At 54.6% G+C, this 112,545-nt stretch carries 81 protein-coding genes; 46 read left to right on the forward strand and 35 right to left on the reverse strand.

Annotated features, from left to right (window positions below; translation table 11 throughout):
* From ABQ298_12625 to ABQ298_12640, 4 genes are all read left to right on the forward strand, one after another.
* Positions 1-309: Bcr/CflA family drug resistance efflux transporter (locus ABQ298_12625; protein ID MEQ9825220.1), on the forward strand; the 309-nt coding region annotated here is incomplete at its 5' end.
* A gap of 136 nt (positions 310-445) precedes the next feature.
* Positions 446-1,309, forward strand: a complete 864-nt coding sequence (locus tag ABQ298_12630; GenBank protein ID MEQ9825221.1) for a helix-turn-helix domain-containing protein — start codon at positions 446-448, stop codon at positions 1,307-1,309.
* A 150-nt stretch (positions 1,310-1,459) separates the two neighbouring features.
* On the forward strand, positions 1,460-4,414 hold the full coding sequence (locus ABQ298_12635) for a glycosyl hydrolase 115 family protein (GenBank protein MEQ9825222.1): 2,955 nt from the start codon (positions 1,460-1,462) through the stop codon (positions 4,412-4,414).
* 192 nt (positions 4,415-4,606) lie between these two features.
* Complete coding sequence (locus tag ABQ298_12640; protein MEQ9825223.1) at positions 4,607-6,064, forward strand: nucleoside hydrolase-like domain-containing protein; 1,458 nt, start codon at positions 4,607-4,609, stop codon at positions 6,062-6,064.
* 271 nt (positions 6,065-6,335) lie between these two features.
* Here ABQ298_12640 and ABQ298_12645 read toward each other — a convergent pair whose 3' ends face one another.
* Complete coding sequence (locus tag ABQ298_12645; GenBank protein ID MEQ9825224.1) at positions 6,336-6,896, reverse strand: transposase; 561 nt, start codon at positions 6,894-6,896, stop codon at positions 6,336-6,338.
* Positions 6,897-7,297: 401 nt separating this feature from the next.
* Here ABQ298_12645 and ABQ298_12650 point away from each other — a divergent pair, with 401 nt between their 5' ends.
* The gene (locus ABQ298_12650; GenBank protein ID MEQ9825225.1) at positions 7,298-10,543 is read left to right on the forward strand and encodes a DUF5107 domain-containing protein; all 3,246 of its coding nucleotides are present in this window, start codon (positions 7,298-7,300) and stop codon (positions 10,541-10,543) included.
* A 306-nt stretch (positions 10,544-10,849) separates the two neighbouring features.
* Here the strand turns inward: ABQ298_12650 and ABQ298_12655 are convergent, their stop codons facing one another.
* A complete protein-coding gene (locus tag ABQ298_12655; protein MEQ9825226.1) occupies positions 10,850-12,244 on the reverse strand; it encodes a lipid biosynthesis B12-binding/radical SAM protein in 1,395 nt (464 codons plus the stop codon).
* Positions 12,162-13,742 (reverse strand): NAD(P)/FAD-dependent oxidoreductase, encoded by a 1,581-nt coding sequence (locus ABQ298_12660; GenBank protein MEQ9825227.1) that lies wholly within the window; start codon positions 13,740-13,742, stop codon positions 12,162-12,164. The genes ABQ298_12655 and ABQ298_12660 overlap by 83 nt, the downstream gene beginning before the upstream one ends.
* A gap of 157 nt (positions 13,743-13,899) precedes the next feature.
* Here ABQ298_12660 and ABQ298_12665 point away from each other — a divergent pair, with 157 nt between their 5' ends.
* From ABQ298_12665 to ABQ298_12740, 16 genes are all read left to right on the forward strand, one after another.
* Complete coding sequence (locus ABQ298_12665) at positions 13,900-15,147, forward strand: NAD(P)/FAD-dependent oxidoreductase (GenBank protein MEQ9825228.1); 1,248 nt, start codon at positions 13,900-13,902, stop codon at positions 15,145-15,147.
* A gap of 100 nt (positions 15,148-15,247) precedes the next feature.
* Positions 15,248-15,604 (forward strand): phosphopantetheine-binding protein, encoded by a 357-nt coding sequence (locus ABQ298_12670; protein MEQ9825229.1) that lies wholly within the window; start codon positions 15,248-15,250, stop codon positions 15,602-15,604.
* Between the two features lie 19 nt (positions 15,605-15,623).
* Positions 15,624-16,904, forward strand: a complete 1,281-nt coding sequence (locus ABQ298_12675) for a beta-ketoacyl-[acyl-carrier-protein] synthase family protein (GenBank protein ID MEQ9825230.1) — start codon at positions 15,624-15,626, stop codon at positions 16,902-16,904.
* Entirely contained in the window at positions 16,895-17,587 is a 693-nt protein-coding gene (locus ABQ298_12680; protein MEQ9825231.1) for a VTT domain-containing protein, read from the forward strand. Before ABQ298_12675 ends, ABQ298_12680 begins: the two co-directional genes overlap by 10 nt.
* Before the next feature lie 7 nt (positions 17,588-17,594).
* Positions 17,595-17,852, forward strand: coding sequence for a phosphopantetheine-binding protein (locus ABQ298_12685; GenBank protein ID MEQ9825232.1), 258 nt, complete (start codon positions 17,595-17,597; stop codon positions 17,850-17,852).
* A 95-nt stretch (positions 17,853-17,947) separates the two neighbouring features.
* Entirely contained in the window at positions 17,948-19,000 is a 1,053-nt protein-coding gene (locus ABQ298_12690) for a hypothetical protein (protein ID MEQ9825233.1), read from the forward strand.
* 15 nt (positions 19,001-19,015) lie between these two features.
* A complete protein-coding gene (locus ABQ298_12695; protein ID MEQ9825234.1) occupies positions 19,016-19,687 on the forward strand; it encodes a beta-ketoacyl synthase chain length factor in 672 nt (223 codons plus the stop codon).
* Positions 19,678-20,592: a hypothetical protein gene (locus ABQ298_12700; GenBank protein ID MEQ9825235.1), complete on the forward strand. Its 915-nt coding sequence runs from the start codon at positions 19,678-19,680 to the stop codon at positions 20,590-20,592. The genes ABQ298_12695 and ABQ298_12700 overlap by 10 nt, the downstream gene beginning before the upstream one ends.
* 3 nt (positions 20,593-20,595) lie before the next feature.
* On the forward strand, positions 20,596-21,390 hold the full coding sequence (locus ABQ298_12705) for a lysophospholipid acyltransferase family protein (protein MEQ9825236.1): 795 nt from the start codon (positions 20,596-20,598) through the stop codon (positions 21,388-21,390).
* Entirely contained in the window at positions 21,387-21,701 is a 315-nt protein-coding gene (locus tag ABQ298_12710; GenBank protein ID MEQ9825237.1) for a hypothetical protein, read from the forward strand. The genes ABQ298_12705 and ABQ298_12710 overlap by 4 nt, the downstream gene beginning before the upstream one ends.
* On the forward strand, positions 21,698-22,495 hold the full coding sequence (locus tag ABQ298_12715; protein MEQ9825238.1) for a glycosyltransferase family 2 protein: 798 nt from the start codon (positions 21,698-21,700) through the stop codon (positions 22,493-22,495). The genes ABQ298_12710 and ABQ298_12715 overlap by 4 nt, the downstream gene beginning before the upstream one ends.
* Positions 22,496-22,500: 5 nt before the next feature.
* On the forward strand, positions 22,501-23,172 hold the full coding sequence (locus ABQ298_12720) for a hypothetical protein (protein MEQ9825239.1): 672 nt from the start codon (positions 22,501-22,503) through the stop codon (positions 23,170-23,172).
* Between the two features lie 39 nt (positions 23,173-23,211).
* Positions 23,212-25,530, forward strand: a complete 2,319-nt coding sequence (locus ABQ298_12725) for an MMPL family transporter (GenBank protein ID MEQ9825240.1) — start codon at positions 23,212-23,214, stop codon at positions 25,528-25,530.
* Positions 25,514-25,948, forward strand: a complete 435-nt coding sequence (locus ABQ298_12730; protein ID MEQ9825241.1) for a hypothetical protein — start codon at positions 25,514-25,516, stop codon at positions 25,946-25,948. Before ABQ298_12725 ends, ABQ298_12730 begins: the two co-directional genes overlap by 17 nt.
* Positions 25,945-27,309, forward strand: coding sequence for a class I adenylate-forming enzyme family protein (locus ABQ298_12735; protein ID MEQ9825242.1), 1,365 nt, complete (start codon positions 25,945-25,947; stop codon positions 27,307-27,309). Before ABQ298_12730 ends, ABQ298_12735 begins: the two co-directional genes overlap by 4 nt.
* 220 nt (positions 27,310-27,529) lie before the next feature.
* The gene (locus tag ABQ298_12740; protein ID MEQ9825243.1) at positions 27,530-28,303 is read left to right on the forward strand and encodes a hypothetical protein; all 774 of its coding nucleotides are present in this window, start codon (positions 27,530-27,532) and stop codon (positions 28,301-28,303) included.
* 44 nt (positions 28,304-28,347) lie between these two features.
* Here ABQ298_12740 and ABQ298_12745 read toward each other — a convergent pair whose 3' ends face one another.
* The 7 genes from ABQ298_12745 to ABQ298_12775 form a co-directional block, all read right to left on the reverse strand.
* A complete protein-coding gene (locus tag ABQ298_12745) occupies positions 28,348-29,160 on the reverse strand; it encodes a hypothetical protein (GenBank protein MEQ9825244.1) in 813 nt (270 codons plus the stop codon).
* Positions 29,161-29,390: 230 nt separating this feature from the next.
* Positions 29,391-30,707 carry a TolC family protein gene (locus ABQ298_12750; GenBank protein MEQ9825245.1) on the reverse strand — a complete coding sequence of 439 codons (1,317 nt, stop codon included), beginning with the start codon at positions 30,705-30,707 and terminating at the stop codon, positions 29,391-29,393.
* 51 nt (positions 30,708-30,758) lie between these two features.
* Positions 30,759-33,869, reverse strand: coding sequence for an efflux RND transporter permease subunit (locus ABQ298_12755; GenBank protein ID MEQ9825246.1), 3,111 nt, complete (start codon positions 33,867-33,869; stop codon positions 30,759-30,761).
* A 27-nt stretch (positions 33,870-33,896) separates the two neighbouring features.
* Positions 33,897-35,012, reverse strand: a complete 1,116-nt coding sequence (locus tag ABQ298_12760) for an efflux RND transporter periplasmic adaptor subunit (GenBank protein ID MEQ9825247.1) — start codon at positions 35,010-35,012, stop codon at positions 33,897-33,899.
* Between the two features lie 110 nt (positions 35,013-35,122).
* Positions 35,123-35,677, reverse strand: a complete 555-nt coding sequence (locus ABQ298_12765; protein ID MEQ9825248.1) for a MarR family transcriptional regulator — start codon at positions 35,675-35,677, stop codon at positions 35,123-35,125.
* A 221-nt stretch (positions 35,678-35,898) separates the two neighbouring features.
* Positions 35,899-37,098 (reverse strand): S41 family peptidase, encoded by a 1,200-nt coding sequence (locus ABQ298_12770; protein ID MEQ9825249.1) that lies wholly within the window; start codon positions 37,096-37,098, stop codon positions 35,899-35,901.
* 716 nt (positions 37,099-37,814) lie between these two features.
* Positions 37,815-38,747, reverse strand: coding sequence for a bile acid:sodium symporter family protein (locus ABQ298_12775; protein ID MEQ9825250.1), 933 nt, complete (start codon positions 38,745-38,747; stop codon positions 37,815-37,817).
* 614 nt (positions 38,748-39,361) lie between these two features.
* On the opposite strand from ABQ298_12775, the gene ABQ298_12780 reads away from it, so the two are divergent.
* The gene (locus ABQ298_12780) at positions 39,362-40,567 is read left to right on the forward strand and encodes a Fic family protein (protein ID MEQ9825251.1); all 1,206 of its coding nucleotides are present in this window, start codon (positions 39,362-39,364) and stop codon (positions 40,565-40,567) included.
* A gap of 278 nt (positions 40,568-40,845) precedes the next feature.
* On the opposite strand, the gene tcmP is transcribed toward ABQ298_12780, so the two are convergent.
* From tcmP to ABQ298_12795, 3 genes are all read right to left on the reverse strand, one after another.
* Positions 40,846-41,991, reverse strand: a complete 1,146-nt coding sequence (gene tcmP, locus ABQ298_12785) for a three-Cys-motif partner protein TcmP (GenBank protein MEQ9825252.1) — start codon at positions 41,989-41,991, stop codon at positions 40,846-40,848.
* Positions 41,984-42,817 carry a phage Gp37/Gp68 family protein gene (locus tag ABQ298_12790; protein ID MEQ9825253.1) on the reverse strand — a complete coding sequence of 278 codons (834 nt, stop codon included), beginning with the start codon at positions 42,815-42,817 and terminating at the stop codon, positions 41,984-41,986. Before ABQ298_12790 ends, tcmP begins: the two co-directional genes overlap by 8 nt.
* Positions 42,818-43,064: 247 nt before the next feature.
* Positions 43,065-45,335 carry a DUF87 domain-containing protein gene (locus ABQ298_12795; GenBank protein ID MEQ9825254.1) on the reverse strand — a complete coding sequence of 757 codons (2,271 nt, stop codon included), beginning with the start codon at positions 45,333-45,335 and terminating at the stop codon, positions 43,065-43,067.
* 494 nt (positions 45,336-45,829) lie between these two features.
* Between ABQ298_12795 and ABQ298_12800 the strand changes: the two genes are divergently transcribed.
* Positions 45,830-46,678 carry an HNH endonuclease gene (locus ABQ298_12800; protein ID MEQ9825255.1) on the forward strand — a complete coding sequence of 283 codons (849 nt, stop codon included), beginning with the start codon at positions 45,830-45,832 and terminating at the stop codon, positions 46,676-46,678.
* Positions 46,679-46,974: 296 nt separating this feature from the next.
* The gene (locus ABQ298_12805) at positions 46,975-47,178 is read left to right on the forward strand and encodes a hypothetical protein (protein ID MEQ9825256.1); all 204 of its coding nucleotides are present in this window, start codon (positions 46,975-46,977) and stop codon (positions 47,176-47,178) included.
* A gap of 826 nt (positions 47,179-48,004) precedes the next feature.
* On the opposite strand, the gene ABQ298_12810 is transcribed toward ABQ298_12805, so the two are convergent.
* From ABQ298_12810 to ABQ298_12825, 4 genes are all read right to left on the reverse strand, one after another.
* Complete coding sequence (locus ABQ298_12810) at positions 48,005-48,211, reverse strand: hypothetical protein (GenBank protein MEQ9825257.1); 207 nt, start codon at positions 48,209-48,211, stop codon at positions 48,005-48,007.
* A 155-nt stretch (positions 48,212-48,366) separates the two neighbouring features.
* A complete protein-coding gene (locus ABQ298_12815; protein MEQ9825258.1) occupies positions 48,367-49,551 on the reverse strand; it encodes a response regulator in 1,185 nt (394 codons plus the stop codon).
* A gap of 36 nt (positions 49,552-49,587) precedes the next feature.
* Positions 49,588-53,958, reverse strand: coding sequence for a transporter substrate-binding domain-containing protein (locus tag ABQ298_12820; protein ID MEQ9825259.1), 4,371 nt, complete (start codon positions 53,956-53,958; stop codon positions 49,588-49,590).
* 105 nt (positions 53,959-54,063) lie between these two features.
* Entirely contained in the window at positions 54,064-54,963 is a 900-nt protein-coding gene (locus ABQ298_12825; protein MEQ9825260.1) for an EamA family transporter, read from the reverse strand.
* A 397-nt stretch (positions 54,964-55,360) separates the two neighbouring features.
* Between ABQ298_12825 and ABQ298_12830 the strand changes: the two genes are divergently transcribed.
* From ABQ298_12830 to prmC, 4 genes are all read left to right on the forward strand, one after another.
* On the forward strand, positions 55,361-56,452 hold the full coding sequence (locus ABQ298_12830) for a ribonucleotide-diphosphate reductase subunit beta (GenBank protein MEQ9825261.1): 1,092 nt from the start codon (positions 55,361-55,363) through the stop codon (positions 56,450-56,452).
* A 141-nt stretch (positions 56,453-56,593) separates the two neighbouring features.
* A complete protein-coding gene (locus ABQ298_12835) occupies positions 56,594-59,875 on the forward strand; it encodes a ribonucleoside-diphosphate reductase subunit alpha (GenBank protein ID MEQ9825262.1) in 3,282 nt (1,093 codons plus the stop codon).
* Positions 59,876-60,050: 175 nt separating this feature from the next.
* Positions 60,051-60,569, forward strand: coding sequence for a hypothetical protein (locus ABQ298_12840; protein ID MEQ9825263.1), 519 nt, complete (start codon positions 60,051-60,053; stop codon positions 60,567-60,569).
* The gene (gene prmC, locus ABQ298_12845; protein MEQ9825264.1) at positions 60,570-61,442 is read left to right on the forward strand and encodes a peptide chain release factor N(5)-glutamine methyltransferase; all 873 of its coding nucleotides are present in this window, start codon (positions 60,570-60,572) and stop codon (positions 61,440-61,442) included.
* A 32-nt stretch (positions 61,443-61,474) separates the two neighbouring features.
* On the opposite strand, the gene ABQ298_12850 is transcribed toward prmC, so the two are convergent.
* The 6 genes from ABQ298_12850 to ABQ298_12875 all read right to left on the reverse strand — a co-directional run bounded on the left by ABQ298_12850 (position 61,475) and on the right by ABQ298_12875 (position 71,665).
* The gene (locus ABQ298_12850) at positions 61,475-63,961 is read right to left on the reverse strand and encodes a carboxy terminal-processing peptidase (protein MEQ9825265.1); all 2,487 of its coding nucleotides are present in this window, start codon (positions 63,959-63,961) and stop codon (positions 61,475-61,477) included.
* Positions 63,962-64,074: 113 nt separating this feature from the next.
* Positions 64,075-64,848 (reverse strand): hypothetical protein, encoded by a 774-nt coding sequence (locus tag ABQ298_12855; GenBank protein ID MEQ9825266.1) that lies wholly within the window; start codon positions 64,846-64,848, stop codon positions 64,075-64,077.
* Positions 64,849-64,890: 42 nt separating this feature from the next.
* Positions 64,891-65,979 carry a chorismate synthase gene (aroC, locus tag ABQ298_12860; GenBank protein MEQ9825267.1) on the reverse strand — a complete coding sequence of 363 codons (1,089 nt, stop codon included), beginning with the start codon at positions 65,977-65,979 and terminating at the stop codon, positions 64,891-64,893.
* 130 nt (positions 65,980-66,109) lie between these two features.
* Positions 66,110-67,525: a dihydrolipoyl dehydrogenase gene (lpdA, locus tag ABQ298_12865; protein MEQ9825268.1), complete on the reverse strand. Its 1,416-nt coding sequence runs from the start codon at positions 67,523-67,525 to the stop codon at positions 66,110-66,112.
* 24 nt (positions 67,526-67,549) lie between these two features.
* Positions 67,550-68,884: a 2-oxoglutarate dehydrogenase complex dihydrolipoyllysine-residue succinyltransferase gene (gene odhB / locus ABQ298_12870; protein ID MEQ9825269.1), complete on the reverse strand. Its 1,335-nt coding sequence runs from the start codon at positions 68,882-68,884 to the stop codon at positions 67,550-67,552.
* 27 nt (positions 68,885-68,911) lie between these two features.
* Entirely contained in the window at positions 68,912-71,665 is a 2,754-nt protein-coding gene (locus tag ABQ298_12875; protein MEQ9825270.1) for a 2-oxoglutarate dehydrogenase E1 component, read from the reverse strand.
* Positions 71,666-71,891: 226 nt separating this feature from the next.
* Between ABQ298_12875 and ABQ298_12880 the strand changes: the two genes are divergently transcribed.
* Genes ABQ298_12880 through ABQ298_12890 form a run of 3 tightly spaced genes read left to right on the forward strand, consistent with a single transcriptional unit; the run spans position 71,892 to position 74,595 of the window.
* Positions 71,892-72,125: a hypothetical protein gene (locus tag ABQ298_12880; protein MEQ9825271.1), complete on the forward strand. Its 234-nt coding sequence runs from the start codon at positions 71,892-71,894 to the stop codon at positions 72,123-72,125.
* 37 nt (positions 72,126-72,162) lie between these two features.
* Positions 72,163-73,260 (forward strand): histidinol-phosphate transaminase, encoded by a 1,098-nt coding sequence (gene hisC / locus ABQ298_12885; protein ID MEQ9825272.1) that lies wholly within the window; start codon positions 72,163-72,165, stop codon positions 73,258-73,260.
* 21 nt (positions 73,261-73,281) lie between these two features.
* On the forward strand, positions 73,282-74,595 hold the full coding sequence (locus ABQ298_12890) for a transporter associated domain-containing protein (protein ID MEQ9825273.1): 1,314 nt from the start codon (positions 73,282-73,284) through the stop codon (positions 74,593-74,595).
* A gap of 19 nt (positions 74,596-74,614) precedes the next feature.
* Here ABQ298_12890 and ABQ298_12895 read toward each other — a convergent pair whose 3' ends face one another.
* Positions 74,615-76,309 carry a tetratricopeptide repeat protein gene (locus tag ABQ298_12895; protein ID MEQ9825274.1) on the reverse strand — a complete coding sequence of 565 codons (1,695 nt, stop codon included), beginning with the start codon at positions 76,307-76,309 and terminating at the stop codon, positions 74,615-74,617.
* Positions 76,310-76,458: 149 nt separating this feature from the next.
* Here ABQ298_12895 and ABQ298_12900 point away from each other — a divergent pair, with 149 nt between their 5' ends.
* From ABQ298_12900 to ABQ298_12925, 6 genes are all read left to right on the forward strand, one after another.
* Entirely contained in the window at positions 76,459-77,598 is a 1,140-nt protein-coding gene (locus ABQ298_12900) for an outer membrane beta-barrel protein (GenBank protein MEQ9825275.1), read from the forward strand.
* Between the two features lie 103 nt (positions 77,599-77,701).
* A complete protein-coding gene (locus ABQ298_12905) occupies positions 77,702-78,310 on the forward strand; it encodes a polysaccharide biosynthesis/export family protein (GenBank protein ID MEQ9825276.1) in 609 nt (202 codons plus the stop codon).
* Between the two features lie 25 nt (positions 78,311-78,335).
* Positions 78,336-80,585, forward strand: a complete 2,250-nt coding sequence (locus tag ABQ298_12910; protein ID MEQ9825277.1) for a polysaccharide biosynthesis tyrosine autokinase — start codon at positions 78,336-78,338, stop codon at positions 80,583-80,585.
* 42 nt (positions 80,586-80,627) lie between these two features.
* Complete coding sequence (locus ABQ298_12915; protein MEQ9825278.1) at positions 80,628-81,383, forward strand: metallophosphoesterase; 756 nt, start codon at positions 80,628-80,630, stop codon at positions 81,381-81,383.
* Positions 81,384-81,749: 366 nt separating this feature from the next.
* The gene (gene nifJ, locus ABQ298_12920; GenBank protein MEQ9825279.1) at positions 81,750-84,950 is read left to right on the forward strand and encodes a pyruvate:ferredoxin (flavodoxin) oxidoreductase; all 3,201 of its coding nucleotides are present in this window, start codon (positions 81,750-81,752) and stop codon (positions 84,948-84,950) included.
* Between the two features lie 10 nt (positions 84,951-84,960).
* A complete protein-coding gene (locus ABQ298_12925) occupies positions 84,961-85,971 on the forward strand; it encodes a dihydroorotate dehydrogenase-like protein (GenBank protein MEQ9825280.1) in 1,011 nt (336 codons plus the stop codon).
* A gap of 8 nt (positions 85,972-85,979) precedes the next feature.
* Here the strand turns inward: ABQ298_12925 and ABQ298_12930 are convergent, their stop codons facing one another.
* Positions 85,980-88,073, reverse strand: coding sequence for a thioredoxin family protein (locus tag ABQ298_12930; GenBank protein ID MEQ9825281.1), 2,094 nt, complete (start codon positions 88,071-88,073; stop codon positions 85,980-85,982).
* Positions 88,074-88,142: 69 nt separating this feature from the next.
* On the opposite strand from ABQ298_12930, the gene ABQ298_12935 reads away from it, so the two are divergent.
* From ABQ298_12935 to ABQ298_12970, 8 genes are all read left to right on the forward strand, one after another.
* On the forward strand, positions 88,143-88,511 hold the full coding sequence (locus tag ABQ298_12935) for an HPr family phosphocarrier protein (GenBank protein MEQ9825282.1): 369 nt from the start codon (positions 88,143-88,145) through the stop codon (positions 88,509-88,511).
* 30 nt (positions 88,512-88,541) lie between these two features.
* Positions 88,542-89,555, forward strand: coding sequence for a hypothetical protein (locus ABQ298_12940; protein MEQ9825283.1), 1,014 nt, complete (start codon positions 88,542-88,544; stop codon positions 89,553-89,555).
* Positions 89,555-90,187 carry a hypothetical protein gene (locus tag ABQ298_12945; protein ID MEQ9825284.1) on the forward strand — a complete coding sequence of 211 codons (633 nt, stop codon included), beginning with the start codon at positions 89,555-89,557 and terminating at the stop codon, positions 90,185-90,187. The genes ABQ298_12940 and ABQ298_12945 overlap by 1 nt, the downstream gene beginning before the upstream one ends.
* On the forward strand, positions 90,174-90,779 hold the full coding sequence (locus ABQ298_12950) for a hypothetical protein (protein ID MEQ9825285.1): 606 nt from the start codon (positions 90,174-90,176) through the stop codon (positions 90,777-90,779). Before ABQ298_12945 ends, ABQ298_12950 begins: the two co-directional genes overlap by 14 nt.
* Positions 90,776-91,267, forward strand: coding sequence for a hypothetical protein (locus tag ABQ298_12955; protein ID MEQ9825286.1), 492 nt, complete (start codon positions 90,776-90,778; stop codon positions 91,265-91,267). The genes ABQ298_12950 and ABQ298_12955 overlap by 4 nt, the downstream gene beginning before the upstream one ends.
* Positions 91,268-91,350: 83 nt before the next feature.
* Positions 91,351-92,277, forward strand: coding sequence for a UDP-glucuronic acid decarboxylase family protein (locus ABQ298_12960; GenBank protein MEQ9825287.1), 927 nt, complete (start codon positions 91,351-91,353; stop codon positions 92,275-92,277).
* Between the two features lie 120 nt (positions 92,278-92,397).
* A complete protein-coding gene (gene secA, locus ABQ298_12965; protein ID MEQ9825288.1) occupies positions 92,398-95,478 on the forward strand; it encodes a preprotein translocase subunit SecA in 3,081 nt (1,026 codons plus the stop codon).
* 85 nt (positions 95,479-95,563) lie between these two features.
* Positions 95,564-96,697: a glycosyltransferase family 4 protein gene (locus tag ABQ298_12970; GenBank protein MEQ9825289.1), complete on the forward strand. Its 1,134-nt coding sequence runs from the start codon at positions 95,564-95,566 to the stop codon at positions 96,695-96,697.
* A gap of 54 nt (positions 96,698-96,751) precedes the next feature.
* On the opposite strand, the gene smc is transcribed toward ABQ298_12970, so the two are convergent.
* From smc to ABQ298_13020, 10 genes are all read right to left on the reverse strand, one after another.
* The gene (gene smc / locus ABQ298_12975; protein ID MEQ9825290.1) at positions 96,752-100,483 is read right to left on the reverse strand and encodes a chromosome segregation protein SMC; all 3,732 of its coding nucleotides are present in this window, start codon (positions 100,481-100,483) and stop codon (positions 96,752-96,754) included.
* Positions 100,484-100,728: 245 nt separating this feature from the next.
* Positions 100,729-101,964, reverse strand: a complete 1,236-nt coding sequence (locus tag ABQ298_12980; protein ID MEQ9825291.1) for an MFS transporter — start codon at positions 101,962-101,964, stop codon at positions 100,729-100,731.
* Entirely contained in the window at positions 101,961-102,767 is an 807-nt protein-coding gene (locus tag ABQ298_12985; GenBank protein MEQ9825292.1) for a sugar phosphate isomerase/epimerase family protein, read from the reverse strand. The genes ABQ298_12980 and ABQ298_12985 overlap by 4 nt, the downstream gene beginning before the upstream one ends.
* Positions 102,764-103,747, reverse strand: a complete 984-nt coding sequence (locus tag ABQ298_12990; GenBank protein MEQ9825293.1) for a Gfo/Idh/MocA family oxidoreductase — start codon at positions 103,745-103,747, stop codon at positions 102,764-102,766. Before ABQ298_12990 ends, ABQ298_12985 begins: the two co-directional genes overlap by 4 nt.
* Positions 103,744-105,066, reverse strand: coding sequence for a Gfo/Idh/MocA family oxidoreductase (locus tag ABQ298_12995; protein ID MEQ9825294.1), 1,323 nt, complete (start codon positions 105,064-105,066; stop codon positions 103,744-103,746). Before ABQ298_12995 ends, ABQ298_12990 begins: the two co-directional genes overlap by 4 nt.
* 115 nt (positions 105,067-105,181) lie before the next feature.
* A complete protein-coding gene (locus ABQ298_13000; protein MEQ9825295.1) occupies positions 105,182-105,952 on the reverse strand; it encodes an AraC family transcriptional regulator in 771 nt (256 codons plus the stop codon).
* 67 nt (positions 105,953-106,019) lie between these two features.
* Complete coding sequence (locus ABQ298_13005; GenBank protein ID MEQ9825296.1) at positions 106,020-106,949, reverse strand: GNAT family N-acetyltransferase; 930 nt, start codon at positions 106,947-106,949, stop codon at positions 106,020-106,022.
* 53 nt (positions 106,950-107,002) lie between these two features.
* Positions 107,003-108,139: an LptF/LptG family permease gene (locus ABQ298_13010; GenBank protein ID MEQ9825297.1), complete on the reverse strand. Its 1,137-nt coding sequence runs from the start codon at positions 108,137-108,139 to the stop codon at positions 107,003-107,005.
* A gap of 507 nt (positions 108,140-108,646) precedes the next feature.
* On the reverse strand, positions 108,647-109,771 hold the full coding sequence (gene holA, locus ABQ298_13015) for a DNA polymerase III subunit delta (GenBank protein ID MEQ9825298.1): 1,125 nt from the start codon (positions 109,769-109,771) through the stop codon (positions 108,647-108,649).
* Positions 109,772-109,914: 143 nt separating this feature from the next.
* The gene (locus ABQ298_13020; GenBank protein ID MEQ9825299.1) at positions 109,915-111,204 is read right to left on the reverse strand and encodes a competence/damage-inducible protein A; all 1,290 of its coding nucleotides are present in this window, start codon (positions 111,202-111,204) and stop codon (positions 109,915-109,917) included.
* A gap of 88 nt (positions 111,205-111,292) precedes the next feature.
* Between ABQ298_13020 and ABQ298_13025 the strand changes: the two genes are divergently transcribed.
* The coding region (locus ABQ298_13025) for a GIY-YIG nuclease family protein (protein MEQ9825300.1) at positions 111,293-112,545 on the forward strand (1,253 nt) is incomplete at its 3' end.

A 112,545-nucleotide genomic window follows, 5' to 3' on the forward strand; every position in this document is an offset into this window, starting at 1 on the left:
GCAGGTCTTCTTGCCATGATGTTGTCAGTCATCTTGGAGTGGGGGTTGATCGGATTTGTGCCCGCTCTCATGGTGTCGGTCGGCTCACTTGGTGCAGTTTCCCCAAACAATCAGGCGAATTTCATCGAGTACTTTCCGAACACCGGAGGCAGTGCCTCTGCAATTCTGGGTGCCTTCCAGTTTGGTTCTGCCGGACTCGCAAGTGCACTTTCAACACAACTCCCCCAGTCGATGCTTTCCATCGTTTCTTGTATGTTCGTCTTGGGGTGCATTGCTTTCACTACCATGCTCAGAACGATGCATCGGTAACCACGACAGCGGTGAGTAGCTGTAGAAAACCAGTTGTCAACTGAACCCGTCTCGGAAATTGATCGGAGGGCCGGTTAGAGGAAGTTAAACCGTGATTCTGTTGCAATTTGAATAAATAGTAAGGGAATACTAAGAAATGGCAGAAACCTTTAATCCCAATCGTCCCGATTTCACTCCATACGGTTTCAGTTGCGTGGAGTGGACCCCGAGTCTCATGCAACGGCCCGATCACCACGATGAGATTGAGCTGAATCTATTGATGTCGGGATCGATTATGTATTTGATGGGAGGTCGCCGGGTGCGGGTCGAAGCGGGGCGATTGTTTGTGTTTTGGGCGGCGATTCCGCACCAGATTATCAACATCAATACCGACACCCCGTATTTTGTTGCCACCATTCCGTTTGCCTGGTTCTTGCAGAGTCAGTTTCCCGAGCGTTTTGTGCACGCCATCCTCAGGGGTGATGTGTTTGAGGAATCTGCACTCAGCCATTTTGATCATGATGTCTTTCGTTTTCGACAGTGGCTAAAGGACTTGCAGCAGATTCATCCCGAACGGGAGAATCTCGTCATGCTCGAGATGCGGGCGCGACTGTTTCGGCTGTTTTCGGAGAATCATGCCAAGCTCTCCGAAAACCGCAAGCTGCCCGCAAGCCTCGAAAGTGGTGGACTGAGCAAACTCGAAAAAATGGCCTGTTTCATTGCCCGAAACCATGAGCGACCGATTAAGATCGAGCATATCTGTGCCGAAGTGAAACTGCACCCCAACTATGCCATGAATCTGTTCAAAAAGGGCTTTGGCACCACGCTCAACGATTACCTCACCTATCACCGCATTTCCAGTGCGCAGCGCCTGTTGGCGACCTCGCGTGAGAAGATCATCGATGTGGCGTTTCAGTCCGGCTTTGGTTCGCTCAGCCAGTTCAACACCGTGTTCAGATCGCGCTGCGGATGCACCCCCCGCGAGTACCGGAAGGCCAATCGCATCGCCACCCTGGGCTGATCCGGAGATTGCCTCCCCGGAATCTTTGCCGACTGCCCGGGATACAAACCCTACGCATCAATTCTGTGTTTCATTGCAATTAAACGTATAATTCATTCTGATGTTGAAGAACTGATAACCGAGTTTTGCCAACCCCATGCACTTCGACCCATGATTTCCCATTCGTTTCAATCGACCCGTTCATGGTTCCGTTTGCCGGGACTGACCGTGATTGCCCTATTCTTTCTGTTCCTGTCGAAGATCCATGCTGATCCGACCGGGATCCTGTCGGTGTCGCTGCGAGTCGACCCTGCGGCTGGGTCGGACGCATTTCCCTTGGTTGCGCAGGGAGAGACGGCAACGGTTTGGTATGATGCAAACGACTACAAGGGGGTGATCCGCGCCATCGGTGATTTGCAATCCGATATCGAACGCGTGACCGGGCTGAAACCGGAGGTCAGCGATCAACTGCCTGTGACCCGACATCCCGTGATCATTGGAACAGTTGGAATGAACGCAACGATTGATGCGCTCATCGCATCTGGCCGACTCGATGGAGACGCCCTGATCGGCAAGTGGGAGAGTTTTGTCATCTCTACGGTGAACCAACCGGAGGCCGGTATGGATCAGGCATTGGTCATTGCAGGCAGTGATAAACGAGGCACGATTTACGGCATCTATGAACTCTCCCGTCAGATTGGAGTTTCTCCCTGGTATTTTTGGGCAGATGTTCCCATTCAGCAGCGTGACGAGCTGCACCTGCGTTCTGGCACCTTTGCCTCGGGTGAACCCAAGGTGAAGTACCGCGGAATTTTCATCAATGACGAGGCCCCCGCCTTGCGAAGGTGGGTTGAACAGAACTTTGGAGCGTTTAATCAGGAGTTCTACGCGCATGTGTTTGAGCTGATCCTTCGCTGCAGAGGAAATTACCTTTGGCCAGCGATGTGGCTGCCTGTTGCATTTAATGATGATGATCCCGGCAACCCACAGCTCGCCGACGAATACGGTATCGTCATGTCCACCAGCCACCACGAACCCATGATGCGCGCCCATCACGAGTGGGAGCGTTACGGTAGCGGTCCATGGAACTACGAAGAAAACAAGGAAAAACTACAGGAGTTCTGGCGCGGTGGTATCGAACGCATGGGGAACTTCGAAAGTGTCGTCACCATGGGTATGCGCGGAGACGGTGACGAGGCCATGTCGGAGGATACAGCAGTTCCGCTGCTCAAACAAATCATCGCCGATCAGCGCACAATTCTCAGCGAGGTGCTTGGCAAACCCGCCGCCGAGATTCCCCAAGTGTGGGCACTCTACAAAGAGGTGCAGGACTACTACGACAAGGGCATGCGGGTGGACGATGACATCCTGATCCTTTTCAGTGACGACAATTGGGGCAACATCCGCTTCCTGCCCCGCCCGGATGATGAAGTACACCCCGGGGGGTATGGCATGTACTACCACGTGGACTACGTGGGTGCACCCACGTCCTACCGTTGGCTGAATGTGACACAGAACGAACGCTTGTGGGAGCAAATGATGCTGACCTGGGAGGCTGGTGTTCGCGATCTGTGGATAGTGAATGTGGGCGACATCAAACCCATGGAGCTGCCAATGAGCTTCTTCCTTGACCTAGCATGGGATCCGGAGGCAATCACCGTTGATGACTTGCCCGCTTACTACGTTCACTGGGCCGCGCAGCAGTTTGGTGATCCACACGCTGAAGAAATTGCCGGGATGCTCGCGCGCTACACCAAATACAACGCCCGCCGTACTCCGGAAATGCTTTCACCGACGACCTACAGCATTGCAAATTATCGTGAGGCTGATCGTGTGGTGCAGGAGTACCAAGAACTCGCCACTCAGGCCAGATCCCTTTACGAACAACTCCCCGAAACCCATCGTTCTGCGTTTTTTCAGTTGGTGCTATTCCCGATTGAAGCATCTGCCAACCTGAACGAGATGTATGTTGCCGCAGGCAAGAATGCCTACTACGCAGAACGGGGTACGGCATCCGCCAACTATTACGCTGAAAAGGTGCGGACTTTGTTCGAGCGCGACGCAGAACTCACCCGCCAGTTTCACGAAGATCTCGAAGGTGGGAAGTGGAACCATATGATGTCCCAGACTCACATCGGATACACTTACTGGAACCATCCACCCCTGAACCGCATGCCCGCTGTATCATGGGTACAACTTGGTAAGCCAGCTGAACTTGGGTTTTTTGTAGAACATGGAGACCGTCCGCGCTGGGGATGGTTGGATGTGGAGGCCGATTGGAGTTTTAACCATGAACTACCTCTGTTCGACCGGATTCACAATCCGAGCTTCTACGTGGAGGTTTTCAATCGCGAGCAGGACTCCTTGACCTATGCGATCACTGCCCAAGAAGACTGGATTCAGCTGTCAAAAACGGGTGGCACGATCCAGTATGACGAAAAAGTCTATGTCAGCATCGACTGGGAGAAGGCACCAGCAGGTCGTCACACGGGAACGATCCTGCTCTCAGGTGAGGGTGCGGAATACATCGTGAACGTTCCCATTCGCAATGAATTGCCTGAAGCTGCCGGGTTTGTGGAGCAAAACGGAGTGGTCGTGATTGAGGCAGATCGCTACGACCAAGCGATCCAAACCGACGATGCCCAATGGATCACAGTTCCAAATCTCGGTCGCACAGGCTCTGCCATCACGATAGCTCCGTCCACCGCAGCAACGCGCACACCCGGCGAGGATGCCCCCTGCGTGGAATACACGTTTACCTTGCTGGATAAAGCCAAGATTCGCATCGATACCTTTGTTTCCCCAACACTCAATTTCCGCGCTGGCGACGGAATCCGCTACGCAATCGCTGTCAATGATGCACCTCCGCAGGTGATCAACAGCAACGAGGGTGAGGAACTGCCCGATTGGAAGTATGCCTCCTGGTGGATCCAGGCGGTCGGTGACCACATCAAGATCCATTCCTCCTCCCACTCGGAGTTGGAAGCCGGTATTCACACCTTAAAAGTGTGGATGGTGGATCCTGGCGTTGTCATCCAGCGATTTGTCATCGATGCGGGTGGATTGAAGCCGACCTACCTCGGCCCCCCAACCAGTTTGTGGTTGCCCCTCCCCAGCGAGGGTTGAGGACAGGTTGCGTGCAAAAAAAATCTGGGAGCACCCAACATGGACAAGTTGCCCTTGTGAGGGCTGAAGATGCGCAGATTATTCTTAGGATTTCGGTGGTTTCTCTGGGAAAATGCTTAGAATTTATCACATGGATCGGGTAAACTTCCCCATTCGTTAGGCGCGATTCAACCCCTGTTTTCCCAGAATTCCATGAAACTCCTGAACCTGAAAAAACTCATTTGCATTGTTACCCTTGCGGTGTTGACGACGGCGGGCTGCTTGCATGCCGAATCCGACCAGACCTCTCGTCAGCGCATGATCGTGCTGACCGACATTGAAGCGGATCCCGACGATGCTCAGACCCTGGTGCGGCTGCTGCTCTATTCGAATCAGATCGAACTCGAGGGCTTGATCGCAACCACTTCCATTCACCAGCGCTCCATGGTGGCACCCGAATCCATCCACCGCATCATCGATGCTTATGAGAAGGTGCAGGAAAACCTCGCCAAGCATGAACCAGGATTTCCAACAGCAGACAGGCTGCGTGAGCAGGTGAAAAACGGACTGCCCCTCTACGGCATGAACGCTGTGGGCGAGGATTTTGACTCTGAAGGCTCGGACTGGATCATTGAAGTGCTCGAGCGGGAGGATGAGCGTCCCCTTTGGGTGACGGTCTGGGGAGGCCCCAACACGCTCGCGCAGGCGCTGTACCGTCTGAAATCCACGCGAACGGAGGAGGAGCTGCAGCGCCTGATCGGCAAACTCAGGGTTTACACGATCTCGGATCAGGACGATTCTGGTCCATGGATGCGCGAGACGTTTCCAGATCTCTTCTACATCGTCAGTCCGGGCGGCTACGGTGCGGCCACCTGGACGGCGATCCATTCCGTTGTGGACGGTATTGATAACACCACGATCCGCAACGAATGGCTGGCTGAGCATGTCCAACAGGGTCACGGACCGCTGGGAGCCGAATATCCTGATGTTGCATACGGCATGGAAGGGGACACCCCCTCCTGGCTGAATCTGATCGCCAACGGATTGAGCGTTCCTGAGCGTCCCGACTGGGGTGGCTGGGGTGGACGCTACGAGTCCTATACCCCGAAGTTGGAGGATCTCAATCCCCAAGGGTTCACGGGCGGGGTGCCCGTTCTGCCCGAGACCCGCCCCATCTGGACGAATGCGGTCGATACCTACACACCACCAGTGACCGGGCAGTATGGTCGCTCTCGCAAGCCTGACGAACAATCCTTTTCTGGATATCGGGTGACGCTGTGGAGGTGGCGCGACGCGATCCAAAACGATTTTGCGGCACGCATGGACTGGTCCGTGAAATCGGTTGCCGATGCCAATCATGCACCAGTTCCAGCGCTCAACCACCCGTCTGAACTCACCGTGAGATCGGGTGCAGGGTTTCATCTGGACGCCAGACCCACGCGCGACCCCGACGGTGACAGTCTCACCTTCTATTGGTTCAACTATCCTGAAGCCGGAACCCTGAAGAATCAGCCGGTGAAGATCCAGAGCGCGGAGAATATGGCGAGAGTCTATGTCGTGGCACCGCAGGTCACTCAAACGGAAACCCTGCATTTCATTCTCGAGGTTACGGATCGAGCATCCCCCGCACTGACCCGCTATCAGCGTGTGATCGTCACCGTGCAACCTTAGAAGGGAATCGACGGAGGGATCGGCGTGGGATGGATTCAGCAAGCAGAACCCCTACAAAATGAGTGCGTCTCCGGTAGGGGTCGGGTTCACCCCGACCCGTTTGAGCTGGGAGAGCGGTTGCTGGAGGGGAACATGTGCAAGCGGTGAACGGGAATTGGCGAAGGAGTGAGCGCGGGGATGGATTCAGCAAGCTGAACCCCTACCAAAAGAGCGTGTTCCTTGTAGGGGTCGGGTTCACCCCGACCCAGTTGTGCCGGAACTACATCCGTTGTTAGCAATCAAGTTCGATGAGGTCGTTTACGGTTGGAGCCAGATTCCATTCAACGCGTGGAAATCGTCCATTGATGAGGAGAGATGCGAACTGGGGCCGAAACGCGGTGCTGCAATACCAGCCGGTCCATTCTTGATTTCGCGGAACCAGCCTTTTTTTGTAAGGATTCATGAACATGTAGAAGGCGAAAGACTCCAGCGATGCATCTGATCGTAGTTGATGATCAAAGAAGTTTCGTTGCCACCGCAAATGATTCATACCGACGGAGTGTTTGAGCTTTGTTTTCGCTTTTGAAATAACCCTTTGAAGCTCAAGTGTTTCTCCAAGTGAAAAGAGTAGATGGAGATGGTCGGGCATGATGGTTGCACAGTAGAGATTCCAGTCCTTGGATTTATGCATCTTAATCAACTCCCGAAGTCCCATTGTGTGCATTGTGTTGGTGTTAAATGCAGAGACCCTCTGGTGAGTGCAAAAGGTTACAAAGTAACGAGCGTGCGGAGTTGATACGCGTCCTTTGGAGAGCCTGCAAGTCTGCCGGTAGTGAGGAGAGGAAGAGGGCATACTCTGAAGGTGTCTTTAAAAAACGGATTCAGCAAGCTGAACCCCTACAATATGAGTGCGCCTCCGGTAGGGGTCGGGTTCACCCCGACCCGTTTGAGCTGGGAGAGCGGTTGCTGCAAGGGAACAGGTGCAAGCGGTGAACGGGAATGGACAGAGGAGTGCGCGCGCGGATGGATTCAGCAAGCTGAACCCCTACAAAAAGCGTGTTTCTGGTACGGAACCGACGCTCTCCTGCCAGCTAACGAAATCCAATGGAAATCAGAAGATCGTCCATCTTTTTCAGAAGCATGTGCATTCCGATGGCATGGAATCTGTGATAACATTTGAAGATCAGCCCTGTGATCCAGCGTTTACTGGTCTGAGATCACGGAACGTTTCTTTCATGTTTAACCCGTATCGCCATGTCTGTTACTGCCACATTGGAAACCCTGAATATCCCAACCTATGGATTGGGACAGCCTGAGAAAAATCCGGTCTTTTTCGAAAAACGTGTCTACCAGGGTTCGTGCGGCAAGGTGTATCCGATACCACTCATCGACAAGGTGGAACAGGATCATGCTCCGACACCTGTGCCGTACCAGGCGGCGCGACTGGAGAACGAATACCTGCGACTGGTGATGTTGCCCGAGATTGGGGGACGCATCTTTCTCGGGCAGGACAAGGCAAATCAGGACTACGATTTTTTCTACCGTCAGGATGTGATCAAACCCGCTCTCGTTGGCCTGGCGGGTCCCTGGATTTCCGGCGGAGTCGAATTCAACTGGCCGCAGCATCACCGACCGGGCACCTACCTGCCAACTGATGTGGCTATCGAAGCGGAAGCAGATGGGGTCTACACCGTGTGGATGAGTGAACACGATCCGCTGAACCGCCTGAAGGGCATGCACGGCATCCGCATCCGACCAGGCAGTTCCCTGATCGAACTTCGCGCCCGTCTTTACAACCGCACCGCGCATCACCACACCTTCCTCTGGTGGGCCAACGTAGCGGCGCGCGTGCATGAGCACTACCAGAGTTTTTTCCCAAGCGATGTGCACTATGTTGCCGATCATGCTGTTCGGGCAATGTCCTCGTTCCCGGTTGCCGATGGGGACTACTACGGCATCGATTATGGGAAACGTGCAGGGCAGAACGACCTGACCCGCTATGCAAACATCCCCGTGCCGACCAGCTACATGGTGTGCCAGACTCAATTTGATTTTTTCGGAGGATACGATCATGACGCCGGGGGTGGATTTGTGCACGTGGCAAACCGCCATATCAGTCCGGGCAAAAAACAATGGACTTGGGGCAATGACGAGTTTGGCTGGGCATGGGACCGCGAACTCACCGACACCAATGGCCCCTACATCGAGCTGATGGCTGGCGTATACACCGACAACCAACCCGACTTCAGTTACCTCGCACCCTATGAGACCAAGACCTTTTCCCAGTTCTGGTGGCCTTATCAGAAGCTGGGACCCGTGCAGCAGGCCAACAAGGATCTCGCCATTCGTATGGTTGTGGACGAGCACGGTGCGATTGATCTTGGGGTCGTTGCCTCTCGTCGTATGGACGACTTGAGGCTCCTGCTGCGTGAAGGGGATCAAATCATTCTGGAAACCCCCATTTCGGTGGCTCCCGACCAAGCCTGGCAGGCGCAATCGGGACTGCAGCTGACGGGTGATTCCGATGTGGCGCTGCATTGCCAGTTGGTGCAGAATGGAGACACCCTGCTTGAATATCGTCCCGTGCGAAGGGATACCCTGATGCGCGACCGTGAGCTGGCGACGGAACCCGCCATGCCCGAGGCGATGGCGTCGAGTGATGAGTTGTATTTCACAGGGGAACACCTGGAGCTGAACCGCCATCCGACGCGCTACCCCGAGCTGTACTGGGAGGAAGCCCTGCGGCGGGACCCGGACGACGTGCGCTGCCACATCGCACTTGGCAAACAAACGCTGCTGCGGGGGAGGTTTGATGCAGCATCCGCCCACCTGGAGGCGGCAGTGCGGCGCCTGACCGCGCGCCATCCAAATCCAGAGACCGGGGAAGCGCACTACTATCTCGGTCTCACACGACGCTATCAGGGGCACTTTGGCGAGGCTTATGAGCGGTTCTACAAAGCCACATGGGACTACTCCTTCCGGGCCTCAGCGCATTATGAACTGGCCTGCCTTGAACTTCGAAGGGGTACGGTATCGGGCGCGATTATGCACCTGGATTCCGCTCTCGAAACCAATGCCACCAGCAACAAAACCCAGGTGCTCCGGGCCATCTGCCTGCGCCGGTCCGAAGACAGGGTCGCGGCGAAGGCACAGTTGCAGCAACTGCTGGCGCTCGATCCGCTCGACCACTGGGCATTGGCGGAGTTGCATCGTCTCGACCACGGAACATGCAAACTGTCTGCGCTCAGTCGCAACGATGCGCAGACCGCGCTCGACATTGCATACGACTATGCGGATGCAGGGTGCATCGAAGAAGCGATTGAAGTGCTGGAGCATCACCACGCAGAAGCAGTGATTCCGGTGCAGGTTCCCAATCCGATGGAACGCAGTCCATTGACGCACTACACGCTCGCCTGGCTGCAGGCTGGGCTGGGAAACGAGGTGGCTGCATCTGCCACTCTGGAGCACGCCCGGGCACAGTCCGCCGACTACTGTTTCCCCTCGCGCCTGCATGAAATGGTCGTGCTGCAGTGGGCGCTGGACCAAGAGGGAGCTGATCGCAATGCCGCCTACGGATTGGGCAATTTTTATTATGACAAGAAGCGGCACGACGATGCGATTGCCGCCTGGGAACAGGCACGACAGGCGGACGATGCCTTCGCGCCCGTGCATCGCAATCTGGGCATTGCCTTTTGGAATGTGAGGCGGGATGCAGTGAAGGCACGCAAGAGTTACGAACAGGCCCTGAAGCGAAATCCGGCGGATTCACGCTACGTAGTGGAATACGTGCAGTTGTGTGAACGACTTGGCGATTCTGCAGCTTCCCGTCTGGCCTTTCTGGAGAACAAACGGGAGTTGGTGCTTGAGCGGGACGATGCCACCGTGGAACTCGCGTCGCTTTACAATCAAACGGAACAACCCAAGCGGGCACTCGATTTGCTGAACTCCCGCAGTTTTCACCCGTGGGAAGGGGGCGAAGGCAAAGTGCTGCGACAATACACAACGGCCCACCTGCAGATCGGTAGAGCAGCCTTGGAAGCGGGAGACGCAGTGAGTGCACTTGAGCATTTTGATCAGGCGATGGAAACTCCGGACAAGCTCGGTGAAAAATATCACCCCCTGCAGGCGAAAGCAGATGTGTCCTACTGGCAGGGAAAAGCGTTGCAAGCCCTTGGTGAACAGGAGCAGGCAAACGCCCGTTTCGAAGCGGCAGCGGCGGAATCCGGCGACTTTCTCGGTATGGCGGTAACGGCGTTTTCCGAACTCACCAGCTACAAGGCGCTTGCCTTGCGCGAACTCGGTCGGCATGGCGAAGCTGAGGCCATCGTCGAAGCCATGGCGATCTGGGCAAAGGCTGAGCTGAAGAAGCCGGCCAACATTGACTATTTTGCCACCTCGTTGCCAAATCTGCTGGTCTTTGAGCAGGATCTCGAAGCCAGCAAAAAGGAGCGCATGCAACACTTGCTGGAGTGGTGTGCTGCCTACCCCAATGCCGTTTGATCCCCGGAACAACGATCTTTCATCCAAGCCGTAGGGCCGGTGCTCGTCGCCGGCCGCAACACCCATGTTGTATTGCGCGAGTGCAGTCAGTACGAGCCCAAAATGTCCATTTGCTGCGCGCAACAGGTTTTTTGTGGGTGTTCCTTGAACCTGTTATGCTGGTTCTGGTTTTGTTTACTGAACAGAAACGTAGGGTCTTCGCTAGCCGGAGACCTCAGTTACCTCACAAGATGCGGCATCATGGTGAACGCGAGTCCTACGGAAACGTGATTGATGATCAGTGCTTTTAACAAGAATGAGTATCAGTTATGCCAGCCGACGCAGCACACTGAGGTAGTTCCACAGTGGACCCGCTACGCCCTTTTTGCGCAGGCGCCTGGCCACGGCGTCAAATTCCGGACTTTTTTCGAGGTTGACCCAATTCGGTGACTGCTCCGCAAACTCGGCAATGCGGGCTTCGAGGTACTCCACTGTCAATCCCGGAGCGATGTAGTAGGTCGGGCGCAGCAGGTGACTGGCCTCACAGCCGCAAGCCAGTCCTCTGGGTGTCGTGGAAGCGTTTTCGTTGTCCATGAAGCGATGCAGGTGCGTCTCGGGATAAACGCGCATTCCGACTGCGGGGAAATACAGGGCACCCGGGATGCGTTTCGAGTTCTCGAACGATTCGCCCAGGGTTGCTTCGGTCTCTCCGGGGCCTCCAAAAATCACGAAGTGACAAAAATCAATGCCCACCTCCCTGGCGAGCTGCGAACTGTGCCGAATATCTTCAAAACTGAATGCTTTGCCATAGGCTTGCAGTACAGAATCACAGAGGCTGTCCGAACCAAATTCGATGTGCTGCAATCCCGCTTGCTGGAGCAACTGCAACTGCTCTTGGGTGATGTGTTTCGGGCGCATGAAACATCCCCACGGCAGCGGGGTTCCGGCCTCGATCAGGGCTTCACTGACTTCGCGCACATGTTCGGCAGAGGTATTGAAGACCGAATCCACAATAAACACATACTTCGCTCCGCAGGATTTCAGCATCTGAAATTCTTCCGCAATCGCCTGGCCCGAACGGCGGCGGTAACGCTTGCCCTCAATGAGCGGATAGGTGCAATAGCAACACTTCAGCGGGCAACCCCGCTGGGTTTGCACATTTGCCATTCCACCATCGCGCAGATAGTACTCCATGACTTTTGAGTCGCGCACGGGGGCGGCTTGCGGGGCCTGTAAGAGACGGTTCACCGGATTGTGGCGCAACTGCCCCTGTTCACGATACACCAGCCCTGGAATGCGGGCGGGATCGACCCCATTGGCAAGATCCACCAGTGCGATCTCACCTTCCCCAACGATGCCAAAATCAGGATTGCAGTAGGTGAACAGGGTTTCGGGCAGGATCGAGAAGCCACTGCCGCCGAGAATGATCGGCACATTGCACGCTTCGCGGATACGGTCCACGAGGTCTTTCACCGCATCTACAAAAAATTCCCGTACATTGATGCGCACGTCATCAATGTTGCGCAGGGAAATGGCGATCAGGTCCGGGGCATGATCCCGGAGGGATTGCTGCACCGCTTCCATGGAAACCAGATTCAAATCGGCCCATTCGGTGCGGTGTCCTGCCCGCCGCAGGGCATCATCGAGGTATGCCAGCCCCAGAGGAAATACTTTGTAGGGGTTGTCGTAGGTATTGGGATTGAGCAGCAGGATCGTTTTCACGGGTGAACCAGGTGCGCCATCCTTCGGTCAACTCCAGTTTGAGCCAAGTCAAAAGTGCGGCAAGCACCCGGCGTGGCAGCCGTTTGTTCAGCTCATAACTCTGAAAACGGTGAAAATGCCCATGATTGCGCCGTCCCCATGTACCGCGCCGCATTCGACCCCGGGCGATTGCGGTCAGGCGTCGATTGTAGGCGCGAATGATGCGAAATGCGGGAGTTGCGTATCTTCCGGCAAAGGAGGGAATGGTGAATGCGTGGTGGCCGATCTTGTAGGGTTGCGATACGATGCCCAGATAATAGGTCCCCAGATCCAGTCGAAAGGCGAGATCCATCAGCTCAAAATCTCCCATGTAGAAGTATTTGTTTTCGTAAATGGCCTCAAACCATCGCTGATAACTCGTGCGAAAGCGCTCGTTCTGCATCGCGATGCGGTCCTCAACGGAATTCCCCGCGCGTTCATTCGTGATGAGGTCTACCGCACTGCAGGTGGTGTAGGCTACCCAGTCCAACCCCGGACTGTAGAAGGGATCGATAAAACCCGCAGCATCCCCGACCATGCAGAATCCATCTCCAAAGAGTGTGTCGCTGAAGTAGGGCAGTTTCCGTCGATGGTGCAGATCCTCTTCTGACAGATCGGCATTGGCGATCAGCTCCCGAGCGACGGGATGCTGCTCCAGCACCCCCCGTAGTTTGTTTTTCAGCCCGCTGGCCCCGCTGAGGTCGACGCGACGCTCATCGTAGACGATGCCGATGCTGACATCCCCGCCCTTGAGCGGGATGCACCATGCCCACCACCCATCGCCGACAAAGTGATTGGTAGCCGTGTAGCGTGTCCCTTTGCAGCGGCTTGCAAATCCGTTACACTGCTGTCGCAGCCTGGGAGCATCAAGGGATTCGACTCCCTTCCAACGGCTCCAGATCGAAGCGATTGGGTGGCGGTCATTGCGATGATAGGTCCCCAGCTTTCTAGCCAGCATGCATTGGGAGCCTCCCGCATCCACGACCCATCGACACTTGAGGGTTGTGGGTCCATCAGGCCCCTCCAGAGACAGTTGCTGCATGCCTCCCGGCTCCAGCTCCACCGCAACAACCTTGTGTTCCCGCAGGAGCTGGGCACCTGTGCCCACCGCCAGTTTGAGCACATGTTCATCAAGTGTTGAGCGGTCCACCTGAAATCCGGGCAGGCGAACGTGGTATTCCGGTCCGATTTCGCTGCAGCTGGTCCAATCGGCATCACTTTGCTGGTAAAACCAGAAGCGCAATCCCTGTTTTATGAGATGTTGCTCGTTGAGGTACCGGCCAAGTCCGAGGCGCTCGTTGAGAAAATAGGAACTCATCTCCACCGTCGATTCCCCCACACGGCGCTTGAGCACAGCATCCCGCTCAATGATGCAGACCTTCAGTTGCGGTTGTTCGCGCAGCAGCATGAGCGCGGTTGCGCTGCCGGAGATGGAACCTCCAATGATGGCTACATCGAGGGAAATCGTGGGTGTTTGCATGGTGAGCGGTTTGCAGGTGAATTGCGCTAACAGGAATTCGGGTTTTCCAAAAAATCAACGTCACCGCTTCAGATCTGCCAATTCCTCCTCTTGACATGTCACCTGCACCTTACCAGATTTTGCGCTTTCGTCATCATCCCACACCCATATCCTCCGTATGAAAGATGTCATTGTCATCGGCGCCGGACCGGGCGGATCCACCTTGGCAACGTTACTCAGTCAGTCTGGATTTCAGGTATCCTTGCTCGAAAAACAGTGTTTTCCCCGTTTCAAAATTGGGGAATCCCTGCTGCCACGGGGAAATTCGGTGCTGAAACGCAGTGGAGTCTGGCCGCTCATCGAACAGGCTGGATTTCCCCAAAAATGGGCGGCGGAATTCACGCATGGAGATGGTCGTGAACGCGTGCACAACGTTTTCGCGCAAGGCCTGCTTTCGGGTTGGGACTATACCTATCAGGTGGACCGGGCACGGTTTGACAGCCTGCTGCTCGATCACGCGCGATCCAGTGGTGTTGAGGTGCTGCAACCAGTGCAGATCCGGGAGGTCCGCGAAATTCCCGGCAGGGGCTGGTCGATTGCGGCCACCGATGACAGTGGGCAGGACCATGTACTAAAAGCCCGTTTCCTCGCCGATGCCAGTGGACGCGCTTGCGTGCTCGCCCGCCACCTGGGGCTGGGCAAGCGCGACATCCAGCTTCCGTCACGCATGGCGGTGTTTTCGCACTTCACCGGAGTGCCGCGGGCCAAGGATCGCTTTGGAGGAGATATCCGCATCGTGCGCATTCCTCGTGGATGGTTTTGGGTCATTCCGATTGACGCGGAGCGGACCTCGGTCGGACTCGTGTTTTGCCAGAAGGACCGCTCACGGGGCATCACTGCCGAAGCATTTTTTCACGACCAGATTGCCAGGCACCCGCTGATGCGAAAATGGATGGCGGCGGCCAGGGCGCAGATGGAATTCCACACTGATGCCGACTTCAGCTACATTCACTCCAGCTTCGCTGGGGATCGCCATGTTCTGCTCGGGGATGCAGCTGCCTTTCTTGATCCTGTTTTTTCTTCCGGAGTTTATCTTTCGCTCGAAGCCGCCAGCAGCAGCGCGGACATGATCTCATCAGCGCTCCGGAAAGGGAAATGCCTGAGACGAGGTGAAATCCGCCGGTACGAACGCAACTATCTCAAGCGATTGAAAACCATGGAGTCCCTGATTCGGGTATTTTATGACGAACGGCAGTTCCCGGTTTTCATGAATCCCCGACCGCTCTTCCAGTTGCCCGAGGCGGTGAACTCCATCGTGGCCGGACATACCCTGCTCCCGTTTGCGCTGCGCTGGCGTTACGCGCTGTTCCTTGGAATCTGTAAACTCAATCGTTATGTGGATGTGGTGCCACCGGTTTCGCTGTAAGTCCCTGATACAGTGTCTTTCAATTTGCTTTACCAAAATCTGACGTTTCCGTATGCTATTGCTCTGACAAACGGCAAACCCTGACACAAAACACAGAATTATGCACCTTTCGGAAGACTCCACCGACTCCCAGTTGCTCAAGGATAAACTCAGCGCCTATCCAGATGCACTGGCCCAGCGGGTATTGGAGTTTCGCAGCGCACCTGACGCCACCCTTGCGTCAGAAATTGTGGTCGACATTCTGCGCTACCACGAACCGGACCGGTTCACTGCACTTTACGCCGAAAAAGGTGATGCACTCGCCCTCATCGAGGATCTTGGAATGGATTCCCTGACCATGACTGAGATTGCCTTCGAAGCGGAGGATTTTCTGGACATTACGATCACAAATGAGGACATGATCGCCATGCAGACGGTGGCGGACCTGAAGTCCTACATCGTCCGGGCGATTTCCTGAGTGCCTCTGTTTTGCGATCATGGCACACGGTTTCACTTCATCCCCGGTCGTGGTCACGGGCCTCGGGTTTATCACCAGTATTGGGAATGATTCGAACGAGGTGAGTGAAAGCCTTAGCTCCCTGAAACACGGACTGACCCCGGTCACCTTTCTCGATAATCCTGCCTTGCCCGTCAAGCTGGTGGGATCGATCAAGGGATTTGAGGTCGATTCGCCCTATTATCAGAAGTGGAGTGCGCCCGAGCGCTATCAGGCGCCCAAGGAATTGCTGCGTGGGCTGCCGCCACATGGACTTTATGCCTATGCTGCAATCGAGCAGGCACTCGAGGATGCGGGCATTTCAACCTCAGATCTGCGGGATGATCGCACCGCCTTTTACTGTGCTTCTGCAGGCTCGGCCTTCTTGCTGCACCACCACCTGGCCGAAATGCATCGACTGAAGGGGCAGCGTGGTTCGCCCTTTGGAGTGGTCAGCACCATTGCGGGCACACTCAACTTCAACTTGGGCGCACACTACGGTTTCAAAGGAGGCAACTGTGGGTTTGTTTCGGCCTGTGCATCCTCAGCACACGCGCTGGGTCACGCCATCGATCAGATCCGCCTTGGCCGAGTGGACCGCGTGGTTGTTGTGGGTGCCGAAGATGTGAACGCCGAGTCCATCCTGCCCTTCGCGGCGATGCGTGCACTCAGTACACAGGCTATTCCCGAGCGCGCCTCCTGTCCGTTTGATCGGCAGCGCAATGGGTTTGTGGCCAGCGGAGGTGCAGTTGCCCTGATTCTTGAAAACGCATCCACTGTGGGTTCAAGTGCGAATCCCTATGGGGAAATCATCGACTGGGCACAATCCTGTGACGGGTTCAATCCGGCAATTTCAGACCCACAGGGACAGGGCATCGCGTCTTCGATGCGCCGGGTGCTGCAATCTGCGGACATGGATGCGGGCGAGGTCGACTACCTGAATGCCCATGCCACTTCGACGGTACAGGGTGACCGCTCGGAAGCGCGTGCCATCTGTGAGGTCTTCGGTAAGCATGGCTTTCACCCCAGGGTGAGCAGCACCAAGGGACTGACCGGGCATCCACTCTCCATGGCGGGTGCAATGGAGACTGCGTTTTGCATGCTCGCGCTGCGACAGGGCTTTACCCCAGGCAATGCGCACCTGCAATCCGTCGACCCGGACGAAGTGGGTGAACTCCACCTGATTTCCACCACCGAGTCCATCCGTCCGCAACTCATCCTGAAAAATTCCTGCGGATTTGGGGGCAGTAACGTGTCGCTCCTGCTTCGACCATGGAACTAGATGCCAGGCTCACAACACCACGGCGTTGGCACCTTTGGCTGCAGATCCTGGTCATCCCGGGGTTGGTCTTGCTGGGATTGCTGCTCATCGCTCTCGGTTACGATTGGCGAGTCTGGATCCAGCAGCCCAATCCACAGGGCTACCTGCTGTTTTTTGTCTTTGTCTGCCTGTTGCCACTGATTGCTTTCCCCATCAGCGCATTCTACGTCTTTGCCGGACTCGCGTTTCCACCCTTGCAGGGGTTGCTGCTTACCGCAGCCGGATTATTGGTAAACATGAGCCTCGGATACTGGATCGGACGACGTTTTCTGCACCAACCCCTGTCGAGCTACCTGCAGAGAACCCGGTTCAATCCGGCCTTGATTCGGGAGGGCAACCTATTGCGCATGACGGTGCTGATCCGTTCCGTTCCGGGTGTTCCCTTTTTCATGCAGAACTATGTGCTGGGACTGGCAAAGACACCCTTTTGGGCTTATCTCTTCATTTCCTGGAGCATCCAGTCGATCTATTGTGCGGGCACCATCTTTTTGACCCATTCCGGTATGCGACTCGACAGCCCGGTCCACGCCGTGCTGTTTGTTGCAATCGCCATCCTGCTTTTCGGACTGATTGGCTTTTTGAAGAGTAGGCTTGCGCGAAAGCTACCATCTGAGATTGACTCAAATCCAACAAACCCCTTTTAACACCCATATGAGCGAGAGCATCCATGAGCGTCTGAAGCAAATCATTGTAGAAACCCTGAACCTTGATGACGTTGTGCCAGAAGAGATCGCTAACGATAAACCTCTTTTCGAAACGGGTTTGGGACTCGATTCCATTGATGTGCTTGAATTGGTCGTTCGCATCGAAAAGGAGTATCAGGTCAAGATTGAAAACAGTGAAGCTGCCAAACAGGCACTGCAGAGCGTGAACAGTCTTGCCACCTACATCGAAGCCGCTCGTCAATAGCCCCGCCACACGTTTTTCTGATATTCCAACCCAACCGACTTTCATCGGTGTCCACATTCCCTACTTACCTTCAGTGTGCATCCAGCATCACTCCCATGGGTGATGAGAGAGAAACCCATGCGCGATTGCTTCGCGGGGAGCGTTCTCTGCGCATGACTCCGGTGTTTGGCTCGAGTGGAGATAGGGTCCCACTCTCCTGCCTGGGTTCCATCGAAGCGAGTCTGCCACCCGTTTGGATGTCACATCTGGAGCGTCTTCTGGAGCACCTTCCGAAGCGAAAATGGGGTCATGCAGGCTACCCGATTGTGGTGACCAGCAGTAATTTCGGCATCGGCCACATGCTCGCCTATCAGCAGGGCGGAGCGCCGGGGCACCTCGCGATTGCCCAGGCGCATACAAGCATTCGTGAGATCTGCCAACACTTTGCCTGGGGTCCGGAGGTCTCGATACTCTCCCACGCCTGCGTCAGTGCAGACATCGGCATGCTTTTTGCCAATCGGCTGCTGCGCAATGGTGTTGCGCGAGAGGTGCTTTGTTTCAGCTTTGATTTTCTGAGTCCGTTTGTCAGTGGCGGTTTCTACAGCCTGAAGATTCTCAATCCTGCGTTCCCTGCTCCCTATGCGGACCAGGAGGTGGGTTCCATCGGACTGGGGGACGGCGCAGCGTTTGCCGTGCTCAGCTGTGAACCATCACCCTTTGCGATTCGCTTCCAACAAACCTACAACGAAATGTTTCACATGACTGCTAATCAGCCAGATGGGGCTGGCTTTCGCCACGCACTGACTCGCATTCGCGAGCGGATCGACGGGCGACGGGTGTGGGTCAAGGGGCATGGCACTGGCACGCGGGATGCCGGCAAACTTGAAGCCGAGTCGGTGCAGGCCATTTTTCCCGATTCACCTCTGGTGGGTTGGAAGGGAGGTATCGGCCATACCCTCGGCAGTTGTGGATTGGTTGAGTTGACGCTCGCCATGCAGGCGTTACAGAGCGGAATGGCTCCAGGCACCGTGGGCACCAAGGCTCCAACCCTCAGCCCCAATGTATCGCTTGAACCACTGGACACATCCCGATACGACGGTGTGATTCTCTCGAGCAACGCATTTGGAGGCGCGCATGCATCCCTGTTGTTAACCCGCGAATCCCACTAGACCTGAACTCCGCCCATGTCGACTTTGCGTTACGTCCACTCCCTGCACACATTCGGACCCCACGAATCCCTCACTGACAGCACCGTCAAGCAGCTCAAGCAGAACTTCTCCCCTCTGGTGAGTCGACGGTTGACCCGCATGGCGCTCATGATCGGAGAATGCCTGAAGCATGCCTCCATCCCCACCAACGCTTCAGTGATTTACGCCACCACTTATTCCGAGAGCAATTGTCTGGAAAAATATCTCGCCAGTTTCCCCACGCCCAGTCCCCTGATGTTTCAGAATTCCATCCATCCCAGTGGCATGGAACAGGTTTTGATCGCCCGCAAACAAGCCATTGAGGAGTTCCTATGTTTTGCCGGGGCTGACCATATCCTACACTCAGCCTTGATCGCAGCCTGTATGAGTGAGCAACCCGAGCAGTGGTTGATTGTTGCAGAAGAAAAGGCAACCTGGCTGACAGAGGAGGATTGCGCAAGTGCGGTAGATTTTGCGCTCGCCCTTCAGCTGAACGCAAATCCAGATCAGGCCCTCGCAAAACTTGAGTGGAACCCGGCAGACGCAACCGCAGCTGAACAGGATGCGACTACACTACGCCCATTGCAGTTCCTACAGCAGTTGCAGGCGCGACAGGATCTCCACTTGTCGACACAGTCCCTGGGTTCAATGTCATTGCAATGGTTGTAGCGAGCGAGCAGACAGCCAATGAACCGCGCAACCCAGGACCCTCCTGGGGGTTTCGGGTGATTCATTTTTGGGACACGCTGCTTCCCACCCCCGTGGCCCGGTGGGTGCGCACGGGTTGTGCGTGGGTTGCGTTGGGCATCATGCACCGCCAGCGTGCTGCATCCCGCGAATACATGAAAACCGTGCTTGGGCGCCGCGCAGGTCTTCGGGATTGTGCGAAGCAGTTTGACAGTTTTGTCACTTACCTCTGCGACCGCATCTCGACCGCTTTTGGAGAACCGGTCCACTTCGAGTGGGCACCGGGACATGGGCGGGAGTTTGTCGACTTGATGAAGCGAAAGGAAACCATGCTCATGGGCACCTTCCATGTCGGATATTCGGATCTGATGGGTTTTTTCATGGCTGAGTTTGACCGCCCCATTCACATGTTGCGACTGCGACTGGCAAATGCCGAAGACACGGAGCGACTCGAGGCATTTGCGGGGGAGCACGTGAAAATCGTTTGGGTTAACGAGATTGAGGACGCACTGTTTTCGATCAAAGAGGTCATCGCTCAGGGAGGGGCCGTTGCCATGCAGTGCGACCGGGTGCAGCATGCCAGCAAACTGGAGGTTTTCGAGTTTTTGGGGGCGCACCGGTATTTCCCCTTTACGATCTATTGGTTGTCGATTTTGTTCGAAGTCCCTGTTCAGTTCACGATCGCGGGCATACGCTCCACCCGCAACGCTTCGGTCCCCGTCTTCACTTCCCCTGTTTTTCGACCTGTGCAATCCAATCGAAAAGAGAATCTGCAAGCGGCAAAACAACACTTTCAGGGCGTTCTCAAACTGCTGGAACAACAGCTGAAAGCCCAGCCCGAGATGTGGTTTAATTTTGAGCCGCTGAATCCGACGCAACTCCCATGAACCATGAGCGAGTCTGATCCCACAGTTCCGATTCCTGCAACTGAGTCCCAAACATCCGTGCGCCGATCCGGGATGGTGCGTTTGTTGCAACTGGTCGTCTTTTACACGGAATTGGCCATGTTTGGCTTGGGAACCTTCCTCTACAACCTGTTTTGCCTGCTGTCGAGTCTGCTGCCGGGCTGTGAGCGGCGAAGATCATTGCACCAGCGCATCGGAACCCGGCTGTTAAGGTTTTTTCTGTGGATGATTGATGTTTCCAATCTCTGCAAAATTCAACGACCACCACCCGAAGTGCTCCGAAATGTCGGACCGAGCGTGATCATCGCGAATCACACGGGTCTGATGGATGCGATCGTGCTCAACACGCTCTTTCCGAAAGCAGTTTGCATTTTTAAGAGCGGACTTGCACGCAACCCGATCTTTTCCCATGTGCTTCGAATGGGTGGACACTTGCGCAACGACGAGGGCATCGATGTCATCCGCAAAGGGGCCGAGCGAGCAAACACACAGGGGCATGTCATCGTTTTTCCCGAGGGCACCCGCAATCCCTGCTGCACGCAGTTCACTTTCAAGAAGGGATTTGCCCTGATCGCGCAGCGCGCACAACTGCCCGTCACTCTCTTCGCCATTCACAATCCTACTCACGCCTTTTCGAAGGAAATGGGAATTCGTGCTCCGGAACTGCCGTTCACCTTGCGATTTGAGGTCCTTGAAACGCTGGGCATAGAATCTGGCGAATCCATTGATGCCTTTGTGAACCGAGTAGAATCCATCTATCAACAGTGCTTTCAGCCATGACCTGCCTGATTCAAAAATCCCTTCGTGTTGATGCCGACAACGGGTTCACGCATGGCCACTTCGAAGGTCACCCCATCGTTCCAGGTGCTGTTTCCCTGAAGTGGATGCTTGAAACCTTGGCCGAAGCACTCAATCTTCCAAAACTTGAGCGCTTCCGGATACGCAATTTCAAATGCTTGCAGGAGCTTCCACCGCCCTGCGAAGTGACGATCACGGTCTATCAGCGACGCGAACATGTCTATTCGCTCGAACTGCACCGGGGTGAACAGCGCATTGCCTCCGTCGAGGTGGATTATCCGATGTCGACATGAACTGTTCACGATGCCAAGTGGTTGTTCTGATCCCATCCTACAATACCGGACGCATTCTTGCTTCGGTGGTGCGGGAAGCGCTGGGGCGACACGATCACGTCTGGGTACTCGTGGATGGAAGTACGGACGGATCGGCGGATCCCTTACGCACCTGGAGTTCCGAATTTCCTGGCTTTCGGCTGATTGAATTTTCAGAAAACCGCGGCAAGGGAGCAACCCTGCTGGAAGGGGCACGCCTGGCCGTTGAGGCCGGATTCACCCACGGCATCAACATGGACAGCGATGGTCAGCACCCCGCAGCCTACCTTCCCAACTTGGTAGCCTGGGCAGAACGCGAATCCGACGCATTGATCATGGGGCGACCCGTCTTTGACGAAAGCGTACCACTGGTCCGACTGATGGGACGGCAGCTCACCCTGGCGATGACGGACTACGAGTCCGCAGGCTACGGTCTCGGTGACACCTTGTATGGGTTTCGCGTGTACCCGCTGGAGCCGCTCCTGCAGGCTTTCGAACAGACCAAGTGTGCAAGAGGCTATGATTTTGATCCGGAAATTGCCGTGCGCCTGTTCTGGTTGGGCATTCGGCCCGTGCAGGTCTCCATCCCGGTTCGCTATCTTTCAGCGGAGGCTGGAGGCGTATCCCACTTCCACTACCTGCGTGATAACGTCAAGCTCACACTGCTGCATTTTCGCCTTGTTCCCGAATTCCTGTTTCAAAAGCAGCACACGCTCTCACCCCTGATTCGCAGATGGAAGCATGCTTGCGACAACCCCCGAGAGCTTGCAATCTGATTTTTATGGCTCCCGTTCACCATCATTTTTGGCATTGGCACCGCAGCACATTCGTCCTGCCGACAATGCTCGTCCTGGTTGCGGCCCTGTGCCTCAAGCCCCCGGTGCATGCCGAGACCGTCGAACCGCGAAGCGCACAGGAAATTCTCGAAGCCCTGAGCGAATCGCAGCAAAGCGATACCTTTCAGATCCCCTTTCGCGAAGTGCGCCGCTACCAGCTGCGCAAGACGGACATGATCTTTCACGGAACCCTGCGCCTGCTGGAAAACCGGGCCATCAGTATTGAGTACAGCGATCCGGTGCATCGCCTGTTCATTCTGGATGATCAGGGATTGCGCATCCGCGAACCCGAGTCTGGACTGGAGACGGTCGCCCCGGAAGAGGCCGGGGCCATGGTTTCTCTCTTTCTTGATCTGCTGGCGCTGGATATCACCCGGCTGCAGCGCCAATTTTCCATGAGCGTGCTCGAAGACAAACCCGATGGGTGGAAGGTGGAGCTGATCCCCGAAACACGGGAGTTGCATCGCTTTGTACTGGCCATTGACCTTGAGGGAGAGGGGACGGAACTGAAGTCCATCTTTCTGCAGCATGGGCGCTCCCGCTGGAAGCGCATCGAATTTGACACGCTTCCTCAGCCATGGACACCCGACGCTGACAGCCTGCAGATGTATTTTTGAGCCATGCGCCCTGCTTTTGGTACCCGCAATTCTGAGCATTTGAAGTCCACACGTAACCTGTGGCGCATTCTGCTCGCGTTGCTCCTGCTCGTGGTTGCAGCACTCGCACTTCGCACCGACTGGAAGCACGCGTTTTCAACCGATATTTTTGATCTGCTCGATTCCGATGCGGCGATGGATGCAGAGACACGTCAGGCACAGGAGGTGTTGCGCACCCGACTCTCGCGCGAAGTGGTAATGGCAGTGCTTCCGGGGGAGGCAGTGCTTCCGGATGGATTTCGCAAGGCATTTCTGGAAACTGCCGTGCAACTCCCCTCTTTTGCCTCGGTGGCTTCAATGGACTCGATGCAACTCGATACCGAATGGACTTCGCTGTGGTTTGAGCATCGAATCGAACTGCTGTTTCCCCTTTGGCTGACCCAGCACCTGCCCGCAGCCTCTTCAGTGAATGCCGAGCAGATGAACGCCCTGACAGACGCAATCGTGCAGCGGCTCGATGCCTTCTTGTCCCAGCCCGAGAGCATGGCCTACGAAGCCATGCTGCCAAAGGATCCGTTGCTGCTGTTACCCCGAGTCATGGATGTGCTCGCCCAGCCTGCTGCGGTGCAGCAACATACCCGCGCGCTGGCATTTTCTGCAAAACTTGCCAGCCATCCAACGGCCGATGGAGTGCAAGATCAACTGCTCGCGGATCTGGACATGCTGCAGCTCTGGACCACTCAGCAACTCGGATCACAGGCCCAGTTGCTCGACACCGGCTTCCACCGCTATGCGATGGAAAGCAAATCGGGTATCCAATCGGAAATTTTCCGTCTCAACCTGCTCTCTCTTGCATTAACACTTACCATCGCATTCCTCTTTCTGAGAAAGCTGATTCTGCTCATCCCCGTTGTTTGCGTGGTACTGAGTTCGGTGTCTTGCGCCCTGGTGGTTTCCCTGCAACTGCTGGGCACCCTGCACATCCTGGCACTGGTGATCGGTTCCATTCTCGTTGGCGTTGCAGTGGATTACGGCTTTCACATCCTGTTCAAACGCGAAGAGCTTGGAGCCACCAGCTTTCGCGTCACCCTGCGCCAGATCCGCCTCCCGCTGGCAACCAGTTGCCTCTCCACTGTCTTTGGTTTTCTCGTGCTGCTGGGCAATCCGGTATCAGCGATTCAACAGGTAGGGGTGTTTGTCAGCCTCGGCCTCGGTTTTGCAATGGGGATCAGTGTGCTCGCCGCGCTTGCGTTTGATTTTCACGGAGAAGTGCACTGGTCCCGCCGACTGGGTTACACGATGCCCCTCCCGAGTCACCCGGCGTGGAAAGCAGTGCGCTGGGTTGTGGCAGTGGCATGTCTGTGCCTTTATCTCACCCTCAGCACTCATCGTGATTCGATTGAAGATCTCCAGATTGAACTCACACAGGCGCCCCGGCAGGATGCCGCCCTGCGTTCCCTTCTGGGTCAGGAAGTGGGAACGCGTTACTGGATTACGCTGGGAAACAGCCTGCAACAGGTCATTGACCGACAGGCAGAACTGCAAACCTCAGTGGAGGGCGGGGAGAACGCTGCCAAACTCTTTCACCTTGCGAACATTTTGCCAGACAGCCGTGCGCTGCAGGGATTTCTCAACTTTCGCAACCTGCACGCCGACGCATTTGAACAGAGCCTGCGTCGATCCATGGAGCTCGGAGGATATGATCCGGATGCATTTGACGCATTTTGGCAGAGCTGGCACCGCACGATGAACGCTTCCACCGGCCCGGAGGCATGGGAAGACCGCTATCGCGAACTGGCCCGCACTTTGCCCTATCCACTGGATTTTCTGGTCAATGGAAGCGATGGCAGCTACTGGGGTACCACACGGGTGAAGTCCGCTGTCCCAGTGCCGTTTGAATCCGCAGAGCACAGTTTCGAACTCGCACCGTTAAAAGCACTCAACCGAGCCTTTCAAAGCTACCGTGTCGGGGTTGCGGGTTCACTTCAGATTTCCCTGATCGTCATCAGTGCTGCCGTGCTTCTGGTCTTCGGACCGCGCCAGGCCCTCCGCATCCTGCAGGTGCCCGTGCATGCGGTGTTGGCCACGCTGGCGATGTTTTCACTGATCGGAGAGGCAATTACCTTGTTTCACCTGATCGGACTGCTACTCGGCATCTGTCTAACGCTCGATTACGCCATTTTTGCAGCCAAGCGCTCAGGGGCCTCACCCATCTCCATTCGCGCTTCTGCCATTACAACCATGGCCTCCTTTGGCGCGCTTTCACTGAGCCACATTCCCGCAGTGGCTGACCTTGGCACGACAGTCTTGTGCATTGCATGCATCGGGCTGCTGCATACAGAATGGAATCTACGCCTCTATCATGAACCCAACGCTTGAATCCTGGAAGCAACACCCCATCGAATCCCTGCTCCCCCACACACCACCGCTGGTCCTGCTCGACCGCATTGTGAAACTGGCAGCGGAGTCGATTCGCTGTGAAACCCGCTTTGTGAATGACGGCTTCTTCCAGGATGCAGAGGGAGTGCCTGTTGCCTGGGCAGTGGAGATTGTGGCCCAGGCTTGTGCAGTGATGGTTGCGATTCAGTGCTACGGAAGTGGAATCACACAGGGACGCTTGCTCAAGTGTCGATCATTCGAATTCCATGCTGCCCATCTCCCCTATGATGCCCTGCTTGAAGTTGATGCGCAGCTTACAATGAAAGGGGACAGCGGGTTGTGGTTTTTTTCGGGAGCAATTTCGGACCCGGCGGGAACGCAACTTGCGGAAGGGGAAATGACGATACAGGTGCAATGACTTCCCTGCTCACCAGATGGGAGCGCATCGTCTCCCGCAAAGGGGATTGCATCGCACTTCTTGGATTCCCCGAAAACCAGCAACTGAGTTTTCGTGAGCTGGATGCATTGTCACGGGAACAGGCAGCTTTGCTTTGCCAGAACTTGAAGGATCCGGCCTCCAGCATCGTCGCCATTCAGATGGAATCCCGGATCGACTGGATGATCTCCTTCCTTGCGGTTCTACGAGCTGGAGCGATGGTGTTGCCGATCGATGCGACCAGCACTGCATCGGAATGTGAGCGCATTCTCTCACACATGCGCTGCAATGCCTGGTTCTCCCGCAGCGGACTGCAGCACTTGCGAGATGATACCCACCCACAGCTCAAGCGACAGGGGGTCCATCTGTTCAAGGTCACCTCTGGCAGCACTTCGACACCGAAGGTCATTCCCTTCATGCAAGAGCAGATGATGGCCGATGCGAGCAACATTCTCGAAACCATGGATATTCGTGCATCCGACATCCAGTTCGCCACGATTCCGCTCGGCCACTCCTACGGACTCGGCAGTCTGGTTTTCCCTTTTGTGATGCAGGGCATTGCACTGGTCTTCAATTCCATCCCGCTGCCCGGCATCATCGCCCGGGAACTCGATCTCTCCAGAGCGACGGTGATGCCGACGATTCCCGGTATTCTACAGGCTCTCGCCCGTTCTGACAGTTGCCAGCTTCCTTCCACCCTGCGACTCGTGGTTTCGGCAGCCAGTCCCCTCTCAGTTGAAGTGGCACTTGCCTTTGAATCGCGCTTTGGGTTGCGCATCCACAATTTCTACGGTTCGAGTGAAACAGGAGGCATCGCCTATGACTCCACGGGGAACATGCTGGTGTGCTCCGGTGCGGTTGGAGCACCGTTGCGCAATGTGACAGTCGAGATCAGCAAGCGCGGGAGGATTCGAGTGCGAAGTGATGCCGTTTTCACAATCGGAAACCGAAACAGGGAGAAGGGGCAGGGTGTGCAACTTCTGCCTGACTACGGGTCGCTCGAGTCCGGCATGCTCCGCCTGCTGGGGCGCAGCAATCGCACCGTGAAGCACCACGGCAAGCGTCTGGATCTCGCCCAGATCGAACGCATTTTACTCGAACACGATGCCGTGAATGAAGCTTTTGTTGCTTATGATGAGAAACGTCACCGCGTGGTGGCTGCCGTGGTGGGAACGGTTTCATGGGAGTCCTTGTGCCAGTTTGTCGAAACACAGCTTGCCATCTGGAAGCGCCCCAAAGTCATTTGGATCACCACCAACCTGCCACTGACAGCCCGCGGCAAACCGGATCGTAGCGCAATTCTGCAGGGGATTGCATCCGAGGGAAAAAAACTGCAATACTGAACCCTTCGCAAACCGGGAATTTCACGCCTTGTTTTGGTCGTTTCTCAATATTCTCACCAGCCTGATTATCCGTCCATTGGAACCCTTTGATACAGACACTAGCACGAGCACCGCAGTGATACACTACGGTGCTGACTCATCCCGTGTTCACTTTCATGGGAACAGACTCGAAGTGCACCTAAGCGTGCCCATACTCCAAGGTTCGCCCACACATGAATGGATGCGTTCGCCCCGTTTTAGGGGTGAAATCCAGGGACCGTGGCACTTTTTGAAAGACGAACGCACGTTGATCGGTGCAGCCTGCATGGAGCTTGAATCCACTCCAGAGGCTACTGCAAACAAGCTGTATGATGGACTGCTGCAAGCACTGGGTACATACCATCTGCTGCGCATCTGGAACTATATTCCACAGATCAACAAGATTGGGAATTCGGGCATGGAAAATTACCGGAGTTTCTGTATGGGGCGTTCGCACCAATTCACCCGGCATCATCTTCCCATGTGTTCGGCGTCTGCCGTCGGGGTATCCGGCAGTGCGATTGTGATCTACTTCCTCGCTACGCGCGAGCCTGTACGCCACTTCGAAAATCCCGATCAGGTCCCCGCGTATCAGTATCCCACACGCTATGGGCCGCGATCCCCTTCCTTTTCCCGAGCGAGCACCGTCGAGAGGGACGGAAAATCCGCCATCTATATTTCGGGAACAGCATCCATCAAGGGGCACGAGAGTCTGCACATTGGAAACCTCGACCTACAGCTCGCGACAACGCTCGACAACATCGCGATCATGAAGAACCGCACAGGTGCCAACTCCACAGGTGGAAATCCCCTGCTGGATCAATCCTGCATCTACCTGAGAGATGCCAGAAACCTGCAAACATTCCAGTCACTGCTGGGAAAGCACCGCATTGAAGATCCCGACCTTCGCATCCTGCATGCGGATATTTGTCGAGCCGACCTCCTGGTGGAGATTGAAACCCAGCAACCGCTCTGAGTCATTGCTGTGGTCTGCAGAGCGGGTGACTGGAAATCCGAAACTCAGTTAATGCCGCGACCTTCGGACAGAATGCCATCGTAGAACACGATGGTCTGTTTCACGAATCGACTCGACCAATACACCCAGCGGTCGCCTTCGAGGGACGGGGTTTCATGGATGGGCGGATATCCGCGGGTGAGGATAGCCTGTTCCTTGGTCATGCCAAGACGCAGGGTCCCCGAACGAATGTCACTTGCCATGCGCTTCCCATAACCATCGATTGGGGTTGGCTCAGGCGAGAGCATCTTTGCGGCAAACTCCGGGGTGGAAACACCCGTATACTCGGGGATGTTCTCCACCTTGATGTTTTCTCCCCTGACGTTGATGACAAACTCTTTCGATCCCACGCTCACCAGACGCGCCGGGGTATTGATGGGTACCGGTGTTCCACGTCGGTAGTTGGTCGATTTGTAGGTGCCACGTTCGTAATAAAAGGTGAAACGCGTGTAGTATTCACCGCCCACTTCCACATCGCCAATCGGTGGGATGCGGATCGACACACTCGCGGTACTTTCACCGGAGTCCTCTTCATAGGAGCTTGCCGATGACGTTGCAGGTGCTGCGTCATCTGCGGTCGGTTCTCCCGCCTGAATCATGGCCTGAATCACAGATTCCGGCACGTTGGCGGATTTCAGCGCGATGAGACCATCGACGGAAACATCATAGTCACCCGCATCTTTTTCGATGACGGAGATGATGGTTTCCGCTTCAAGACCAGCCTCAACCATTTTGATAATGCTTTCATTGGTGAGTGCTGCCCAGGAGCTGGTGGCGAGCATGAGGAAGCCCAACAGGGCCATGCGAAGTTGCTTCATAAGGAGATGGATTGGGTGATAGAACAGGGTGGGCCACAACGGTGGCATGACCCTAACGACTTACGAGCTTACGCCAATCTACGGTCGGATTCAATGCAAAACAAAGGGGACCCCAAACGGGATCCCCTTGATTTCTCTCTATTCCGACACGGTTCATTCTGCAGCTTCCGGAGTTCCGGTGCACCGCAGAGGAAGCGAATCGAAAAATCGTTTGTGCGAATACCAACCTGTTACCGCGACACCGCTCCGACAGCACGGCGGTACTGAGCCTTTGCCAACAGGTAGCTGTAGTTGGCGGACAGCAGATTTGTGCGTGCTTCAGTCAGAGCCACACGCGATTGCAGCAGCTCGAGCTGGGTCGCCGCACCTGCCTCGTAGCGCACTTCCGCCAGACGCAGGGCTTCCTTCGCCTGTTCGACGACCTTGTTTGCCGCACCCGCGAGTTCTTCTGCTTCCTGCAGGGCTGAAACTGCGCGGCGCACATCCACCTCAATTGTCAGCTGCAATTGCTGGCGATCAAGCTGTGTCTGCCGCAGTTGGGAGCGAGCCTGGATCAGTTTTCCTCGGGTTGCACGGCCGTCGAAGATGGACCATGACGACTGGATGCCTACGCCCCAGCCCTCGTTGGACTCACTGAATGCATCGTAGCGCGGATTCTTCTCCAGTCCGTAGTTTCCATAGACCGACACGGTTGGATAATATCCCGATTTTGCGATATCAATCCCCGCCTCGCGTGCTTCGATCAGCGTATCCAACTGGAGCACTTCCGGACGGTATTGCATGGCCTCAGTCAGTGCAGATGCGAGATCATAGGGCATGGGATCAAAGTTCAGCTCCCCTTCGATCTCACTGCCGTCGTAGGGCAGCATGTCCGTGTTTTGATGACCGATCACGCTGTAGAGTTCATCAATGGCGATGCGATAGTTGTTCTTCGCACGGATGAGAGCAGGTTGGGCATTTGCCAGTTCCACTTCAGCCTGTAGCACATCAAAGCGAGATACCGTTTTGGCTTCAAAACGATCCTGGACATTCTTCAGCTGCTCTTGCAGGTAGTTCACGTTTTCCTGTTCCACCTGGATCTGATCCCGCGCGAGCAGCGCATCGTAGAATCGGAAACTTACCTGATACGCAACCTGTTCGATGGTCGACTTGAGCGCATAAACAATGGCCTCTTCCGCCAGTCTCTGTGCGCGCAACGTTGCGCTGACCTGTCCACCGGAATACACCAGCTGATTGACCTGCAGCCTTACGCTCCAGAATTTATCGGCACCCGTTCCCGGGGCGACGCCTCCGACCACCAGATTTTCATCCTCGAGCGTGTAGCTGGCATTCACACCCACGTTGGGCAGAACAGAGGATTTCAATTCAATGATCAGACCCTCCTGCTCGCGAATCTGCTCCTGCGATTGCTGGATCTGGAAGTTGTGTTCCATCGCGTAACTCAGCATGGAATCGAGGGTGTGGTCCGGGATCGGTGGAGTGTCGGCCCGAGCCACGGTCATCACCGCGCAGGCCGCCACCAAACTGAAAATAAATGGTTTTTTCATGTTCAAAAGCATTGAATATTGGGTTCATGAAAGCCCCCAAGGGCGATCAGATCAGATCGCCACGGGTTCCTCCATTTCAATTTCGACGTGTTTTTTCGCGATCAGCATGTAGAGCGTCGGAACCACAAAGAGGGTGAAAAACGTACCGACCGCCATTCCCCCAACGATCACCAGACCGATTGAATTGCGCGCTTCAGCTCCAGGCCCTGACACCAGCGTCAGCGGAAGGTGCCCGAAGATCGTCGCAAAACTGGTCATCAGGATCGGACGGAAGCGTGTTTGTGACGCTTCGCGGATCGATGTCAGCTTGTCCTTGCCCTGCCGCTGCACCTGGTTGGCAAACTCCACCATCAGGATACCGTTCTTCGCCACGAGTCCCACCAGAGTAACCAGTCCCACCTGGGTATAGATGTTAAAGGTGGTGGTGAAGGAGTCGGTCCAGAACGGCATATTCGGATTGGGCATCTTGAGCACCGTGAAAATGAGGGCACCAAAGATCGCCAGCGGCACGGATCCCAGCAGAATCACAAACGGGTCGCGGAACGAGTTGAACTGTGCGGCGAGCACCAGGAAGATCATCACAAACGCGAGTCCCAGTGTGCTGAGGAATTGAGCATTGCCCCCTTCCTTGCGCAGCTGTCGGGACTCTCCCTTGTAGTCGAGCGAGTAGCCTGCAGGCATGATTTTCGCCGCCTCATCCTCAAGGAAGGTGAGCGCCTCGTCGAGTGAGCGGATGGAAATCCCCGACAGGGTCACCGCGTTCAACTGCTGAAAGCGCACCAGTGAGCGTGGGTCCACACTCTGTTCGATGCGAGCGATCGTGCTCAGGGCGATGAGCTGTCCATCCGGGCCTGTGATGTAGATGTTCTCAAGCTGGTCCGGATTCAGGCGATTCTCACGTTTGACCTGAGGAATGACCTTGTAGCTGCGCCCGTCGATGCTGAAGCGGTTCACATATCCTCCACTCATTGCCGATGAGAGGTCTGCTCCAACCTGCTGCAGGTTGAGTCCGAGGTCGGCCACCTTGTCGCGGTCGATCACGACCTCCGCCTTGGGCTGGTCATATTTCACGTCAATGCGCGGCGGAAAGGCAAAGATGCCGCTCTGTGCTGCCTTGCTCTGCAGTTCCTTTGCAATCTCGAGGATCTTGTCAGGTTCTGCAGTGGACAGGATCACCAGTTCCACAGGGAAGGTTCCTCCACCACTTGGCAGGGCGGGAGGGTTGATCATGAATCCACTCACCCCGGGCACGGTGCTGACACGCTGCTGCACATCTGCGAGCACTTCGGCGGTTGAGCGTTCACGCTGGTTCCATGGCTTTAGAACCATACCCCCAAACCCCATTGCGGGCATGGTGATCTGGAAACTGCGCTCAAACTCGGGCGTCGCCACAAACTCTTCGAACATTTGTTCTGTGAAATGAACGGTCTGGTCGATGGTGGAGTTCGGTGGTGTGTCCACAATGCCAAAAACAAAGCCCTGATCTTCTGCGGGCGCGAGTTCGCGCGGGGACATCTGATACATCAACACGGCCACCAGAGACAAGAGCACCCAGCCTACATAAACGAAGGGTCGATTGGCCAATACCACATCCAGTGATCGCGCGTAGAGGCGTTTCCACCACTCAAAACCACGCGTGATGACTCCGGCAAAGCCGCGTTCACTTTCATCCTGCCGCAGCATACGTGAGGCAAGCATTGGAGAAAGCGTGAGTGCCACAAATCCGGAGATCAGGACCGCACCGGCAAGGGTAAACGCAAACTCGCGGAAGAGGGTTCCGGTCAGGCCGCCCTGCAACCCGATCGGCGTGTAAACCGCTGCGAGCGTGATCGTCATCGCAATGATGGGTCCGACCAACTCGCGCGCTGCGGCAAGTGCCGCTGCGATGGGTCGTTGCCCCATGGCAAGGTGGCGTTCCACGTTTTCCACAGCGACGATGGCGTCATCCACCACCAATCCCACCGAGAGCACAACGGCGAGCAGGGTGAGCAGGTTGATGCTGAAGCCAAACATCTGCATTAGGAAAACCGCACCAATCAGAGAGATCGGAATCGAAATCACCGGCACGATCACAGAGCGAACGGATCCGAGGAAGAGGAAGATGACCACGACGACAATCAGCAGGGTTTCCGTGAGGGTCTTGTAAACCTCACTGATCGCATCCTCAATGTATTCCGTCGAGTCGAAGGCAAAGCCCGCTTCCATACCAACGGGCAGGTCCTGTTGCAGCGCTTCCATCTCGGTGCGAATCCCCCGGATCACATCCAGCGTATTCGCGCTGGGCAGTACCCAGATCCCCATGAACACCGCATCCTCTCCGGAAAAGCGCACATCCACATCGTAGGACTCCGCACCCAGGACCACATCCGCAATATCCTCAAGCCTGACGATAGCCCCGTTTTGCTGGCGAATCACCATGTTGCGAAACTCGTCCACGGTGCGCAGGTCTGTATTGGTCGTGAGGTTGACCGAGATGAACGAACCCTTCGTCTGACCGATGGCGGACAGATAGTTGTTGGCTGCCAGTGCCTGCCTCACCTGGGCGGGGCTGATGTTCAGTGCTGCCATTTTTTCGGGCTTCAGCCAGATGCGCATCGCGAAGGTGCGCGCTCCCAGAATATCGGCTTTCTGCACACCCTGCACCGCCGTCAGGCGGGGTTGCACGATGCGAGTCAGGTAGTCCGTTACTTCGTTCGGGTTGAGAATATCAGACCGAAACCGCAGGTAAGCCGAGGCAAACTGAGAGTCTGCAGTTTCAATCGTGATGATGGGAACCTCCGACTCGGGTGGCAGGTCGCCACGGATCTGATCCACCTTGGTACTGATCTCCGCCAGTGCCTTATTCCCGTCATAGTTCAGTTTGAGTACGGCGGTTACGGTGGACATGCTCTGCGAACTGCTCGACTCGATGTAGTCGATTCCGTCAGCCGAAGCCACGGCACGTTCAACCGGCGTAGTGATGTAACCCTTTACCAGGTTGGCATCGGCACCGATGTACATGGTGGAGACGGTGATGACTGCGTTTTCATTGCGCGGATATTGGCGCACAGTCAACGTTTGATACGCCTGAATTCCGGCGATGATGATGATCAGGTTGACCACAATCGCCAGGACCGGGCGCCGGATGAAGACATCCGTAAAAGCTTTTTTATGAATACTCATGTTGCGTTCCCCTCGTTACGTGATCGCTCAGGCATCTTCGGGTGTCGGTTCGGTGGAATATTCGAGTCCGCGGTCGTTGCGCACCTGCACTTTCATGCGATTGCGCAGTTTGAATCCTCCCGTCGTCACAACGGTGTCACCCGCTTCGAGTCCCTCGAGGATTTCCACATAATCCCCCCGGGTTTCCCCAAGGCGAACAAAGTGCTGAATGACGACTTGGCCACTGCCGGATTCTGCGGGTTGAACGACAAAGATCGAGTTGCCATACGGAGCAAACAGTATGGCAGTCGCCGGAACGACAAGCACCGTTCGCGTCTCAGGTTGCAGAACAACTGCTTCCACAAACATGCCCGGTCGCAGCACGCCCGTTGTGTTTTGCAAGGTCGCACGCACCAGCACGTTGCGGGTGTCCTGGTCCACCTCCGGCGCAATCGCTGAGATTGTTCCGACCATGGGTTTGAAATCGAGATCCTCACTGGTCACTTCGACCTCGTAGCCCACTTTCAGTCGGGCCAGACGCTGCTGCGGCAGATAGAAGTCCACGTAGATCGGGTCAATGGATTGCAGGCTCACGACTTGCTGACCGCTTGCCACAAATTGTCCGAGATTCACCTGGCGAATGCCAAGGCGACCGGCAAATGGTGCGCGGATCACCTTCTTTGCGAGCAGTGCCCGCAGGTTTTCCACCATGGCTTCGGCTTCTGTGAAACGCGCTTCTGCCGCATCCAGTTCCGATTTTGCAATGGCTTCCTTTTCGAACAATTCCCTCGCCCGGTCGACGCTGACCTTGGCTAGATCCGCTGAGGCGATGGCAGAGTTCAACTGGGCGCGCTCGGTGGAGGCGTCCAGTTCGAGCAGAATCTGGTCCGCTTCAACTTCCTGACCCGATTCAAAATGAATCTTGACGACCTTGCCCGGAACTTCAGTGGTCACGGTCACACCCTGTACGGCTGCGACGTTGCCGATACCGCGGATGACGGGATTCCATTCCTGGAATGTTGCGTCTGCCGTGGTCACGGTTTCCGATGGTTCAGGCATGTTTTCGCCAGCGGCGATCATCGTTTGAATTTGTGTGACCTTGACCCCTGCGAGCACGCCGACAATCACGGCGATGAACCCAAGTGTAATGGCAGTCTTGATCACGATACGTATAGCTTTCTTAAACATATTCGTGTGGTGTTTGATGTTGTTGGTTGAAAATAGAGTGATAGCAATCGATACAGGGGCATGTGCCCGTGAGAGGTCTGGATCGGTCAGAGGCTACAGTCACATTCTTCCTGAGCACGGTTGGGCGCGATCACCGCGACGTGATCACAGACTTTGATGAGCAACTCGCGCAGCTGAACTTTTTCATCTGACGAAAGACAGTTCATCAATTGACGGATGCGTTCGAAGTGCACTGGCAGAAACTGGTCCATCAGTTCGATCCCTTGGTTCGTCAGGCTGACGAGCACCATGCGACGGTCTTTTTCATCCTGTTTGCGTAAGACATAACCGTCTTTGACCAGGCCGTCCAGCAACCCGGACACGGTGGCCCGGGTTACATTGACGGCCGTGGCAATCTCAGCAGGAGAAAGGAACCGTGTCGATCCGTCCTCCTTGTTGAAGAGTTGCAGCAAGACCATGAATTTCCCCTTCGAGATCTGGCGATCCCGAAAGGTTTCTCCCGCTCCACGAAACAGTTCATCCCCCGCCACAATGATTTGCAGGAAGGTCGCCATTGACAATGGGTCCAGTGCCGGATAGCGCTTGGTCGCTTCCATCAGGACTTCGTATTTGGGAATATCACAGTTTGGCAAGTGTGCCATGGATCGGGAAATTTTGATGTGTTGATGAGTTGATTAGGCAACTGATAGTTAGCCGCCTAATCATTTCAACAAAAAAATTCGGGATTTTTGAGAATGGCCATTTTTGGAAGGTCCATCGTTCCCTGGATGCCCGAATTTCTATTCCCCGTCGCCGATGACCTTCCCCGGCACGGCTTGCGGCAAGCCCGACGCATCGGGACAATCGAAAAATCCAGGCCTAGCTACAGGCTGACCCGGTGCTGGGAGTTTTCACCCCACTTGTGCAAGCGCTCGATCGCAGCACTCAAGGTGGGGTCCACGCCCCGGCGGAACTCGAAAAAACTGCGCGGGTCAGTGATGACGTCAGGCCCCACGCCGCTGCCTTGCAGGCGCTTGCCGTCCGGACTCAAGTAGTCCCGTGCCGCCACTTTGAGCAATCCACCCGCAGGTAATTTCCACGCCGGACTGAAGAGCACCTGCCCCGAGGTGCGACCCGTTCCCACAATTGGACCGCGCCGATGGTGTCGAATCACCGCCGCAAGAATCTCCGATGAACTTGCGGAGTAGGGACTCACCAGCACTGCAACGGGAACATTGATGGGTGGTCTTGCATACGAGGACGGTGTGAATTCGGGCAACTGCCGATCCCGGCGTGTGACCACACTGCCGATGGCGCTGTTTTCCGGAAGCAGAAGCGACAGCATGGCATCCAGCTCACGCTTAAATCCACCCGGATTCCACCGAACGTCCAAAATCAGTCCGTTCAGCTCTGCATGCTGTGCCAAGGCCTCAGCCATCCAGTCGGCGATGCCCTCCTCAAAATAATCAAAACGAAGGTAGAGTATTTGGTCTCCCACCCAGCGCACCTCGCGCTGGTCGTTTGCCTTGGGCACAATTGCCGACTCCAGAGCATATTCACGGATCTGCTCATGATCGTCGAGAAAGCGATAGGTCGTCACCGAACCCAGTGTGAGGGATGCTGCATTCACTTCCCTCGCATTGAGCCACAGCCAGCCCGGCTCGATGCCCGCAGACGCTGCGGGACTTTCCGGACTCACGCGCAGCACCACGCTGACACCCTCCATGCTCTCGTGCTCACTGGAGGTCAATCCCACCCCCACAAAGCCGCTGGTTTCCAGAGCGGAAACCTCTGCAGGAGAAAGCACGTAAGTGTGAGGATCACCCAATCGCTCCACCATGGACTTCAATACCGCATAAACCGCTTCGACATCCTCAGCGTCCGCAAGCATCTCATGAGTTTCCCGTCCCACATTTATCCAATCCACTCCATTGAGCTGCGGATCGTAATAGGTATCGAATACGGTTTTCCACACCTCCCGGTGCAGTGCGGAACGCTGGCTTACCACCAGTGTGGGGTTTTCCTGTCCAGGCGATTCCGGTCGCACCCCGCTTTGACATCCGCCCAGCCATAAGCAGGCCATCAGCAATCCAACGCTGAACGCGAATCGGCAACGACAGGGCACCGGGGTGACAGATCCTGGAGCAAGGGTAACAGTCATGTAACATTCCACCACAACCCAACCTACTCCAAAAATCAAGCATCACCCAACGCAAGAATCGCAATGCCGAAACCCTTCTGTTCGAAACGATCATCCATCCCGGCTTGCCCAAATCCCCGATGTCACCGATTCCCACAACCGAAAAACGCTCCCTCCCTTCAGCCATTCCATCGATATCAGCGACTTCCTTAAGTTCTCTCCGCCGAAACCACCTACCTTCCGGCTGGAAGCTACCTACCTTCCGGCTGAAAGACCTACCTGTCCAACCGAAACCACCCACCGTAGCGAACCTCCCACCCACCGTAGCGAACCTCCCACGCACCGTAACGAACCTACCACGCACCGTAGCGAACCTACCACTCGTTGTAGCCGAATTTGGGAAAATTCGGATCCCGGACGTCCGAATCTCCCCGGACCCATCCTCCTTCATTGCGAAAAAAATGAGGTCTTTCGACCGCTGATACTCTGAACAGAAGAACGCAGAAACAGGAATTTTTTAAACCACAGATTTTGAGGATAGCCACAGATGAGTGAGTCATATCTATTTTGCATCTCTCGTTGTCTCGCCATCATCGGGGAAAATTCGTACCGTCGTCGTCCCCGCACTGCAGGCTCATCGGAAAGTCTTGTTCCAGCCCTTATTGTTCACCTGACTCACGGACGCGCCAGATGGCAGCGGCGATGGACCCGATCACCGAATGAATGACGGCGGAGATCGCGCAGGGAATTGCGGTCAGCGGATTCGCGAAGTGGGTCTTGGCAAGCACACTTGCCAATCCGGAATTTTGCATACCCACCTCAATCGAGATCGTGCGCCGCACGCGTTCCTCATATCCGAGCAGTAGCGCAAAAAAATAGCCTAGCGTAAAGGCCCCCAGATGCAGCAGCGTGACGGCTCCGAGCAGCTTCAGTCCCGAATCGCGCACCTCCTGGGCGTTGGCTCCGATGATGCTGGCGCAGATCAGTGCGATGACCACTACGGCCACCAGCGGTCCGATTGGCAGGATCACCTGTACCACCTTGGGGAACAGGTGGTGCAGGGCGACACCGAGCACCAGTGGCAGCAGCACGATCTTCATCATGCTCAGGAACAGCCCAACGCCATTCACTGGCACATACTCTCCTGCGAGCCATTGGGTGAGCAGTGGTGTCAATATCACAGCAGCTGCAGTGGAGCACATTGTCATGAGCACCGATAGCGCGACATTGGCCTTTGCCAAGTAAGTTACGACATTCGAAGCCGTGCCTCCCGGACAGCAGGCCACCAGAATCAGGCCCACTTTGTAAGCATCGTCCAGATCCAACGTATGGGCGATTATCCACGCACACAGCGGCATGCACACAAACTGAGCCACCAACCCGGCAGCAATCGACTTTGGCATCACCATTACCCGTTTGAAGTCGTCGATGCTTAACGTGATCCCCATGCCGAGCATGATGATCCCAAGTCCCCAGATGATGAGCGGCTGATTAACCCACGTAAACGCCTCTGGCACAAACAGCGCGGTGACACAGCACAGTAGCACCCACAGTGGAAACAGATTTGTGAACAGGGCCAGGTAACGCATCATACCCACACACTCATACTCAAATCCCCGCCAAGTTCCACCCCAAAGCTTTCACGCTTCCATCCAAGCCTTCACCCCTGCTTTCCGAGAAAACCCTGAACCCCAGATTTTGGGGATAGCCACAGATGAGAGAGCAGTATCCGCCCTGCACCCTACTCCCGTAGCGGAAAACGTGAGTGTTTCGACCGTTGATGCCGGATGCTGCGTGACGGATGAAAATCACCACCGAGCTGACAGCGTGGAGAGTGACTTGACCGTTTTGCATAAGAAGAGAAACGGATTGAGAAGACTCTTCCCATCCTGCAAACAAACGGTCGCCGGGTCTCAGGCGTGGTGATCTCGTTCGGCTTGATTCACACAACAACGTAGGAAATCGGAAAGGGTCTTTTCAACTGCAGGTTTTGCAGATAGTGATGGGTTTCCAGAGGCGATTGAACCCACCCAAACGCATACCAGGTCCGTCTCTTGGATTCCTCAATTCTCGTATGCGCGACCCACACGGACTGAAGGTTGTGCTGTGTTTATTATGCGGACCATTTGGCTTTATGCTAAACGCAGCGTTTAGTATAGGTGTATTTTTCTCGCATACACAACGCAGCGTATCGTAAAATGAGAGTATGCACGATGTGAATCGACAGCGCGCAGGTCGCTACCGCAGGCAGCTTACTGGCTACCATGCGTTTCACCCCGCTCCGCTTCCGCCAGAGCCGCCCGTTCGCATGGAGGGGGATTTTCAACGCTTACTCTCACAGGCTGACCGTGCCCTTGGTCGTCTCGATGGCTCTATCCAGACGTTGCCCAACCCAGAACTCTTTGTGTTCATGTATGTGCGCAAGGAGGCCGTTCTATCCAGCCAGATTGAGGGTACTCAAAGTTCCCTTCAGGATCTGCTTGCTGCTGAGGCACGTCTTTTCAACGTCGGTTTACCAAACGACGTTGACGAGGTTATCAATTACGTCAATGCGATGAACTACGGTTTGTCTCGCCTTGGGGAGTTGCCGCTTTCGGTCCGCTTGATTCGGGAAATCCACGAACACCTCCTGCGAGGCGTGCGTGGCAGTCGCCTGACACCTGGAGAACTGCGTCGTAGTCAAAACTGGATCGGACCCGGCGGTTGCAGCCTCCACGAAGCCACCTTCGTGCCTCCACCTCCCGAAGAGGTGCCTGAGGCACTAGCGGCGCTTGAACGGTTTTTGCACTACCCTGGTGACCTTCCCGTCCTTGTGCAAATCGGCCTCGCCCATGCGCAGTTCGAGACCATCCATCCCTTTCTCGACGGAAACGGCCGCGTCGGGCGCCTACTCATCACATTGTTCCTTTGCGAACAGGAAATCCTGCAAATGCCTGTCCTTTACCTTTCCTATTACTTCAAACAGCACCGCAGTGAGTATTACGACCGTCTTCAGAACGTCCGCGACCGGGGTGACTGGGAGGGCTGGCTCGAGTTTTTTCTGAGCGGTGTTCTAATTGTCAGCAAAGAGGCCACCGAAACCGCCCGGCGCATCCTCGCGCTCCGGGAATCTCATCGCAGTCAAATCGCGGAAAGTCTCGGACGGGCTGCCGGCAATGGTCACCGTATCCTCGAACACCTTTACCAGCGACCCATCCTCAACGTGGCTGAAGTCGAGAAACTGCTAAACGTCACCTATGCCGCCGCCAACGGCCTTGTTTCCCGTCTCACCGAACTGGGGATCTTGCAGGAAATGACCGGCCAGAGACGCCACCGAGTCTTCCGCTACGCCCCCTACCTCAACCTCTTCAGTGGCGGTGTGGGGCAAAACAAAGCGAACGAAGTGGATGAATTCACCGAATCCGAAGAATGAACGTAAGCATTTTCACTGAAACCCGCAATTGGGATATCCACAGATGGAGAGTCCCCTCCGCCCTGCATCCTGCTCCCGTAGCGGAAAACGTGAGTTTTTCGACCGTTGATGCCTGATGCTTCGCGACGGATGAAAATCACCACCGAGCTGACAGCGTGGAAAATGATTCAACCCTTCTCCATCAGGAAAGGTGGGAATGCATCATGATGGAGTCGTCCATCAACTCCATCACCGCCAGCATTTTCGAAAAAGCAAAGAATCTGTTCGGGTATGTTAGCTCAATTATGGTGATTTCCCTGCTTCTTGACGACTCGATCACCCTTTAGTATGATCGGTTTTTTCCTCCGAGTCCCCGCGAGTTTGATTTTGAAATCAGGGTGCGATGCCAGAAAGTTGTTTAACTCCTGCTGTGTAACGAGAGGGATAGCCATTGCTTTGCAAAAAACATCATCATAGGGTACTTCCACACGGTCTGAGAACATTTCCCCTACACGGCGAAAGGCCAAGTTGCGGTATTTTTGTCGCAATGACTCGCTCACTGGGGCGATCGCATCAGATGCGAAAAGCGGCAGATTTTCACCAAATTCTCTTTCAAACTTCAGTTCGTCCTGGAGAGACGCTGCATGAGATTCGGCCTCTTTGAAGACCTTGATTCCCATTGGATTGTTCGTGGCGAAGACCATGAAATACTTCACTCCCTTCTTGTCCGGTTGGAGCACGACACATGATGACACGTATCGAAAATCGCACTGCTCTCGCAGGCTCCGGCAATACTCCCGCACGACCACATCCTGTCGCTCGTCCGAAGGGGCCTTTGCAATGATGTCCCTCACTCCCGGCCTTCCAAAAAAGTCTTCGTAGCTTTCGCGGCATTGCTCAACTTTGGCAAAGCGACGGACAAAGTCGGTCATCACGTTGACCAGAACCTCGGAAGAACGACGGCGGATCAGTGGGGCTATCACCTTCATCGACAATCCAGTCCACCCTTTAGGATCAATCAGGGAAAACAGAAAACAACGATTTGAATCGATCTCCTTTCCCAATTCGGGAGCCACCGCCTCGAACTCTCCATGGAAGCATTTCACCTCAATCCCTTTCGACGGCCGTTTTTCCACGTAGGCATCCAGCTTTCCGAACGCTTCCTGGTCTTTCTCGATCAAAAAAGCACGAATCCGAGGTGAACGGCCCTTTTTACTATGCAACTGAGCAAGACCAGCTTCCAGGCGCTCTAAGGCGATTCCAAATGAGGTGTCCGAAAGGTCCTCAGTTTTGGCCCCCCATGGACCAGCGAATGCGTCGACGAAGGCGATTTCATCCCATTTGCTACCAACCTTGATGGTGAAGGGGATGAGATATTTTTCGATCAAGGCATGCTTGATGTATCCCTGCTCTCGCCCCCCTCTGTAGTGCTCAAGATTAGGCATGTCGCTTAAATGGCAGTTCATCCCAAGTGCGGCCATCGAGGATTCGTCCGGCCTTCCCTTTTCCAGCAGCAGCCAAACGATGACCATCAAAGACAATCACCTTGCGCTGCTGTTCGGTCAGCAGTTCTTCGGGAACCCAATGTCCCCATTGTTTGAAGTGGAAGGCTGCCCCTGCGCCCTGGCATTGATTACGCAATGCCCTCACCCATTTCGGATTCATCGGCCGCGAGTGCGCTCCACTCTCACCACCTGCAATGACCCAATGTATGCTCTGAGTCGGATCGCTGGAAAGGTAGTGGCTCAGGTCCAGTGTGCCGAGCAGTGGTTCGCAACTCAGAAATCGCACCTTCGCAGGGATCTGCAGCAGGATGGGGACACGCTTGTCCGCCCAGTTCTGGTTTTCTGCCGTGCATCCCAGCCAAACATTCTCCGGCCAATGCTCTCCCCACGGAACCATGGAACGGATGTGTTGAGGACGTTTCGTCAAGAGAAGCCAATCCAGAAACGGCGTCTGTTCGATCAGATTCCAAAGGCGCTTCCGCCATTCATGGAGTTCCATTCGACGCTCAAATACGTCTGCCATCGATGCACAAAAGACCCTACGCCGGACACCATCCTGCTCAGCTTCACGGTTCCAGCGCAAAGGTTCATTCCAATGAGCATCCCCGAAAAAACGACGTGGTGCATCTTTTCCCCAGACTGAACTCCCCACGCGCTTGGCCCATGCCTCTGCGTAACAGTTCTGACAGGCTGGTGACACTTTTGCACACCCCCACCAAGGATTGAAGGTATGGTGAGTCCACTCGATTTTGGAATCCTTAGCCATGACTATGGTATTGTGTGTTTATACGTGAACAAAAGTCTACTCAAAACTTGATCCCGACGATGAAATCACCCTCGGTTCCTTGGTTGGAGGTGAGGCTGTGTCCAGTTCCCGGAATCCTGTTTTTTCTGAATACTCGGTTTGATTCATCCCGTGATGACGTGACCACCTGCCGCCTTAGCCCGGAGGGCGAAGGAGGGTAGTTCCAGGCTTTGGAGATGATCGAGGTGGATTTGTCTATGGACATATTCTAGAAAGGAATATCATCGTCCTCCAATGGAGCAAGTGTTTCAGTAGAATCAGGAGGTTCCGGAGTATGGGTTACTGGTTTAGACGGCGGGAACCTCGAACGGAATCTCCGTTTGAAGTCTTCGCGATCGTTGACCCGCATTAATACAGGGTTTTCACAGGTCGATGCCTTTCCAAAAAACAAGACATGTCGTTCTTCAAGCTCTGGAAGAACGTGGGCGTATCCAGAGCCAAGATAATTCTCGAGGAATGCCATTCCAGTGTCGTCAAATGTCCTAAAGGCAAAGATCGTGTTGCACTGATTCAGGATGGTTTTCGTGACGTTAGCGGTCCTTTGCGAGATCAGCAGACAGCCCATTCCGTATTTACGTCCCTGAAGGATTGCCCTAGCTGTAGCAGAAACTGCGTTCTGATCTGTTCGAACCGTAACATTGTTAAACTCAGGAACTAGAGAGTGCGCCTCCTCATAAATTAAACAAAGACGAGCTTTGTCACTCATCCGATCTTGGAGGAGGTCGAGGCAGGCTTCGGACACGATTTGGGTGATCTCCACCGGAGTGACATCGCGAAATGGAGCAGCGCGATGCCATGTACCTCCTTCATTGTAAGTGCGGGGCGCCTCTGATTGAATTCGCCCGGTAATCTCGGCGGGATTGTAAATTTTAACTAGAGACTCCTCGCTTTGGAGAAACTGCCTTAGGTCATCGTAGATCGCTTGTCGAAGTTTTGGATAGCTACCACCCTCATCGGGGTTGTCGGCAAGATTTTCCTGATCCTTGACCCCAGCTTCTCGAATCTTTTGAATGCGTGGCTCTTCGAGTTCAGCATTGTAAAACTCTGACAGTTCGCTCGCGTATTGATTTGTCAAATCGAGGCAAACGACCTTGATGCATTCTGCGAACATTCGCTCTAACAACTCCAACGCCAGGAACGACTTTCCAACGCCAAGAATTCCGAGAATGGCGGTATTGTGGGTAACAAGTCCGTGAATACTAGAGATTGAAGCTGGATAATTCGTTCCTGGCAGTCTACCGACTGCTTCGATCGGCAAGTCCGCCTTCTTATGTTCTACCCTGAACACCGGGGAGAACATTTCAGGAAGCCAAGGGGCTTTGATGATCTTGGATTGCTTCGCATCCCAGCTTCCGATTTTCCGGGCTTCCGCGACTAAGAACCCGCGGTTGTTCTTTTGAAAAACGATCTCCTCCCGCGTCAGACAGTCCGTGAGCTGATAGAGAACAGGATTTCCATGAATCCACGCCTCAAGGATCGTGCCCTCGTAGAGCCCGATCGGCTGCACTACTTCAAGGCGAAGTATCGGAAGCGATGTGTTTGCTGCAACAAGTCCTACAAGAGTATCAGACTTCGCTGCAAAATTTTCCTCCTGAATTGCCAATCCGAATTCCCCTGCAGGTTCAACAACAGCAACAACGCCGAGTGGAAGATCCCGTGCCAAGGTCTTCACTTCATCTTCTGCCTTGGCTGGCAATTCCAATAGTTTGGCTCGGAGTAAGATACCTTCATCCCGACCGAAATAGCCAAGAACCAGAGCGGACTTCGGGGAAGTCCTACCATCGTTTACTATTAGGACCTGTCCAAACTTGAGGGTTCTTTCCTGTTGACGAACCAGCACGATTCCAGGGTCGTCGAAGCCAGCGATTGTTCCCGCGATTCCCGTGATCTCTTTGTCCGCAAATAGCTGCCTGATCCTTGAATATAGTTTCGAGATGGATAGCTCTGGTCTCACCAAAACGATCACAATCAATGTGATCAAGATCGTGAGAATCTCACGTGGAGAATCGCGGTGGAACAAGACAACTGCAAAGATAATGACGATACTAAAAAGAAGACGGTCTTGGCCTGCCGTATCCGCAATCAATTTCGAGACTGTGGCAGGTTTGTGATTCTCGGAATTACGTTGCCGCTTCAAAAAAACTGCAATCCCGGCAGCGACAGCGACGCACGCGAGGTAGACCAGAAGAACTACGGAAAGGAATTGTTCCAGTGACGAGAACTTGTCCCAATCGATGACGAGCCAAACTGCGACGAAACTAGCGGATGCAGAAGCAATGTAGTTTGCCGGGCGTTCAAAATAGGGCGTAACAAGAAAACTACTGAGAAGAAGACTGAAGAGTCCTGCTGCGAGCCAAAGACTCCTTCCGTCCGTGTGTGGAAGCCATTGCTCAAAGGCGATCCAGTTCGCGACTACAAGCAAGCCAAGATAGATGAGCAGAATTGCGAGGCGTGCCTTTGGGTTCTCGATTTGTTCCATGTTTTAGAGTTTTTGGAGAAGGCTACGGCAGGATGGGATTGGTGGAGACGTTTGGAACGGATCATTTGGTGATCGGGTTCGGCTTCAGGTCGGTCAATGGATTGCAGTTTCGACGAGGGGCGAGATGGAGCTGGGAGCTTTTCAGACTAGATTTGAGATGGTCGCACTGAGGCATCATCATCGGTACGCTAAACCTGTGCCATAATCTTTCGGTTGTTCAAACAGCGCGGGAATCAATCCGCTGTGATGAAGGAGGAATCGAATGGTTTTAGGATTTTTTCGAGAGTACAAGTTCACTGGGTCAGAGCGATTTGTGTATAATTCATTTTGCGACTCGATTGAAGCTTTTTCCACCTTTGCTGATGGTTATCTCGATGAATTCGTTGGATTCATTTGCGTAAACCAGGAGAGTATCCTTAGGGCGTAGATTGTTAGTGTGGGATTAACGATTCCATTCTGGCAAATCTGGTTTCCGCACTTCACAATACCCCATCATGCATCGGGAAGCCTTTCAGCAATACCTCAAAGCCTCGAATGTGGAGGGTTCGGGCAAAGCGAGTTCGTATGTGCGGGCACTGGATTTGTTGGGTGAGATGATTGCACAAGTGCCTGCGGGGTTTGTGGATTGCCGCGAGGTGTGGGCGATCAATTCGGTGGAGCGACTGGAGGAGTTGTATCAGTTTGCCAACACAGAAAAACTGTTGGGACGTGAGAGTCGGTGGTATTTGCCTGGGATTGCGGAGAGTTACTTGCGTGATGGATATTGTACGGCAGCGATTCGCAGCTATCAGCGGTTTTTGGTGGAACATGGCTACGAAGCGAAGTTGCTAGCGGAGTTTGAGCGAACGGATGCATCCGAAGAGAGTCTCGTCGAGCGACTGCAACAGGAGCTGCCGCAGGACGAAGCGGTATTGTCGGAGCTTTATCCAGAGACAGAAGGCCGTGAAGTGAAGCGGGAGGTGTCAACGCGCTGCAATCAGCGGGTTTTTCGCAAGATGATCTTTAGCATCTATGGAAACGCCTGTTGCCTCACCGGACTGGATGTACCTCAGGTGAACCGTGCGAGTCACATCATCCCATGGGCGAAGCGGAAGAGCACCCGACTGGATCCGCGAAACGGGCTTTGCCTGTCGGCGACCTATGATGCGGCCTTCGACCGCAATCTGATCGGCTTTGATGAAGATTATCGGCTACTGGTGTCGCGGGAGATCCGTGACCACTATCGGTCTGATATCGTGCGCACCTACTTTCAAAACCAGGCCGGGCGTCGGATGCAGCTACCCAGTCGATTTCTGCCCAGGCTGGAATATTTGGCTGAGCACCGGGAGGCGGGAAGGTTTTGACGACGACAGTAGTGTTTTCCGCATCGCTCCATGATGGTGGAGGCATCGGGGGAATCGTATTGGCGGCGGACAGCATAAAGAGGGGGATGAGGTCGGGCTTTCAGCCCTCGTGGGATTTTGGGGTCTGAGGGTTCCTGGGGCGTCGCCCCAGGCTGGTATGGGGTCGCCCCGTTGGGGCTGGCGAAGGCTGGTATGGTTTCGCACCGTTGGTGCTGGAGAGGGCTGGCAGGGTTTTTCACCAAAGGGGCTGGGGAGGGTTGGTAGGGGGTTGCCCCATTGGGGCTGGGGTTTTCCGTATGGATTTTGCACCGATGATGCTGGAGAGGGCGGTTGGGTTTGGCGTCGTTGGGGCTGGCGTAGGCTGGTATGGGGTCGCCCCGTTGGGGCTGAGGTTGTCCGCATGGTATTGCGTTGTTGGTGATGGAGGAACTGCGGTGTGGTTTTGGACTGTTGCTGCGGGGTTGTCCGGTGTTGCTGTGGTTGAGGATGGGCTGGGATGAACCCCAAAAGCACAAAGATCACAAGGGGGACGAGGTGGGGTTGGACGGGCAACACATCCATTTTGTGCTTTTTGTGTGCTTTGTGGCAAAATAAAGCCGGCTGGGAGGGGCTTAATCCCCAAATGCACCAAGCGATGGGAGTTTTAGTTTCGATCTACACTTCAACTCATTTGTTCTGGAGGATAGTGGATCGGGGGCTGGAGTCGCTAAGCTACAAGCGATCTGGCGGGGATGATGTTTTCCGTCAGTTGGCGGGTTTGGTTGCGAAGAGCGCGGAAGTCGCACTCCACCTGAATGCCATGCCAAAAGTCTGGGGATTGGTCAAAAAACGCTCCAAAGCGAATCGACATGGGAGGGGTGATGGAGCGTTTACCCAATACAATTTCGAGAAATTTATGGGGTCAAACGCAAGATCTAAAGGTTTTGACTTCAACAGGGGCAGAATCTTCGTGGCAGCTCTGTGTCCATACCTGAAATCAGTTGGGGGTTCCCCTTCCGCCGTCATTTTCTGTCACTTTTCTTCTTTGCTGCCTTTTTCGTCGGTTTAGGTTCCGGTGCGTTTTCGATAACGAGACCGATGGCAGGGTGAGGATGCCGTCGGGGCTGCGTGCGGTGATGTGGGAGATCATTTCCCGCCCGACACCGTAGAGCATCGAAGCTCCGGTGATGCGGATGAGGCGTTCCGGATCATGGGTTCTCCAGGGGTGGATCGACTCGTGCCCCAATGTCCCTTGCTGCCCTGGGGGAACAAAGGTTTGCACGAGGTTTGCGCCAACCGCGTGACCAGCCCGGACGAGTGTGTCAATCGTGAGATTGCTGTCCCCACTCAATAGCTTGGTGATGCGGGATGGGGCACGCCCATGCGTTGCGTGAGTTCCGAACGGTTGATGCCCTTGCGCTTCAAGAACTGCAGTAATTCCTCCACGATGTGGAGTATGCGGATTTCGACCTGCGATTCGATGTTCGCGATGGATTTTGCAAATGCTTCGGCGAGTGTGTTACGTCCTTTCGTGATGTTAATGGAGGATTTCACTTATATGTGAAATTTGGAGGATTTGAGAATATGGAGGCTCATGCTCCGATACGCATTCGTATATTTGTGACTACATTTGAGTTGAAGATCTTGGAGTGGCACAAGACAGGGAAAGAACTTAGCTCGGATGACTCAGAAGGCAGGGCGTTCGGGCCTCACGGTGTGGCCTCGTTGGACTGAGGGAATGTGACCGTGAACGTGATGCCCTGATCGTTGCGGTTGCAGATTTCTACGGAACCGCCGCAGGCTTGTACAACCTGCTTGGCGACTGCGGGTCCAAGTCCAAGGTCCCCGCCGGGGAACAGGGTATCGTGAATGCTCAAGACCTCAAAAAATTGCTCTTGGTACTGTTCGGGCACTGTCCAGCCATCGGCATGAATCCGAATGGTGCAGGCCTCGGGGTCCTGTTGCCATTCGACGTGGATGGGGTTTCCGGATGTGCTGAACTTGATAGCGGTTTCCAGCAGGGCGTTGAAGACCAGTTTGCCATATTCCCGATTGCAGGAGAGGGACTGCCCGGGGTCGCCCTTGAGCTGAATCTGAACATCGGATGCGTTGAGCAGGGGCTGCAGCGACTCCGATGCTTCTTCGAGCAATTCCTGCACGGGCTGTTCCTGGCTCGGTGTCTCGAGTTCGTTGAGATTGAGCCGGGTCAGAACGGTAGCGTGATTGACGATGTTGAGCAGCTTTTGGTGCGAGGCCCAGAAGATGTTTTGAAAACTTCGCGAATCCTCCTCGGAAAGGGGATGGCCGCCCAACAGTTCATCGGCGATGCCCAGCCCAACCAGAGGGGAGCGAAGCTCGTGGGAGATGAGGCGCAGGAAGTCGTTTTTGGCTTCGTCGAGGGATTGCAGTCGTTTGTGGAGTTCCTTGAGTTCCTCGTGGGCCTGCTGCAGGGCTTCGGTTCGCTCGGTCACCTGAGCTTCGAGCGATTGATTGCGGTGCTGCAGTTCCTGCTGCAAGCGCTGGATTTTCAGGTGGGTGTTGACCCGGGCAAGCACTTCCTGGGGATCGACGGGTTTGGAGATGTAGTCCACAGCGCCCATTTCAAAGGCAATCACCTTGTTGAAGGACTCTCCGATGGCACTGATGAACAGCACCGGAATGTGTTTGAAACGACTATTGTTTTTGATCTGCTTGCAGAGTTCGTAACCGTCCATCACCGGCATGTGCAAATCGATGAGTGCGAGGTCAGGGATTTCCGCCTGGATGCTGTTGAGGGCGAGGCGTCCGTTTTTGGCGGTGCGCACCCGGTAGCCTTTTGTTTCAAGGATCTTGCTGAGCACCTCGAGGTTATCGGGATTGTCGTCAGCAAGCAGGATGGTTGGGACAGATTGCATGGTGTGGGAGTCAAAAATCAGTTTCGCCACTGCGATCTACACATGATCCTCCATCAGAGCGCAGATGGACTCGAACGCATAGGTGTCGATGTGGTGATTCATGAAGGCAATTACGGTTGGTGGAATATCGGTTGCAGTGCTCAGCAACTCGTGCAATGCATTCCTGTCGCCGACAGTGGCAAGGTAGTGGATTTTTCGGCGAGTTTCCAGTTCAATGGACTGAATCTCGGGTTTCAGATTCTCCGCATTCAGAGAGGGATCCGAAGCATCGCTGTCGGCGTAGATGTATTCGAGTTGCAGTTGATCGCGCAGGATCTCGAGCAGTTCCAGCTCCTGAAAGGGTTTGCTGATAAAGGCACTGGCTCCGGATTCCAGAATATGGGCTTTTTCTTCCTCGAGCGCACTGGCACTGATGGCGACAATCGGAATGGAAGCGGTGGAAGCATCCTGCCTGATGTGCCGGGATGCCTCAATCCCGCCCATGCGTGGCATGACGACATCCATGAGAATGAGGTCAGGCTGCCAGCTGCGCGCAAGGTCGATGGCCTCGATGCCGTTCATGGCTTTCTGGCACACGAACCCCAGCGGCTGCAGGGTGCGCCGCAGGATGTCGATGTTGGTCTCCTGGTCATCCACAATCAGGATTTTGCGTCCGCAGCTGCCAGGGGCCAGGCATTGCACTGTCCGGACATCCGGGTCGGCCTGGAGCGCGATGGGTTGCCCGCGCGATGTGAGAAAGTGAAAGGTGAAGGTAGAACCCTCGCCAAGGGTGCTTTCGGCGTAAATGTTACCCTTGAGCAGTCGCGAAAATTCGCGACTGATTGCGAGTCCGAGTCCGGTCCCTCCCTCGCGGGATCGCCCACCGTCGACCTGTTCAAAGCTTTCGAAGACGCTTTCGAGCTGGTCAGCCGGGATGCCGATGCCCGTATCGATGACACGCGTGAGGATCTGCAAATCGTGAACAGAGTCTGCCTCAGCACTGGCGATGCGCGGCACATCGATGGACTCAACCTCGACGGTTACACTGCCCTTGCGGGTGAACTTGATGGCATTGCCAATGAGGTTCATCAGAATCTGGCGCAGCATCTTGGCGTCGGACTGGATGAACTGGGGCACGGATGAAGCCTTGGTAATGTGAAGCGCGATGGACTGGCTCTGCGCACGCTCCTGCATGATGATCTGGATGTCGTCGAGCAGGGCGTAGAAATCGAGGGTTTGGGGCTGAGGCTGCATGCGCCCGGCCTCGATTTTGGCCATTTCAAGAATCTCGTTGATGATGGTGAGCAGGTGGGCACCTGCCTTGTTGATCGCGCGCAGGTTTCGGATCTGGTCGTACGACAGATTGGTATCCTTTTGCAGGAGATTGGAATACCCGATGATGGCGTTCATCGGAGTGCGGATTTCATGGCTCATGTTTGCCAGGAAGCGACTTTTGCTCTGGCTTGCGCGCTCGGCATCCTCCTTTGCATCGTGCAGGCGCAGTTCGGAGTCGCGCCGCAACATGAGGTTGAGAAACAGTTGGCTGATGGTGTTGAGCAGGTAGCGTTCTTCGACGCCCCACTCGCGAACACCCTGAGTGGAAAACAGGCCAACGTAGCCAAAAATGCGCCCCTGATCGATCATGGGCAGTTCAAGGATAGCGGTGATGTTTTGGGTTTGCAGACGGTCCTTGTCCGCCTGGGGAAGCAAGCTGTCGTGCTGCACGTCCGGGAGCAGAACCGCAGCACCGGATGCAAAAAACTGACGGTACCAGAATGAACTCTGGTGAAAACGCAGGGACTTGAGTTGAGCAATATCTCCGCTGAAACTGGCGTCCCCGATGAGGTGGGTGAGATGGTAGGTCTTATCGACAGGATCAAACTGGAACAGGTGACCGCCGTTGACTCCGCAAAATTGTGCCACCTCGAGGATGGCACCCTCGATGGCGTCATGGACCTCGTCCAATTTCAGATTGAGGAATGGAGTAAAGATGGAACTGATCAGCTGTTCTCCCGCAACCTTGCGGTTGAGGGCTGCCTCAGCGATACGGGTGCGCGCGATCTGTTTTTTCAGGCGCCAGGTCCAGTAGGCAAAGAGCAGCGCAAGCAGGAACAAGGGAAGGGCGACCTTCCAGAGCAGGCTGAAATCGAGACGGGAGCGAAGCTCGACGGCGATCCATTTCCGGGTGAGCTGGTTGCGTTCGTCGACGCGGATCGAGTCGAGCGCCTTTTCCAACAGTGTCAGCAGATGCGGTTCTCCCGCATGGGTGGCAATGCGGGGTTCAAAAAAGTAGGGAGTGTGGTGGGAAACCGACACGTCAGAAATTCCCTGATGGGCAATGTGATAGCCAGCCTTGAGCACCGTGCTCAGCAGGGCATCGGCATCGTGACGCTGCAGGGAGCGAAGTGCGGTGGGAAGATCCTGCACGGTGTGAATGTCGAGTTCGGGAAGTTCCATCCGGAGCGTTTGCACCACCTGCTCACCCTCAACGGCGATGACGCGCTTACCGATCCACCCTTGTATCGAATCAATGCCCGGAAGATTGCCAGGAGTGAACATGACGACAGGCAGGCTGAGGATCGGTGCGGACCAGTTGACAGCGGGGGTGGAAGTCGATGATGGAACGGGAGTTTCCGCACCAAAGAGAAAGTGTACCTTTTGCGCTTCCAGTGCGCTGAGCGCTGCTTGTGGAGTATCGAAGGCCGTGACGGTGTATTCGATCTGGAGTGCATCAGCGATGAGTTCCAGCAGGTCCACCCAAAGGCCTTTTGCATCATTGTTTCTGTCCCGGAAAAAGAGAGGCGGGTGTCCATCGAGCACGCCTACGGTCAGTGTCGGGTTGGCATCGAGCCAGGCGAGTTCATCCGAGTCCAGTTGAATGGCACGTGGCAGGATGACATAGCGTTCGACGATGGTTTGTTTTTCGTGTTCCGAAAGAGTGGAGAGTGCCTTGTTGAAGATGGATAACAACTCGGGCCAGTCGTTCCGGACAGCGATGCGCATTTGCGCATCCTCAATTTGCAACCAGCTGGCGATGCGCAGTTCGTTGAGCAGGTGGATGCGCTGGAGATACAGCACACTGGCGGCATTTCCCACATAGGCATGGGCTTTGCCCTGTGAAACTGCGAGCAAGGCATCAAGCGTGTTGCTGGTTTGCAGAATATTGGCTTCGGGTACCTGCTCCCTCACATGGCGCTCATTCCAGTGATCGACTTCTGCGGCAACCGTGAGTCCCTTGAGGTCAACCAGGTCGCGCACCATGACCCCGTCGTCGCGGGTGACAATGCAGATGGGGGCATTGAAGGTCCAATCCGAGAAGTGAAGGAAGCGATTGCGCTCGGTGTTGGGTACCATGCTGGGTTGCACATCAAGCTCCTTGCGTTCGAGCATGGTCTCAAGCTCAGACCAGTTGCCATGCACGGGTTCGAGCCTCAGTCCCAGCCGCTCTGCAAGGTTGCGCAGCATGTCTGCGTGGATACCGACATAGTTTCCTTGTTTGTCGAGAAACTCGAATGGTGGAAAATCGGTCATCGCGGCAACGCGCAGGGTTGGGTTTGCCTTTAGCCAGTCCCGTTCTTTATCGGACAGCAGTGCGGTCAGTGGGGGTGATGCGGCCCGCAGGTTCCATCGTTCAAAAATAGAGTGACGTGCGGGAGCAGTGATCCGGGTCAGTGCCTTGGAAAGAATCTGATGCAGCATGGGCCAGTCGTCGCGCACGGCAAGATGCTGGTCAAATCCACCCACGGCGTAGATGCCCGATGCGATGACGTTGGAGATCCCGTTCAGATTGCACAGATAGTCGGCGGTGCCCATCACCCCCACAAACGCATCGGTATGTCCCAGTGAAACAGAGAGAATCGCTTCGAGCACGGAGTTGTAGGAACGGAAATCCGCATCGGGGAAGTCACGGATCACTCGCTCCGAGGATGCGTAGTGATAGACGAGGGCAATGCGTTTGTCCGCCAGATCTCCCTTCGAGCGCACTGTGCGGTTCTGCCGATGCGTGTAAATCATCAGCGGACTCTGGATGTACGGTTCTGTGAACAGGGCAAAGGTTGCCCGTTCAGCGGTTGGCACAATATTGGTGACCAGGTCAAGATGCCCCTCTTCAAGCGACCCGAGAATTTGCTGCCAGGAGAGATCGGGAACCACCTCAAAGCGCAGACCGGTCAGCTGCTCAAGCTGCGCGAGGTAGTCAATGGCTATGCCGTCATACTGTCCTTCGGGATCGCGAAAGCTGTAGGGAGGATAGCCAGGGTCGAGACCGACACGGATGACGGGATGCTGCTCGATCCACCTGGATTCGTCGTCAGTCCAGAATACCGGGTTCTGAGCGTGCAATGACATCTGCAGCAACAGGAGCAGTGCGGTTTGCAGCAGGCGCAGTTGGCGCGGAGCAAATACGGAAGACGAAGAGGGGTCTGGCATCGGAAATCGTCGAGCCTGCAAATTGACACAGGTTGGTCATGTGTGCAAGTTCGGCTGCGCTTCTTCCGGTTCTGTGCAAAGCGGACTCGTGTTTCGCCTGCACGATCAGCTGAACAGGATGAGCAGGATACCCGCCAGAATGCCTATTACGCAGGGCAGCTTACGCCAGAACTGTTGTTCCCGATACAGGTATGTGCCAACCGCAAACGTGACGACCACAGCGGAGCGGCGCAGGCACGAGATCACCGAAATCATGGCATCTTCCTGAGTGAGCGCACTGAAATAACTGAAATCGGCGGCGAGCAGGGCGATGCCGATGGCAGGGATGGACCAGCGCCATTCAAAACGGGTGCGGGGCCACCAGTTCTTGAGCCAACCCCAAAACGGGATCAGCATGAACAGCACGAGATAGATCGAAAACCACGACTGAACAGTGGATACCTTCATTCCCCGGGTTGAGAGCAGAAACTTGTCCCACAGACCCGAACCCGCACCGGCAATCGTGGCGGCGATGATCAGCCAGATCCAGCGATTGTTGTGAAAGTGAATGCCTTCGCGGCGACCGACGCGCGCCAGGGCGAAGAAAAAGATCAGGGTGATTGCGATACCCAGCCATTGTTGTGTGTTGGGACTTTCGTGAAACAGCAATAGCGCACCCACCAGGGTGTAGAGAGGACGTGTGGCTCCGATCACACTCGCGATGCTGATGGGCAGGTGCTTCATTGCAAAATATCCGCAGAGCCAGGAAATGCCGACGATGCAGGCCTTGATGAGCAGAAAACCATGCTCCAGAAAAGTGGGTGCTTCCACGACCAGGGCGCTGACTGGAATCGAGGCGGGATGCAGTGCCGACCAGATGACCAGGGGAAGCCAGAGCGCCGCGCAGGTGAGGTTTGAGATCAGCAGAACCGGGAGCACGGCGTTGCCGCGCACGGATTGTTTCTTCAGCAGATCGTAGGCACCGAGAATCAATCCCGATGCCATGCCCAGGTAAAGCCAGTTCATGTGGCCCACTCATGACGCATGCCCGGTGACCTTGCGATTTCTTTTTTGGCGGCAATCGGAATGCAGGATTGGGGATGATGGAGCATTTCGGGATGTTGAATCAATGGGAACAAGGCATTGATCAGGTTGCTGCAATCGGTTCCCCGTGCCGCATCCGGACATCGTTAATAACTTCCAATATCTTGCGCTTGTCTTCGTGTCGGGAATTCGGCCTGATTATTTCTTTCTATTTCAGTGGCTTATGGATTTGTTTAGGAAAACTTTTTGACCTCGTTGACACAATATATTGGGTTCTTATGATGTTTTGCTACCATATCTTGTGTTTTGGGTCCTCTGATGTTACCCTTTCACAACCGTCATCCCTACGTTAGAATCACCTTTTTTAGAGAATTTGCCCATGGAAACCATCACGATTGAAGTTGGAGGAAGAACCTTCGAACTCGACAAGCAGAAGGCGGAGCGCGCCTACGAATCCAAACGCGTCATCAATGGCAAGGACACCATGTATTTCAACATCCTTCCGCTGAAGTACCAATGGGCTTACGATCTTTACAAAACCATGAAGTCCAATCATTGGGAGCCGGAAGACATCCCGATGCAGCGGGACTGTGAGCAGTGGCGCTCTTCGGATGGCAGCATATCGGATATTGACCGGTGGATCATCAAAATGGGGATCGGGTATTTCTCAGCTGCCGAAGGCATTGTTGGAGACAACATTATCCACGTCGTGCGGGAAGTGGTCACCGCACCCGAACTCAAGCTCGTGCTGGGTCGCCACGCACACGAGGAAAACATCCACGCTGACAGCCTGGTCTACATGATCAGTTCGCTTGGACTCAACCCCCACGAGTGTGAGGCCATGTTTGAGGACATCCCGACGATTGTGAAGAAGAATAACTTTGTCGTATCCAATTCCCGGTCACTGCGCCGGGATCTGGACCTCACTCAGACGGAGAACAAGCAGGCACTCGCCACCAATGTGTTTCTTTTTGGGCAGTGCATGGAAGGCACGCAGTTTTATGGATTGTTTGGCATGGTGTTGTCGCTCTACCGGCAGAATAAGTTCCCGGGCATCGGACAGATGTTCCGCTACACGCTTCGGGATGAGTCCAACCATATCGAGCTGTTCCGCACCTTGCTGGTTGATCTGGTGAGTGAAAATCCCGACATCTGGACCTCTGAGTTCAAGACCTCCCTGCGCAACCTGATGGCGGAAGCCATCCGGCTGGAGAAAGAGTTCATTCGCGACTGCCTGCCTGTAGATGCGCTGGGCCTTAAGGCAGACGATTTCCTGACGTACATTGACTTCATCGCTGACCGCCGCCTGGAGGGGGTTGGACTCGAGCCGTTGAATCCGGGAGTGGGAAATCCGCTGCCCTGGCTGGCCGAGATGATGGACATCAATAAGGAGCAAAATTTCTTTGAGGGGCGTGTGACCGAATATCGCAAAGCGTCTTCCCTGAATGTGGTCGATGATGATGAACTCTGATCCACACTTCCGGTAAAGCGGTCCCACCACTCTCGAATCCAATCGTCAAATACCTGAATCTCCCTGGTCGTTGAGGACTTTCTGGACGGCTCACTCTTTGAGCGGAAAAGAAGCCTCTTCGAACCAAAAACCTGTTTTGCCATGATCAAAAACCTGCCTGTCGAAGAAGATATCGCGCTCAAGCGCTACACCTCCATTCCTCGCGACCAAAAACCCAGATTCAACTGGAAGGAAGTCTTTTCACCCAAGCTGCTTTCCGAAACCGATCCGGAGGCTCTGCGTTCCATCACCATCCGTTCCGATGAAGGGGAACAGGTGTATGACCTTACAGACATTGCTGACACCATTGGCAACGCCCTGACCAATTTGCTCTTGTCCCGGGACGAAAGTGAAATTTTCACAGAAAAAAACCGGCGCTTTGTCGCCACCATTGCCCAGGTGGTGACCGAACGCATCACGCGACAGGCCATCAAGGAAGAGGAGTGTGTATTCAGCACCCGCGAAATCGATTTGCTGATCGAGCGTGCCCTCATCGAAAACCACGCGCACGATGTGGCAAAGAGCCTGGTTGTGGGGCGGGAGTTGCACAACCTCGACAATGATCCGGCGATGTTGCATGTGCAGGTGATCCGGCGCAACGGACAGATGGTTCCCTGGGATGTGAACAAGATCGAAGTCGCTGTGCGCAAGGCGTTTCTCTCGCTTGAGAAAGATTCCAGCCCCGCCGAACAGATCGCCCAGGGCGTTGCTGACCGGGTACAGGAGAAAGGTGTCAACCGCATCTACATCGAAGAAGTGCAGGACTTTGTGCAGGAGGAGCTGATGCGCCAGGGGCACTTCAAGGTTGCCGAGGCCTACATCCTGTACCGGGCACACCGCGCGAGCTTGCGGCAGGAACTCGAAGTGGAACAGGATGATCGGCAGGATGCCATGGTGGTTGTCAAACGTGCGGATGGTTCCACGTATTTCTGGGACGGTCACGACCTGCGCAAGCGCATTGATTATGCGACAATGGGACTGGAACTCGAACTGAGCCGCGATGAAATCGAGACGGAACTCCGCCGCTCCATGCATGCGGAAATGTCCGAATCCGACCTACGCAAAACCCTGCTGTTGAATTCGAAAACCCTGATCGAGCGGGACGCTGATTTCTCCAAATTCGCTGGCCGCATGCTCGAAACGTTCATTTATGAGGAAGTGCTCGACTGGTCCATCGAGCGGGATGGAATTTCCACGCTCAAATCCGCGCATCGCGAGCAGTTTCGCAGCTATCTAAAGCGGGGTGTGGAGCTGGATCGCCTGAGCGAAAAATTGCTTGCCTACGACCTCGACCAGCTGGCCGATGCGCTCGATCCTTCAGCGGACATGGATTTTGATTATCTGGGGGTGCAGACCCTCTACGACCGCTATCTGATTGTGGACAAGACGGACTCCAGAAATCATCGTCGCATCGAAACTCCGCAGTTTTTCTGGATGCGGGTGGCAATGGGACTGTTTGTTGGGGAGCACGAGAAGCAACCCAGCGAACCCGCTATCATTGAGCTCTACAACCTCTACAAGAGCCGTCGATTCTGCTCCTCAACACCGACCCTGTTCAACTCGGGAACACCTCGCAGCCAGTTGTCGTCGTGTTACCTCTACAAGGTGGACGACAGTATTGAGTCGATCATGTATCGCGGCATCGCGGAAAATGCGTTTCTTTCGAAATGGGCGGGCGGTCTCGGAGGCAGCTGGACATCCGTTCGTGGAACAGGTTCCCACATTCGGGGAACCAACGGTGAGAGCCAGGGCGTCATACCATTCCTGAAACTGCACAACGACCAGTTGGTTGCGGTCAATCAGGGAGGCAAACGTCGAGGCTCGGGTTGTGCCTATCTCGAGACCTGGCATAACGACATCTATGACTTCCTGGAATTGCGGCGCAACACCGGTGATGACCGCCGACGCACGCACGACATGAACACGGCAAACTGGATACCGGATCTGTTCATGAAGCGCATGGAGGCGCGTGAAGAGTGGACTCTTTTCCATTCCAATGAAGTGCCCGATCTACATGACCTTTACGGCAAGGCGTTTGAAAAGCGCTACCTGGAGTATGAAAAACTCCTGGATGAAGGAAAGATCGGCGGACAGCGCATCAAGGCCATCGATTTGTGGAAAAAGATGCTGCAGATGATCTTTGAAACCGGGCACCCATGGTTCACTTTCAAGGATGCCTGCAACATTCGTTCCCCACAGGATCATGTGGGAGTCATTCACAGTTCGAATCTCTGCACGGAAATCACGCTGAACACCGATGCGGATGAAACCGCAGTCTGTAACCTCGGCTCGGTTGTGCTCGACTCACACCTTGATGCACAGGGCAACTTGGATCTTGAGAAGCTGCGTGAGACTGTTCGCGTTGCGGTTCGTGCACTTGATAATGTGATCGATATCAACTTTTATCCGACCGAAGCTGCGCGTGCTTCCAACATGCGCCACCGCCCGATCGGATTGGGCGTCATGGGGCTGCAAAACTGTCTCTACCGTAAGGGAATCCCCTTTGAAAGTGAGGAGGCCGTGGAATTCAATGACGAATTTCAGGAGGCAATTGCCTACTTCGCCTACGAAGCTTCGTCCGATCTTGCCAAGGAACGTGGACGCTACTCCACCTATGAAGGTTCCAAATGGGACCGTGGACTGTTGCCGCAGGATACGATCGAACTGTTGGGTTCCGAGCGTGGAGAGGCGATTGATGTACCGCTGGGTGCGAGGATGGACTGGGAGCCGCTTCGTGCGAAAATCCGCAAACAGGGCATGCGCAACAGCAATGTGCTCGCCATCGCACCGACAGCGACCATTTCGAACATCATGGGATCCACGCCCTGCATTGAACCGACCTACAAGAACCTCTTTGTGAAGAGCAATCTTTCGGGTGAGTTCATCGTGCTCAACGCGTTTCTCGTTCGTGATTTGAAAGCACTGGGACTCTGGACCCGGGAGGTGCGTGACATGCTCAAGTATTTTGATGGTGAACTTGAAAATATCGAGGGCATCCCGGATACGATCAAGCGTCGCTACAAAACCGCATTTGGAGTGAACTACAATTACCTGATCGACGCAGCAGCCCGCCGCCAGAAGTGGATCGATCAGGCCCAGTCGGTAAATCTGTTCCTTGCGGAACCGGATCTCAAGACGCTTTCGCACATGTATCGTGCTGCGTGGCACAAGGGGCTGAAGACGACCTACTACTTGCGCACGCTCGGCGCATCGAACATTGAAAAAGCGACCGTATCCGTGAAAAAAGCGGGTGTGCGCATGCCCGGAGACGCGGCAGCGAGCATTCCGGCCACCGAACCTGTGCGCAAATTTTCCGAAGAGGAACGCGCTGCGTGTTCGCTGGATGCCATGCTCAACGGTGGTGAGTGTGAGGCCTGCCAGTAAGCTGCATCCGGTAGGATGACTTTTGCTTAATCTCTGCCCGTCCCGACCTTTGTTCGGGACGGGCAGACTGGTCATAGGGCCATGAGTGAAGTCCCAGTGAGAAATTCCTGTTTTTTGAATGGGAAATCCCGTGAGCGTGGTTATGCTCAAGCCTATAACTCGCCCATGAGCTGGCATGAATGCATTTGACAGCGTCGAACTCGAACCCATCTCCGGCCCAGTCCCGCCTGAACCGGTCGTGAACCTGTGGCCAGCGGTGTTCTGGACGCTCGGCGGGATTGCATTTGTTGCCTTGCTGGCATGGGGTTGCTGGTTTTGCATACGCTGCTGGAAGCAGGGGTCCTTTGCCAGAAAACCTCGATCTGTCTACCGCATGCAGCGTCTCGTTCGGCGGGCCAGAGCACAAAAAGACTCCGCGACGCAAGCTGCGGATATTGATGCACTCTGGTCGATCCTGCAGGAATATCTCATCGAAATGGCGTACGTCAAAAAATCCAGTCCGACTCTTGAGGAAATTCATCAGGAACTTGACCTGCTTGGTAGCTCCCCCGGCTGGAATACGGCAACCTTGCAGCACCTGATTTCACAGGTTGAACAGATCAAATATGTCGGACCAGAGAGCCGTGTGGATCCAGAAACGCTTCGACAGGATCTGATCTCACTTCTGGGTGAAATCATTGCGCATCATCGTTGAATGGACCAAAGTAGGCAACGCATGGAAACGGTTCTCAGCATTCTCGACAAGACAACGACCTATTTTCAGAAGCATGGCATTGAGAATGCGCGTCTGGATGCGGAGCTTTTGCTTTCGCATGTGCTCGAATGCAAGCGAATGCAGCTGTATCTCGACTTTGAACGTCCGCTACCGGAATCGACATTGGCATCCTTGCGTCCGCTACTGAAAAAACGGGCAAACCGCGAACCCCTGCAGTATCTGATCGGGTCCACCTCGTTTATGGATTTTACGCTGAAGACGGACCCCCGTGCATTGATTCCGAGGCCGGAGACCGAAGAGCTGGTGGAACTGATCCTTGCACATTTTGACAAGCGTGCGAAACCCGAGCGCATCCTTGACCTTGGAACAGGCACCGGTGCGATCGCCTGCGCCCTTGCCCGCGCCTTTCCGGATGCCGAGGTCATGGCTACGGACTTGAGCGAAACCACATTGACATTGGCTCGTGAGAATATCGAACGGCTTGCTTTGCAGCAGAAGATCCATTGTCTGCAGAGCCATTGGTTTCAAGGCGTGACGGGCGTGTATGATCTGATCGTCAGCAATCCTCCTTATCTTGCAGATCACGAACTGGAGACCCTGGAACCCGAAGTTGGGAAATTTGAACCCCATCGTGCGCTGGCTTCAGGTCCCAGTGGACTCGAGGCGATTGAGGTACTGCTTACGGAAGCACCGAAGTTCCTTCGGAAAAATGGAGTCATATTCCTGGAGACGGGGTGCAGTCAGGAGTCCGCGATTCGATCATTTGCGCGTGAGCTTGGACAGGAACCACGTCTCGAATGTTTCAAGGACCTCAACCATCGCCATCGATTTGTTCGATTGGAAATGGGCTGAGAGGAGCCAAGCCCCCAGCTAACACGCGCTACTTATCGTGTAGAGCGAAGGGGATCGCCGGCCGGATTCAGTTCTCCCAGAATGTGATTCAGCGTGGGCGCATTGTCCGAATGAATGGCAATCTGGCGGTTTTCAGAGGTGTCGATGTGCTTTTCAAGCAGAATCCAGTCGCTCACGATGCGCATGCTTTCCCGCAGATGGATATCAAACCCCTTTTTGTCCTCGTCTTCCTCTTCATCATCATCCTTCGCATCCGCATCGAGTTCAACGGAATCATTAGAATCCACATTGGCAGCGAGCTGAGGAGAATCCGACGCTCCGGTTTCATTTTCAACTTCAGTTTCTGCGGGGGGTTCTGGCATCGGCTCGGGATCCTTTAGAGGGATGGCGAGGTGTGCAAATGTGAACCCTTCGAGTTCATCCTGACGTGCTTCCAACTGGTCGATGAGTTGATCGTCGGCGTTGAGCAGGTTGATGCGGTCGAGAAGCCCGATAGGGATGGATTTCCGGTCGTAGCGCGACTTGAAGCTCGAAATGGTTGCATCGAGATATTGGAATTCCTCAAGAAGCTCCCTGCGCTGCTGGCTGCGATCCGCGAGAAGCCCTACAATGGAATCCTGCAGGTAGGGATAGGCGTTTGAGACCAGAAGCTCCGATTCGATGGGAAGTTCCTCGATCTGGTCCCAGGTCATCGGATTGTCTAGGTCAGATTCCCGGATGGGGAGCAACTCTGCCACACTGGGTAAATTGATATCTGAAACCACCCCGCGCAGCTGAGTGGATGAGCCATCGGGCAGGTAGTATTTGGCAATCGTGATTTTCGCCATGGAAGGCATCGACGAAGAGGACGAAGTTGTCGGGATCAGCCGACCAACGCGCTCCAGCAAGTTGGGGCGGATGAAGCGGTTGTCCCTCCCCATCATGTCATAGACAGAAATCGGCAAGGTAAAGGTGGATTGTACGGTTCCCTTCCCGTGCGTGGATTCATCTCCGATCACCAGCGCGCGACGGTAGAACTGGAGGGCGCCTGCAACGATTTCGGAAGCGGATGCACTGTAGCGCGAAGTCAGCACCGCCAGGGGGCCTTCCCATGATATTTTGGGGTCATAGTCACGGCTGACATCCACATCACCAGCACGGTTTTTCACCTTGACGACGGGTCCAGTCGTGATGAAGAGACCGGTGACATTGATGGCTTCGTCCAGCAGACCCCCGCCGTTGTTGCGCAGATCCAGCACAATGCCTTCGACTCCCTGCTCCTTCAGGCGAGAAATCAACAGATCGACATCATCACGGGCGCGGGTGGAATGCGGATTGCCGTGAGTGGGACCGTAAAAATTGGGAAGTTTGATGACCCCGATGGACAGCGTCGTGTCGCCTGCGGGAACTTGATGCAGCTCGGCAGAAGCCAGCTTTTCCTCAAGCTTGATGCGCTTGCGGGTGATGGGCACAACCTTGTCCTCAACGCTCGTCTCGGAACGGATTCGCAGGCGCACGAGTGAATCCTCCTTGCCCCGAATCAGGCGCACGATGTCACGCAGGCGCTTGCCGACCACATCTTCGAATTCCCCACGCCCCTGAGCAACTCCGATGATGGTATCTCCCTCCTTGATTTCTCCGGATTTTGCGGCAGGACCGCCATCAATCAGTTCCAAAATCTTGCAGAAACCGTTGTCGTCGCTGAGCACGGCACCGATACCGATGAGTTCATTGCTGATCGAAATTCCGAAATCTTCGGACGTGTCGGGCGACATAAAATTGGAGTGTGGGTCGTAGCGCTGTGCGAGTTCGGTCAGAAAATCCTCTTGCACTTCAGCTGGTTTGGTTTCGCCGATGCGCTGCAACCAGCGCTCATAGCGCTCGAGAATTTTTTGCTTTGCGTCGACAATCCACTCCTGATGCTGCTCGGCACTGATGTGCTCGTCATACTGTTCTCTTGTGAGTTGTGGTACTGGCTCGTCCCCAAATTGCTCCTCCAGCTCCTCGCGAATCTTTGGAATGATTTCCGATAAAATTTCGTGGCGAATGCGGCGAGTCCACAGCTCATCTGCCTCTTCGCGGGTCTTGGGCCAGGTGCGATTTTCCAGGTCGGTGATGTAGTCTCCACTTCCAAACACATCGATCTCACCCTCGAGAAAGGTACGAGTCCAGTCGAGGCGTTCGGCCACTCGTTTTTCAAAGGTATTGAAGATGTAGAACGCGGGATAGAGTTCGTTTTTGTCGAGATAGTTGTTTTTGAGCGTGCGACCAAAACGCTGCGTCCAGAGCCACTCGTCGGAACTGAGAAAATAAAGATAATTGAAATCCAGACGCTCCATATACTGAGGGATGAGGGCCTCATAATCCTCCTGTGTGAGCACCTTCTGCGTGAAATGCAGGCGCTCCATGGCCATGCGCATATCCTTGATTTCCGCCTTCATCTGAAAACTGGTCTCCAGCGGGACTTCAGCAGAAATGGGCGATACAGCCGCACACGATAGTGTCAGCAGAAGAAAATGGATTCGAAAGCGGTTGAGCATACTGCGGTGGGATTGTGGTGAAATTGCGGTGATTGTCAAAAAATGGAAGAAGACCTTGGAATTTGGCTTGAGTCAGGTTGATTTCGATTCCAGAGCAATTCCGAAAGAGCGGACTATTCCGGGTCGGGCACGAGCTTAGATCTCCTTCCATCGATCAATCGTTCAAAATACGGTTCATTTTGCGGTTGGCTAAGATCGGGCAGCTCATCCTCCTCGTCGTCGTCCTCTTCCTCATCGTTGAGTGCAAACACTAGCTCGTCGGGCTTTTCAAAGACCTGAGCGATGCGACGCACCTGATTATCCATGACCAGCAACATATCGTGCAAGCGACCCTTGCGCGTGTTTTCAATGATGCACGGGTAGGATTCCCTTTTGAAAAAGGCCTTGTATTCCTTGAGCCATGAGACGGGCAGGGATTTGAATTCGTCCAGGATCACCAGATCCGAAAAATGAAAACAGCACTCGTACCATTTTCGGGTGCGACTGCATTGCGAGACTTTGTAGCAGTCGACCCATGTGGTAATGCGTTGCAGTGCAAACCCTGAGCTGGGAACCCAGTAGGCAAGGGTTTCAAGCATGTCGACAAGGTGAAGGGTTCCGTGGGCGAGGAAGAGCGCAGTTACCCCCGGACGTGCGATGGGAGCTTTCGCAAACGCGCAGGACTCCGTTTCGAGTGACCATGTCGACGTTTGCATGCCTTTGTTGAGCAGCTGGGCCAGAGCCGGGCAGTCAGGCAGGGCTTCGGATTCGTGATGCCAAAGTTCGACGCTCTCACCGTGAAAGATCAGGTAGGACGCCATTTGGAAAACGATCTCGAATCGCTGATCGTTGGCGACCCCCAGCACGACAAAAAGGTCACTTGTAAGCTCCGGTTCTGACGGATTCATGATGCAATTATCGGACAAAAACGTGAGAACTTCAAACTGACCTTAGAGGTGAGAGAGCGCACGGTGGCGCAACAGGTGATCGAGTGCCACCAGAGCGGCCATTGCCTCGACAATGACCACAGCACGCGGAACCACGCAAGGATCATGGCGCCCTTTGCCAATCAACTCAGCCGGGTTTCCCTGCAGATCCACAGTGGCCTGGGGACGCAGGATGGTTGCGGTGGGTTTGAACGCAGTTGAAAAGTAGATCTCTTCTCCATTGGTGATGCCGCCCTGCACGCCACCGGAGCGGTTGGTGATCGTGTGCACGTTGCCGTCTTCGACGGTGGGAAGGTCATTGTGAGTGGAACCGCGCATGCGGGAACCGGCAAATCCGCTTCCAATCTCGAAGCCCTTGGTCGCTGGAATCGAAAGCATTGCTTTGGCGAGATCAGCCTCAAAGCGATCGAAGACCGGGTCGCCCAGCCCGACTGGCATTCCCCGCATGCGGCACAGGATACGCCCTCCCACGGAGTCACCATCGGAGCGTGCGGCCTTGATCGCTTCGATCATGCGCTCGGCAATAGCGGCATCGGGGCAGCGCACGATGTTGGCCTCCACCTGCTCAAGTGTGGGAAATGGGAGGGACTCCGGATGTGGCAGATCGATATCGGCAATGCTGCTGACATAGGCACGGATTTCGACTCCAGCGAGGGTCGCAAGCACCTGCTTGGCGATGGCACCTGCCGCAACTCGTGCGATGGTTTCCCGCGCGGAGGAACGTCCGCCTCCTTCGTGGTTGCGGATGCCATACTTTGATTGATAGGTGAAATCGGCGTGAGACGGGCGAAACTTGTCGCGCATTTCGTCGTAGGCGTTGGGCCTTGCATCTGTATTGGACACGTAGATGGCGATGGGAGTGCCAGTGCTCTTTCCTTCCCAGATGCCTGAAACAACCGTGGCGGTGTCGGGTTCCTTGCGCTGGGTAGTGATCTTGCTTTGTCCCGGACGCCTGCGATCCAGTTCAGCCTGAAGAAATGCGAGGTCAATCGGAATTCGGGGCGGGCAACCATCAATGACGACACCGATGCTGCCACCGTGGCTTTCTCCCCAAGTGGAGATTGTAAAGAGTTTTCCGAATGAACTTCCCATGATGCTGTGATTTCTGCAGTGGACGGATCGACGCTGCGAATGGGCAGCGGACTCCGCACTCAGCCGCATTTGAATCGAGCGTTCCGAGAGCGTCAACCCCTAGTTTGCCTGCCGGGTGCTCGGTGACAGCTCAGCGAAGCGCATGAATGGCGCGTCCATCGACCGCTAGAGCAGCCTCCTTGATGGATTCGGAGATCGTCGGATGTGCATGAACCGTGCGGGCCAGGTCTTCGGCACTACCGCCATATTCCATGTGAGCGACGGCTGCGGCAATCATTTCGGAAGCCTGGTGCGCGAGAATGTGAACCCCCAGAATGCGGTCGGTCCTGGCATGTGCGATGATTTTCACCAGGCCATGTGCATGATCACTGGCGATGGCGCGTCCATTGGCACCAACGTTAAACTTGCCCACACGAATCTCGTCGCCGTGCTGCTCGCGGGCAGCGGCTTCGGTGAGTCCCACCGAGGCCAATTCGGGATCGGTATAGATGACCCCGGGAATGAGGTCGTGTGCCACATGGCCATGGCCAGTTGCCAGGTATTCGGCCACCGCAACACCCTCTTCTTCAGCCTTGTGAGCCAGCATGGGACCCGCAATCACATCGCCGATGGCAAAGATTCCCGAGACACGGGTTTCAAAATGGGAGTTGGTCGGGATGCGTCCGCGCTCATCGAGTTCGATGCCAACCGTATCGAGTCCAAGGCCTTCAGTATAGGCTTTGCGACCTACGGCCACCAATACCTTGCTCGCTTCCAGCATGAGTTCTGTGCCATCCTTTTCGGCACGTAGCGATACCACATCTCCTGCGATCACGCCCTCGGTGATCCGGGTATCCGTCAGAATGTTCAGGCCCTGTTTTTTGAAAATGCGTTCGGCTGCCCGAGCAAGATCCTCATCGTTGCCAGCGGCAATGCGTGGAAGAAACTCCACCACAGTTACCTTACTGCCAAGGCGGTTCCAGACGGAACCAAGCTCCAGCCCGATCGCACCCGCACCCACGACGATCAGGGATTCCGGCACCTCATGAAAGGCCAGTGCTTCGGTACTGCTGACGATGTGCTCACCATCAAGCGGAAGAAACGGCAGCGATACGGGTGCGGAACCAGTTGCGATCAGCGTGTATCGTGTATGGATATCCCGTGCATCATCTTTCTGAAACACGCGAATTTTTCCCGGAGCGGTGAGGCTTGCATGCCCCTGAATGTGCTCGATCTTGCGCCCTTGCACAAACTGCTTCACTCCGCCGCGCATGGATTCGATGACGGATTTGCGACGATCCTGAAGCACGGAAAGATCCATGCTCACACTTTCGAATCGAATCCCGTGTGCGCTGGCCTGATGCTGCGCAAAGGACAGTTGCTCGGTGGAATGCAGTAACGCTTTGCTCGGAATGCAGCCCACATTGAGGCAGGTGCCACCCAGGTAAGGGTCTTTCTCAATGAGGGCGGTCTTCAACCCCAGTTGAGCAGCGCGAATGGCAGCCACATATCCTCCGGGACCCGATCCAATGACAGTCAGGTCAAACTCCTGTTTGCTTTCACTCATGACAAATAAACCCTCTCGATACGCTTAGATCCCGAACAACAGACGGCTTGGGTTTTCAATGGCCTTTTTGATGTGAATCAGGAAGGTGACTGCTTCCTTGCCGTCCACAATCCTGTGATCATAGGACAGAGCGAGGTACATCATCGGACGGATTTTCACCTCTCCATTGATCGCTACCGGGCGCTCCTGTATGCTGTGCATGCCGAGAATTCCACTCTGAGGCGGGTTGATGATCGGAGTGGAGAGCAAGGAACCGTACACGCCTCCGTTGGAGATGGTAAACACTCCGCCCTGCATGTCCTCAATATTGATTTTACCCTGCTTCGCCCGCTGTGCATATTCGGCAAGCTGTTGCTCAACCTCTGCAAAACCGAGGGCGTCGCATCCGCGAAGAACGGGAACTACCAGACCTCGCTCGGTGCCGACAGCGACGCCGATATCGTAGTAGTGGTGAGTGACAACTTCATCCCCGTCGATCTGGGCATTGATACCGGGAACTGCCTTGAGCGCACTGACAGCCGCCTTCACAAAAAAGGACATGAACCCAAGCTTCACTCCGTGGGCCGCGACAAATTCCTCCTGCATTTGCTTGCGCAGTTGCATCACGGCGCTCATGTCGACCTCATTGAAGGTTGTGAGTATGGCAGCTTCATTCTTCACCGACACCAAACGTTCTGCGATCTTGCGCCGGATGGGACTCATGCGCTTGCGCGTGCTGCGAGCTTCCGATCCAGTTGTGGCTGTAGCAGCGCGTTGAGCAGGTGCAGTGTCGGTAGTATTGGTCGAAGTAGCGGCTGGCGACGCATCTGATTCCTGTTGTGGTGCCGCTTCCGTTTTCTCTGCATCCGTGGACTGCTCCTGTGCTTCCTGTGCCTTGAGCATGTCAGCCTTGGTGACGCGCCCAGCCTTGCCAGTACCCTTGACGGTTGAGGGATCGATGCCCGAACTCGCCGCAATGCGTTCGACCGAAGGCGGGTAGCGCTCATCCGATGGTTTTTCCGAGTCATCCTTCTTTGCGGAAGAGCTGTCTTCGGAGTCCTCGGCTTGGGTATCGGTGCCCTGCGAAGGAGTTGAGGGCTTCGATGTGGGTTTGTCTTCAGCCGAAGCATCGGACTTCGATTCCTCAGATTCTGTGATGCGTGCGACAACCTGGCCAATTTTAACCTCGGAATCAGCCTCCACGAGCAGCTCGATCACGCCTGAAATTTCTGCAGTTCCCTCCGATGTGATTTTGTCGGTTTCCAGTTCGTAGAGCATGTCACCCTTCTGGACAGTGTCGCCATCCTTGCAGTTCCACTGCGTGAGAATGCCGGAGACGATGGATTCTCCCAAACTGGGGATTTTTACTTCGTGTTGCATGGTAAAATATAAGAGGCAGGGTGAACCCTAGATTTCAAACGCATGGGTGACAATTTGCTTTTGTTCGAGCTTGTGTACCTTTGAAAAACCAGTGGCAGGAGATGTGCTTGCATCGCGTCCACAGTAGTAGGGCTTGGTTCCAAACATGGATTCGAATTGTGGTGCCAGAAAACTCCACGCACCCATGTTTGCCGACTCCTCCTGACAATAGACAATCTTCAAATCACTTCCGTAAGATTCGACGGTTTCCTTGAGCAAATCCCGGTTGAGCGGGTAGAACTGTTCGATGCGAAGAACTGCGGCGTTGTCACATCCGGCGGATTCCCGGTGCTCCAGAATATCGTAATAGATTTTTCCCGAGCAGAGGATCACACGGTCAATTTTGGAGCCGGGTTGTGGGTCTGGGAGAATGCTCTGAAACCCTCCCTCGGTGAACTCTGAAACATCGCTGACCGCAGCTGGGTGGCGAAGCAGGCTCTTCGGTGCCATGATGATGAGCGGTTTGCGGAAAGGACGCTTCATCTGGCGGCGCAGCACGTGGAAATATTGAGCGGGCGTGGTGATGTTGCAGACCTGGATGTTGTTCTCCGCGCAAGCCTGCAGATAGCGTTCGAGGCGTGCGGACGAATGCTCAGGCCCCTGTCCCTCATAGCCATGAGGCAACAGCATTACGAGTCCACTGACCCTTCCCCACTTGGATTCACTGCTGGTAATGAATTGATCGATGATCACTTGTGCGCCATTGGCAAAGTCACCAAACTGCGCCTCCCAGATGCAGAGCATCTTCGGATATTCGAGGGAATACCCAAAATCAAATCCCAAGACAGCGGCCTCCGACAACAGGGAATTGTGCACACAGAACTGTGCCTGTTCATTTGAAAGGTGGTTGAGCGGGATGTACTTGTCCTTGGTTTGGGAGTCCACCAGAACGCAGTGCCGGTGGCTGAAGGTGCCACGCTCGACGTCCTGTCCGGAAATGCGAACAGGGGTTCCCTCTTCCAGGAGCGTCCCCCATGCCAGTTGCTCGGCAAATGCCCAGTCGATTCCCGTGCCACTTTCAAACTTTCCCCAACGGGTCTTGAGCAATCGGGCAATTTTTGGATTGGCATCCAATCCATCGGGAATCTGCGTAAGAATGCGGGCGACGCGCTTCAGCCGGTCAGCTTCGACTCCGGTTTCTACATTGTGGAACGTGTAGGGCGGTTGAAACTCTGCGGTCGATCCTGCGAAGGTGGCGATCTTAACCTCTGCCTCTTCGTGTTCGGCTGAAGATGCCAATTGCTTGGCTTCGTCGAGCCGTGCGGTGTAGTCGTTTTTGATCGAGTCGATCTGCTCAGCCGTCAGCGCTCCCTGATCGATGAGCTGCTTGCTCAGGCCCTCGGAAATGAGGGGCATGGAAGCGATTTTACGGTAGAGCGTTGGCTGGGTGAAGGCGGGTTCATCGGCTTCATTGTGGCCATGCCGGCGGTAGCAGACCATGTCGATGAAGACATCGCAGGCAAACTCCTGTCGATATTCGAGCGCAATCTTGCTCACGTGGGCAACGGCAAGCGCGTCATCCCCATTGACGTGGAAGACGGGGGCCTCGATCATTTTGGCGACATCGGTGCAGTAGTGACTCGAGCGCGCATCAACTGGATCGGTGGTGAAACCGATCTGATTGTTAACGACGATGTGGATTGTGCCACCCGTGCGGTACCCCTTGAGCTGGGAAAAATTGAGAACTTCGGCAACAATACCCTGCCCGGCGATGGCGGCATCCCCGTGGATCAGGATTGGCAGCACGCGCTTGCGCTCGAGGTCACCAATGATGCGCTGTCGGGCGCGTGCACGACCTTCGACGACCGGATTGACGGCCTCAAGGTGGCTGGGGTTGGCGGACAGTCGGATCGTGACCTCATGTCCGCTTTCGGTAGTCAGGGTGTTGTCGTAACCCAGGTGGTACTTGACATCTCCGTCTCCCTGAAAGTCACCGGCGATGTGGTGTTCGGAAAATTCGGTGAGTATGGTCTGGTGCGATTTGCCGACAAAATTAGCCAGCACATTCAGGCGGCCGCGGTGGGCCATGCCCATAACAATCTCGTCAACCGGGAATCGTGGGCAGTGCTGTGCGATGGTATCCAGTGCGGCAATCAGCGTCTCTCCCCCTTCGAGCGAAAAGCGTTTTTGTCCCACAAAGTTCTTGTGCAGGTAGGACTCAAACTGCTCTGCCTCGATAATCTTTTGCAGGATGCGCACCTGTTCGGGTTCCGAGAATTGGTGATGAAAATCATTGGGTTCGATCCGGGACTGCAGCCAGCGACGCTTGCGCGCATCCTGAATGTGAACGTATTCCACACCGATGTTGCCGCAGTAGGTGAATCGCAGGCGATCAATGAGTTCCTGAACCGTGACATTCAGCCCACCGAGATAGTTGCCGGTATGGATCACCTCCGGCAAATCTTCCGGTGCAAACCCGAGACGGTCGAGTGCGAGTCGCGGGTTGATGGGCAACTCGATCATGAGCGGATTGATGGTTGCCTGGGTATGTCCGCGGGAGCGGTAGGCAAACACCGCACCGATGGCACGGGCCTGGATTTTGTATTTTCGGTAGGCTACAGCGTCATCTCCTCCGGACGGAGTTGGAGTTGGGGATGAGCCATTGCGGGCACCCGCCAGTTCAAATCCCTCAAAAAATGCCTGCCACAAGGGATCGAGGTCGTGTTCACCGGATTGCCACTTGGCGTAATTGGCGTCAATCAGGTCTGCATTCCACCGGTTCGCGAAAGAAAGGTTTTTCATTGGCCGTGCCTTACACAATAATCGTTAGCAAAGTCCTACTATGGATTTGTCGAAAAAACAAGTTTCATGGGTTGGGGTTTCGGAATGTTAAAAGTCGTGATGAGAAGGAGTTGGATTATAAGGACAGGTTGTTTGAAGCGGGGTATGCGCACATTCCGAATTCGTTAATGCGAGGTTGAAATTGATGCATTTCACCGTATGCAAGACGAGTTGGAATTGCAATACCATGGCATCTTCTTTGAACGAATCGGAATTCAGGCGGGAACTGCGGGATCTGCTGCAAGGCGCAGTCGAGGGTCCGAAAGGCAAGCTCGACAGTTATCTGGCTGCGCTGGATCGACTCGACTCGATTGCCGCCGATACTGGACTGGGGTTACCGGGGGAGCTTCGTCATTTCCTGGCGAAGCGCAGCTACGAAAAGGCAAGGTTCTTTGTCGACAATCTGCCGGAGCCGTCCTAGGGTTTCGGTTTTTGGGTAGCCGTGCTGCCTGCATCCTATGAAGACTACGGTCGCTTTTCGAAAAGGTGTTGAGAACACTCCGCTATACCAGGCAGGTTTGCCGATTGATCTGGTGGCACGGGAGTATGGACTTGATCCTGCATCCATCGTAAAACTCGCCTCCAATGAAAACCCGCTCGGGCCATCCCCTGCAGCGATGGCAGCGGTGCGGGATGCGGTGAAGGAACTGCACCGTTATCCGGATGGTGGGGCATGGGAGCTGACGCAACGACTGGCGCGAGAGTATGCGCTCGATGCTGCGCAGTTTGTGATCGGGAATGGGTCAAACGAAATTCTGGAATTGCTGGCACAGGCCTTCCTGGAGCCGGGTACCAACGCGGTAATGGGCGAATTCCCCTTTGTGGTGTATCCGCTCGTGACCCGTCATTTCGGGGCTGAGGTGCGGACAGTGCCGATGCCCGCATTGCGGCACGATCTTGGGGCGATGCTGGATGCGATTGATGAACAGACCCGGTTGATCTTTTTGGCAAGTCCGAACAATCCGACACCACATGCAGTGAATCGCGAAGAGCTTTTGGAGTTCATCCATGCGCTGCCAGAGCATGTTCTGTTTTGCTTTGATGCTGCATATGGGGAATACCTGGAGCAACCGTGGAACCTTTCGGAGTTGATCCGTGATGGACGACCGATCGTTGAGACGCGCACGTTTTCCAAAATCTATGGCCTCGCGGGCCTGCGTGTGGGCTATGGCATGGCGCCGGAGTGGATCATCAACCTGCTCAAGCGAACCCGGCAGCCCTTCAGTGTGAATTCCCTTGCCTTGGCGGGGGCGCTTGCGGCACTGGATGATGAGGAGTTTGTAAAACGCTCCCGCGACGTGAACCATCAGGGCACGGAACAGTTGAAGAACGGATTGCAGTCTCTTGGATATGAGGTTGAGACAGGATCGGCCAATTTCATTCTGGTGCGTGTTGCTGATGCGTCAGGCGTCTGCGGGGCATTGTTGAAAAAAGGTGTGATTGTGCGCTCGATGCAGCCTTTTTCTCTGGACGGAATGATTCGGGTTTCGGTAGGCTCATCACGAGAAAATGATCAATTCCTCAACGCAATTTCGGATCTCGCGCGTGGAACATGAATTCGCCAACAGGATTTCGAGGTGAACAGTGATCTTGTTTCGCACGGACTGATCTTGATGATCGTCTGGATGTTCTTGTACCTCTACGGTTTTCTGGTGGAGGCAATCAAAGCGTATTTGCTGGAGTTTCGCTATCGCGACTTGCGGGAGGATACGGAGCATGAACGGCAATACCTGAAACTGTTGTTTTCGATTGTCGACAGTGCAAAACGCTACGAGAACACCTTAGGGCCAGTCATGATTGCGGTTGCGATTTCGGTTGCGAGCGTCGCCTGGGTAGGTGGACTGGCAATGCTGTTGTCGGCAGGATTGAACAACATGGTGAACCCCTCAACCTGGATCTACCTTGCGTTGCTTCTGGGCTTGAGCGCGGTGTTGCAGGCAGCGATGCTCAAAATCGTACCAGCTGCGGTGGGAAGTCGCCTGCCGATGGGGCTGATTCGGTGGGCAACTGTTTATGTGATGCTCATGGTGTGGTTGCTCGGCCCGGTGCGTGGGGGCATCAAACTGGGAGTGCGCCTGCTGGCCTGGATGGGAATCGTACCACCCGCCCCGCCCGCTCCGCTCGACCGGGATTTTCAGATCCTGGCAACCGGTCGTCGGGATGTGGTCTTTACGCCAGTGACTGAAAAAATCGCCTCAAGAGCACTCGAGCTGAACTCAATTTCCGTCTACGATATCTTGTTGCCGCGCAATCAGGTGCAGTTGTTTGATCTCAATGAACCCATTGAAGCAAACCTCGAGTTGGCGCGAAAGACCGGCCATACTCGATTTCCATTGTGCGTGGGGGATCTGGATCACTGCGAAGGGCTCATCCACATCAAAGACATCTTTCGCTTCCGCAAACCATTGGGCGGACTCGACCTGCGCAAAATCATGCGTCCGATCCTTCGGGTCGGGCAAGATGAGCCGCTGGACAAAATTCTGCAGGTTCTGCTGACCAAACGGGTTCACATGGCGCTTGTCGAGGATGAGTTTGGCGGCATCCTTGGGGTGCTGACGCTGGAACGCATTCTGGAGGAACTTGTGGGTGAGATTCAGGATGAGTTCGACAAGGAGGATCACATGATCGTGCCGCTGAAGAAAGATTTCTACAAAATTTCGGGACTGACGCCTCTCTATGAGGTGGAGGACCAGTTGGGGGTGGACGATCTCGAAAACGATGACGTTTCTTCGTTTGGCGGACTGATCACGCATCATTTGGGAAGAATTCCGTCAGCGGGTGAGCAGATCGAAATCGGCCCGCTCCAGATCATTGTGAAGGAGACGGATGAAACCCGCGTGATTTCAACAACGGTCCGGGTATTGTCCTTGCCGGATTTTCCGGAAATTTAACAAGTGAGAAGGGTCTGAGTCAGAGGTCGTGAACGAGAAAGCCTGCGGGGAAGTTGCGTTTAATCTTTGCGAGAATCTGATCGCGACCGTTGAGATGCTGGAATCGATCCGATGAGAGCAATCGATAGGATTTGACCAGCTGCTGATTGGGCAGACGTCGCTTGTCCATCTCCTGGCGAAGTAGTTCGAGAAGTGCGGGAGCATCCCTTTGCTGCAGGTAGAGGGTGATGAGTGTTTCCCGCAGGGACGAATTGGACGGATGCTTCTGCAGGCAGTGCTCAGCAATCTGTCTCGCGGTTTCAGGGTTCCCCAGCTCCAGAAAAAGCTGAGCGACCGCGAGGTAGCGGTCGGGTCCGACGGAGGGCAAGCTCAGGAGCGCATCGAGCGATTGTCGTGCACGGAACGCATCTCCTGTGCCCTGATAGGCTGCAGCTTTGAGACTCAGCAAAATGGAGTGCGAATCGGGGGACTCTTCCAGTTCGGTGCGGTAAGTCGATTCCAGTGCCTCCAGCGCTCCGAGCGTTCCGGCATAGTCGCGACTGCGCAAACGCGCTTCGATCAGGATGAATTGGCTCAGGTGTTGTGGGAATTGAGGTGAGAGCTGAGCGTGTGCGGCGACTGCTCGTTCGGTTTGGGGAACATCTCCAAAACGGGATGTCAGGATCGCCAGCTGTCGCATCGCTTCAGCGTCGTCGTGGAATTGGGCGAAGTATTCATCGATCCAGTTATGCATGCGAGCTGGCGGATTCATTGGGTCGGAATGCTGGTACTGCAGCCGAAGGTGGGTGAGCTGCGCACGGAAGTTCTCGCGATGTTCGAGCGCATAAACCAAGGCGAACCGTCGTGCGCGTTCGGGCTGGTTTGATTCCACCAGCAGTTCGATGAGTTTTTCGTGCAGTTGCGTGTTTTCGTGAAAGGTATCGAGATGGGATTGCAGCAGAGCGATGCTATCACTGATCTTTCCCTCATCTGCGAGCAACTGAGCCTGCAGTGCCCGGCCTTCTGCAAACTGAAGCAGCTGATGCTGCTGCAACCAGTGGCGGGTTGTCTCCGTGTCGCCAAGGTTTCGATGGGCCGCTGCGATTTGATAACTCACGAGCGCGCGCATGGATCGGGAGAGTTGAAGGTCCTCATGCTGGAGAATGCGCTGCCCTGCTTCGATGACTGCGGCATCGAATTCGTTTCGGTTTGCAAGAGCAAACAGGTGTTGCAGGTAGGCATCGCGAGCCGTTTCATCCACTCCTGGCAGAAACTTGATTCCATCGACGACAAGGCTGAGCGCTAATTCGGGGCGCTTCAGGGCGAATTCGTAAAACTCTGACAGGGTTTTCCGGGCGATCAGGTGATCCGGAACACGCAATAGTCCGTTACGCAGCAAATGAAGTGCTTCACGCAAATCTCCGCTTTCCATGGAATCGAATGCGGCCTCAATGTAGTAGTAACCTCGCTTTTTCTGGAATGATGCATGAGTGAAGGGAAAAAACAGGGTTTCCAGGTAGGATGCTTCGGCGTAACCACGCCGGAACTTGAAATGAAAGTAGGCTGCCGAAAAAACGCACACCCATGTAAGGATACCGATGATCAACAGGCAAACTGACAATTTGCCGAGGGCAAAACGGAAGCGCGTGGTGCCGTCCGACATTCGAGAAACGGTCGCGAGACCTAGCAGGACCGGGCGCTGTTGGCGAATGCGGGGTTTACTGGATGAGGGCATGGATCGGGCAGACTGGCAATGCAGGGGGCAACAAAGAGACACAGGATGAAGATTTGTTTCTGTTTAACAAGAATTTTACTTGAATTTAGCCGTAGGCAGCTTAGATTTCTAAGATTCCTTCCTATCACAACAACTTAACATCTCCGCTTATGTTCCAACTCTCTCACCGCAATCTCCTCCACCTCATCGCGTCATCGACGCTCTGCGCAAGCAGTCTTAGTGTTGCTTCACCCTTGCTCACTCTCAGTGACAACGCTGCATTGTACTTCGTCGGTTCGGCATCCGTCACGGCGGACTCGAATGTGGCATACAGCAACACCAACGAATTGGATGATGTGGTGTTTGACATTCGTCCCGGATTTGAACTGGTGGCGGGTAGTCCAGACACTGGAGCCAGCTTTGTCCTTTCGGCAGCGTATGGACTCCGCCGATACATGGACTATGATGAATTTGATACCGAATTGCCTGCCATCGTAGCAGAGGCAACGTTCAAGTCCGCAAAATCGACCACGACCGCTTCAGCGAGCTACATTGAGACTCAGGCGGAGAATCGTCGCGGACTTCGCGGGGTGGTTCTCAAATCCGCAATTACGGATCTGGGGTTTTCGACAGAATATGATGCATCGGCTAAAACTTCGCTTTTGGGTGGCATTTCGTATCGGGATACCAACCGCGAGGAATTTGGTTCGGACTACACGGATTTCAGTGTTCCGGTAAACGTGTATTACGCAGCGACTGAAAAACTGGATATCGGTCTGGGATATCGGTATCGGGATTCGTCTGTCGATGGCTCAGTCTTCGGAGATCGCAGCTCTCATTTTGTGAACCTTGGCCTGCGCGGTGAGTTGACACCCAAACTCGTGGCGGACCTCAAGGTGGGTTTTCAAACCACGGATGTGGACCGCGCAGATTCGGTTGATGGACTTGCATTGGATGCAAAGCTGACCTATTCCGCCAGCATGAAATCGACGCTTGATGTGGTGCTTTCAAAAGACCTTCTTGTGGGATTTGGAGGGGAAGTTATTGATAACCTGAGCGTGGGACTGGTCGGAAATTATCGCTTCTCAGAAGCATTTTCCGCAAATGCAATGGCCGTGGTGGGAACCGACTCCTATGAATCCGTATCGCGCGATGATGATTATCGCATCGTGCAGGTGGGACTCATGTACAGTCCAGTCTATTTCATGTCGGTGGAAGCGGCATACATGTGGATGGACAATGACTCGAATCTGGCGGGGCTGGATTTCACCAAGGACACACTGATGATGTCGGTGAACCTGCGCTATTGATGCTGTTTCAGTGAACTGCCTGCAAACGCCTTTATGGGAATGGCGATAGCTTGACATTACAAGGTATCGCCTTCCTTTTTATAGGTCATTGCTTCTCCCACTCATGAATCACTTGCACCTTTTCCTTGTCGCAGTCCTCGGGTTCTCGACTTTGGGTGATAATGCGATAGCACAAGCCACCGACGTCCCTGCTGAGGAGCCGGTTCGGTCCAACTACCGTCTGAAACCATCCGATTTGATCGAAGTCATGGTGTTTCAGGAACCTGACCTCAATAAACAGGTTCGCATTGAGGCGGATGGATCGATCATTCTGCCACTGATCAATCGGGTTAAAGTTGGTGGACTCTCGGTCGACGAAGCGCGCAAGCAGATCCAGGAACTCTACAATCAGGACTTTCTGGTGAATCCGCAGGTCAACCTGCTCGTTCTGGAGTACCGCATGCGAAAGGTGGATGTGATCGGTCAGGTCAATCAACCGGGACCCATTGAAATTCCGTCCGACCAGGCATTGTCACTGGTGGAGGCCATTTCGCAGGCGGGTAGTTTCACGCGTTTGGCGCGCCGTACCACCGTTCAGGTCACGCGAACCGATACGGATGGTAAAAAACGAGTCATCGAAATCAATGTGGATCGGATGATGAGTTCAGAGGATGCACCCGATTTCATTCTTCAGGACGGCGACATTGTCTTTGTTCCCGAGCGCTTTCTCTAACCTTTCTCAACCCAGCCAATTTTATATGTCTCTGGATCCTAACCCTGACGGTGCACCTCCTTCAAGGGGCCCAAAACGCAACTATGGGCCTGGCTATGGCCGATCCGGAAACTACGGCGGTGGGGGAGGCTACGGCGGATATGGTCCAGGTGGTTATGGCGGCGGCTATGATGCGGGTCCACAAAAGACGCTGTTGGACTACATCATCATCGTTCGTCAGCGCATCTGGTATCTGATCTTCATTTTTCTGCTGGTGTTTGGTGGAGTCGCTTACTACACGCTCACTCAGACCAAGGAATACACTTCCGGGGTGCGTGTGCGCATATTGCGCAGTGATGCAGGGCCGATGGCAGGGGTTGCAGTCGTTGACGAGAACAGCCGCATTGCGAATTTGGAAGACTTTAACACCCAGATCCAGATCATGGAGAGCAACTCCATTATCGATGCAGTGGATGCGCGGCTCACGGGCAATGAGCGGGAGCGTTTCCTCGCCCCCTATCAGGGCGAAGATCCCGCCTTGGAAGGGCCGTTGTTTACGCAGAAGATCCTGTTCAACCACAGGAGCATCAAACCGCAACGCGCGAGTCTGGTGGCAGACATTCTTTATACGCACCCGGATCCCGAGATCTCTGCGAATATCGCCAATTATTTTGCCGAGGAGTACCGCAAGTACAACATTAACCTGAACCTCGAAGAGGCACGGCGCTCGGTTGCGGACCTGCAGCGCAAGTCGGAAGAACAACGCACAAAGGTCAGGGCAATCGAACTACAGGCTGCTGATTATAAGGAACGCCATGCGGCGGTTTCCATGGATGAGGATGAAAACATCGCAGCCCAGCAACTCCAGCATCTGAATCAAATTTTGACGAATGACATGAACCGCCTGAGCGAACTCAAGACCAAGGTGGATGTCATTCGAAAACATGAGGTGGATGGAAAGGCCTTGTGGGATCTCTCTTTCATTGCATCCAACCCGCTCGTTGCGGAGTTGCAGGCGGTTCGCTCGACCAAGAACAACGAAATCGCATCACTGAAGGAACGCTACCGGGAAAAACATCCGCGCATGATTGAGGCGATCCGCGGTCTTGCGGAGATTGATGCCGAACTAAGCTATGCGGTGGATTCTGCGAAAGCCAAAATTCTGGCAGACTACGAGCAGGCACAGTCCAACTACGAGAATTCGCGACGCAATCTTGCGGATCAGCAACAGAAGCTGATCCAGATCAGCAAAATCAAGACGGACTATAACAGCATCCTTCTCGACCTCGAGGTGGAGAAAAATTTCTACCAGACGCTCACTTCGGAATTGAGCAAACGCGAAGCTGAAACCAGTTGGCAGAAGGCCAATGTGCAGATCATTGACCGAGCGGCTCCACCCATTGAACCCAGTTCTCCCAAAGTCATGCTCAATCTGGCAGCGGGTTTGGTCGGCGGCGTGGCACTGGGATTTGGGTTTGTGTTCCTGCTCGCTTTTTTTGATGACCGCATCAAGACCATGTCTGATGTTGAGGAAACCCTGGGGCTTCCCATCATGGGGGTGATTCCGAAATTCCTTGGCAACAAGGATTTTCATGAACGTGCCATTGCGGTGATCTCGCAGAAGAACAATCATGTTACGGAATCGTTTCGCTCACTTTATTCCAGTCTGCAGATCATCGAGGAAGGCCGGGACGCAAAAAAAATCCTGGTCACCAGTACCGTGCCGGGTGAAGGCAAGTCGACCATTTCGGCGAACCTCGCGCAGTCGTTTGCGGCGCACGGTTCCCGAACCCTCTTGATCGATTGTGATTTGCGCCTGCCCAATGTGGCCCGACTCCTCAAAATTGAAGGGGAAAAAGGACTTCTCGAGCATTTTAAGGATGAAATCCCTGTGGATGAACTGTTGGTAAAGGGATACGAGCACAATCTGGACATCCTTCCGTTGTATGGAGAATCCCGAAACCCGATTCAAATCCTCAACAGCAAAAGATTCGAGGAAATGCTGGCGCTCCTGTGTGAGCGTTATGACAAGATCATCCTTGACTCTCCTCCTGTTGGTGCGGTCAGCGATGCTTTGAACCTGCTTACCCATGCAGATGGTGTGCTCTACGTTATCTCCTACAACACGGTCAAAATGCGTGCCGCTCAGGGTAGTGTGCGGCGCATTGCGGAGACACAAACCCCAATTTTGGGCAGTGTGCTCAATTCGGTACCGAACCGGATTACCAGTTATTACTACTCGCATTATTATTATAAGGCGTACGAAACCACCTACGGAAAAAAGCGGGTTTCTTGACCTGTGCCGATGAGAGATTCATAGTGGGGCTGAATGAAATCCATGGCACCCACACGGGAAACGGTCATCATACCGGATGTTCACCAGAACCACCGATTTGTGGACAAGGTGCTGGAGCGTCACGACTTGGGCAGCCTGCATCGATTGATTTTTCTTGGTGATTTTTTTGATTCAAAAGAACCCTTTTTCGCGCATCGTGAAGCCCTGGAAGCAACCCTGCAGCGCATCCTGAAATTGGTGTGCGAACTGGGTGACCGTATGCTCATTCTGCTGGGCAACCACGACGTGCTCTATTATTTCAACCGTGAAGAGGGGGCACTCGATGCAGTTGCCCGCAATGCGTTGCATTCCTACTATGGGCTACCCAACCGTGAGTCCCTGGCAGTTGCCGCATCTATGGAACTCGCGCCGATGTGGGAGCGTGTGCAGTTGGCGCATCTGGAGCAGGGCTATCTGCTGACACATGCCGGAGTGACCTCCGAATTCTGGTCGAAACGCCGATCCTTTGAACAGAACGTTGCCCACCTCAACCACTCCATGACGGGGTTGCTGGATGCGCAGGGTCAGCTTGCCCCCGTGTTCCGGGCAGGATTTTCGAGAGGGGGAGATGCGCTTCGTGGTGGACCACTCTGGCTCGACTGGAATCAGGAATTTACCGAGGAGATTGGAATCCCCCAAATTGTCGGACACACCGTCGGTTCAGGCTTTCGGCAACAGGGACGAAGCTACTGCCTGGATGCCAGGCAGCAAGGCTATGGCGTGTTGCAAGCAGGACAACTCTCCTGGGTTGCGGTTTAGTTCGTGGTTCTTGCTGCAGTCGTGCTTTGACGGGTGCCTTGCGACCCTGATTGGGGGATGGGGCATCACCCTGAATCGTGTGGGTTCCATAAGGGAGAAACACCTGTTTTTTTAGAGATAACCGATAAAATCGGACTCCGGCCATGCAATTTTTGGCATGCCTTACCGTTCCAAACTGTTGGGTTGCTTGATGTTGAGAAACTCTAATTTTGTTAACCATCCTTATAACAAATATTAATATAATGCTTGATTCCCGTAACCGTGGGGCGGTATGATTCCGGCATTCGTTGGCATTGAAAGCGGTGGTGATCCCTGGATGTGCCGAATTGTTACTCAGGAAGAAATTATCCAATCAACAAGATTACCATGGCCAAAAAACGAATGGTGAATATCGATGGAAACACCGCTGCTTCCAACGTGGCTTACGCGCTCAGTGAAGTTGCCGCGATTTACCCCATCACGCCCTCCTCGGATATGGGGGAGAATGCAGATGCGTGGGCAGCAGCAGGAAAAAAGAACATCTTTGGTGAACGTCTCGAGGTCGTACAGATGCAGTCGGAAGCAGGTGCTGCCGGTGCGTGTCACGGATCGCTCTCGACGGGTGCTCTGACAACGACCTTTACGGCATCGCAGGGTCTGTTGCTGATGATTCCGAATATGTTCAAAATCGCTGGGGAGATGTTGCCCACGGTGTTTCACGTCACTGCGCGATCCATTGCGGCACAGTCGCTTTCGATCTTTGGTGATCATTCAGACGTGATGGCCTGTCGCTCAACCGGGTTTGGCTTCATGGCGTCGGCGAATGTGCAGGAGGCTCAGGATATTGCAGCCATCACGCACCTCGCCTCGACGGAATCGATGATTCCCTTTGTTCATTTTTTTGATGGATTCCGGACATCCCACTCGATCCAGAAAATTGAGGCCGTTGAGTATGAGACGCTCAAGGAGCTGTTCCCGATGGATGCGCTTGCCAGTTTCAGGGCGCGGGCGATGAATCCGGATCATCCGATCATCAAGGTCGCCGCACAGAACCCGGATGTCTATTTCCAGGGCAGGGAAACTGTCAACCGGTTCTACGATGTGCTTCCGGGAATCATCAAAAAATACATGGCACTGTATGCCGAGAAAACGGGGCGCAGCTATAAACCCTACACCTACATTGGAGACCCCGATGCCGAGCAGATTCTCATCGCGATGGGTTCTTCAACAGAAACCATCGAAGAAACCATTCGCTACCTCAATCAGCGCGGGGAAAAGGTGGGTGCGATCAAGGTGACCCTGTTCCGTCCGTTTTCGCTGAGCGACTTTCTTGACGAAATCCCAGGCAGCGTCAAAAAAATCGCAGTTCTCGACCGCACGAAGGAACCCGGTGGACTGGGTGAGCCATTGTACCAGGATGTAGTGACGGCACTGTACGGGCGAGACATTCGCATCATTGGGGGTCGATATGGTTTGAGTTCCAAGGAATTCACTCCCTCCATGGTTAAGGCGGTCTTTGACCATCTCGCAGCGGACGGACATCACGGTTTTACGGTTGGAATTCATGATGACGTGACAAACCTTTCGATTCCGGTGAACGAGCAGATTGATACCGAAATTCCGGGAGTCGTGCGCTGCAAGTTCTGGGGATATGGATCTGACGGAACCGTTGGAGCCAACAAAAATTCGATCAAGATCATTGGGGAAGGCACGGACAAATACGTTCAGGGTTATTTCCAGTATGACTCCAACAAATCTGGAGGTTATACGATTTCACACCTGCGTTTTGGCGATCAGCGCATCCAGTCGGAGTATTTGCTGACCAATGTGGATTTTGTGGCACTTCACCGGCGCGAATACATTGGCAAGTATGACATCCTTGAAGGCATTGTGCCGGGAGGAACCTTTCTGCTCAACAGCAACTGGAAGGTGGAAGACATCTTCGGTAAGTTGACGAAGGAGATGCAGGAAACCATCCTCAAGAAGAAGATCAAGGTTTACAACGTGGATGCTTCGAAGATCGCAAAAAAGGTGGGTCTTGGGGGACGCATCAACACCGTCATGCAGACGGCATTCTTCAAACTCTCGGGCGTTCTGAGTGAAGAGGAAGCCATTCCGATGATCAAAACCTACGTGGAGAAAACCTTCAAACGAAAGGGACAGGAAATCGTTCAGATGAACTGGGATGCGATTGATGCTTCGGTCGATGCGATTGAAGTGGTTCCGATTCCGGAAAGCTGTGAAACGAGTGCTCCCATTCAGGATGTTGTGCCTGCGGATTCCGATGCTTATGCACTCGAAGTGGTGGATCCGGTTCTGCGTCTGAAAGGTGACTTGGTGCCCGTTTCCAAGATGAGTTTTGACGGGCGTTTTCCGACGACAACAAAACGACTTGAAAAGGCGGGACGTGCAGGACGTGTTGCTCCCTGGTTTGAAAAACTCAATCCACTCGACAACATTCAGACCGAGGACATCTACTTTGAATATCCCGGTTGTTGTCAGGGTTGTGGTGAAGTTGGGTACATTTCCATGGTTACCCAGCTTTTTGGAGACCGCATGATGATTGCAAACGCGACGGGCTGTTCGTCGATTTACGGTGGAACATTTCCGACCAGTCCCTATGCGACGGATCGCAACGGCAAGGGGCCGACCTGGGGCAATTCGCTTTTTGAAGACAATGCCGAATACGGATTTGGCATGCGCCTCGCAGTGGACCAGAACCGTCGCCTGCTCAAGGCAGCGTTGGAGCGCCTCTCAGAGAACGGGAAATGTCCGGATTCGCTGAAGGATCTCATCCGGAAGCGCTTGGCAGACTGGGCATCGGTGTCGCGCGAAATGAAAGAACTCTCTGAGTTGATCAAGCAGCAGTTGAGCGCGCTTCTGGAAGCGAATCCCACTTCTGAAGACCTACGGATCGCCTTCGACCTCAAGGACAATCTGGTCGATCGCAGCATCTGGGTGTTCGGGGGTGACGGCTGGGCCTATGATATTGGGTTTGGCGGACTCGATCACGTCATGGCCAGCCAGAAGAATGTGAACGTGCTGGTGATGGACACTGAGGTCTACTCCAACACGGGGGGGCAGGCCTCCAAGGCAACTCCTCGTGGTGCCGTGGCGAAATTTGCCGCTCTTGGAAAGCAGTCGGGCAAGAAGAACCTCGGCCTGATGATGAGCACCTACGGGTCCTGTTATGTTGCCAGTATCAATCAGGCAATGGACAAGGAACAGTGCATGAAAGCGTTTGTGGAGGCCGAACAGTTTGAAGGTCCCTCCATCATCATTGCATATGCCCAGTGCATTGCACACGGCTATGATCTGAGGTTAGGCATGCAGCAGGCGAAAAAAGCGGCGGATACCGGTTACTGGCCGATGTATCGCTTCAATCCCGCAAACCAGGGGTCGGATACACCAGTCTTTTCCTGGGATTCTCCTGAGGCGACGATGCAGTTTGGGGAATTCACGGAAGTGGAGAACCGCTATAAAATTCTCTCCCGCGCGATGCCGGATGAGGCAGAGCGTCTTCAGGCACTGGCGCAGCAGGACAATGCGCGTCGTACCAGTGAAATCCTAAATCTCAAGAACCTCTAATCCCAAGAACATGGCTGACTTAAAAACAAGATACATGGGACTGGACATCGCGAACCCGGTGGTTGTCGGTGCCAGCAAATTGACCTCGTCGGTAGAGGGCATCCGGCAGGCCGAAGAATCGGGCGCAGGTGCGGTCGTCTGTGCTTCCCTGTTTGAGGAGCAAATTCAGCTCGAACAGTGGAAAATGGACAATGACATTGCGTCACTGAGTGACGTGGACTCTGAGATTGGCAGCTTCTTCCCATCGCTGGAACATTCCGGACCCCGTGAACATTTGCACTGGGTGAAACGAGCCAAGGAGAGCGTGAAGATTCCGGTGATTGCGAGTCTGAACGCGGTCGAAAAGGCGACGTGGGTGGAATATGCAAAAATGCTTCAGGATACGGGAGTGGATGGACTTGAATTGAACTTCTACCACATCCCCGGGGATGCAAACCGCTCGGGGGCTGATGTGGAAAAAGCACAACTGGAGGTCATTGCTGCGGTCCAAAAGGTGGTTTCGATTCCAGTTTCGGTGAAGTTGAGTTATTTCTACTCAAATGTGCTCCACTTGATCACGGAAATGGAGAAGATCGGGGTCGCCGGATACGTCCTGTTTAACCGGCTCTTCGAATCCGATATCGATATCGATGAAGAGAAACACACCATTCCGCTCAACCTGAGTTCGAAAGGGGACAACAAGCTCGCCTGCCGCTACATGGGATTGCTGTTTGGAAAAGTGAAGGGACAACTTTGCAGCAACAATGGGGTGTTCTCCGGGCGAGACGTCGTCAAGGCGATTCTCAGCGGAGCCAGTGCCGTGCAGGTTGTGAGTACTCTCTACAAGAGTCGTTTTGACCAGATTTCGGAGATCCTCAAGGATCTGGATCGATGGATGGAAGGAAAGTCATACTCCAATATCGATGCCTTCATCGGAAAACTGGCAGAGTGCAATGTGAATGATCGCTTCGTTTACAAACGTGCCCAGTACGTGGATTTGATCTTGCGCTCCAACGAGTTGTTGGATGCACCGGGTCGCTGAGGGCTAAGTCAGTTGGAATTCAATGCCTCGAGCACGATGCCCGGGGTAAGAACTTCGGGGAGGATGATAGGTTCATTCTCCCCATTTTTATAGACCAGGTTGACGGGAACGGCGGCTTTGCCCAGCTGATGCAGGCGTTCGGTGATGCGAGGATCGCGGTTGGTCCAGTCTGCCTTGAGGGCGACAATGTTGTTTCGCTCAAAGGCGTCGATCACTTCCTGGGAACCAAACACCACGCGCTTGTTCACTTGGCAGGTGGCACACCAGCGCGCGGTGAAATCGACATAAACCGTTCTGCCTTCCCGCACATACTGCTCGACGCGCTCTGGAGACCAGGGTTCCCAAAATTCCTTTTGCACCCGGGGATGACCGATCCAGACTGACAAAACCATGAGCGCAAGCCCTGCCATGATTGCACTTCGCCGGACCTTAGCCCGGCGGTGCGGTGCTGCCCACCTTCCGTAGATCCAAAACGCCATCGCAAAGAGTGCCAGACTGAGCAGAAGGTTCAGTTGGTTGGTATCATCAATTTGTCCAATCAGTGCCCAGAGAAGATAAGCGGCGGTTCCATAGAGCGGGAATGCCATGAACTGTTTGAAGGTTTCCATCCATGCGCCCGGGCGGGGCAGCACCTTGAGGGTGGACGGGAAAAGGCTCAGCAACAGGTAGGGGGTCGAAAGTCCCAGTGCGATAAAGGTGAACAGCAGCATGGCCTGCCAAGCCTCGAGGGCCAGTGCGGCTCCCAGTGCTGGCGCGAGAAATGGAGCGCTGCAGGGTGTGGCTACGATGGTGGCGAGCACGCCGGAAAAAAAGGAACCCATGGGTCCGGATTTGTGCTGGAGATCACTTCCGACCCCCACTGCAGACATGCCGAACTCAAAAACGCCGCTCAGGCTGAGCGCGAAGGCAAGCATCAGTAGAATCAGGGCATAGTTGAACCAGGGTTCCTGCAGTTGAAAGCCCCAGCCCAATTGCTCGCCTCCAGCACGAAGCAGCAGCAATACGGATGAGAGTACCCAGAAGGACACTAGAACCCCGGCGGTGAAGATGAGTCCATGCAGGATGATTTTTCGTCGCTCCTGGCCAGCTTGTTCTACAAACCCCATGATCTTCAGACCGATGACCGGAAAAACACAGGGCATGAGGTTGAGGATCAGGCCACCAAGAAAGGCCAGCCCCACGAGCAGCGTAAGGTTGGTCGGTGCGGTTGCTTCGGCGGGTGCAGCGGACGCTTTTGTGGCTGACGGGTCGAGGGTGAGTTCCGTTCGCCAAGCAGTTTGTTGACCGCTCGGATCGGTGGCGACGAGCCAGCCCTTGATGGACTCGGTTGGAGTTTCGGCATGTGCGGCCTTGCGGGATTGCAGGCGAAGACCTGCGTCAGTTCGAGTCAAGTGTTGGGGTGCAGCCGCATCGACGATGGGCATTTCGGGGAAAAAGTGGAAGGAATCATCAACAAGAGAGGGGTCGGGTAGGAAATCCAGGTGAATCTGGACCTGATCACCGGCAATGCTGTAGTTTCCGGGGTAGACATCGGTGTAGGCGTTCACGAGGGAGTCAATCTGCTCTCCAAGTCCGCTGGGAAGCTGGGTGGTGTCATTGAGGTCGAGCTGGAGTTCACTCATCCCGGGCATGCAGACTTTCTCGCATTCGAGCCATTCCACGCGGGCCTCCAAGCGGAGTGGGGTTGTGTTGGAGAGTTGCTGCGGGTCCACCCGAATCTCTGCGATGAACAGGGCTGTGTCCTCATGCACGTAGTCGACCAGTCCCCGGTTAGAGTAGAGTTGCGGTATGCTTTGGTAGGTGGATTCGATGGTCATGCCCTCTGGGAGAGACCAGTGGATTGTCGTGGACATGCCCGTAGTCCCCGGATTCTTCCAATAGGTGTGCCATGCTTCATCGATACGGAATTCCACCACAGCGTGAAAGCGATCACCATCCCTTGACCCCCAGTCGGAGACGAGTCGTGTGTGTACGTTTGCTCCCTGTTGAAATGGTACTGGTTCTCCAGAAACGGACTGCAGGGCAACGGCCAGCAGAAGCGCAGCAGCCATTGCAGATTTTGCGAGTGGACGACTCAATGGGATGTTGGGAAAGCAAGTCATGATTCAACAATTGTCGGGATCAGCCCCCGGGAGCTGTCGACGCAAGGACAGCCGATTCAGTATATTGACTTGCTTAACGTTTGGATAGCCGAAAGGATTGACGTTAGTTTTATTTTGATCTCTTTCAGATTTCCCTTTGTATATGTGCCTATGGAGTCCCAGTCAGGAAATCAGCTCAGCAGAACGGTTACCGTGAAGAATAAAATGGGTATACACGCCCGTCCGGCTGCAATGATTGTGCGGATTGCGAACAAATATCCAGGAGATGTCTGGGTGATCAAGGACACGGAGCAGGTGAATGGTAAGAGCATCATGGGCTTGATGATGCTGGCTGCTGGCAACGGCTCGAAGCTTGAGTTTCAAATCGAAGATCCAAACGGAGATGAATTTTTGAATGAAGTGGAGGAGCTTTTTGACCGCAAATTTGATGAGGTCTGAGGTCCATCCCCGATTCGGGGGATCCGATCAATGAGGAATGGCAAAGGAGACACGCTCACCATCTTTCAGCAGGAAAATGGATTCCTGTTGGCTCGCATGACCCATGTCGGTTCGAGCGTGAGGGTAACAGAACTGCTTTCGATTCCGACCCATGAGATAACGGGTAATCCTTACACTGCGCTCAGCTCGTTCCGTTCCGAAAAAAAAGGATTTCGGGATGTGAATCTGGTGGTCAGCAGCTCGGCATTCCGGCACTGCATTCATGAACCTGAAACCGCTTCCAAAACCAAAAACGCAGATTACATTCCCGAAGTGGTCAAGCAATGGTTGGGGACCGATAAGGAGGATTTTTTCTTTCAGGTGATCGATTGGGCGACTGGCAACTTGGTTGCAGTGGAGAATCCCCAGTCAAAACTCATGCTGATTGGTGGCATGAAGACCGGTGCTTTGGAGCAGTTGCAGCGGCAGATTCTCGATGCGGATTTTTTTCCACGGCGATTGGAGAGTTCGGTTTTTCTGATGTTGGGACTGCTGAAGAAACTGATACAGACCGGCAAAGTTTCCGGCCCCGTCATGCTCTTGGAATTGTTTGAAGAGTCAGGAGTGTTGTTTGTGCTGCCTGCGGAAGGAGAACCCATGCTGCGGCAGATTGATTCCGGTTATGCCTCCATGTATGAGCAGATCAAAAAAGAACTCTCCCTCAAGGACAATCGATCTGCCCGCAAGTTGCTGTACTCCAGCACCATCGATCTGAGCGATATCGGGCAGCAGGTGATTCGACCGGTCTATCGTGAGATTGCATCGATTGTCGGGCTGTTCGAGGTTGAAACCGGGCAGTCGATTTCTCAGATGGTTGTTGCCAACGGCATGCCCAGTCAGCATTGGGTTTTTGAGCTGCTTTCAAAGGATTTGGGCATGAATCTCCTTTCCTTTGACCCCAGAGAACTCGGAGAGATGGTCGGCGTTGAGTTTGATGAGGCAGTGGAGTGGATCAGGGATGATAATCGCATCCTTCCTCTGGTAGCAGCGATGGGAGTGCTCTGATGAAATTTTCCTTAGGCAAGCGAAATGAATCCAGAGCGCAGTGGCGGGCGGACTTCCGGTTGGTGGATCGCTTGCCCGACACCAAGGTCATTCGCACGAAGTTTCTCATTAACTTCTGTTTCATAGCTGTTCTGATCTGTCTGCTCCTGTTTGCCGGATACCGGGAACTCAACAAAATCGGGCTTCGGCAGTCGATTGCATCTCTTCAGACGGAAGTGCAGTCGCGATCCTCCACAAACCGCCATGTGACCGAGCTGAGCAGGGAGTTTCGAGTAATGGCCAATAAGATGGATGATATCCGTGCGCTCACACAACGCCCCATCCGCCCGACCTGGCTGCTCGTGGAACTCGCGCGCATCCGCACTCCCGATGTGGTGTACGATACACTCTCTTACGAACACTTTTGGAACACCGAACTCAAGGGTGAGGCATTCAAAGTACGCCTCACCGGCAAAGGTCGCACCACTGCCGATATTGCGGAGTTGAAGAACCGTCTTGCCATTCTGGAAGTGGATGAATCCTGGGAGCTTCAGGTTTCCGAACAGGGCAATCCTTCAAAGGACGCAACCAGCGGAGTTTTTTCGTTTGTGATCGAATTGCACATTTTCAAGCGCAGCAATGGAAGCCAGTGATATAGTCGACAGTGTAAAGCGTTATCCCGTTGCGTGGCTGGCAGGAGCGGCTTCGTTGGCAGTCGCTGGATTCCTGTACGTCACGATGGGATCGTTGGGTGAACTGGAAAATGAGCTGTACGAACTTGAGCGCGAAGTGCAGACTTTGAAATACAACGCTCGGGAGGGTTCGGACATTGAAGAGGACCATGAGCGCTTTGCTTCGATGTTTGAACAGATCGACGTAAAACTCATGGACCACACCCAGATCGCCAACAACAATGGGTTCTTCTATGCCTTTGGCCAGGAGCATGCCGTTGACATTACTGAGGTTTCGCAGCGCCCGGTGATTGCGGAGGCAACAAAAATTCCTCCGGGTGATATTTGGACGCGCAAGCACTACGCAGTGATCCCCTTTCAAATGCAGGCGAGGGGATTGCTCACGGATCTTGCAACGATGCTGTATCACTTTGACGCGTCAAATCGCCTGATTGCTGTGAGAAGATTCGAACTCAGCACGACTCCCAGTCCGGAGGTAGGCTACATGGTGATGTCTCTCGAGGTCAATGTGCTTGGGAAGGCTGTCGCAACTTCTGGTGGAGGTGAATCATGAGAAATCCAATCTTTCGCAAGGGGGTGATGGTTGTTGTCGCCTGGGTTCTGGCTTTGTCAGTCAGCGCGCGTTCTTCCCGCATCTTGTCCGACCAGGATCGCGAGTCCTACCTCTCGGATCTGGAGTCAATCCTGCAATACCAGGACTCCGATCTTGAGCAGGCCATTCCCTACATCATCAACCCGTTCTTTTTTGACCAGCCGTTGCTTCTGAAGTTGCGCGCACCGGGTGGTGTTTCGGACACAGATTTGCTTGCTTCGGTGGCGAGAGTTCTGGTCGACGAAGTGTCGGGTGCATTTGTGCGTGGGGATCGTCGGTCGCTGCTCATGAAGAGTGGTGATCTATTGCGCGAAGGCGACCACATCACTCGAACCCTGCCTGATCTCGGAGGTATCCAGAGTTCTGTAACCATCGTCCGGATTGAACGGGAGCGGTTCATCCTGGAACGAAATGGTTTCCGCCACGAAGTCGACTTGTCTGGTCGCTGATCTTTTGTTGAACTTGCAATCCTTGCCTGACGCACCTGAAAAGGGTGTGGCATTTTCTCCCAACTCTAACCCTTTGGAATCTCATGCGTATCTTAGTCACCGGCGGTGCCGGATTTCTTGGCAGTCATCTCTGCGAGCGCCTGCTCAGTGAAGGCCATGATGTGGTGTGTCTCGATAATCTGTTCACCGGCAGCAAGTCGAACATTCGGCATTTGCTGGATAATCATCTTTTCGAGTGGATGCGCCATGATGTGGTGGATCCCTTCAAGTGCGAGGTGGATCAAATTTACAATCTCGCCTGCCCTGCTTCTCCGGTGCACTATCAGTATAATGCGATCAAAACCGTCAAGACGTCGGTGATGGGAGCAATCAATTGCCTCGGTTTGGCCAAGCGCACGGGAGCGCGGATTTTTCAGGCATCGACGTCGGAAGTGTATGGTGACCCCGATGTACACCCACAGTCGGAATCCTATCGCGGAAATGTGAATCCCATTGGGCTGCGGGCTTGTTATGATGAAGGAAAGCGCTGTGCGGAAACGCTGTTCTTTGATTACCACCGTCAGAATGACGTGGACATTCGGGTGATCCGGATCTTCAACACCTACGGCCCGCGCATGATGATCAATGACGGTCGGGTGGTGTCCAATTTTATCGTGCAGGCACTGAAAGGAAATCCGATCACGATCTATGGTGATGGGCAGCAGACCCGGTCCTTCTGTTATGTCAGCGACCTGATCGAGGGATTTGTGCGCATGATGGCTCAGGATGAGGTCGTCGGGCCGGTGAATCTGGGAAACCCAAACGAGTTTACCATGCTGGAACTTGCTGAATTGGTGCTCAAACTCACAGGCGGGAAGTCGAAGCTCGAATTCTGTCCGCTGCCAATGGACGACCCCAAGCAACGACGCCCCGATATCACCCTGGCGAGTAAACACCTCGACTGGCAGCCGACTGTGGAGCTGGAGGAGGGACTGGCACGCACCATCGACTACTTTCGCTCCGTAATCTGATTCCCGCATCAGCGAGCATGTGAAATGCATCGCATGCGTGCTTTGTGCAATCGAATTCGGTCGCCATAGGTTTTGACTTGAAGTCCATGCTGTACCATCATCGGCTCTTTCATTCAGGCTATGTTGTCATTTATTTTCAAACGCTTCGCAGGCAGTCACTACCGTCGTTTTCTCAAACGATCCCGTCCGGTGGTGGAAACCATCAATGCAATCGAAGCGCAGTACCAATCCTTGACCGATGATCAACTTCGGGCCAAGACCGATGAATTTCGCACCCGTTTCGCCAATGGCGAGACTCTCGACGACCTGTTGCCCGAAGCATTTGCGGCAGTGAAAAATGCAGCACGCAGGCTCTGTGGCTCAAAGATCCTTGTGTGTGACCAGGAACTCGACTGGAACATGGTGCACTACGATGTGCAGCTCATCGGAGGCATGGCCCTGCACCACCGCTTCATTTCTGAAATGGCAACGGGAGAGGGAAAAACGCTGGTCGCGACGGCGCCGCTCTACCTCAACAGTATCTCCGGGAAAAATTGCCAGCTGGTTACCGTGAACGACTATCTGGCTCGCCGAGACTCCGAATGGATGGGACACCTCTACGAAAAACTAGGGGTATCGGTGGGGTGTATCCAGAACGGAATGCGTCCGGATGAGCGCCGGGATGCCTATGGGCGGGACATTACCTACGGCACGGCATCGGAGTTTGGTTTTGACTACCTCAGGGACAATGGCATGGCCACCCGCAAGGAAGATCAGGTGCAGCGGGATCATTTTTTCTGTATCATCGACGAAGCGGACTCCATCCTGATCGATGAGGCGCGCACGCCGCTCATCATTTCGGGTCCGATGGAAGACGATCACCCGCTTCCGTTCCATGAGTACAAGCCCGGTGTTTCCGAGCTGGTCCGCAAGCAGAATCGATTGTGCAATGAGTTTGCCAGTCGCGCAAAGGAACTGCTTGATATTCCAGAATCCGAGCGTGAGGCCCAGCATCAGTCCCTCATCAAGGAAATTGAGAAACGCAACAAGGAACATCAGAAGGCAGGGCGACCGCTGGAACCCTATCCGGAGTACGAAGATCCCTATCAACTCCTGGTCATGGTCAAGTGGGGCATGCCCAAGAATAAACAGTTACTGCGTTTGATGGAGGTTCCTGAAGTGCGCAAGGCATTTGAGTCCACCGAACTCAACCTCAACGGAGATGTTCAGAAACAGCTTCGCTACCAGCTGAAGGAACGCCTCTATTTCAACATTGACGAACGAAACCACCAGGCAGACCTCACGGAAATGGGTCGGGTGGAACTGCAGCCCAATGAGCCGGATGCGTTTGTGCTTCCCGATCTTCCCAGCGAATACATGGAGATTGATGCGCGCAAGGATCTCGCTACCAAAGAAAAGGAACAGGAGCGTGCGAAAGCACAGGAGCGTTTCTCCCGTCGCAGCGAGGGCATCCATACGATCAGCCAGTTGCTGCGTGCCTACAGTCTTTACGAGCGCGATGTGGAGTATGTGGTGCAGGAAGGCAAGGTGATGATCGTCGACGAGAATACCGGGCGCATCATGGCAGGTCGCCGGTGGAGCGATGGCCTGCACCAGGCGGTTGAAGCCAAAGAGGGTGTCACCATCGAGAAGGAGACCAAAACCTACGCGACCATTACGATTCAGAACTATTTCCGCCTGTATGAAAGACTGGCGGGAATGACCGGAACTGCGGAAACAGAGGCCTCCGAATTTTTTGAGATCTATAAGCTCAATGTGATGGTGATCCCCACGCATAAGGTTTGCGTGCGAATTGACGAAAATGACGTGGTTTATAAGTCGCGCCGTGCAAAATACAATGCGGTGGTCGAGGACATTGAGGCTGCGCACGCAAAGGGACAACCTGTGCTCGTGGGAACGGCCTCGGTGGAATCGTCTGAGTTGCTCTCCCGCATGCTCAAGCGCTCCAAGATCAAACACAACGTACTCAACGCGAAATACCATCAGCAGGAGGCGGAAATTGTGGCAGGTGCAGGTGCACGCGCGGCCGTAACGATCGCCACCAACATGGCAGGTCGTGGTACCGACATTAAACTGGGTGAAGGGGTTGCCGAGTTGGGTGGATTGCTGGTGCTCGGCACCGAGCGCCACGAGTCCCGCCGCATCGACCGTCAGTTGCGGGGACGTTGTGCGCGTCAGGGTGACCCAGGGCGCACCAAGTTTTTTGTATCGTTTGAAGATCCGTTGATGCGGCTCTTTGCAAACCAGGGTCAGTTGTCCAAGGTGCTCGACAAGACGATGGCCGAGGATGAGGAAATGAACCATCCCATTCTGGACTGGTCCATCGAAAATGCGCAAAAGAAGTTCGAACAGCACAATTTTTCGATCCGCAAGCGCTTACTGCAGTACGATGACGTGCTCAACAATCAGCGTGAGGTGGTCTATGGGATTCGCAATGATGCGATTCACAGCGAGGATCCCAGCGAAATATTGTTTGAACTGGTAGAGGAAGAGCTGCAGGAGCGCGCAAATGATGCCCTGCAATCCACGCGGAAATCCGAGCAGGACAACGCTGCAGTCGAGAGTTTTCTCAGTTGGGTGAACCAGCATTTTCCGATTGGACTCAAACCGGAGCAACTCAAGGAGCATTCGATCGAAGGGCTTTCCGGTGTGGCACTCGAGCGAATCAGGGAGGCTTACAATGACCGGCGCCGCTTCGAGGATGAACAGGAGCTGAAAATGCTGACGCGGTATGTCATCATTCGGGCAGTTGACAAGTTGTGGAGGGACCACCTCACGGACATGAATGACCTTCGTCAGAGCGTATCTCTGCGCGGCTATGCGCAGAAGGATCCGCTCAATGAATACAAGACCGAAGCGTTTGTATATTTTGAGGAGATGATGACCAATGTACGCACGGAGGTTTGCTCGAGCATTTTCCGTACTGCGACCAATGTACAGGCGTTTCAAAACATGCTCAGCCGCCTGTCCTCAAAGGTACAGGCGCAGGGTCCGTCGGACGGACCCTCCGGTCAGGCAGCATTGTTGCAGCAGCGTCAGGCAGCGGGTCAGGCTTCTCCTTCGGCACCCAAGGTCAGTACCAATCGACCGCAGGCACCCGCCAAGCCCGTCACGGTCACACGCACCGTTCCCAAGGTCGGGCGCAACGATCCCTGTCCCTGTGGGTGTGGCAAAAAATTGAAGAAGTGCCAATCGATGTGACGAACGAGTCCTCTGCGTCAGCGGGCTTGATGCAATTCCAACTCAACCCCTGATCCGCTCGGATCACCCCTATGCAAGCTGTGCGATGGACCGAATCCACATACTGACGCATGAATTTCGCCCCAAGCGCGGCGGAGCGGGTGCAGTGTGCGAGAAAATCGCTGAAACGCTCACACGGACGGGACGCGAGGTCACCGTGTGGGCGCCGGAATACACCGGCCAGGCGAATGATTTTAATCCAGCTTATGATGTGCGGGTATTGCGTCGACTCAAGGGCACGCGCAATCTGCCGTGCCTGCTGGTCACCGCACGCGAGGTTGCGGCATCCCGAAAAACCCTGCGCACGGCGGAGATCTATTTGGGTGAACCGGGTCCCATCGCGGTCTTCATGGTGCTTACCCTGTTGCTTCCACGTTTCTGGAAACGGCTTGTGATCACTTTGCATGGCAGTGAAATTCTGCGGTATCAGCAATCACGCTGGTGGGGAGCTCCCCTGTTTCGGAGGTTGGCGCGCAAGGCAGATGTCATCCATGTGCTGTCAAAACACAACGAACAAGTGCTGCTGTCCTGGCTGCCGGAGTTGAAGCATAAGCTCGTTCGTGGGTTTGGCATGTCACTGCCGGGTGAGGGGCTTCCGACTCTTGCAAGATCCGCGCTGGATGCTGAACACACAGTGCGAATGCTCTGTGTCGCGCGCATCCATCCGCGCAAAGGTCAACGCGAGTTGCTCGAAGCTGTCCAGCGACTCGAACCCGATGTCAAGCGAAGGCTTCATATCTGCTTTGTCGGGCAGCTGGTAAAGGATCGTTATTTCAGGGAAGTATCCGATCTGGCGTACTCCTGTGGGGCGCAGGTTGAATTTACCGGAGGACTCTCTGATGACGAACTGGAGAAGTGCTACCGCGAAGCAGATCTGTTTGCACTCACCAGTGTACCCTTTGGCACGAGTGTGGAAGGACTCGGGCTGGTCTACCTTGAGGCGTCCCGTTTTGGAATACCGATCCTTGCTCACCGCATTGGAGGAGTGGAAGATGTGGTCAGACACGGGCAGAATGGATACCTGTGTGACCCACAGGATCGTGAGGCACTGGCACGGCATCTTGATATCCTGATTCGCAACCCACTCCTTCGGAAGCAGTTGGGCGAGCAGGGACGTGCGATGGTGCAGACCCATGACTGGCAGTCGGTGGTTTCACGCATGTTTCCCAGTCCCCGGTAGCATCTGCTGGAGCCTGGAGGTCGAGCGAGCGCATCTGACCATTGCTTCGGGTGCTCAGTTTCGCTCCGGTTCGATCATGGTTTCGATCAGATCACGATCTGAGTTGAAGCGCATCGAGATGAGTTTGGAAACACCCTTTTCTTCCATCGTCACGCCAAAGATACTGTCGGCGGCAGCGATGGTTTGTTTGTTGTGGGAAACAATCAGAAACTGGGAAAACCGGGTAAAGTCCCTCAGCATATCCACAAAGCGCTTGATGTTGGCATCGTCCAGCGGAGCATCCAACTCATCGAGCACACAGAAGGGACTCGGCTTGACGATGTAAATAGCGAAGAGCAGTGCCACGGCAGTCATGGTCTTCTGTCCACCACTCAGCAGTGTGAGATTTCGCAGACGGGTGCCCGGTGGGCGGGCGATGATTTCGATCCCCGAGTCGAGAACATCTTCGGCGTCCTGCAACTCCAGATCAGATTCGCCACCTCCGGTGAGTCGGCTGTAGGTTTCCTTGAAGTTGGTCCGTATTTTGTCGAAGGTTTCGCGGAACATGGACTCCGAGGTTTTATTGATCTCGGAAATGGCATCGACCAGCTTGTTTTTGGAATTCCAAAGATCATCACTTTGCGATTTGAGGAATTCGTAGCGCTCCTTGAGGTCGGTGTATTCATCGATGGCGAGCGTATTGACCGGACCCATCGAATTGATCTTGCTGCGAAGCTGTTGGATTTCTTCCTGAAGCGCACTCCAGTCCACTTCTTCGGCGGCATGGGAAAGGTCCTCTTCCGTTGGGTCCGCATCCTCCACCGCCTGTTTTGCGATGTCCTGCACATCACTTTCGTCCTCGAGGTCTTCGATGGAAACCCGACTCAAGATGCGCTGATTGGCTTTCCAGAGTTCGAGCTTCCAGTCGGCGGCTTCGAGATTGATGTCATATTCCTCGCGGATCTTTTCCGTCAGGGTTTTGGCGTAGATGTCCTTTTCCGATAGAGAAAGGGAGATGCGGCTGAGTTCCTCGTTTTGGGTGCGTTCCGCTTCACGATGCTCGTGCAGCTGGGATTCGAGTGCGGTGATCGCGTGATCAAATTCCTGAAAGGACTGTTCTTCCTTGCTCAGTTGAACTGAGGTTTCCTCCATTTCGAGGGCGTAGTCCTCGGCCTGCTTTCGATCACTGGCAATCTGCTCCTGCAATTGCAAAATCGACTGGCGCGAATTTTCCTGCTCCTTTTCGTACTGGGCGACGCGCCGCTCGATATCCTCCTTGCGTCGGCGATTCTCCACGATGGTTTGCTGATAGGTGCCCAGTTTCTGTTTTTCTTCAGAAAGCACAACTTTTGCATTCGAGAGTCCCTCAAATACGGCTTCCTTCTGAGAGCGCATTTCGGACACCTCCATTTCGAGACGACTGATCCGTGTCTTGAGCTGCTCCAGCTCAGTTTCCGAACCTTCAAGCTGCTGCCGAACTTCCTGGAGTTCCGTCTCCTGACGCTCGCGGTCGAGATCGAGTGCTTCCAGTTGCTTGCGGTAGGTTCCCACCCGGTCCGTATTGGAGCTGATGTTGCGTTCGAGCCCGCTCTTTTCGATTTTCAGATTGGAGATTTCGCGTTCGACAGTTTGCAGAATATCCCTGCATTCCTCACGCTCTTTGCGCTGATCCTCGATGGATTGGGTCAGTGAGTCGAGGCGTTCATTGGCCTCGCGCAAATCTTGTTCCTTGGATGAGATTTGCGCCTTAAGCTTGCGCAGTTCGTTTTGACGCTGAAGAAAACTGCCGGATTTCCCATCGTGTTTGCCAATGTTTACACAACCATGACGGGTGATCATTTCCCCCGAAGGTGTGGCAATTTGCTCAAAATCGAAGTCAGGGTGTTGTTTCAGGAATTGAATCGCCTGCTCAAGCGAAGGCGCATAATAACTGCCTGACAAAATATCCGCCAAGGCGGCTTCCAGCTCACTGCGGCTGGTGCGGATCAGCTCTGCTGCAGGGCGCAACGGTCCTTTTGCAGCGGCACCGGTGCGGTGCGCGCAGCGATTGCGCAGCTCTGGCACGAGAAAACTGGCCCTGCCCTTCGCGCTTTCGATCAGGTGGCTGCTGATGGTTCCGATGCGGTTGGTATTGGAGTAGACCATGGACTCCAGCAGGGATCCGAGCACCGTTTCACAAAATTGCTGATAATCCGCGTCTACCTGAATGTGCTTGGAAAAAACATCCACTTCAGACGGCTGCACGAGTGCTTCGAGTTCCCCTTGCAGAATGGCCTTGGTTCCGGCTCCAAAGCCCTCCAGTTTGCGCTGAAGATTTTCGAGAATTGACGATTCTGCAGTCAGCTGGGTGTGATGCTTTTCGATCTCTGCAAACTCGTTTTGCAGTTGCTTGAGCTGCGCCTCCGATTCCTGCAGCGCCAGAGTCAACTGCTCAAGGGAGGCGGCACTGTTTTGCTGCTCCTCCTGTTTGCGGATGAGGCGAGCTTCGATGGACTCCGACTGTTGGTTCAGCTCCTCCAGGTCACTCTGGTAGCGATGAAACGATTCCATCAATTCCTCATGCTTGGAGTGGTAGGATTCAAGACCGACTTCCAGGCGAGTCGAGAGGGATCGAAAATGAGTGATGCGCTTCTCTGCAGCAATCAACTCGACCTTCTCCTCCTGAAGTGCCTCGCTGCGCTCCCGCATTGAGGCATCGAGAGCGCTGAGTTTTTCCTCCCACTCCCGGTAACCTGCTTCGGCGTTGCTCACCGCCGAGTGTTGCGTGGTCATCTGTTCATGAATATCGGAATCCTCATCGCCCATGCGGGAAGCATTGCTGTGCAGCAATTCCAGCTCTGCCGCAATCTGTTCAAGCCGCTCCTGATGATGTTCGATGCGGTTGGACTTCAGCTGCTCCTGGTTGATTGCCTGTTCTTTTGCAGAGCGGAGTGAGAACTGGCGACTGCGCAGCTCTTCGACGGTTTGAAAGATGTCGGCCTTGACCAGCTTGCGCTGGGCGAGTTCACGGTTGAGCCGTTCGACGGTTTCGCGAGTGGAATTGAGTTTCTGCTCAGCATTGCTGAACTGCTGCTTGATCCCGGACGACTCGCTGTTGAGGCTGTGATAGGAGTGAGCGTTCCAGGCAATGTCGAGATGAGTGAGGCGATGCTTCAGACGCTGGTAGCGAACGGCTTTGGATGCCTGGCGCTTGAGCGTGCCCATGCGCTTGCTCACCTCGTCAATGATGTCGGTCACGCGCGTCAGGTTCTGCTCGACCATGTTGAGCTTATTCAGAGCCTCCTTTCGCTGTGCCTTGTAGCGGGTGATTCCAGCCGCTTCCTCAAAGATCGAGCGCCGCTCCAGTGGGTTGGAGGAGAGAATCTGGTCGATCTGACCCTGCATCAAAAAGGAATACGATACCTGTCCGATGCCCGTATCCATGAATAGGGACTGAATGTCCTTGAGGCGGCAGAGCTTTCCATTGAGAAAGTAGTCGCTTCCGCCCTCAAGGGTCACTTTGCGTGAAATCTCAACCTCGTGATATTGGGTACCGAGATCTTTTTCGCATTCGGAAAAAACAAGTGTGACCTGACAAAACGGCACGCTCTTTCGGTGCTCGCTGCCCTGAAAGATCACATCCTGCATCTTTCCACCTCGAAGTGCCTTTGCGCTTTGCTCGCCCAGCACCCAGCGGATTGCATCCGTGATGTTGCTCTTGCCGCAACCGTTGGGGCCTACGATGGTCGTGACTCCGGGTTGTAAATCAAGGCGCGTCAGGTCCGCAAAGCTTTTGAATCCGTGCAGTGTGATCGTCTTGAGAAACATGAGTGATGCGTGGGGAGTGAAGATTCCCTGGCCAACAGGATACGAAGCCCCCCAGTTAACGGTGTCGGTGATCCTGCGACAAGTTAAAAAACCGGATCAGAAATACTCGAATATTTTGAAGCGATTTTAACTGGAACTGAGGAGGAATTCCACCCGTTCACATGCGCTTCCCTTTACCTGCAACGGCGTTGATGACTGTCACCGTCGGGTACGACAACTGAAACCATCTTGAGTGCAGGAAAGGGCTAGTCGCTGGTAGCTTCTGCAGCTTTCACCGTTGCGGGTGCCCTGAAGAGCACGCTGAACATCACCAGAAAAACGGCTGCTGCGAAGCAGGGGATCAACCAGTATTGTTTCCAGGCGGTAAGCACGGATTCATTCGCGGATTGCACCATGGCCACGTTCAGCAAACCCGCGATCTGTGCACCGATCAACATGCCAAAGCCCTGAGTGACCATCACCAGCAGTCCTTGCAGCTGACCCCGAAAGCGGGGTTCCGATGCATTGTCCACGTAAATCTGGCCAGCGACAAAAAAGAAGTCGTAGCAGATGCCGTGAAGCGCGATTCCCACGAGCACCATCCATCGCAAGCTCTCCTCGACACCTGCAGCAAACATAGCATAGCGCGCAACCCAGGCCAGCATGCCGATTTGCAGCATGCGCTTTACCCCAAGGCGAGCAAAGAGCAGGGGCATTGCCAGCATGAACACAATTTCGGACGCCTGTCCCAGCGACATTTTGAAGGCCGGGTTAGCAAATCCCGCATCGTTTACAAAGACGGGTGCAAATGCGTAGTAGGCTGCGAGTGGGATGCAGATGAGAAATGAGCAGAGGAAGAAGACAAACATCGAGCGTTCCTTGAGCAGTCGCAGGGCATCGAGACCGAGAATGTCACGCACTTTGGTTTGTTGCCCCTTTCCTTGCGGAGGGGTGTGTGGCAAGGAAAAACAATAAAGCCCCAACACGACACTGGCGATGCCTGCCACGCGAAGTGGAATCGCGCTATGGTCTGCCTTCAAAATCATACTCACCCAGACCCCGGCAACGATCCAACCGATGGTTCCGAAGACCCGGATGGCTGGGAATTCACGCTCCGGATTCCGCACGTGGTGGAAGGCCAGGGCGTTTGAAAGCCCGAGAGTCGGCATGTAGAACAGCGTGTGCACAAACAAGAACAGGATGAACAGCGAAGCAGATGTTTCGGCAGCATAGGGAGCGCAGAAGATGGCGATACCGCCCAGCAGGTGCAGCACCCCCAGGGTTTTTTCGGCTGGGAAAAAGCGATCCACCACCATGCCGAGTAAAAAGGGAGACAGGATGGCTGCAATCGGTCCAAGAGAATAGGCAGTGCCGATGGAGTTTCCGAGTCCGGCAGACATCATGTAGTTGCCAAGGGTGACAAACCAGGCTCCCCAGACAAAAAACTGAAGAAACATGAGCAGGGAGAGCCGGGGGGTTAGCAACGTGTGTGATGGATTCATGGTACGGATTTCAGATGGTTTCGGGTTTGCTGAAGTGCGGACAGCATGTCAGCCTCGCGCTGGCTTCCGGCTTCCCGTTCGACAGCGGCATACCCTGCATAGCCGATGGATTGCAGTTGTTCGAAAAACCGTTGGACTCCTACAGCACCCTCACCCCAGGGCACCTCGATTCCCCATTGGGTGGAGTCGGTGCTGGGCAGTGCGTCCTTCAGGTGCACATGTACCACCCATGGTGCAAGCACCTCAAGTGCGGCGATGGGATCTCCCTTTCCGTAGAGCAGCATGTTGGCCGGGTCGAAGTTCACGCCGAGGGCCGGGTGGTTGAGGTGCTCCAACAACTGTTTCAACTCTGTTGCCGTCTCCTGACCCGTCTCGAGAATGAGCTTTACTCCAGCGGACCGGGATGCATCGGCGAGTTCTGTCAGCCGACTGCAGAAGCAGTCGTAAGTTGAAGGGTGAGCTGCATCAATGAACCCAGCATGAAACGAGAGAAAAGGGACCCGCCAGATTGCGGTTGTCTGGATCGCATCAAGGGCAAGCAGTCGATTGTGCTGCCAGTGTGCATCCGGCACGATGCCACCAGTCTTGCGAATACGCTCCAGTGTACTGTAGTCCTCCTGCGGGAAACTCAGCATCATGCCGCTGACAGTCCATGCTTCATTTGCCACGGTATCCTGGAATCGTGCAGCAGCGGAGACATCGAGATGGAGGCGGGTGACACCGCCTTGTGTGAGCACATTGCGGATGCGGTCGATATCATTGCCGACCGACCAGGTACAGATTCCGATGTCAGTTGTGTTCATGGCTGAGTGGATTGAATGGCGAGACGAACAGAATTTCGAGCCTGCACAGCACTGATGACCGGCTCAGTTGCCGCACCTGAAATCAGGTCGCGAAAGTGTTGGATCTCAAGCGGGTATCCATCGCAGGAATTCAATTCCGGAGAATAGGCGGGTGCATCCGCAGGAATCACCTGCATCCCCATTCCTTCCCGGGAGTTGTAACAGACCACCGCGCGTTCAAACACCGCTCTGAAGCTCATTTCGAATCCAAACTCCGGAGTCATCAACCAGCTTGCAAGTGTACCAATTTGAAGACCCCCTGCAAACTCGAGCACCGAGCGCACCTCCCCTGCAACACCGCTTGACGGCGAACGCGTGCACCAGGATTGCATGCGTTCCGGGGTTCCACAGAGGTAGCTGACAAAGTCGAGATCGTGGATGTGGAGATCCAAGCCGATACCACCGCTCTTTTCAGGGTCGGCAAACCAGCTGCCACTGTCCCATCCGGGTGCTGCCCCGATACGGTTGAAATCACCCGCGATCAAGCGTCCGTAGGTTCCCGCCACTGCCGTTTGTTTCAGCCAGGCATAGGCGGGCCAGAAGCGAATACAGTGAGCGACCATCAGGTGCCGCCCCGCCTGATTTGCAGCGGCTATCATGGCATCACATTGATGGAGATTCAGTGCCATTGGTTTTTCGCAAAGCACATGAACTCCCGCCTCCAGGGCCTGGATACTTGCGTCGCAGTGCAGAAAGGTGGGAAGTGTAATGGAGACGGCGTCGAGTTGCTCGTTTGCATACAGGGTTGCCGCGTCGGTGTAGAGGTGGAGATGCTCCAGATTGAGTGCTTGCGCCGAACCTCCAAGATTTCCCTTTACCGCACCGGATTTTTGGGGCTTCAGATCGCATGCAGCGACCACTTCCACTCCTGGCAAAGCTTGCCAGTGACGCAGGTGAACACCTCCCATGAAACCCAGTCCCACAATCCCGACACGGATCATATCAGATCTCCTTCCAGAACCCACCCTTCCCGGTACGGGCGGCTGAGGTGCGTATTGGCTTCGGGGTGATTCACAAACTGCATGCGACCGGCATCCCACTCAAGCCATTGGGCTGGGAAATGAGTGGCAATGCCTCCCAGCAGTATGATTTCAGTCAACGGAGCCCCATAGTCCAAAAAATCAGCGATGGGAGTGACGGATTCGCCACGCGAGGCATTCAGAAAGTCCAGATAGTGATCCCGTGGCTCGAGTCGCGGTGGGCGGCGATCCTTGAAGCGTTCCCGGGGGAAGAGTTGTGCCCGCTCCCAATGGGGTGCAAGCAGCACCCCCTCTTCACCGAGAAATACGGTTCCCTGGTCCGGAAGAATGCCTTCCGTGAGGATTCTGATTGCCGGAGGGACGCCCAGTGAACCATCCGTCCAGGTGACCTTGAGTTCCTTTCCCGCAGTAAGGGCATTGCCAGCAAAACGGTACTCAATCCATTCATCGATGGCCCAGTTTGTGGCGTTCGGTTGGCGACCGAGACTGCGGACCGCGAGCGGTTGAGTCAGCCCAAGTGCGCGGAACATGCCACTGTAAATATGGCAACCCATGTCTCCGAGAGTGCCTGTTCCGTAGTCCAGACGTTTTCGCCAATTGCCGGGATGATAGTAGCCCTCCACAAAATCTGCCTTGGGTGCGACTCCACACCAGAGTTCCCAGTCAAGTTCCGCAGGAATCGGGTGGGCGTGTGGGGGGCGGGATTCGGTATCGCCCCACGTCTTGTGGCTGAAGACATGGACTTCGCGAATCGGACCGATCCAACCGTCCTGAATCATTTGCACAGCCTGACGCTCATAGATCATGGATGCGAGCTGGGTACCCATTTGAGTGACAACACCTGTACTTCGGGCCACTGCCTCCATGCTGCGTACTTCCGAGATGTTGTGTGCCAGGGGTTTCTGGCAATACACATGCAGCCCGCGCTGCATGGATGCGACGGTCATGATGGCGTGCATGTGGTCGGGGACCGATATGTTAACGGAGTCAAGTTTGTCTGCCTCATCTGCCAGCAGTTGTCGCCAATCCTTGTAGATGCGCACACCGGGGAAATGCTGCAAGACTTCGGGAAGCATGCGATCATCGACCTCTGCAACTGCCCTCAGTTCGAAATACGGACTTTTTGCCAGACTTCGCAGGTCTGCAAGCGCCTGTCCTGAGGCTCCAAAACTTGCGTGCTGCAGTTTGGAGTTTGGGGATAGCGCAGAAGCGCGAATGTGAAACAGGGGAAGTGCGGCTAAGCTCGCTGCAGCACTGCGCATGAATTCACGTCGATTCATCAGTTCAGCGGGGTGAAGGTTTTGTTTTCAGAGACTTGAATCACCCGCATATCCTATCACGCAGCACCCTTTTGCGTCTTGGACGATTCGCGCATCGCGTTGTATAATTTTTGAATCATCCCCTGTTGTTGGTTACAGTTTTGAAAGTGGTGCTGACACTGCTCCGGTAAGCTGCAGGTGTGGTGGAAAGGGTCTTTCGAAAACTGCGAACGAGATGACTGTGGTCGTAAAACCCCACATCCAGTGCAATGCTGGCAATCGTGCGGTGAGTCTGCATCAGAAGGTGGCATGCTGAGCGGACGCGAACGTTGCAGAGATGCTGAGCTGGTGTGATTCCGAATACACGTTTGAAACGTCGCTGGAATTGACTCGGAGAGAGGTTGACGAGTTTTGCCAAATCAGCGATGCGCAGGGGTTCGGCATAGTGGCGGCGCACGTATTCGAGTACCGGGTTCATTTCCAGATGTGGGCGCAGGTGCTCGTGGGCCTGGCTGGGATCCCGTCCGATGCAGGCAAGGCCGATGATGCGCCCATCGTGTCCGTAAAGGGGGAGTTTTGTGGTCACAAACCAGTGGATCGCATGGTTCGGATCGGGTGCCAGTTCCACCCGGTCGATGATGGGGGTTCCGGTAGTAAAAACCTGCTGGTCGTCTTTCACGTAGCTCTCCGCCCGTTCCCGTGTGAACAGGTCGAAATCGGTTTTGCCGAGCATGGCTTTGGTGGAGTTCAATCCACAGGCATTTGCCGCAAAGTGATTTGCCATCACAACTTCGCCCTGAAGATTTTTGACTACAAAATACACTCCAGGCAGGTGTTCAAAGAGTCCCTGGAGCTGTCCGCTGCGCAGCTCCTTTTGAAACGCTTCGGTCGGGTTGCAGGTTGCCATGCCGCGCAGAGCCTAGCGCAGGTCAAGGCATCGCTTCAACTCAATACGATTGGCGCGGATTTTATCTTTATCCGGTTTCGGGCATGAATGTGGGCATCACAATTCCACGGCTTGGTTGTGCCTGCCCGCGCACCTGTGCAAGGTGAAGCTCACAATTGCGCGCTCCGATACCATAGAGTTTGGAGACCAGATGTGCATCGTCAGTTGGCACGAGAAAAACGGGGGACCTGCCCGGGTGCTGGTTCAATTCGGAGAGAATCAGGTGGAACGCTGTGTCCGGGTTTCGGGCGCAGCCCGGCCCCAACAGATTGCTGGCCGGGTGGGCAATGGAGCTGAGAAAACCAGTGATTTGCCCGTCACCGTCGAGCGACACGGATGTGTGCCAAATCTTACGGTGGTTGTTGATGAAATACCGAAAGTCCTTTTCCCGGTGAATTCCTGACAATTCCATCTCCAGATCGACCATGGCGGGAATGTCTTCAAGAGTAGCTTCGCGGATCATCCCCTCATGGTATGGGATGTCGAATCCCCCCGCTGGCACCGTGACGCACATGTCCTGAAAGCAGCGGATGGAGCGGAATCCCTGTCGCGTGTAGAGCGAAAACGAATCGAGATTCATCGCGCTCGAAACCAGTCGAACGGGCAGGGATGCTGCATCGGCAATCTGGATGATTTCCGAGAGCAGCGCACTCGCGATTTTTGCTCCAAAGTGATTTGGATGCACATTCATGATCCCAAGGGAGACATGCGTCTGCCGTTTTCGATAGAAGCACGAACCCATGATGCGCCCCGATTTCGGGTGGGTCGCAAGCACACAGCAACCCGGATCCAAATCCTCATAGACCTCGCAGAACAGGCGGGTGTCATACGGGTTGCAGTTGAAGATGCGGGAATGGCCGTGGGTCTGGTACCAATAGTTGGTCGACAGGCAAATCAGCTCGGCAACCTCATCCCAGTCTGCTTGGGTCAGGGTTCGAATCGTATATTGGGGGAGCATGTGCGGGGGTGCTTGGGGGTGGATGCTGTTAGGATATGCAAACCTTCGTCGCCTCAGTGCAGGTAAACCCGTCGCATCAGCGCAATCCCGATTCCAATCACAGCGATATTGGGTAACCAGATCAGAAGTTCTGGGGCGAAACGGGAAGGAATGTCCAGTGATGAAATCATGCTGACAAAAAAGTAGTAGACCAAGCCTAATGCCAGTGCGAGCATCGCGTTTGCGTAGGTTTCTTTACGTCCGGTTCGAATCGCCAACGGAATCCCAATGGTCGCGAGTGCCAGGATGGAGGCTGCCAATGAAAAATTATTGCTGATTTCCACTTTCAGTTTTCTCAGGTAGCGTTCGGGATTGTTGGCGGCCCGATCCGGAAGTGGTCGGGTGCCTCTGAGCATCTGCAGCATTTCAGACAGTGTTAACTGCGACATTGTTTTCTCAACCTTCGCTGCTCCCAGGCTGTAGCTAAGGGGAAGTTCCACGGGAAACTCCTCAAAAAAAACCGTCGCACCCTCCATGAGCCCACCTTGCTTTTCTGCGCGGGGCCATTGTTCCGCCAGGCCATTGCGAAGGGTGAGGATCAGGGCGTCCTTTTCCCGCTCGTAGCGAATCTCACCGTAGTCGGCTCGAATGAAAAAGGAGGGTCGGTCCTCGGAATCCAGCTCCCAAAGCCAAAACCCCTTAAGGCGACCATGGTCGTTCTCCTGGATAAAGAAGATGTAACCCGGAAATTCCCGGCTGAGCACTCCGGTTTCGAAAAATCGAAGTGGGTCCTCTCGAAGAGCTTCAACCAAGAGTGTTTTGTAGGTCGCACGCGCCGTGGGTGCGACATAGTTGTTGGTGAATCCGGCGAGTATCGAACCCAGTGCGGCCAGAATCAGAATGGGCAGGCTGATGTCCCACAGGCTGCTGCCAGTTGCCTTCATGGCAATGATTTCGCGGTTTGAAGACAGGCGTCCCAGTCCGATGAGCACACCCGCAAGAAACCCCAGTGGCAGGGAGAAGGAAAAGATGTAGGGAATGAGCAAGCCGAACAGCTGGAAAAACATGGTCAGGGACAAGCGTCCTTCTGCCAAACGCGCGGCCAAGTCGCGCAGGACGTTACCACCTACCAGGATGACACAGAAAAACAGCATCGCGCCGATGGTCGCAAGGAGCACTTCGCTCAGTATGTAGCGTCGCAGTATCGTCACAGAATCCGGGAATGCACGTAAGTTGGACTGCGGTTCCGGTTGTGTATGGAACCCACGCGATAGCATCAGCAGGGATGGGCGGTCTTACAAGCCAATATCCTGAGATTGGCCGCGCGGCAGCTGGATTTCCGTCCGGCCACCGCGATTCTCACGGGAGTTGTCCAGTAGCGTACCCACAGCTGAAACCAAGAAATCAAAGCAAGAAGGGAAGCTCGTTCAGAAGGAGTACAAATTAAAACACCGCCCTCCCGAAGGAACGCGGTGTCTTAACAACTTAACAAACTACAAACTAGACTAAAAACTATAAAAACAAATGCTTTGCATGAAGATAGACGGACGGCTTGGCAGTTCGTTCAAAAAATATAGCGACATTCAGAATAAAAAGAATGGGAGCGCGAGGTGACGGGTACGCGGATTTTGTCGATGTTGACAATCGTGCCCTCAAAAGGTGCTGGCTTTGCTGGAGAAATCGCCTTCAACGCGCATAGCGTGTGAGCAGCCTGCACCTCAGCGTTGTCCAGCCGCAAGCTCTCGATGACAATCGACTACCAGATTGTGGATGAGCTGCTCTTGTTCATTGGGGTGGTCGATCAGGCGAGCAAAGGTATCGATGAACATCAGTTGGAAATCGATCAAGGTGCGCAGGGGAATGCGCTGGGCAATTGCAACCAGTCGTGTGAGGTACCAGGGATTTTGGCCAAAGGGATGGTACTCGGATTTTTGTGTCGCATCCTGAAAGCAGGCTGCATAGGCGCTTGCCGCACGTCCCAGCGCAGCGGCGCTCAGCTGCCGGGCGCGGGCATCGATCCACTGACCGTCAATGAGGGAACGCAGTTGGATGAGCAGGCGATTGCGGTTTTGTAGATTCGAAAGTACGGGGCGAGCGTCCTTGTGTGTGAAAAAATGTTTGCGAACAGAGTGCAGTCCTTTTTGCAAGTCGAATTGGTAGAAGGCATCGGCAAGCTCGAAAAACTCGGTTTCCCCAAATTGGGAGACCATTTCATTGACAAGCGAATAGGTGATCACGCGGGAATCGGCACTTGCGAGGTAAGTCGCAAGTTTTTCGATTTCGTTCATCATCATGCGTGTATTTCCGCTGACACGGTCGATCAGGGCGATGGCGGCCTCCGGTTTAATTTCGATCCCCTGAGTACGACATTCCTGAACCACGAGCTGAACCAGTTGATCGGCGTTTTTCCCCGTTGCGAGGAATGCGGCGTTGCCATGCTTCTCGAAAAACTTGGCAAAAGCCTTGCGCTTGTCGATGGGAGAACCCGAAATCAGAAGATAGGTATTGGGGTCATGGAAACCCTCCAGCCAGCTGGTGAGTTCGGTGAGGGATGTCTTGGTGCCCTCGGCGCGACCTGTTTGGTTGTCTCCGAGAAAGTTAACTTGTCGCAACCACACAATTTTCTTTTCTCCAAACAAGGAGAGATTCTGACCTCCCATCATGAATCGTGAAACGCACGATTCCACCTCGGCCACGGTTGAAGCGCGTCCATCAATGACCTCAGTTTCAGCTCCGTCACCCATTTCCGCTTTAAGGGCATTGAACCATGTTTCCGCCTGGCGATCTGCCATGAACTCGTCATCACCACCCACGAGGGCAAATCCGTCTGGAATCTTCATCATCCTCTCTCTGTCGAAGCTTGTGATCAGGGCTTTCCCCGACTGGCACCCATTTCAACCTGCCGGGTGTCGCTTTTGCAAACCTGTTTCCCGCTTTGGCGGAGTTTTTCAAGGCAAACCGGTTTCCCTATGCAACGAAGAATCGCTCAACCCTGCTGTGCTCTGTATGCATCTTCCTCCTGCCGGTATTTGCGAAGTTTGCGCCGCATGAGGTCGAGAGCATATACCGTTGCACGCTGACGAATCAGGCTACGGTCTCCGTTCACATGAATGCGCTTGGACCAGGCTCCATAGGGGGAGTGGTATCCGATAAAAACAGTTCCGACGGGAACCTGTTCATTGCCTCCCTCAGGTCCGGCATATCCCGTGGTGCTCAACCCATAGTCACTGGAGAGACTCTCGGCTGCGGCTGTTGCCATCGCAACAGCGGTCTCCGCACTGACAGCATCGTGTTGCAGAACAAAATCCTCGGGGATGCCCAGTGCCAGAACCTTGGCCTCGTTGGTGTAGGCAACAATGCCACCTGAAAAGACCTTGGAGGCTCCGGGAATATCTGTCAGTGCGGATGCAATCATGCCACCCGTGCACGACTCGGCAACCGCGAGGCGCTGTCCTTGGGTTGAGAGGTGGGCAATGATCGACTTGGCCATGTCAAAATCGCCATACCCCACAAAATCATCTCCAAGTTGTTCGCGCGCGGCTTCTGCGCTGGTTTTTGCACGCTCCATGGCCGGAGCATCCTGCCAGGCGAAGCGCACATCGACCACACCCGAGTGCACGCAGAACGAAACACTCACTCCCTCTGCGGCATCGACCAGTGGCTGCAGCTTGGCCTCCAGTGCCGACTCCCCAATGCCGCAAGTGCGGATTTGGATGAAGGCGCGCTGCTCCTCGATGAGTCCGCGTTTCAGCAGACGCGGCAGTAACTGATTTTCCACCATCGGCATCAGTTCCCTCGGTGGCCCCGGAAGCATGGCGAGGTAGCGTCCGTCGTGTTCAAGAAAGAGTCCCGGTGCGGTGCCATTGGGGTTTTCCATGATCTCAGAACCCTTGAGTTGATAGCACTGACGCAGGTTGTTTTCATGCATCTCCCGGCCCATGCGTGAAAAGCGCTGGCGAATCGTTTCTTCAACCGCTTCATTGAACTCGAGATCGAGACCCAAAAACGATGCAATGGCCTGGCGTGTGATGTCGTCCACAGTGGGTCCGAGGCCTCCGGTCGTGATCAGCAGATCCGTGCTGGGCCATACCTGAGCCATTGCGGCCAGAATTTCATCACGATGATCCCGGATGACCAGATCGCTTGAGAGCGTGTATCCATACTGTGAAAATTTGCGTCCCAGGTATTGCAGGTGGGTATTGGCACGCAGACCGAGCAGCAACTCATCTCCGAGATGAATGACATCGATTTTGCGGAGCATATGGGTGGAGTTCATGGCGGATTGCAGTGGGAAAATGGGTTCGCTTCGTTGACAACGCATTCCATTTTTGAATGGATCGTGGGTCCCGCTTCGTATTCCAGTCATGCCACCCGAGGTATCCAGTCGAATAAAGGAAAAAGTGCGCAATCTGCCGCACACGCCTGGGGTGTATCTGATGAAAGACCGCTTTGGGAACGTTATTTATGTAGGTAAGGCAAAAGATCTCAAAAAGCGAGTTTCAACCTATTTTCAACCCTCGCGCAAAAAGATGGTGGCGCAGCCCAAGGTGCGCTCCATGCTTCCCCTGATTGCCGATCTGGAAACACTCGACGTGAAGTCCGAGACAGAGGCTCTGCTGCTGGAGGGCAAACTGCTCAAGGAATACAAGCCGCGCTACAATACGGATTTTGTGGACGATAAGCGCTTCCTCATGGTGAAGGTGGATGTGCAGAGTCCGCTGCCGGTCTTTCGGCTGACGCGGAATCGCAACGACCAGGGATCCCAGTATTTTGGTCCCTTCGTGCATGCGTCCAGCTTGCGAAAGACTCTCAGTGAGATGCGCCTGAAGTATGGAATCCTGCTTTCGGATGCACGGCCCATCGAAATCGAACCGGGGCGGTATCGCCTGTATGATGACGTGCGCCGGGAGATCTACGGGCACGAAAATGAAGTGACGGTGGACGGCTACCGGGAGCGTGTTGACCTCGCCTGTGCGTTTCTCGAGGGCAAGTCGAAGGAGTGGATTGCCGAGCTGGAAGTTCAGATGCAGCAGCGTGCCCAGGAGCGCGATTTTGAGAAGGCTGCAGAGCTTCGGGATCTCGTGCGCTCCATGCGTGATACACTTGAGCGAACGCGCAAGTTTGCCAGCACTGCGAACCTTCGAATCTCACCCGAAGGAGTCTTGGAGCGATTGAAGGAAGTGCTGGATTTACCCACCCTTCCGCGGCACATCGAGTGTTTCGACATCTCCCACACCTCTGGCTCCTTTGTGGTTGCGTCAATGGTTTGCTTCCGGGATGGCAAACCCAGCCGCAGTGACTACCGACGCTTTCGCATCAAGCGCTATGTCGGCAATGACGACTACCGTTCGATGGAAGAAGTGGTGGGGCGGCGGTACCAGCGCCTGCACACGGAGCAACGACCCATGCCCGACCTCATTGTGATCGATGGCGGCAAGGGGCAGGTCACCTCAGCCATGCGCTCATTCCTGCTGCTCGAGATTCCTCCGCCCGCGATGATCGGTCTGGCGAAAAAGATGGAAACCATCATTTTTGCTGACCACCGGGCACCGCTCAACCTGCCGCACGATGATCCCGCACTCTTTCTTCTGCAGCGTGCACGGGACGAGGCCCACCG

The sequence above is a fragment of the Puniceicoccaceae bacterium genome, assembly GCA_040224245.1.
Classification (GTDB): domain Bacteria; phylum Verrucomicrobiota; class Verrucomicrobiia; order Opitutales; family JAFGAQ01; genus JAKSBQ01.

Coding starts and splice junctions, on each gene's coding strand:
- ABQ298_12765 (MEQ9825248.1), bottom strand. CDS start 35,677: ATGGCACACTTGCCAAACTGTGATATTCCCAAATACGAAGTCCTGATG.
- smc (MEQ9825290.1), bottom strand. CDS start 100,483: ATGTTTCTCAAGACGATCACACTGCACGGATTCAAAAGCTTTGCGGAC.
- ABQ298_12720 (MEQ9825239.1), top strand. CDS start 22,501: ATGGCTCCCGTTCACCATCATTTTTGGCATTGGCACCGCAGCACATTC.
- prmC (MEQ9825264.1), top strand. CDS start 60,570: ATGGACCAAAGTAGGCAACGCATGGAAACGGTTCTCAGCATTCTCGAC.
- ABQ298_12755 (MEQ9825246.1), bottom strand. CDS start 33,869: ATGAGTATTCATAAAAAAGCTTTTACGGATGTCTTCATCCGGCGCCCG.
- ABQ298_12645 (MEQ9825224.1), bottom strand. CDS start 6,896: ATGCCCTCTTCCTCTCCTCACTACCGGCAGACTTGCAGGCTCTCCAAA.
- ABQ298_12735 (MEQ9825242.1), top strand. CDS start 25,945: ATGACTTCCCTGCTCACCAGATGGGAGCGCATCGTCTCCCGCAAAGGG.
- ABQ298_12915 (MEQ9825278.1), top strand. CDS start 80,628: ATGGCACCCACACGGGAAACGGTCATCATACCGGATGTTCACCAGAAC.
- ABQ298_12630 (MEQ9825221.1), top strand. CDS start 446: ATGGCAGAAACCTTTAATCCCAATCGTCCCGATTTCACTCCATACGGT.
- odhB (MEQ9825269.1), bottom strand. CDS start 68,884: ATGCAACACGAAGTAAAAATCCCCAGTTTGGGAGAATCCATCGTCTCC.
- ABQ298_12680 (MEQ9825231.1), top strand. CDS start 16,895: ATGGAACTAGATGCCAGGCTCACAACACCACGGCGTTGGCACCTTTGG.
- ABQ298_12875 (MEQ9825270.1), bottom strand. CDS start 71,665: ATGAAAAACCTTTCTTTCGCGAACCGGTGGAATGCAGACCTGATTGAC.
- ABQ298_12970 (MEQ9825289.1), top strand. CDS start 95,564: ATGGACCGAATCCACATACTGACGCATGAATTTCGCCCCAAGCGCGGC.
- ABQ298_12985 (MEQ9825292.1), bottom strand. CDS start 102,767: ATGAACACAACTGACATCGGAATCTGTACCTGGTCGGTCGGCAATGAT.
- ABQ298_12815 (MEQ9825258.1), bottom strand. CDS start 49,551: ATGCAATCTGTCCCAACCATCCTGCTTGCTGACGACAATCCCGATAAC.
- ABQ298_12715 (MEQ9825238.1), top strand. CDS start 21,698: ATGAACTGTTCACGATGCCAAGTGGTTGTTCTGATCCCATCCTACAAT.
- ABQ298_12950 (MEQ9825285.1), top strand. CDS start 90,174: ATGGAAGCCAGTGATATAGTCGACAGTGTAAAGCGTTATCCCGTTGCG.
- ABQ298_12900 (MEQ9825275.1), top strand. CDS start 76,459: ATGTTCCAACTCTCTCACCGCAATCTCCTCCACCTCATCGCGTCATCG.
- aroC (MEQ9825267.1), bottom strand. CDS start 65,979: ATGGGAAGTTCATTCGGAAAACTCTTTACAATCTCCACTTGGGGAGAA.
- ABQ298_12930 (MEQ9825281.1), bottom strand. CDS start 88,073: ATGACTTGCTTTCCCAACATCCCATTGAGTCGTCCACTCGCAAAATCT.
- ABQ298_12980 (MEQ9825291.1), bottom strand. CDS start 101,964: ATGAATCCATCACACACGTTGCTAACCCCCCGGCTCTCCCTGCTCATG.
- ABQ298_12955 (MEQ9825286.1), top strand. CDS start 90,776: ATGAGAAATCCAATCTTTCGCAAGGGGGTGATGGTTGTTGTCGCCTGG.
- ABQ298_12745 (MEQ9825244.1), bottom strand. CDS start 29,160: ATGAAGCAACTTCGCATGGCCCTGTTGGGCTTCCTCATGCTCGCCACC.
- tcmP (MEQ9825252.1), bottom strand. CDS start 41,991: ATGCCTAATCTTGAGCACTACAGAGGGGGGCGAGAGCAGGGATACATC.
- ABQ298_12795 (MEQ9825254.1), bottom strand. CDS start 45,335: ATGGAACAAATCGAGAACCCAAAGGCACGCCTCGCAATTCTGCTCATC.
- ABQ298_12990 (MEQ9825293.1), bottom strand. CDS start 103,747: ATGATCCGTGTCGGGATTGTGGGACTGGGTTTCATGGGAGGTGTTCAC.
- ABQ298_12675 (MEQ9825230.1), top strand. CDS start 15,624: ATGGCACACGGTTTCACTTCATCCCCGGTCGTGGTCACGGGCCTCGGG.
- ABQ298_12940 (MEQ9825283.1), top strand. CDS start 88,542: ATGAGGAATGGCAAAGGAGACACGCTCACCATCTTTCAGCAGGAAAAT.
- ABQ298_12830 (MEQ9825261.1), top strand. CDS start 55,361: ATGGAAACCATCACGATTGAAGTTGGAGGAAGAACCTTCGAACTCGAC.
- ABQ298_12880 (MEQ9825271.1), top strand. CDS start 71,892: ATGGCATCTTCTTTGAACGAATCGGAATTCAGGCGGGAACTGCGGGAT.
- ABQ298_12685 (MEQ9825232.1), top strand. CDS start 17,595: ATGAGCGAGAGCATCCATGAGCGTCTGAAGCAAATCATTGTAGAAACC.
- ABQ298_12635 (MEQ9825222.1), top strand. CDS start 1,460: ATGATTTCCCATTCGTTTCAATCGACCCGTTCATGGTTCCGTTTGCCG.
- ABQ298_12695 (MEQ9825234.1), top strand. CDS start 19,016: ATGTCGACTTTGCGTTACGTCCACTCCCTGCACACATTCGGACCCCAC.
- ABQ298_12820 (MEQ9825259.1), bottom strand. CDS start 53,958: ATGCCAGACCCCTCTTCGTCTTCCGTATTTGCTCCGCGCCAACTGCGC.
- ABQ298_12780 (MEQ9825251.1), top strand. CDS start 39,362: ATGCACGATGTGAATCGACAGCGCGCAGGTCGCTACCGCAGGCAGCTT.
- ABQ298_12790 (MEQ9825253.1), bottom strand. CDS start 42,817: ATGGCTAAGGATTCCAAAATCGAGTGGACTCACCATACCTTCAATCCT.
- hisC (MEQ9825272.1), top strand. CDS start 72,163: ATGAAGACTACGGTCGCTTTTCGAAAAGGTGTTGAGAACACTCCGCTA.
- ABQ298_12905 (MEQ9825276.1), top strand. CDS start 77,702: ATGAATCACTTGCACCTTTTCCTTGTCGCAGTCCTCGGGTTCTCGACT.
- ABQ298_12650 (MEQ9825225.1), top strand. CDS start 7,298: ATGTCTGTTACTGCCACATTGGAAACCCTGAATATCCCAACCTATGGA.
- ABQ298_12665 (MEQ9825228.1), top strand. CDS start 13,900: ATGAAAGATGTCATTGTCATCGGCGCCGGACCGGGCGGATCCACCTTG.
- ABQ298_12670 (MEQ9825229.1), top strand. CDS start 15,248: ATGCACCTTTCGGAAGACTCCACCGACTCCCAGTTGCTCAAGGATAAA.
- nifJ (MEQ9825279.1), top strand. CDS start 81,750: ATGGCCAAAAAACGAATGGTGAATATCGATGGAAACACCGCTGCTTCC.
- ABQ298_12740 (MEQ9825243.1), top strand. CDS start 27,530: ATGCGTTCGCCCCGTTTTAGGGGTGAAATCCAGGGACCGTGGCACTTT.
- ABQ298_12825 (MEQ9825260.1), bottom strand. CDS start 54,963: ATGAACTGGCTTTACCTGGGCATGGCATCGGGATTGATTCTCGGTGCC.
- ABQ298_12835 (MEQ9825262.1), top strand. CDS start 56,594: ATGATCAAAAACCTGCCTGTCGAAGAAGATATCGCGCTCAAGCGCTAC.
- secA (MEQ9825288.1), top strand. CDS start 92,398: ATGTTGTCATTTATTTTCAAACGCTTCGCAGGCAGTCACTACCGTCGT.
- ABQ298_12945 (MEQ9825284.1), top strand. CDS start 89,555: ATGAAATTTTCCTTAGGCAAGCGAAATGAATCCAGAGCGCAGTGGCGG.
- ABQ298_12690 (MEQ9825233.1), top strand. CDS start 17,948: ATGGGTGATGAGAGAGAAACCCATGCGCGATTGCTTCGCGGGGAGCGT.
- ABQ298_12770 (MEQ9825249.1), bottom strand. CDS start 37,098: ATGGCCTGCTTATGGCTGGGCGGATGTCAAAGCGGGGTGCGACCGGAA.
- ABQ298_12910 (MEQ9825277.1), top strand. CDS start 78,336: ATGTCTCTGGATCCTAACCCTGACGGTGCACCTCCTTCAAGGGGCCCA.
- ABQ298_12800 (MEQ9825255.1), top strand. CDS start 45,830: ATGCATCGGGAAGCCTTTCAGCAATACCTCAAAGCCTCGAATGTGGAG.
- ABQ298_12775 (MEQ9825250.1), bottom strand. CDS start 38,747: ATGATGCGTTACCTGGCCCTGTTCACAAATCTGTTTCCACTGTGGGTG.
- ABQ298_12700 (MEQ9825235.1), top strand. CDS start 19,678: ATGGTTGTAGCGAGCGAGCAGACAGCCAATGAACCGCGCAACCCAGGA.
- lpdA (MEQ9825268.1), bottom strand. CDS start 67,525: ATGAGTGAAAGCAAACAGGAGTTTGACCTGACTGTCATTGGATCGGGT.
- ABQ298_13000 (MEQ9825295.1), bottom strand. CDS start 105,952: ATGGCAACCTGCAACCCGACCGAAGCGTTTCAAAAGGAGCTGCGCAGC.
- ABQ298_13020 (MEQ9825299.1), bottom strand. CDS start 111,204: ATGAACTCCACCCATATGCTCCGCAAAATCGATGTCATTCATCTCGGA.
- ABQ298_12995 (MEQ9825294.1), bottom strand. CDS start 105,066: ATGAATCGACGTGAATTCATGCGCAGTGCTGCAGCGAGCTTAGCCGCA.
- ABQ298_12840 (MEQ9825263.1), top strand. CDS start 60,051: ATGAATGCATTTGACAGCGTCGAACTCGAACCCATCTCCGGCCCAGTC.
- ABQ298_13005 (MEQ9825296.1), bottom strand. CDS start 106,949: ATGCTCCCCCAATATACGATTCGAACCCTGACCCAAGCAGACTGGGAT.
- ABQ298_12925 (MEQ9825280.1), top strand. CDS start 84,961: ATGGCTGACTTAAAAACAAGATACATGGGACTGGACATCGCGAACCCG.
- ABQ298_12960 (MEQ9825287.1), top strand. CDS start 91,351: ATGCGTATCTTAGTCACCGGCGGTGCCGGATTTCTTGGCAGTCATCTC.
- ABQ298_12855 (MEQ9825266.1), bottom strand. CDS start 64,848: ATGAATCCGTCAGAACCGGAGCTTACAAGTGACCTTTTTGTCGTGCTG.
- ABQ298_12660 (MEQ9825227.1), bottom strand. CDS start 13,742: ATGCAAACACCCACGATTTCCCTCGATGTAGCCATCATTGGAGGTTCC.
- ABQ298_12710 (MEQ9825237.1), top strand. CDS start 21,387: ATGACCTGCCTGATTCAAAAATCCCTTCGTGTTGATGCCGACAACGGG.
- ABQ298_12705 (MEQ9825236.1), top strand. CDS start 20,596: ATGAGCGAGTCTGATCCCACAGTTCCGATTCCTGCAACTGAGTCCCAA.
- ABQ298_12750 (MEQ9825245.1), bottom strand. CDS start 30,707: ATGAAAAAACCATTTATTTTCAGTTTGGTGGCGGCCTGCGCGGTGATG.
- ABQ298_12730 (MEQ9825241.1), top strand. CDS start 25,514: ATGAACCCAACGCTTGAATCCTGGAAGCAACACCCCATCGAATCCCTG.
- ABQ298_12805 (MEQ9825256.1), top strand. CDS start 46,975: ATGGATTTTGCACCGATGATGCTGGAGAGGGCGGTTGGGTTTGGCGTC.
- ABQ298_12640 (MEQ9825223.1), top strand. CDS start 4,607: ATGAAACTCCTGAACCTGAAAAAACTCATTTGCATTGTTACCCTTGCG.
- ABQ298_12895 (MEQ9825274.1), bottom strand. CDS start 76,309: ATGCCCTCATCCAGTAAACCCCGCATTCGCCAACAGCGCCCGGTCCTG.
- holA (MEQ9825298.1), bottom strand. CDS start 109,771: ATGATGAAGATTCCAGACGGATTTGCCCTCGTGGGTGGTGATGACGAG.
- ABQ298_12850 (MEQ9825265.1), bottom strand. CDS start 63,961: ATGCTCAACCGCTTTCGAATCCATTTTCTTCTGCTGACACTATCGTGT.